The organism is Blastococcus haudaquaticus, assembly GCF_900230285.1.
Taxonomy (GTDB): Bacteria; Actinomycetota; Actinomycetes; order Mycobacteriales; family Geodermatophilaceae; genus Blastococcus_B; species Blastococcus_B haudaquaticus.
In genome coordinates, this window is sequence record NZ_OCNK01000003.1 from 284,123 (window position 1) to 394,744 (window position 110,622).

The window sequence follows — 110,622 nt, forward strand, 5'->3', positions numbered from 1 at the left end:
CGGGATCTCGCTGTAGCCGGGGGCGGCCACACCGGTCAGCGGGTAGTGCGCGCCGAGCTTGATCGTGTCCTCGGTGATGCCGATGTCGGAGGCCTCGTTCTCGCCACCGCCACCGCCACCGCCACCGCCGCCGCCGTCGTCATCGCTGCCGCCGCCACAGGCGGCGACGGTGGAGACGACGGTGGCTGCGGCCAGGAAGGACACGAGACGTCGGGAGGATCTGGACAACAGTTCTCCTCTGATGCAGCCCGGGCGTCTGTGCCCGGGAGTCTGGTGGGGGTGGAGCGGGGTGCGACTGGCCGGATCGATCGGGTCGTCCTCACCCCCCGCTCGAGGAGCGGGCCGCCGCCGCACGCTGCTTCGCCCGGTAGGTGAGCCAGCGGAGGCGGACGGTTCCGACGAAGCCCGCGGGGGCGAAGATCATCGCCACGATCAGGACGACGCCGTAGACGAAGGGCGCGAGCTGCGCGGCCTCGGTGTTGTCGAGCCCGAAGTCGGCACCCAGGTCGGTGACGAACGGCGGCAGGAACACCAGGAGCGCGGAGCCGAGCAGTGCGCCGAGCAGGCTGCCGAGGCCGCCGAGCACGATCGCGGTCAGCAGCGAGAGGGAGAGCACCAGCGTGAAGCCGCTGGGTGCGGCGAGCCGGATGACCAGCGCCAGGACGCCGCCGGCCAGCCCGGCCGCCGCCGCGCTCACCGTGAAGGCGAGGACGCGCCACGTGCCCAGGTTGATGCCGGCCAGCTCGGCGGCCACGTCCTGGTCGCGGACCGCGCGCCAGGTGCGCCCGATCCGGCTGCGCACCAGGTTCGCCAGGAGGAAGTAGGTGATGACCAGGCAGATGGCGCCGACGTAGGCGAGCCACTTGGTGCCGGTCGCCGAGTTCCCGGACACGAAGGAGATGAAGTCCTTGAACGCGTCCGGCGGCTGCGGTGCGCGGACCCGCATGCCCTGCTCGCCACCGAAGATGTCGTGGAAGTAGATCGCCAGCCCGGGAAGGCCCACGGCCAGGGCCAGGGTCGCGCCGGCCAGGTACGGCCCGTGCAGGCGGGCCGCCGCGACGCCGACCAGGGCACCGACGACGGTGGCGACGAGCGTCGACACCAGCAGGATCAGCGGCAGCGGTACCGGCTCGTCGGCCTGGAGGAACAGCGCCGTCGTGTAGGCGCCCACGGCCATGAGTGCGCCGTGACCGAGCGACACCTGCCCGTTGAGGCCGGTGAGCACGGTCAGGCCGCCGGCCGCGATGGCGTAGTAGCTCAGCTGCGCCAGCTGGGAGTTGGTGAACGGGTCGGTGATCTCCAGGATGACCACCGCGGCGACGATGGCCAGCAGCACGACGACCAGGTGCCGGAGCAACGTGGACTTCGGCAGGAAGGAACGGCCGCCCGCGGCCTGTGCCGACGGGGCGTTCGCGGCGGCGGTGGCCTCGACCGGGGCCTCTTCGGTGGCCGCCCCAGCGGCGGAGGTGGGGGTCTGCGAGTCGCTCATCGTCATGCCCTCCGGGCCACGCTGCTGGCGAAGAGGCCACCTGGCCGGACCAGGAGCACCACGATCAGGATCACGAGCGCCGCCACGTTCACCAGGGCGCTGCCGCGCTCGATGTAGCCGCTGACGTAGCTCAGGGCCAGGCCGAGCAGCAGACCGCCGACGATGGCGCCGATCGGGGAGTCGAGGCCCCCGAGCACCGCGGCGACGAAGCCGAACACGATCAGGCTGTCCATGTAGGCCGGGTAGATGAACTCGCCACCGGCGATCAGCAGGCCGGCCAGGGAGCCGACGACGGCGGCCAGCGCCCAGCCGAGGGTCAGCATCCGGCCCACCCGGACCCCGAGCAGCCGGGCGACCTCCTGGCCGAAGGCCGAGGCGCGCATGGCCAGACCGACCCGCGTGAAGCGGAACAGCGCCACCAGCAGGGCCATCACGACCAGGACCGAACCGATGATGTACAGGCTGGTCGGGGTGAGGGCGATGGTGCTGTCACCGATCTCGAAGCCCCGGACGCCGAACGGCGTCGGGAACGACTGGAACGACGAGCCGAAGATGATCGCGATCGAGGCCTGGATGGCGACGAAGAGGCCCAGGGTCACGATCACCGCGTTGAGCTCGGGACCGCCCTCCACCGGCCGGATGACGACCCGCTCGACGACGGCGCCCAGGACGAAACCGCTGAGCAGCGCCACGATCAGCGCGATCCAGTAGGACTGCCCGGCGTCGATGAGCGCCAGGGCGATGAAGGCGGTGGCCGCCGCCATCGCGCCCTGCGCGAAGTTGACGATGCGGGTGGACCGCCAGATCAGCACCAGGGCCAGGGCGAAGGCGGCGTAGATCATGCCCTCGACCAGCCCCGAGAGGGTGATGTTGATGAACTGCTGCACGAAAGGTGCCTTCCTGGACCGGAGAGGGGCGGGTCAGAAGCCGAGGTAGGCGTGCCGGAGGCCTTCGTCGGCCATCAGGGTGCGGGCCTGGTCGGTGACCACGACCTTCCCGAGATTGAGGACGACGCCGACATCGGCGACCGACAGGGCGCTGCGGGCGTTCTGCTCGACCAGCAGCACGGAGAGTCCGTCCCGGTCGACCAGTTGCCGCAGCAGCCCGAAGATCTGCGCCACGATGCGCGGGGCGAGACCGAGGGAGGGTTCGTCGAGCAGCAGGATGCGCGGCTGGGCCAGCAGCGCCCGGCCGATGACGAGCATCTGGCGCTCACCGCCGGACAGGGTGTGCGCCGCGTTGTTGCGGCGCTCGGCGATCCGCGGGAAGAGGTCGTAGACGCGGTCGAACTCGTCCTTGCCCACCTTGCCGCGGAACAGGGAGCCGACCCGCAGGTTCTCGTCGACGGTCAGCTCGGCGATGACACCGCGGCCCTCCGGCACGTGGGACATGCCCTTGCCGACCATGGCCTCGACGGGTGCCTTGGTGATGTCCTCCCCGTCGAGCCGGACGCTGCCGGCCTGCGGGCGGACCAGGCCGCTGATCGTGCGCAGCAGCGTCGTCTTGCCCGCGCCGTTGGCGCCGAGGACGGCGGTGATCCGGCCCGCCTCGGCGCTCAGCGTGACGCCGTCGAGCGCGCGGACCGGGCCGTACGCGGAGGTGAGCCCCTCCACCTCGAGCAGCGACCTGCCCGGGGCGCCGGTGCTGCCCGCACCGGCGGAGACCGCGGTGCTGCCGTGCGGCTCAGGCATTGCTACCTCCGGAGGCGAGCTCGGCGGCGTCGGCCTCGACGTCGACGTCGTCCCCGAGGTAGGCCTCGGTGACCGCGGGGTTGGCCTGGACCTCGGCCGGTGTGCCGGCGGCGATCTGCTGCCCGGAGTCGAGCACGGTGATCCGGTCGCAGACGCGCATGACCAGGTCCATGTGGTGCTCGACGAGCAGGACGCTCATGCGGGTGGTGACGGCGCGGATCAGCTCGCCGAGCTCGTGCATCTCGTCCTCGGAGAGGCCGCTGGCGGGCTCGTCGAGGAGCAGCAGGTCGGGCTCGGCGACCAGGGCGCGGGCCAGGGCCACGCGCTTCTGGACCGGGTAGGGGAGTGAGCCCGGGTAGCGGTCGGCGTAGCTCTCGGCGCCGAGCTCGACCAGCGCCTGCTGCGCGCGCTCGCGCAGCAGCCTGTCGTCCTTGTCCGCCGTGGGCAGCGCGAGCAGCGCGGAGAAGAAGCCCGCCTTGGCGTGCCGGTGGGCGCCGATCATCACGTTCTCGAGGACGGTCAGCCCGGCGAACAGGCCCACGCCCTGCAGGGTGCGGGAGATGCCCAGGCCGCTGAGCTGGCTGGGCTTCAGCCGCCGCAGTTCCTGGTCGCGCCAGACGATCCGGCCGGCCGACGGGCGCACCAGGCCGCAGGCGACGTTGAAGAGCGTCGTCTTGCCCGCGCCGTTGGGGCCGATGAGCCCGTGCACCTGCCCGGGCTCCACGGTGAGCGAGACGTCGCTGAGTGCGGCCACGCCCCCGAAGGAGACGCTGATGCCGGTCATCTCGAGCCGTGCTGTGGGCGTTCTTTCCTGAGAAGGCTGGCTGCCGGAGTGCGGAGGCGGCTGCGCCAAGGGGCCCACTGCTCCTCTTCGTCGGGGAGGGGTCGGCGACCGACCGGGGAGGCGGTCGGCGACGATTGGGTCACGAGTACGTCCCGCTGAGCCTGCCGGGTCGTGTCCGTCGTCACAATGGGCTGATCGCACAGTGATGGCGGAGTCATGTTGTGCTGTGTGCGGCGCGTCACGAGGAGGTGATCGAGTGCAGCCCTTCCGCCCCGAGGTGGGTGCCCGGCTGGCCGAGCTGGCCCCGCTCCTGCTCGACGAACTCGACGCCATGACCGACCGGATGATCGACGTCCTGCTGCGGACCGAGCCCGCCTACCGCGAGCTCCTCGGCCACGGCGAGGACGAGATGCGCAGCTCCACCCGCGCCAACCTCGCGCGCGGCCTGCACACGTTGATCGGTGCGGCGGCCGGCGACACCCGGACCTCCTTCCGGGACGCGCGCGAGGTCGGTCGGCGCCGCGCGGCGCAGGGCGTCCCGCTGGAGGCGGTGCTGCGCGCCTACCGGCTCGGCGGCCAGGTGACGTGGGAGGCGCTGCTCGAGGTCTCCCGCCGCAGCAGCCGGGCGCACGACACGCTGCTGCTGGAGGTGGCGGGCTCGGTCTGGCGCACCAACGACGCCGAGTGCGCCGCGCTGGCGGAGGGATACCGCGAGGAGCAGCGCCGCCTGGCCGGCGTGGACGACGGCGCCCGCCAGGACGCCCTCGACGCGCTCCTCGACGGACGCGGGGGCGACCCGTCCTTCGTGCGGTCGGCGTCGGATCTGCTCGCCGTCCCGCTCGACGGGCCGCTGGTGGCCGTCGTCGCCCTGCCCGAACCGGACGGCGGCCCGGCGCTGGACCGGCCGACGTCCGCGCTGCTCAAGCGAGGGGTGCGGTCGGTGTGGGGTACCCGCCACGGCGCGCAGGTCGGGGTGGTGGCGCTCGGGAGCCTGCGCGGGTGCGAGGTGATGAGATGGCTCCGCGGGATGGCCACCGGACCGGTCGGGGTCTCGGCCGTGGTCGACGGCGCGGCGGCCGTGGGCTCGGCCTACCGCCTCGCGGCGACGGCGGCCCGCACCCTGCCGGCGGGGAGCACCCGGGTCGTCACGATCGACGAGCGCCTGCCCGAGGCGCTGCTGAGCAACTCCCCGGAGATCAGCTCGCGGCTGGTCGGCCAGTCCCTCGGCGGGCTGCTCGAGCTGCCGGAGGACGAGCGGGAAGTCCTGCTGGACACCCTCGCGGCCTTCCTCGCCTCCGACGGGTCACCGACGCGGGCCGCCGACGAGCTCTACTGCCACCGCAACACGGTCATGCACCGGCTGCGGCGGATCGAATCGGTGACGGGGCGGAAGGTGACCGACCCCCGGTCCCGGCTGCTCTGGCAGCTCGCGCTGCTCGGCACCCAGCACCGGAGGCCGGCCCGGCGCTCCGCCTAGAGGAACCCCGTTCGTCCTCTATTGGAGGTAGCTCTCGACGGTGGACTCGGGGCGCTCCTGCGCCTCGTCGGGGTTCTCGTCGTACTGCCGCTTGGCCCGGCGCTGGCGCAGGAGGTCCCACGCCTGGTCCAGGTGCTTCTCGAGCTCCTGGATGCGCGCGCGCTGGTCGTCGGTGTGCTCGGTGCCCTCGCGGAGCTTGTGCTCCTCCTCCACCAGCTCGTGGATGCGGCCCATGATGTCCTTCTCGTCCATGCCGACACCCTGCCCTGCGCGGCCCGGCCGAAACAGGGGCAGGCGTCAGGCCTGGTCGGGGACCCAGCCCTCCACGAACGCGGCGCGGCGTCGGGTGATGGCACCGCCGGCGCGGCCGAGGGCCAGCAGCGCCGCGCGCTCCAGGGGCACCCGCACGTCCCGCCGTCCGTGCTGCCGGGTGGCGACGGCGTGGCCGTCGGCGACGAGGTCGGTCCAGGGCCGCGCCAGCTGCTCCTGCACCCGGGCCAGCGCGGCCGCGGTCGGTCCGGCGTTGCCCGTCACCATGGCGCGGACGAACCCGGGGTCGCTGCCGATCACCCGGGTGCCGTCGCGGAAGCTGCCGGCGGCCAGGGCGAGGGCGAGCGGCCCCGCCTGTCCGGCGGCGGCGGCCAGGGCGGCGGCGAGCAGGTGCGGGACGTGGCTGATCGCGGCGACGGCGTCGTCGTGCTCGGCGGCCGTCGTGGGGACGACGGCCGCGCCCGCGTCCAGCGCGACCTCGGCCACCCGCAGCCAGCGCGGCAGCTCGGTGTCCGGTTCCAGGCACACGGCCCACCGGGCCCCGGAGAAGAGGTCCGGGTCGACGGCGGCGTGGCCTGAGCGCTCGGTGCCGCACATCGGGTGCCCGCCCACGAACCTGCTGCCCGCAGTGGCGCCGACGGTCTCCAGCACCGGGCGCTTGACCGAGCCCAGGTCCGTCACGGTCGCGCCGGGATCCACGGTGAGCCCGTCGAGAGCGGTCGCCATGGCCGGGAGCGGAACGGCGAGGACGACGACGCCGGACAGCGCCCGGGTGATCTCCACGCCCCGGGCGGCGGCCGCGTCGCGAGCGGCAGCATCGACGTCCCAGCCCTGCACCGGCCGGCCGGCCGCGACCAGCGCGGCCGCCAGCGATCCGCCGAGCTGGCCGAGCCCGACGACCCCGACGGGCGGCGCCGGCATCGTCGGCACGGGGAAGGCGGGAGCCGGTGCGGCACCTGGTCCTGCGGCATCGGCCATGATCAGAGGCTATGACGCCGCACATCACGCCCTCGAGCCGCGGACCGCACGCGCCATGACCCCCCGCTCCTTCCTCCTGACGCAGGAACTCGCCGACCACGTCCGCGCCGCCTCCGAGCCGGTCGACGACGTCGTCGCCGATCTGCTGGCCGAGACCGCTGCGATGGCCGAGCGGGGCGAGGCCTCGCCGACGTACCAGATCGCTCCCGAGCAGGGCACGTTCATGCAGCTGCTCACCCGCGCCGTCGGCGCCCGCCGGGCGATCGAGATCGGGACGTTCACCGGCTTCTCCGCGCTGTGCATCGCGCGGGGCCTGCCGGAGGACGGGTCGCTGCTGTGCCTGGAGCGCAGTGCCGGGTGGATCGACGTCGCCCGCCGGTACTGGGAACGGGCGGGGGTGTCCGGGCGCATCGACGTGCGGCTGGGCGAGGCGCTGCCGAGCCTCCGGGACCTCCCGCTCGCCGAGACCTTCGACCTGGCCTTCGTCGACGCGGACAAGACCGGGTACCCCGACTACGTGGAGGAGCTGCACGGGCGGATGACGCCGAACGGCCTGGTCCTGCTCGACAACACGCTCCGCGGCGGCCGGGTGCTCGCCCCGGAGACCGACGACGACCGCGCGGTCGTCCGCCTGAACGCCGCGCTGGCGGCCGATCCGCGGTGGGAGACCGTCCTGCTGCCGGTGTCCGACGGCCTGACCCTGCTCCGCAAGCGATGAGCGACGAGGTGCGCACCAGCTACGCGGTGCGGGTGAGCCGGGCCCAGGACCGGTGGACGGTGGATCTGCTGGCCGAGGACGCCGGTGACGAGCTGCCGGTGCTCGAGCGCGCGCTCGGTGATCCGGGAGCGGGGGACTGGCCGCCGCCGTTCGTGGTGGTGGTCGACTCCCGGCTGTACTTCGTCGTCCTGCGGCACGGGCCGGGCGGGATGGTCCGGGCGCTGATCTCCGACGCCACGATGCTCGAGTGGGTGCTCGCGGCGGAGGTCGTCGAGCGCTACGGCATCGGGGTGGACACCGACGGCGCCTTCGACGACGACGAGTCGGGCTGGCCGGGCGGCGATCTGCACGTCTTCGCCGACGACGGGCTCCCGCACGACGAGCTGCGGGCGATCGTGACCGCCGACGACCTGTGGGCCGACGAGATGGTGGAGCGGATCGCCCAGCGACTCGGCTTCGCCGACGAGCTCGCCGCGACGGTCGCGTCGTGACCGTCTCGGCGGTGGTCTTCGACCTCGGCGGCGTGCTGACCGAGAGCCCCATCACGGCGTTCACGGCCTACGAGGAGGAGGCCGGGCTGCCGGCCGGGCTCATCGTGCGGCTGAACTCCACCGACCCCGACACGAACGCCTGGGCCCGGTTCGAGCGGAACGAGCTGGACGTCGCCGGCTTCTCCGCCGCGTTCGAGGCCGAGGCGCTGGCCGCGGGGCACCGGGTCGACGCCGCCCGGGTCCTCGGCGCGCTGCGGGGGGAGCTGCGGCCGGCGATGGTCGCGGCGGTCCGCCGCCTGCGCGAGGCCGGGCTGCCCTTGGCGCTGCTGTCGAACAACGTGGCGCCGATGGAGCGGACCGGTCCGCTCGGCGACCTGCTGGGGCTCTTCGACGTGATCGTCGAGTCGTCGGTCGAGGGCGTGCGCAAGCCCGAGCCGGAGATCTACCGGCGGGCGCTGGCCCGGCTGTCGGACGCGGTGGGCCGGCCGATCGAGGCGACCGACTGCGCCTACCTGGACGACCTGGGCATCAACCTCAAGCCCGCACGGGCCCTGGGCTTCTCGACCGTCAAGGTGGTCGACCCGGCCGTCGCGCTGGCCGAGCTGTCCGAGCTCGTGGGCTTCCCGCTGGACGGGGCGGTGGTCCCGTGACCGCCGCCGGAGTCGGTGTTCCCGGAACCTCGTGCTCTAAGTCTCCGGGGACTCAGAGCACGAGCTTCCGAGGGGGCACCCCCTGACGGGCGACGTCGACGCGGCGATGGGGCGGGCGCTGGAGCTCGCGACCGCCGCGCAGGAGTGGGGCGACACCCCGATCGGCGCTGTCGTCCTCGGGCCGGACGGGACGCTGCTCGCCGAGGCGGCCAACGAGCGGGAGAAGCGCGGGGACCCCACGGCGCACGCGGAGGTGCTGGCCCTGCGGGCGGCGGCGCGGGCGCACGGCGACGGCTGGCGGCTGACCGGCTGCACGCTCGTCGTCACCCTCGAGCCCTGCACGATGTGCGCCGGCGCGAGCGTCCTGTCGCGCGTGGACCGGGTGGTCTACGGCGCCGACGACCCCAAGGCCGGCGCCGCCGGTTCGCTGTGGGACGTCGTCCGCGACCGCCGGCTCAACCACCGGCCCGAGGTCACCGCGGGCGTGCGGGCCGAGGAGTCCGCCACGCTGCTACGTGCGTTCTTCCGGGCTCAGCGGGGCCTGTAGTCTCTTCGGCGGTGGCGTGTCCGAGCGGCCGAAGGAGCACGCCTCGAAAGCGTGTGAGGGCAACCCCCTCCGTGGGTTCAAATCCCACCGCCACCGCAGGAAGACGACGACGGCGGCGTCCGCCCGGGTCCAGCACCCGGCCGGGCGCCGCCGTCCTCGTCCTAGCGTGTCCGTCGTGACCGACGCCGTGGCGCAGCCCGCCGACCTGGAACTCGTCCGCGCCTCCTACGACCGGGTGGCCGACACCTACGTCGCGATGGACGTCGGGGACCTCGCGCCGACGCCGTGGCTGCGCGCGGCGCTGACCGCGTTCGCCGAGGACGTGCGCGGGCTGGGCCCCGTGCTCGATGTCGGCTGCGGTCCCGGTCTGGTCACCGCTCATCTCGCCGGGCTCGGCGTGGACGCGTCCGGCGTGGATCTGTCACCGCGGATGGTCGAGCACGCCCGACGGCTGCACCCGGAGCTGCGGTTCTCGGTCGCCTCGGCCACCGACCTGCGGCTCGAGGACGCCTCGCTGGGCGGCGTCCTGGGGTGGTGGTCGCTGTTCAACCTGCCCCGTGACGTCCTGCCCGCTGTGCTCGCCGCCTTCGCCCGGGCGCTCGTCCCCGGCGGGCAGGTGCTCATCGGCACGCACGTCGGCGACGGCGAGATCGAGCGCTCCGAGGCGTACGGCGGCGTGCCGGTGTCGTGGACGACCCACCTGTGGCAGCCCGAGCAGGTGGCGGCGTTGCTCGTCGACGCCGGCCTGGAGCCGGTCGCCGAGCTGCGGCTGCCCATGGACGGATGGCTGCACCCTCAGGCGCTGCTCGCCGCCCGCGCCCCCGCGTGACCGGGCTCAGGCGATGCGGTCGTCGAGCAGCAGGAGCCGGCCGTCGTCGCCCTGGACGAACCGGAGGCGGTGTGACTCGGTCTCGGACGAGCCCCCCGACTCCACGTACGTGATGTCGACCAGTGCGCTCGTCGGGCTCTCGGTGCGCACGTTGGCGATCTGCACGCTCGAGTAGTCGTCCCAGAAGCCGGAGAAGTTCTCGAACGGGGTATTGGCCTGGAACTCCGGGCTGGTCAGCTCGTAGGCCGCGGCGAGGTCCCCCGGGATCAGGGCGAAGAGCTGCGTCGTGGCCGCGGCCGGGTCGCCGGCCGGGGGTTCCTCCGGCTCCGACGTGGTCGCGGGCTCCTCGGACTCCGACGTGGGCGCCGGCTCCTCGTCGTCGGTGCCGGGGTCGGTCGTGGCCGCGGCGCTGGTGGTCGGGCCCGCGGCCGTGTCCGACGCGTCGTTCCCGTCACCGTCCCGGACGACGGCCCAGTAGGTGACCAGCCCCGCGATGACCACCGCGGCCAGTCCGGCGAGCAGCCAGAGGGCACGGCCGCGACGCCGGCCCTCCCTCGCGGGCGGGGCCGTGGCGGGCCGTTGCGCCACCGGCGCGGGCGCCGGATCGGCGGTGGCGTGCCGCTCGCGGGTGTCGGTGCGGGTCGGCGGGGAGGCAGCCGGAACAGGGACCGGGGTCGGGGTCGGTGCAGCGGCCGCCGCCGTGGGCTCCGCGGGGAACGCCGACGTGCGATCACGGCCGCCGACGGAGGAGCGGATGTCGGTGCGAGCCAGCAGCACGGTCGTCGTGTCGCCGTCCCGGCCGGCGGCGAGCTTGGCCAGCTCGTCGCGCACCGCCGCCATGTCCGGACGGTCGGCCGGGTCCGCGGCGAGCATCCGCAGCAGCGGCTCGGTCAACGAGCCGGCGCGCCGCGGCGGGACGATCGAGCCGCCGGCGACGCGGTGCAGCATCGCGAGGGCGTTGTCCTCCATGCCGAACGGCGGCTGACCCTCGATGCAGGTGTAGAGCGTCGCCCCGAGGGAGAACACGTCGCTGGCGGCGGTCATCTCGTGTCCCTGCGCGACCTCGGGCGCCAGGAATGCGGGGGTGCCGGTGATCTGGCCGGTCTGGGTCAGCGTGACGTCGCCGCTGGCGTGCGAGATGCCGAAGTCGGTGATCTTCACCAGGCCCTCGATCCGGCCGCCCTCGCCGATGAGGATGTTGGCCGGCTTGACGTCGCGGTGCACGATCCCGGCCGCGTGCGTGGCGGCCAGCGCGTCGGCCACCTGGGCGCCGATCTGGGCCACCTGGTCGACGCGCAGGACGCCGTCCTCGGTGAGGACCGCGGCCAGGCTGCGCGAGGGCAGGTACTCCATGACCAGCCAGGGCTGGCCCGACTCCAGTGCCACGTCGTAGACCGAGATGGCGTGCGGGTGGCTCAGCCGTGCCGCGATCCGGCCCTCGCGCAGTGCCCGCTGGCGCTGCTGGTCGGCCTCGGCCTCGGTGACCCCTGCCGCCGTCAGGACCTGCTTGACCGCCACCTTCCGGCCCAGCAGCTCGTCGCGCGCCAGCCAGACGGTGCCCATGCCGCCGCCGCCCACCTGGGACTGCAACCGGTAACGCCCCGCGACGAGGCGGCCGGGGGTCGTGACGGGCCGGGTCATGGACGCGCGAGCTCGGCAGGGAGGGCGGTCAGACCGCCGACGGGACCCCGAACCGGCGTGCGTACTCCTCCTGGGCGCCGGCCGGCAGGGCGTCGTAGAGGTCGCCGAGCTCGGCGTGCACCTCGGGGGACAGGTCGTCGAAGATCTGCTTCCACGTGGGCGGCTCGTCGTAGCTGCGGGTCAGCAGCAGCTCCCAGGCCTGCGACTGGCGGTCGCGCTTGCCGCGCTCGGCCAGGAACTCCGAGAGGTAGGCGTCCTTGGCCGCCGCCTTCTCCGCGGCGGTGGCACCTGCGGGCAGGTCGGCCGTGTCGTCGCCCTTGAGGACGCCGACGATCGCGTCGACCACTTCCGGTCGCACCTCGGTCGATTCGCTCATCGCTGCCTCCTCTCCTCGTCCCGACCACCGGCCATGCCCTGCGGCCGGGACACTCAACCACTCGGTGGCCCCACCGGCAGCGCCGGTGAACTGCGGACGGAGCATCGCACGCGCGGGAGCCGGAGGACGAACGTGCGCCCCGGTGCTCGTCGTCGAGAGCCGCGCAGAGTCCGCCGGAGCCGCCCGGTAGGATTCCCGGTGCACTGGAGGATTCGCCTAGTGGCCTATGGCGCTCGCTTGGAAAGCGGGTTGGGGGCAACCCCTCGGGAGTTCGAATCTCCCATCCTCCGCAGGTACAGCCCCGCGACGGCGGCGAGCACGAGCACTCCTCCGGCCAGCGCGCCGGGGGAGAGCCGCTCGCCCAGGAACGCCGTCGCCAGCGCGGTCGCCGTCAGCGGCTCGAGCAGTGTCACGATCGAGGCGACCGCGCCGGGGACGCTGCGGATCCCGGTGAAGAAGAGCCCGTAGGCGAGCGCGCTCGGCACGGCGCCCAGGTAGAGCAGCACGCCCACGGCCACCGGGTCGGTGGTGAACCGGAGCCCGGTGACGAGCGCGACCGGTGTCAGCAGCAGGGCGCCCCCGGCGAACCCGACGAGGGTCACCGGGATGCCGTGCGGCACGCCGGCGCCGGAGAGGGTGACGACGGCGTAGCCGAGGGCCGAGCCGACGGCGAGCAGTGCGCCCAGGACGACCGTCGTCCCGGTGTCCTCGCCCGCGGAGATGCCCACCAGCAGGACGAGACCGACCAGCGCCACGACGAGGGCGACGACCGTGGCGCGGTCGGGCCGGCCGTGCCCCAGGACCGTCGCGCCGACGGCGATCAGCAGGGGGGCGAGGCCGAGTGCCACGAGGGTGGCGATGCTGACACCGGCCGCGGCGACCGCCGCGAAGTACGCCAGCTGGTAGGCCGCCAGCCCGGCCGCCACGAGCGCGAGACGGATGCCGGTGCCGCGGGTGACCGGGACGGGCGCGTCCACCCGTCGGCGGCGGGTGACCGCGAAGCCGACCAGCAGCACGACCGCGCCGATGGCCATGCGGTGCCAGGCGATGTCGAGCGGCCCGAGGTCGGTGCGGTCGGCGACGAGCGCACCGCTGATCCCGGAGGTGCCCCAGCAGAGGGCGGCGAGGACGACGAGCAGGAAGCCGCGGCGGGCCGCGGGGAGCACGGGGGAGGACATGACGCTCCTGGGATCGGAACCGGCGAGGGGACTCGGATCCGGAGCACGGCGCGACGGGAGGCCCGTGGGCCTGCGTCGAGGGGGTCAGCCCGCGGTGCTCCGGCTCAGGAGCGGGGCGGGGGCAGATGAAGGACCCCGTCCTCCTCGCCCCTCGCAGGCTCGGGGCGAGCCTCGGGACGGGGCCATGGCGTCATGGGCGGAAGAGTAGTGCGAGCCGTCGTCGGAGCGCCCGCCCGTTTCCTCTACAGTGGACGCCAGACCCCTCGTGTGGCGTCATCCTGTGAACCTCCCCAGGGCCGGAAGGCAGCAAGGATAAGCGGGCTCTGGCGGGTGCGCGGGGGGTCCCTTGCATTGTCCGAGCCCTGGTTTCCCAGCTCCCTCGCAGGTTCGTGCGGTTGACTCCATGAACTTTCAAGCGAAGGAGTCGCGATGAGTCGCCGGACGTGGATCCTGGTCGCCGTCCCTGTCGTGCTGGTCCTGGGCCTCGTCCTCGGGCCGCTCGCCTATGCGGCCCTGCAGGACGACGCGCCGCCCGCCGAGACGGTGCAGGCGCAGGCCGAGGACGCGGAGCTCGTCGCGCAGACCGACGGGACCTGGACCGTCGGGGACGGGTCCAGCGCGGGCTACCGGGTCGACGAGGTGCTCAACGGTGCCGACGTGACGGTCGCCGGGACCACCGACCAGGTCACGGGCACCGTGGTCGTCGAGGACGGCGTCCTGAGCACCGCCGAGGTGACCGTCGACGTCGCCAGCATCACCACCGACAGCGGCCGGCGTGACTCCTACTTCCGGGACAGCGTCATGGACGTCGGACAGCACCCGACCGCGGCGTTCGTGGTCACCGGCCCGGTCGACCTGCCCGAGCTCACCGGCACGCCGACGACCGTGCCGGTGACCGGCGAGCTGACCCTGACCGGGGAGACGCGGGAGGTGCAGGTCGATCTGGGGGTCGTCCGCACGCCGAACGGCGTCGACATCTCCGGCTCGATCCCCGTGACCTTCGCCGATTTCGGCATCGAGGCACCCGACCTCGGCTTCGTGCGCGTCGAGGACCAGGGCTCGATCGAGTTCCTGCTCCTCCTGGAGACGTGAACCGGGGCCGGTCCGCGAGGGGCCGGCCCCGGGCCTGGGTGAACGGGTCCGGACGATCAGGTCACGGCGATGGAGGCGATCACGTCCCTCGCCATCTGCTCACCGGCGGCACCGGCCGGGAACTGTCCGCCGATCACGACGCGCCGGTCCCCGGCGAGGATCTGCACGCCGAAGGAGGTCCGTTCGACCGTGGTGCGCCCGGGAATCGGGTCGTTGTCGGGGCCCAGCGTCAGGACGAAGGCGTGCGTATCGGTGCCCCCTGGGACCACCGGGAGGAAGTAGTCACCGTCCATCGGGGGGAGCCCGCCCTCGAAGGGCTCCAGCAGCCTGACCGTCACGAGGGAGTACTCGCCGTCACCCAGCGAGGGCCCGTTCCAGGTGAGCGAGGGACCCTCCATGAAGCTCGGCTCGGCGCTCTCGTCGATGGTGTCGGCCGTCCGGGAACCCGGCGGCACGGCGAACGTGACGCCCTGGAAGGTGCGCCGTTCCCAGCCGGCGGGCACGGGCAGGCCGGGCACCTCCGCCGCGGCCTCGGCCGCCTGCCGGGCGAGTGCTGCCTCGGCGGCAGCCTGCTGCTCCAGCGCCGCCTGCGCCTGGGCTGCCTGCGCCGCCACGCGGGCTTCCGCCACTGCGCGCTTCATGTCGGCGTCGTTCGTCGTGGGCACGGCCGAGGTCGACAGGTCCGCGGGTCCCGCGACCTCGCTGGGGGCGGACGAGGTCAACGTCCCGATCGCGATGGGGACGCCGACGACCATGGTCGCCGTCACCGTGGCGACCGCGAGCACGGTGAGGCGTGCCCGCCGGCGGCTGCGATGACGCGCCCGGGCCGCACGCACCTGGGCGACCACGTCGACCGCCGGGGTCATGTCGTCGGCCAGGTGGTGCAGGCGGGAGCTGAGGACGGTGGTGTCGTGGTCGTTCACTGGTGCCTCCCCGATGCGGGCGTGAGGTTCTCGTCCTGGACCGGAGCGAGCAGACCGCGCAGGGCGGCCAGTCCCTTCGAGACGTGGTTGTTGACGGTGCTGCGGGAGCAGCCCATGAGCTGCGCGGTCTCGGCCTCGCTGAGGTCCTCGAAGTAGCGGAGGACGACGGCGGTGTGCACCCGCAGGGAGAGCCGGAGCAGTGCCTGGCGCATCTCGTCGCTCTCCGCGTGCGCGCTCTGGAGGTCGCCGCCGCCGACGTCCGGGAAGGTCTCGAGGACCCGCTCGGTGTTGGTCAGCCGACGCACCCAGCTCAGGTGCGCGTTGATCATGAGCCGGCGCACGTAGGCGACGGGGTGGTCGGCCTGGCGCACCTTGGCCCACGACCCGTACGTCTTGGCCAGCGCGGTCTGGAGCAGGTCCTCGCCGAGATGGGCGTCCCCGGTGACGAGGCAGGCTGTGCGCAGCAGCTGCCCGCCGTGATCGGCGACGAAGTCGGTGAACTCCGCGTCCCTGTGTTCGGTCACTCGTTCCTCCGGTGTTCGGTCGTCACGAGGAGGACGCGTCGGAGACCCGCACCCACCCCATACCGCTATGTATCGGTCTCGTAACGGATGGTCAGCACCGTCGGCAGCCGTCGATCCGGAACGTCCATCGGGGCGTCGGTGCGGACACGTAACCTCTCGGCGTGGCCCTGGCTCTCTACCGCAAGTACCGCCCGGCGACCTTCGCCGAGGTGGTCGGTCAGGAGCACGTCACCGCCCCGCTGATGAACGCGGTCGACGGCGGCCGGATCAACCACGCCTACCTCTTCAGCGGCCCGCGCGGCTGCGGCAAGACGTCGTCGGCGCGCATCCTGGCCCGCTCGTTGAACTGCGAGCAGGGCCCGACGTCCACGCCGTGCGGCGTCTGCGAGTCCTGCATCGCCCTGGCGCCCGACGGCCCCGGCTCGCTGGACGTCATGGAGATCGACGCGGCCAGCCACGGCGGTGTCGACGACGCCCGTGACCTCCGGGAACGCGCCTTCTTCGCGCCGGTCAGCAGCCGCTACAAGGTCTACATCGTCGACGAGGCGCACATGGTCACCACGCAGGGCTTCAACGCCCTGCTCAAGGTGGTGGAGGAGCCGCCGGACTTCCTCGTCTTCGTCTTCGCCACGACCGAGCCGGAGAAGGTCCTCCCGACCATCCGCTCGCGCACCCACCACTACCCGTTCCGTCTCGTCCCGCCGACGACCCTGCGCCAACTGCTCGAGAAGACCTGTGAGGCCGAGGGCGTCACCGTCGAGCCGACCGTCTTCCCGCTGGTGGTCCGCGCCGGTGGCGGCTCGGTCCGCGACTCGCTGTCGATCCTCGACCAGCTGCTCGCCGGCGCCGGCCCCGAGGGCGTCACCTACAAGACCGCCGTCGGCCTGCTCGGGGTCACCGACGACGCCCTGCTGGACGAGACGATCGACGCGCTGGCCGCCCACGACGCCCCGGCGGTCTTCCGCGCCGTCGACCGCGTCGTCGAGGCCGGGCACGACCCGCGCCGCTTCGCCACCGACCTGCTCGACCGGCTGCGCGACCTGATCGTGCTCGACGCCGTCCCCGACGCCGGGGGCAACGGGCTGCTCGACTGCCCGCCCGACCGGATCGACCTGATGAACCAGCAGGCGTCCGCACTCGGCTCGGCGACGCTCTCGCGAATGGCGGACACGGTCCACGAGGGCCTGACCGAGATGCGCGGGACGACGGCGCCCCGGCTGCTGCTGGAGCTCGTGTGCGCCCGCATGCTGCTGCCGGCGGCCGACGGGTCGGCCGCCGCCACCCTCCAGCGACTGGAACGGCTCGAGCGCCGGATGTCGATCGCCGGCGAGCACGCCGGGCGTCCGGAGGCCGCCGTGCGTGAGACGGCCCCCGCCCCTGTCCGTGAGGCGCCCGTGCGGGAGGCCCCCGTGCGCGAGGCGCCACCGCGCCCGGCCCCCGCGGTGGCTCCGAGCCCTCCGCCCGCTGCGGCCGCACCCGTGCCCGCGCCGGCGGCCGAAGCTCCGCGCGCGGGGTACGTCCGCCCGTCGCAGCGCAGCGAGGCGCCCAGCAAGCGACCGGCAGCCCCCGCGGCCGCCGCACCCGCGGCCTCGTCGACCGACGACTGGCCCGAGACGGTGCAGCCCGGGTCCGGCCGGGGCAAGGCGTCGCCGGCCGCTCCCGCTGCGGCGCCCCAGCAGCGCCGCGCCACCGGAGAGCCGGACATCCCGCTTCCACCGGAGCCGACCGACGACGAGGAGTGGCCGCACGCGCCGAGCCCGGCTGCCGGCCGGGCCGCGGCCGCACGCTCCGAGGCCGCCGAGCACGGCACCCGCCCGGCGGACGGTCCACCCCGGGCCGCCGCGGAGTCCGCTCCGGCCCCGCGCGGTGGCGAGCCCACTCCGGTCGTCTCGGCCAACCCCGAGAAGTCCGGTGACGACGGCGAGCTGACCACGACCGACGTCCGCCGCATGTGGCCGGAGCTGCTCGCCGTCGTGAAGCGGCACAAGCGCACCACCGAGGCCCTGCTCAAGAACGCCCAGGTGCACCAGCTGACCAACGGCGTGCTGACCCTGGCGACGTCGTCCCCGGCGCTGGCCCGCCGCCTCGGTGACGACCTCAACAAGGACGTCATCCGCGAGGCGCTGAACGAGCTGCTCGGCGTCCGCTGGCGGGTCGACGCCGTGGTCGAGGGCGCCGCGGCGGCCCCCGGGCCGCCGATCCCGCCCGAGCAGGCGCAGGAGGCGGCACGCGCCGCCGAGGCCGCCGAGGCGCGGGAACTCATGGCCGAGCGCGCCGCCGACGTCTCGGCCGCGGGCGACGGCGAGCCCGCGCCGATGGTCGACCCCGAGCAGGCGGCCCTGTCGCTGCTCCGGGCGCAGCTCGGCGCCCGGCCCCTCGACGGCTGAGTCGATGAGCGCGCGCGACCTCCCGGACGACGAGCAGGCGATCGTCGAGGCGGTCGCCCGCTGGGTGGACCGCGTGGTGCGCCCGCAGGCCGGCCGGCTGGAGCGGGCGCAGGAGTACCCCGCGGCCCTGATCGACCAGATGAAGGAGATGGGGGTCTTCGGGCTCGCCGTCCCCGAGCGGTGGAGCGAGTCCGCGGTCTCCACCCGCTGCTTCGCGCTGGTCACCGAGCACCTGGCCCGCGGCTGGATGAGCCTGGCCGGGGCGATGGGCGGGCACAGCGTCGTCGCCCGGCTCCTCGCGCGGTACGGGACCCCGGAGCAGCAGGAGCGGTGGCTGCCCCGCATGGCGACCGGTGAGGTGCGCGCCGCCATGGCGCTCACCGAGCCCAGCGGCGGCTCCGACCTGCAGGACATCCGCACGCGGGCGGTCCGGGACGGGGACGACTACGTCGTCGACGGCAGCAAGACCTGGATCACCAACGCCCGTCACGCCGGGCTGATCGCCACCCTGGTGAAGACCGACCCGGAGGCATCCCCGCGGCACACCGGGATCAGCATCCTGCTCGTCGAGCCGGACCAGGTGTCCGTCTCCCGCGACCTGCCCAAGCTCGGCTACCGGGGGGTGGAGTCCTGCGAGCTCTCCTTCGCCGGGTCGCGGGTGTCCGCCGGGTCCCTGCTCGGCGGCGAGGAGGGGCACGGCTTCGCCCAGTTCATGGCCGGCCTCGAGCTGGGGCGCGTACAGGTCGCCGCCCGGGCAGTGGGGGTCGGGCAGGCGGCCCTGGACGACGCCCTCGCCTACGCCCAGCAGCGCGAGACGTTCGGCCGGCCGATCTGGGAGCACCAGTCGGTCGGCAACCTGCTCGCCGACATGGCGACCAAGGTGCACGCCTCCCGCCTGCTCGTGCTCGACGCGGCCGCCGGTATCGACGCGGGCCGGCGCAGCGACCTGGAGGCGGGGATGGCCAAGCTCTACGCGTCCGAGGCGTGCATGCAGGTCGCGCTCGACGCCATGCGCATCCACGGGGCGGCCGGGTACTCGGCCGAGCTCGACATCGAGCGCTACTTCCGCGACGCGCCGCTGATGATCGTGGGGGAGGGCACCAACGAGATCCAGCGCAACGTGATCGTGCGCCGCCTCGTGGAGCGCTCTCGGGAGAGCTGAGGCCGGAGGGGCGGCGGCGCTCGGCGTGGCGCTGCGCGTCGTATCCGCGGCCTACTCTCGTGGCATGTTCCCCGGTGGTCAGCCCGACATGGCTCAGCTCCTCCAGCAGGCCCAGCAGATGCAGCAGCAGTTGGTCGCCGCCCAGGAGGAGCTGGCGCGCACCGAGGTCACCGGCTCCGCCGGCGGTGGTCTGGTCACCGCCACGATGACCGGCAGCGGCGACGTCACCGCCATCACCATCACGCCCGCCGCCGTCGACCCCGACGACCTGGAGACGCTGCAGGACCTCGTCGTCGCCGCCTTGCACGACGCCAAGCGCGCGGCCGACGAACTGGCCGCGAACACCATGGGCCCGCTCGCCGGCGGGCTGGGTGGCGGCGGCCTGGGCCTCCCCGGCTTCTGACCGCGCCTCCCGGATCCCAGAGGAACACCCCGTGTACGAAGGCGCCGTCCAGGACCTGATCGACGAGCTGGGCCGGCTGCCAGGCGTCGGCCCCAAGAGCGCCCAGCGCATCGCCTTCCACCTGCTGTCGGCCGAGTCCACCGACGTGAGCCGGCTGGTCGCGGCGCTCACCCGCGTGCAGCAGGAGGTCCGCTTCTGCGTGACCTGCTACAACGTCGCCGAGGCCGAGCAGTGCCGGATCTGCCGCGACCCGCGCCGCACCGACGACGTCCTGTGCGTCGTCGAGGAGCCCAAGGACGTCGTGGCGATCGAGCGCACCCGTGAGTTCCGCGGCCGCTACCACGTCCTCGGCGGCGCGATCAGCCCGATCGACGGCGTGGGGCCCGACGACCTGCGGGTCAAGGAGCTCATGACCCGCCTGATGAACGGCGCGGTCACCGAGCTGATCATCGCGACCGACCCGAACCTCGAGGGCGAGGCGACGGCGGCCTACCTGGCGCGGCTGGTGTCGCCGATGGGCCTCGCCGTCTCCCGGCTGGCCAGCGGCCTGCCCGTGGGGGGCGACCTCGAGTACGCCGACGAGGTCACGCTGGGCCGCGCCTTCGAGGGTCGCCGCCGCATCGACGCATGACGACAGCCCCGGGAGCATCGCAGCGAGGGACGAGCGAGGAGCGGACCGGGGCGCGGAGTCGCGCCATGGGTATCGCATGAGCGGGCGTCGCCCGGACGGGTGTGCAGCGCGCCGTCGCCGTGTGTTAGCGCTCACGCCCGCAGTCACGAGCGCATAACAGTGCTTCGGCAGGACTCCTTCCTGCGTTCACATGGTGTTAGACCTAGATCCTCCATTGGCCTTTCGGCGGCCGCGGTGGCGCCTGCGCGCGCCCGAGCGCCGTCCATTCGAAGACAGAGGTACGGATGACTTCCGGATCGAGCAGCCGTCGGCGCATCGTCGCCACGGCGGGCATCGCGGCGACGGCCCTGGTACTGGCCGCGTGCGGCGGCGGCGACGGCGACGGCGGTGGCTCCGACAGCGGCAGCGGCGGCGCCCTGACCATCGGCACGACCGACAAGGTCACGACCCTCGACCCCGCGGGCTCGTACGACAACGGCTCCTTCGCCGTCATGAACCAGGTGTTCCCGTTCCTGATGAACACCCCGCTCGGCAGCCCGGACGTCGAGCCGGACATCGCCGAGTCGGCGGAGTACACCGCGCCCACGCAGTACACGGTGACCCTGAAGCCCGACCTGAAGTGGGCCAACGGCAACGACCTGACCTCCTCGGACGTCAAGTTCTCGTTCGACCGCCAGCTCGCGATCGCCGACGAGAACGGCCCGTCGTCGCTGCTCTACAACCTCGACAGCGTCGAGGCCCCCGACGACACCACCGTCGTGTTCAACCTGAAGTCGGAGAACGACCAGGTCTTCCCGCAGATCCTGTCCAGCCCGGCCGGCCCGATCGTCGACGAGGACGTCTTCTCGCCCGACGAGCTGACCACGGACCAGGAGATCGTCGACGGCAACGCCTTCCACGGTCAGTACGTGATCACCAGCTACGACCTGAACAACCTGGTGTCCTACGAGGCGTACCCGGACTACCAGGGCATCCTCGGCGAGGCCAAGACCGAGCAGGTCAACGTCAAGTACTACGCCGACTCCTCGAACCTGAAGCTCGACATCCAGGAGGGCAACATCGACGTCGCCTTCCGCAGCCTGTCGGCCACCGACATCGAGGACCTGCGCGGCAACGACGAGGTCAAGGTCGTCGACGGCCCCGGCGGCGAGATCCGCTACATCGTCTTCAACTTCAACACCCAGCCGTTCGGCGCCACCACGCCCGAGGCCGACCCGGCCAAGGCGACCGCCGTCCGCCAGGCGGTGGCGAACCTGATCGATCGCGAGGAGCTGGCCGACCAGGTCTACAAGGGCACCTACACCCCGCTGTACTCCTTCGTCCCCGAGGGCCTGACCGGCGCCACCCAGCCGCTCATGGAGAAGTACGGCGACGGCGAGGGCGGCGCGGACGCCGACAAGGCCGCCCAGGTCCTGCAGGCGGCCGGGGTGCAGACCCCGGTCTCGCTGAGCCTGCAGTACTCCAACGACCACTACGGCCCGTCGTCGGGTGACGAGTACGCCCTGATCAAGGACCAGCTGGAGTCCAGCGGCCTGTTCACGGTCGACCTGCAGACGACCGAGTGGGTGCAGTACTCCGAGCAGCGCACCGAGGACGTCTACCCGTCGTACCAGCTGGGCTGGTTCCCGGACTACTCGGACGCCGACAACTACCTCACGCCGTTCTTCCTCACGGAGAACTTCCTGAGCAACCACTACACGAACCAGCAGGTGAACGACCTGATCCTGCAGCAGGCCGCCACCCCCGACGCCGCCGAGCGCCAGGCCCTGATCGAGCAGATCCAGGACCTCGTCGCCGACGACCTCTCGACGGTGCCCTACCTGCAGGGTGCACAGGTCGCCGTGACCGGTGCGGACGTGGAAGGCGCCGAGGACACCCTCGACCCGTCCTTCAAGTTCCGCTACGGCGCGCTCAGCAAGGGCTGATCCGAGCCCAGCTGAACAGCAGGAGCACACTCCGACCCCGGGGGACCCGCGCTGCGGGTTCCCCGGGGTTCGGCACGTCACGGGACGACACGAGCAGGAGAGATGACCACGACGACGACGGAGCTCGTAGCCGGCGGAGCAGACCCTGATACCTGGGCGCCGCGCGCCGAGAAGCGCCGCGTCGGCGGCGGGGGACTGGGCGCCTACCTGTTCATCCGCTTCCTGCTGATCTTCCCGACCATCTTCATCCTGGTGACGACGGTCTTCTTCCTCATGCGTTCGACCGGTGACCCGATCACCGCGGCGCTGGGCGGCCGGCTCACCGGCGAGCAGCTCGCCGAGCGGGTCCGCGAGGCCGGCTACGACCGACCGCTGCTCACGCAGTACTTCGAGTACCTGGGCAACGTCTTCACCGGCGACTTCGGGACGGCGATCAGCGACCGCCGCCCGGTCACCGAGATCCTCACGACCTTCGGAGCGGCCACCCTCGAGCTGGTCTTCTACGCCCTGCTGGTGGCCTTCCTCGTCGGCATCCCGCTCGGCCGCCTCGCCGCCTACCTGCGCGACCGGTGGCCCGACGCCGTGCTGCGGGTCTTCGCGATCGTCTGCTACGCCACCCCCGTCTTCTTCTTCGGCATGCTGCTCAAGCTGGTGTTCGCGGTGAACCTCGGCTGGCTGCCGGTCGCCGGCCGGGCATCGACGGGCGCCGACATCCAGCTGCAGCAGCTGGACGGCTCGACCGGCATCTACCTCATCGACGCGATCCGGCTCGGCGACGGCGAGGTGATCGCCGACGTCCTCGAGCACGCAGTCCTCCCGGCGATCGCGCTCGGCCTGCTCACCGCCGGCATCTTCCTGCGGCTGGTCCGGACCAACGTCATCGGCACCCTGGGCATGGGCTACGTCGAGGCCGCGCGATCCCGGGGGGTCCCCGAGCGGCGGCTGCTCAAGAAGCACGCCTACCGGCCGGCGCTCATCCCGATCATCACCGTCATCGGCCTGCAGATCGCGCTGATGCTCGGCGGCGCCGTGCTCACCGAGACGACGTTCGAGTGGAAGGGGCTCGGCTTCCAGCTGACCGAGTACATCGAGGCACGCGACTTCGTCGCCGTCCAGGGCATCGTGGTGCTGCTGGCGATCATCGTCGCGGTCACCAACTTCGTCGTCGACGTGATCGCGGCCCTGATCGACCCGCGGGTGAGGTACTGATGAGCACTCGTATCTCGGAAGGCGGACCCACCGCCCCGGCCGCCGGCACCCGCCGGGGCTGGAAGAGCCTGCCGCTGCTCCGCCAGGTCCAGCAGAGCGTCGGCCTGCAGCGCGGCATGCTGATCGCGGGGCTGGTGCTGAGCGCCCTGTTCCTGCTCGTCGCGGTCCTCGCCCCCCTGCTCGCGCCCTACGAGTACAACCAGCTGCGCGACCCCTCCGGTGCATTCGGCGCGCAGCAGGCGCCGTCGTCGACGCACCTGCTGGGCACCACCGTCGGCGGGTACGACGTGCTGTCCCGGGTGATCTGGGGATCGCGGACCGCGCTCTACGTCATCGTCGTGGCGTTCGTCCTCTCCTTCTTCGTCGGTGTGCTGCTCGGGCTGGTGTCGGGCTACTTCGGCGGCTGGCTCGACCGGGTGCTGGTCGTCGTCTGCGACGCGATCTACGCGTTCCCCTCGCTGCTGCTGGCGATCGTCGTGGCCATCGCCATCAGCGGCGGTGAGTCGAGCCTGTGGGGCGGGATCATGGCCGCGGCGATCGCCATCACCGTGGTGTTCATCCCGCAGTACTTCCGGGTGGTCCGAGCGGAGACGGTGCGGATCAAGTCGGAGGCGTTCGTCGAGTCGGCGAAGGTCATCGGCGCCTCGCACCGGCGGATCATGTTCCGCCACGTGCTGCGCAATGCCACCCGGACGCTGCCGCTGATCCTGACGCTCAATGCGTCCGAGGCGGTGTCCACGCTCGCCGCCCTGGGCTTCCTCGGCTTCGGCATCGAGCCGACCGCCGCGGCCGAGTGGGGCTACGACCTCAAGCGCGCGCTGGCCGACGTGTCCAGCGGCATCTGGTGGACGTCGGTCTTCCCGGGGCTGGCGATCGTCATCGTCGTGCTCGGGCTGACCCTGGTCGGCGAGGGCCTCAACGACCTGGCCGACCCCCGGTTGCGCACGCGGCGCCGGGCGGTGGCGTCGTCGGCCGACGTCGCCGAGACCTCGGTGGTCCCCGGTGGAACCCTGGACGCCGGCCCCGGCGGGCTGGCCGGCCTCGAGGGTCCCGACGACGGAAGGCGGTACGAGCAGTGACCCGGCCAGTGGGCGACGTCGTCGACATCGAGAACCTGTCGGTCAGCTTCGCGACCGACATCGGCACCGTGGACGCCGTCCGCGACGTGAGCCTGGGTGTCGCGGCGGGCGAGGTGCTGGCCATCGTCGGGGAGAGCGGCAGCGGCAAGACCGTCACCGCCCGCAGCATCCTGGGTCTGCTGCCCGACACCGCGCTCACCCGCGGCGCGATCCTGCTGAGCAGCAAGGACGGCGCCACCACGTCCGACGTCGTGCAGCTCTCGGGCTCCCGGCTCGGCGACGTGCGCGGCCGCGACGCCGCCATGGTCTTCCAGGAGCCGTCGACGGCGCTCAACCCCGTCTACCCGGTCGGCTGGCAGATCGCCGAGGGACTGCGGGCGCACGGGAAGTACAGCAAGAAGGAGGCGCGGGAGAAGGCGATCGACGTCCTCCGTCGCGTCGGCATCCCCGACCCGGAGCACCGCGTCGACCACTACCCGCACCAGTTCTCCGGCGGGCAGAAGCAGCGCATCGTCATCGCGCAGGCGCTGGTCCTCGACCCGGGCGTGATCATCGCCGACGAGCCGACGACCGCCCTCGACGTCACCGTGCAGGCCGAGATCCTCGACCTGCTGCGCCGCTGCCGCGACGAGTTCGGCGCGGCGATCGTGCTGATCACGCACAACATGGGCGTGGTGGCCGACCTCGCCGACCGGGTCGCCGTCATGTACCAGGGGCGGATCGTGGAGCAGGCCGACGTGCGCAGCCTCTTCGCCTCGCCGCAGGACCCCTACACCCAGCAGCTGCTGGCCGCCGTCCCCAAGCTGGGCTCCGGCCGGGCCCGCACCCAGGAGCGGGCCGCCGCGCGGACCGCCGAGTGGCAGGGGGCGGCTCCCGTCGTCTCGGCCGCCGACCTGCGGATCGTCTACCCGGGCCGGCTGCGCCAGCCCGACTTCGTCGCGGTGGACGGCGTCAGCTTCGACATCCGGCCCGGCGAGGTGCTCGGCCTGGTCGGGGAGAGCGGCAGCGGCAAGACCACGATCGGCCGCGCCATCGCGGGGCTGACCAAGGTCACCGGGGGCTCGCTCCAGGTGCTCGGCACCGAGATGAACGGCGTCAAGGAGAAGACGTTCCGGCCGGTCCGCGAGCGGATCGGCTTCGTCTTCCAGGACCCGGCGTCCAGCTTCAACCCGCTGCTCACCATCGCCGCCGCCGTCGCCGAGCCGCTCGTCGTCCACAAGCGGGCCGGCAGCGTCGAGGACGCCCGGCAGCGGGTGGACGAGCTGCTCGAGCAGGTCCAGCTGCCCAAGGCGTTCGGCGACCGCTTCCCGCACGAGCTGTCCGGCGGTCAGCGCCAGCGGGCCAGCCTCGCGCGCTCGCTGGCGCTCGAGCCGGAGCTGCTCGTCGCCGACGAGCCGACCTCCGCGCTCGACGTCTCGGTGCAGGCCCGCGTGCTGGAGCTGTTCGACGAACTGCAGCGCGAGCACGGGTTCGCCTGCTTGTTCATCAGCCACGACCTCGCCGTCGTCGACCTGCTGGCCGACCGGATCGCAGTCCTCTACAAGGGACAGCTCGTCGAGGAGGGCACCGGCGCCGAGGTGCTCGGGGCGCCGCAGCACCCCTACACCCAGCGGCTCCTGGCCTCGCTGCCCGTGCCGGATCCCGACGAGCAGGCCCGCCGGCGCGGCGTCTGGGAGTCGCTGCGCTAGCTCATTCCAGGACGACGTCGTCGCCCTGGCGGGTCGCGCGGCGCACGCGCAGCCGCGCGATCCGGCCCAGGAGCTGCACGACCTGCGAGTAGACCGGCGTCGGGCCGTGGTAGCCGAGGAATCCCCGGGGACCCTCGACCATCTCGCCGGTGCGCACGTCGTAGCGGCTCTGGTGCCACGGGCAGACCAGGCACCCGTCGGCGTCGATGCTGCCCTCGGAGAGGTCGGCGAGCTGGTGCCGGCACCGGCGCGACACCGCGAAGTACCGGTCCTCGCCGGCGCCGTCCGCACCACGGTTGCCGACCGCCCAGTCCCCGGCGCGGCGCACCGTTCCGGGCGGCACGTCGGCGGCGGGCAGGCGATCGGGTTCGCTCACAGGTCCTCCTGGATAGGGTCGGCACCCGATCCTCACCCATCCCGGAGGTCCCCGTGCGCCGGCTGTCCGTCGTCCTCGGGCTGCTGACGCTGCTCACCCTGCTCGGCGGCCCCGCGACCGCCGTCGACCCCCTCCGCCTCGACGAGCGGATCACCGACGACGCCGGCGTCCTCGGCGGCTCCCGTGGCGAGGTCGAGGACGCGATCGAGGAGCTCGAGTCGGCCGAGGGCGTCCAGCTCTACGTCGTCCTCGTCGACAGCTTCGACGGGCTCGGCGGCCAGGAGTGGGCCGACGCCACCGCCCGGGTCTCCCAGCTCGGCCGCGACGAGGTCGTGTTCGCCGTCGCCGTGCAGGACCGCGCCTACGGCTACTCCGTCGACGAGGAGTTCCGGCTCGACGCCGCGGAGGTCGACCGCCTCGTGGCCGACGACGTCGAGCCCCGGCTCGCCGACGACGACTGGTCCGGTGCGGTGGTCGCGCTGGCCGACGGGCTCGGCGGCGGGGGTGGTGGCGGCTCGACGGCCCTGTGGGTGGTCGGTGGCGTCGCCGTCGTCGGCGGGGGTGCGTGGCTGGCGACGCGGTCGCGCCGGCGGAAGCCGGCCACGGCGCCGCCCAGCGGCCCGCCCGACCCGCACGCCGGGGTGCCGACCGAGCAGCTGCAGTTCCAGGCCAGCAGCGCCCTGCTGGAGCTGGACGAGGCGGTGCAGTCCTCGCAGCTGGACCTGGACTTCGCCCGCAACCAGTACGGCCCCGAGGCGGTGACCGGCTTCGACGAGGCACTCGCGCAGTCGCGGGCCGACCTGGCGCGCGCCTTCACCATCCGCCAGCAGCTCGACGACGAGACGGACGAGGACGACCCCACCCGGCGCCGGATGCTCACCGAGCTCCTCGCCCTCGTCGAGGCCGGGGACGCGCGGCTGGACGACCAGGCCGAGGCGTTCGAGGAGCTGCGCGACCTCGAGCGGACGGCGCCGCAGGTCCTCGACGCGCTGGGCCCCCGGATCGCCGACCTGACCGGCCGCCTCCCCGCCGCGGAGGCCCGCCTCGCCGACCTCGCCGGCCGCTACGCCGACACCGCGCTGACGCCGGTCGCCGGCAACGTGCCCGAGGCGCGGGCCCGCCTGGCCGCGGCCGAGCAGGAGATCGCCGAGGCGCGGGCCGAGCTGGCGGCGGGGAAGCCGGGCGACGCCGTCACCGACGTCCGGGCCGCCGAGGACGCCGTCGCGCAGACCACCACCCTCCTGGACGCCGTCGACCGGCTCGCCGCCGACCTGGCCGCCGCCGCGGGCAGGGTGACCGCCGCGCGGACGGAGACGGAGAAGGACCTCGCCGAGGCGCGCGCCCTGGTCGGCGCCGGCGACCGCACCGGCCTCGAGCCGCAGGTCGCGCGGGCGGAGGCGGCCCTGACCGCGGCCGACGCGGCGTCCTCGGGCGAGCGGCCCGACCCGCTCGCCGCCCTGCGCCTGCTGGAGGAGGCCGACACCGCGCTGGAGCAGGCGCTCGGTCCGGCGCGCGACGCCCAGGCGGCGGCGCGCCGGGCGACCGCGGCGCTGGAGGCGGCGCTGCTGACCGCCCGCTCGGCGATCGGCTCGGCGAGCGACTTCATCAGCACGCGGCGGGGCGCGGTCGGTGCGGACGCGCGCACCCGGCTGGCGGAGGCCCAGCGGCACCTCGACGTCGCCGTGGGAACGGCCGGCACCGACCCGGTGTCCGCCCTCCGTGAGGCGCAGCAGGCGACGTCCCTGGCGCAGCAGGCCACCGACCTCGCGACCAACGACCTGTCCGCCTGGTCCTCCGGCCGGGGCGGGTACGCGCCGGGAGGGTTCGGCGGTGGCTACCCCAGCCGCGGCGGCGGCGTGGACCTGGGCAGCCTGGTTCTCGGCAGCATCCTGTCCGGGGGCGGGTCGGGCGGCGGTTACCGCAGCGGTGGGTACGGCGGCAGCCGGCGGCGCTCCAGCGGCGGGTTCGGCGGCGGCCGGTCGAGCGCGGGGCGCCGCTCCAGCGGAGGCCGCTCGGGTGGCGGCCGGCGCGGTGGAGGCGGACGCTTCTGATCCGGAGCGCGGTCGGAGCCCGGCAGGGTCGCCGGGAACTCCGACGCGCTCCCAGGCGTGCCTACAGTCCGGGCGGCCTGACACGGTCGCCCCCGTTCGAAAGAGGTTCCCCGTGCGCCGGCTGACCATCGTGGCGCCCCTCGCGGCCGCCCTGCTCGTGGGCGGCGCCGCACCCGCCCTCGCCGAGCCGCCCAGCGGCGTCACCGGTCAGGTCAGCGACCAGGCCGACGTCCTGGACGCCGGCGAGGAGGCCGACGTCCTCCGGGAGCTGGAGTCGCTCGGCTCCGACACCGGTACCGAGACCTATGTCGTCTACGTGGACACCTTCGACGGCGTCGACCGGGTCGAGTGGGCCGAGACCACCGCGCGGCAGAGCGGGCTGGAGTCCGACGACGTGCTGATGGCCGTCGCCGTCGACGACCGCCTGTACGCGGTGGCCCCAGGAGCCGACGTCGACCGCGGTGAGCTGCAGGACGTGCTCGGCGGCGACGTCGAACCGCTGCTCTCCCAGGGCGACTGGGCCGGTGCCTCGGTGGCGCTCGCCGAGGGGCTCTCCGGCGGTGGCGGCGAATCGGCCGCGGCGACCGGCGCGTCCGGCGGTGGCGGCGGTGGCGCCCTGTTCGTCGTCCTGCTGCTGTTCGCGCTCGCCGGTGGCGCCTACTGGGCCGTCCGGCGGCGCAACCGCCGCCCCGCGCTCGCCGGCCAGGCTCCCCAGCAGCTCTCGGCCCCGGACCCGCACGCCGGCACCCCGACCGACAAGCTCAACTTCCGGGCCAGCAGCGAGCTGCTGGACCTGGACGAGAAGGTGCGCAGCGCGCAGGTCAACCTCGACTACGCGCGGTCCCACTTCGGCGAGCAGGCGGTGCCCGGGCTGGCCGAGGCGCTCGCGGAGTCGCGGTCGGAGCTGGCGCGGGCCTTCACCATCCGCCAGGAGCTCGACGACGAGATCCCCGAGGACGAGCCGACCCAGCGGGTCATGCTCACCGAGCTGCTCGCCCTCACCGGCGCCGCGGGCGGCCGGCTGGAGGCCCAGGAGAAGGCCATCGACGCCCTGCGCGAGCAGGAGCGGACGGTTCCGCAGGCGGTCGAGGCGCTGCAGCAGCGGATCGACGACCTGCGGGGCCGGCTGCCCGAGGAACAGCGCCGGCTCGCCGGCCTGCAGGACCGGTATGCCGCCGCCACGGTGGCGCCGGTCGTGCAGAACGTCGCCGAGGCCGACGTGCGGCTGGCCGCGGCCGCCCAGGAGCTGGAGCTGGCCCGCGCCGACCAGGCCGAGGGGCTCACCGGTCGCTCGGTCGGCCGGCTGCGGGGTGCGGAGAACGCCGTCGGCCAGAGCGCGACCCTGCTCGACGCGATCTCCCGGCTGAGCACCGACCTCGGGGCGGCCGAGCAGCGCATCCCCGCGGCGCGCGCCGACATCGAGGAGGACCTCGCCGAGGCCCGGTCGCTGCTGCAGTCCGGCAGTCGCGCCGACCTGCGCTCGCGGATCGCCCGTGCCGAGGCGGCCCTGTCCGGCGCCGAGGAGGCGTTCCGCCCGCGGGACGGCGGACGGCCCGACCCGCTCGGGGCGCTGCGCCGGCTGGAGGAGGCCGACGCCGCGCTGGAGGAGGCCCTCCGGACCGCGCGCGACGAGCAGACCCGCGCGCGCCGGGCCGAGGAGTCACTCGGCCAGGCCATGCTCACCGCCCGGTCGACCGTGGCCGCGGCCGGCGACTTCATCAGCACGCGGCGCGGCGCGGTCGGGAGCACCGCCCGCACGCGGCTGGCGGAGGCCGAGCGGCACCTGGACGCGGCCGAGTCCCTGGCGCGCAGTGACCCGGCGGAGGCGCTCGCGGAGGCGCAGGCCGCGGACCGGCTCGCGCAGTACGCGCTGCAGGTCGCGGAGGCCGACGTCCAGCAGTGGTCGCAGCAGAACCAGTACGGCGGGTACGGCGGCTACGGGGGCGGCGGCTACGGCGGCGGCGGCTACGGGGGATACGGGCGCCAGCGCGGCGGCATCGGCCCGGTCGGCGCCGGTCTGGGCGGACTGCTGCTCGGCGGGCTCATCTTCGGCGGCGGAGGGGGCGACGGCGGCGGCGACTGGAACGCCGGGGACTTCGGCGGCGGGGGCGGCGACTTCGGGGGCGGCTTCGGCGGCGACTTCGGCGGCGGCGACTTCTGAGCCCTGCGCCCCGCGCTGCGGGGCCTGGGAACTGTCGGAGCCCGGTGGCAGCGTGACCCCCCTCACACCCGTGGAGGAGGAGCGATGCCCACCCGAGACACCCCCTGGCCCGACGGCACCCCCTGCTGGGTCGACGTCGGCACGCCCGACATGGACGGCGCGAAGGCGTTCTACTCCGCGCTGTTCGGCTGGGAGTACGTCGGCGGCGATGCGGAGTTCGGGGGTTACAGCAGCGCGCAGCTCGACGGCCGGATGGTCGCCGGCCTCGGACCGCAGCAGGACCCCGACGATCCCACCCGCTGGACGACGTACTTCGCCGCGTCCGACGCGGCCGCCGGCGCCGAGCGCATCCGGGCGGCCGGCGGCCGGGTGCTCGTCGAGCCGATGGAGGTCGGCCCGATGGGCACGATGGTCATCGCCCTCGACCCGCAGGGGAATCCGTTCGGTCTCTGGCAGGCCGGGATGCACACCGGCTACCAGATCCACAACGAGCCGGGAGCCCTGGCCTGGAACGAGGCGATGGTCGACGACACGTCGGGGGCGAAGCAGTTCTACACCGCCGTCTTCGGGTTCGGCTTCGACCAGCTGGGCGCCGAGGACGGCGCCGGCACGGACTACGCCACCTTCAGCACGGGCGGGAACCCGCTGGGCGGGCTGGCCGCGTCGGATCCGAGCATGCCCACGGGCTGGCTGACCTGCTTCGCGGTGGGTGCCACCGACGACACCGTGGCGCTCGTCGAGGCGAAGGGCGGGAAGGTGGTCACGCCGCCCGAGGACACGCCGTTCGGCCGGTTCGCCGTCGTCGAGGACCCGTGGGGGGCATCGTTCGAGGTCCTCCAGGACACGACGTCGGGGTAGCCCCGTTCAGCGCACGCGGCCCCGGGCCTTGAGCGGCAGCGCGGGCAGGGAGGGGGCGGACAGCCGGTCGCCGTCGAAGCCCTCGACGACACCGAAGCGCTCGTCCTCGGCGTTCCAGAGGTCGGCGTACTCGACGATCTCCTCACCCGACCGGCCGACGAAGTTCCACCACATGACCAGTTGCTCCTCGAACGGCTCTCCGCCGAGGAGCAGCAGGCTCGCGGCCTCCTCGGCCCGGAGCCGCACGGTCCGCCGGCCGGTGCCCAGGTAGAGCATCGAGCCGTGCGCGACCGGGGCGCCCTCGACCGTCGCCGAGCCGCCGGCGGCCAGCACCGCGTACTCGAAGTCCGGCTCCAGGGGCAGCTCGACGTCGGCGCCGGCGGTCAGCGTCAGGTCGGCGCCGACCAGCGGGCTGTAGGCGGTGCCGGGCGAGGTGGCGTCGCCGACCGAGCCCATGAGCACCGTCGTCGTCAGGCCGTCGGAGGTGAAGCCGGGGAGGGTGGCGTGGTGCTCGAAGTGCGGCGCCACCTCGCGGTGCGCGTCGGGGAGCGCGACCCAGAGCTGCGCGCCGTGCAGGTAGCGCGGGTGCACGGCCGGCGACTGCTCGGCGTGCGCGATGCCGTGCCCCGCGGTCATGAGCGCCAGCTGCCCGGGGCCGAACACCACGTCGCTGCCGACCGAGTCGCGGTGGTGGACCTCGCCCTGCAGCAGCCAGGAGACCGTCTGCAGCCCGGTGTGCGGGTGCGGGGCGACCTGCATGCCCGGCGAGCTGGTGACGTCGTCCGGGCCGTAGTGGTCCACGAACGCCCAGGCACCGACCATCCGGCGCCCGAGCGTGGGCAGCAGCCGCCGGACGCGGGTGCTCTCGCCCAGCAGCACCTCCTTGCCGGGCAGCAGGTCCAGGACCGGGCCGGCGGGCGTCGCCTCGAGGCCGCCCATCTCGCGGGCGGCCGGGCGGCGGTCGAGGTTGCTCATGCTCGTTCCTTCCCCGGCCCGGAGGGGGCCCATAGTGGCCACAAAGGTCCTACGAGACCTGACCAGTCTCGCCCCGGACGTCGGCGTGCGGAATGCGCCGGCCGTAACTGGCCGGGATGGAACCGAGCCGGCCCGCCTGGTGGTCGGTGAACGCGTCCATGACCTCCTGGCGGGTGTTCATGACGAACGGCCCGTACATGGCGATGGGCTCGCGGATCGGGGCGCCGCCGAGGACGACGACGTCGAGCGCGGGGGTGCGCGACTCCTGGTGCACCGCGCCGTTGATGGTCACCGTGTCGCCGGGGCCGAGGACGGCGAGCTGCCCGGTGCGGACCGGGGCGCCGTCGATGCCGACCGAGCCGGTGCCGGACAGCACGTAGACGAGGGCGTTGAAGTCGCGGTTCCACGGCAGGTCCAGGGTGGCGCCGGGGGAGACGGTGGCGTGCACCATCGCCATCGGCGTGTAGGTGGACCCGGGCCCCGTGTGCCCCGCGACGTCGCCGGCGATCACCCGGAGGAAGGCGCCGGCGTCCGGGCTGGCCAGCAGCACGGACTCGTCGGCGCGCAGGTCCTGGTAGCGCGGCTCGACCCACTTCTGGGCGCGCGGCAGGTTCACCCACAGCTGCAGGCCGTGGAAGAGCCCACCGCTGACGACGAGGTGCTCCGGCGGGCGCTCGATGTGCAGCACGCCGCCCCCTGCGGTCATCCACTGCGTGTCGCCGTTGCTGATCGTGCCGCCGCCCCCGTGGGAGTCGGCGTGCTCGAAGGTGCCGTCGATGATGTAGGTGACGGTCTCGAAACCGCGGTGCGGGTGCCACGACGTGCCCTTGGGCTCGCCCGGCGCGTACTCGACCTCGCCCATCTGGTCCATGTGGATGAACGGGTCGAGGTCGCGGAGGTCGACGCCCGCGAAGGCGCGGCGCACCGGGAAGCCCTCGCCCTCCAAGCCCGACGGCGCGGTGGTGACCGAGCGGGTGCGGCGGCGCACCGTTCCGGGTGCGGGCACGGGGACGCGGGCCAGGGTGGTGGTGTCCTCGACGGTCACGGCAGGCATGCCGGCCTCCTCGGTTGAGTGTTCAACTAGTGGCACCGTAACCGCCCCGGGCGTCGATGTCTTCCCCCTCTGCGCCGGTGCGCGTTTCGGCGGACCGGGCAGGGGCAGGACTCCCGACGATGGAGCCCGAGTCGTCCGCCGCCGGCCGGCTCGGCTGCCCGAAGCGCATGGTGTTCGGTCCGTGCGGCGGGGTCCGCGACGACGGCCGGTGCGAGCTCGCCGAGCACCGCTGCGTGTTCCTGGACGAGCCCCTGGTCCGCTGGCCCGGGCCGGCCGTCGAACCACCACCGCCCACCGGCCTCCTGGAACGGGCGCAGCACGGCCCCGTGGTGCTGGCCGACCTCTCCGTGCCCCCGTTCGACGCCGCCGCCGTCCGCCGGGTGGTGTCGGTCCTCGGTCCGCAGTCGGACGGGCTGCTGCTGGGGGAACACGCCAACCGCCCCGACTTCCCCCCGACCATGCTCGCCGCGGAGGCCCTCGCCGCGGGCGGCCGGCTCTGGACGACGCTGGCCTGCCGCGATCGCAACCGCGTCGTCCTCGAGCAGGAGCTGGCCGGCCTCGCCGCACTCGGCGTCGACGGGGTCCTCTGCGTCACCGGCGACGGTCGCGGACCCGGCGTCCGGCCCGGCGTCAGCCAGGTGTTCGACCTCGACGGCGTGCGGCTGGCCGCGCTGGCCGCCGGGCACGGGCTGCAGGTCGCCGTCCCCGAGTCGCCGGAGGCACCACCGGTGGACCTGCGGCCCGCTCGGGTGGCGGAGAAGCAGCGGGCCGGTGCCCAGTTGTGCGTGCTCAACCACGTGCGCAGCCCGGCACGGGTGGCCGCGTTCGTCGTCGCCGCCCGGGCCGCCGGGGCGACCCTGCCCTTCGTCGCCGGCGTCGCCGTCTACACCGACGAGCGCTCCGCGCGGGTGCTGCAGCACTTCCCCGGCCTGCACCTCGACGACGCCGTGGTCGAGGCGGTGCTGGCCGCGCCCGATCCGCGGGAGGCCGGCATCGCCGCCGCGGTGGAGGAGGGCCGCGCGCTGCTGGCGGTCCCCGGGGTCGTCGGCGTGAACCTGTCCGGGATGGGCTCGGGCAGGGGTGAGGACGACGGCGCACGGATCAAGGCCGAGGTCGCCGAACGGATGAGAGAGGCAGCATGAGTTCCCTGGAGAGCGAGGCCATGGAGGCGGAGTTCGACACCGTCGCCGGCTGGACCGAGGAGGCCGTCCGCACGCTGGGCCCGGAGTACGCCGTTCCCGCGGGCTGCCGGGGGAGCGGGAGCGAGGGTGCGCTGCGCTGGCTGGCCGACCGGCTCGACCTGCGTCCGGGCGCCCGGCTGCTGGACGACGGGGCCGGCGTGGGCGGACCGGCTGGCTGGCTGGCGGCCGAGCGCGGGGTGCGACCGGTGTGCGCGGAGCCGATGGCAGCCGCGGTCCGCGCCTCCCGACGGCTGTTCGGGCTCCCCTCCGTGGTGGCGATGGCCCAGCAGCTGCCGTTCGCCGACGGCTCGTTCGACGCCGCCTGGTGCCTCGGCGTGCTGTGCACGACGTCGGACAAGGCCGGCTCGCTGGCCGAGCTGCGCCGGGTGCTCGTCCCGGGGGCGCGCCTCGGTCTGCTGGTGTTCGTGGCCGCCGGTCCGCTGCCGCCACCCCTGCCGGAGGGCAACGAGTTCCCGGGCGAGACCGAGCTGCTCGACCTGCTGGGCGGCGCGGGCTTCGACCTGCAGGACTCGGGGACCGCTGATCTCGCCGACAGCCCCGACGAGTGGCTGGAGCGGGCCGACGCCGTCGATGCGGAGGTGGCCCGCAGGCACGGGGAGGCGCCGGAGCACGAGCAGGCCCGCGAGAACGCCAAGCGGGTCGGCAGGCTCATCTCCGGGAAGCACCTGCGACCGTGGCTCGGGATCGCCATCGCCCGCTGAGCAGGCTGAGCCCGCTGAGGACCCGAAACGCGCGGGACACACGCCGTCATTAGGTTCGTCGCCATGGCGGACCTCTTCGACGGCTACTCCCTCGGGGAGCAGTGGGACGAGATGTTCGCCCGCGTCTCCGAGCCGCGGGCCGCGTACGCCGGTCTGTTCGCGTCGCTGCAGCCCATGGCCGGCGAGGAACTGGCCGCCCGCGCCGACGTGCTCTCGCAGACCTACCGCGACGCGGGCGTCACCTTCGCCCACGCGGGGGAGGAGCAGCCGTTCCCCCTCGACATCGTGCCGCGGGTCATCGGCGCCGAGGAGTGGGCGGTCATCGAGCGCGGGGTGGCCCAGCGGGTGCACGCGCTGGAGGCCTTCCTCGCCGACGTCTACGGGGCCGGGCAGGTGTTCACCGACCGGGTCGTGCCACGCAGCGTGGTCACCACCAGCGCGCACTTCCACCGCCAGGCGCACGGGCTGGTGCCACCCAACGGCGTCCGCGTGCACGTCAGCGGCATCGACCTGGTGCGCGACGAGGCCGGCGACTTCCGCGTGCTCGAGGACAACCTGCGCTCGCCGTCGGGCGTCAGCTACGTCATCACCAACCGCGCGGCGATGAGCCAGGTCCTTCCGGAGCTCTTCGCCGACCACCGCATCCAGCCGGTCGCCGACTACCCGAGCCGGCTGCTCGCCGCGCTCAAGGCGTCCGCCCCGTCGAACGTCGCCGACCCCACGGTCGTCGTCCTCACCCCGGGCGTCTACAACTCCGCCTACTTCGAGCACGCGCTGCTGGCCCGCCAGATGGGCGTCGAGCTGGTGGAGGGCCGCGACCTCGTCTGCGCGGGCAACCAGGTCAGCATGCGGACGACGGACGGCCAGCAGCGGGTCGACGTCATCTACCGCCGGATCGACGACGAGTTCCTCGACCCGGTGCACTTCCGCCCCGACTCCGTGATCGGCTGCGCGGGCGTCCTGAACGCCGCCCGCGCCGGCCGGGTGACCATCGCCAACGCCGTCGGCAACGGCGTCGCCGACGACAAGCTGCTCTACACCTGGGTCCCCGACCTCATCCGCTACTACCTGGACGAGGAGCCGGTGCTGCAGAACGCCGACACCTACCGCCTGGACGAGCGGGACACCGTGGAGTGGGTGCTGGAGTCCCTCGACCAGCTGGTGCTCAAGCCGGTGGACGGGTCCGGCGGCAAGGGCATCGTCATCGGGCCGAAGGCGGACGAGAAGACGCTCGACGAGCTCGCGGTCAAGGTGCGGGCCCGTCCGCGGGACTGGATCGCGCAGAAGCCGATCGGCCTCTCCACCTGCCCGACGCTGATCGGCGGCCGGATCGCCCCCCGGCACGTGGACCTCCGGCCGTTCGCCATCAACGACGGCGACAAGGTGTGGGTGCTGCCCGGGGGGCTGACCCGGGTGGCGCTGCCCGAGGGGGAGCTGGTGGTCAACTCCAGCCAGGGTGGCGGCTCGAAGGACACCTGGGTGATCAGCCCGCCGCGGCAGGGCAACGGCGCAGGTGCGGACGACGACGCGGCTCCGGACCTGACGACGATCGAGTTCACCGCCGTCGACCTCCCCGACGACCCGCCGGCGCCGGACCCGGGCCCGCTGGGCGACACCGTGGTGGGCCAGGGTCAGCAGCAGCAGCAGGGGGCCTTCATGGCCAGTTCGGCCCCTCGGGGGACCAGGTGCTGAGCCGGATCGCGGAGTCGCTGTTCTGGATCGGCCGCTACGTGGAGCGCGCCGACGACACCGCCCGCATCCTCGACGTGCACACCCAGCGCCTGGTCGAGGACCCCTGGATCGACGAGCGCCGGGCCTGCTCGAACCTGCTGGGACTGATGGGCTCGCCCACGCCGGAGGCCGAGGCCGACACCGAGCGGGTGCTCGCCACCCTGGCGTTCGACCGGACCAGCCCCGGCTCGATCGTCGGCGCCCTGTCGGCGGCGCGGGAGAACGCCCGCGGCGCCCGCGAGGTGCTGAGCGCGGAGATCTGGGAGTCGCTCAACGTCACCCACAACGCCCTGCCGCAGCAGCGCACGATGGCCCGCCGCTACGGCCCGCACTCGCTGTTCCGCTTCGTCCGGGAACGCTCGGCGATGGTCTTCGGCCTGGCCGACTCCACGATGAGCCGCGACGAGAGCTGGCTGTTCCTCATCCTCGGCCGCTCGCTGGAGCGGGTGGACATGACCTCCCGGATCATCTCCACGCGCATCCTGGCCGGGGACGCCGCGCCGTCGTGGACGCTGGTGCTGCGCTCGACCGGTGCCTACGAGCCCTACCTGCGCACCTACCGCGGCATGGTGAACAGCAGCCGGGCGGCGGAGTTCCTGCTGCTGGACCGGCTGTTCCCGCGCTCGGTGTTCGCGGCCCTGGAGCAGGCGGAGGCGTGCCTGGCGGAGCTGGAGCGCTCCACCGTCCGCGACGCCGCCCGCGTCGGCGTGGCCGGCGAGGCGCACCGCATCGTGGGCCGCGCCCGCACGATGCTGGAGTTCATGAGCCCGCCCGAGCTGCTGACCGGTCTGCCCGCGCGGCTGGAGGAGCTGCAGCGCACCTCCTCGGCGGCCAGCGCCGCGGTGACCCACCGCTTCTTCACCGAGCAGGCGCCGCAGGTGTGGGTGCCGGAGGAGGCGGGATGACGCAGAGCCAGGCCCAGAGCCAGGTGGCCCATTCCCGGCCCGCTGCCCACCGCTGGCGGCTGCAGGTCGTGCACCGCACCCGGTTCCACTACACCGGGCAGGTCCGCTCCAGCTACAACGAGGCGCGGCTGACGCCGGAGAGCAGCAACCGGCAGACGACGCTGCGCTCCAAGGTCGAGATCGAACCGGCCGCGACCGCCTACGCCTACCGCGACTACTGGGGGTCGACGGTCACCGCGTTCGACCTGCACAGCCCGCACTCCGAGCTCGTCGTCACCGGGACGTCGATCGTGGAGGCCGGGCCCGACCTCGGCGGGCACGACCGCGTGGGCTGGAGCAGCCTCGCGGCCGGCGAGGTGCGCGCGCAGTTCGGCGAGCTGCTGAGCCCCACCCCGCTGACGGCCATGGACGACGAGGTGGTGGCCGAGGCGCGGGCAGCGGTCGGCGACGCCCGGCCGCAGCAGGCCGGCCGGGTGATCTGCGAGTTCGTCCGCGACCGCATCGGCTACCTCTCCGGGTCGACGAACGTGAAGACCAACGCCATGCAGGCCTGGAGCGCGGGCCAGGGGGTCTGCCAGGACATCTCCCACGTCACCGTGGGCCTGCTGCGGGCGCTCGGCCTGCCGGCGCGCTACGTCTCCGGCTACCTGCACCCCAGGCCCGGCGCGGAGATCGGTGTCCCGGTCACCGGCGAGAGCCACGCCTGGGTCGAGTGGTGGGACGGCGGCTGGAACGCCTACGACCCCACCAACGCCGTCGAGATCGGCACCCGGCACGTCACGCTCGGCCGGGGCCGCGACTACGGCGACGTCCCACCGTTCAAGGGCCTGTTCTCCGGGCCGAAGAGCGAGGGGCACACGGTGACGGTGGAGGTCACCCGCCTGGCCTGAGGTCCCGGCCGCGGACCTGGGACACTGGAGGCGATGAGCGCACCCCTGAACCTGGTCAACCTCGAGCGGGTGCACAAGGCACACGGCACGACCGTGATCCTCGACGACGTCTCCCTGGGCGTCGCCGCGGGCGAGCGGATCGGCGTCGTCGGCCGCAACGGCGGGGGCAAGAGCACCCTGCTGTCGCTGCTGACCGGCACCGACGAACCCGACTCCGGCCGGGTCACCCGCCGTGGCGACCTCGCCATGGGAGTCCTCGACCAGCTGGGCACCCTGCCGGTCGGGACGACGATCCGCGACGTCGTGCTGCCCACGACCATGTTCGCGAACGAGCACGAGTGGGCCGCCGACCCCGCGGTCCGCAGCGTGCTCGCCGGGCTGGAGCTCGACCGGATGGGCCTGGACGCGCCGGTGGCCCCGATGTCCGGTGGCGAGCGGCGCCGGGTCGCCCTGGCCGCGCAGCTGATCCGCCCGCTGGACCTGCTGGTGCTCGACGAGCCGACCAACCACCTGGACGTCGAGGGGGTCGCCTGGCTGGCCGAGTACGTCAACCAGCGGGCCGGCGGGCTGGTCGTCGTCACCCACGACCGGTGGTTCCTCGACGAGGTCTGCACCACGACGTGGGAGGTCGCCGGCGGCAGCGTGCACGCCTACGACGGCGGCTACTCGGCCTACACGCTCGCCCGTGCGGAGCGGGCGCGGATCTCCTCGGTCACCGAGGAGCGGCGCCAGAACCTGGTGCGCAAGGAGCTGGCCTGGCTGCGCCGCGGCCCGCCCGCCCGGACCAGCAAGCCGAAGTTCCGCATCGAGGCCGCGCAGGCGCTGATCGCCGACGAGCCCCCGGCGCGGGACACGATGGCGCTCAAGGGCTTCGCCGCCCGGCGGCTCGGCAAGACCGTCTACGACGTCGAGGACGTCGACTACGCGGTTCCCACCGACGACGGACCCCGCAGCCTGTTCCAGGACCTCACCTGGCACGTCGGCCCGGGCGACCGGATCGGGATCGTGGGCGTCAACGGCGCGGGCAAGACGTCGCTGCTGAAGCTGCTGGTCGGGGAGACGAAGCCGGACGCCGGGAGGGTCGTGGTCGGCCAGACCGTGGCACCGGCCTACCTCTCCCAGCACGTCACCGAGCTGCCCCCGCGCGCCCGGGTGCTGGAGGCCGTGCAGGACGTCGCCCGCATCGCCCGGATCGGCAACCAGGAGATCTCGGCATCCACGCTGGCCGAGCGGTTCGGCTTCGCGGCGAACCGGCAGTGGACGCCCGTCGGCGACCTCTCCGGCGGTGAGCGGCGGCGGCTCCAGCTGCTGCGGCTCCTCATGGCCGAGCCCAACGTGCTGGTGCTCGACGAGCCGACCAACGACCTCGACATCGACACGCTGACCGCGCTGGAGGACCTGCTCGACAGCTTCCCCGGCACGGTGCTCGTGGTCAGCCACGACCGGTACTTCGTCGACCGGGTCTGCGACAAGGTCGTCGCGCTCCTCGGCGACGGCACGCTGGCCGAGCTGCCCGGCGGGGTGGACGAGTACCTGCGGCGCCGGGCCGCGGGCGGGGCCCCGCTGACCACGGCCTCGGGCGACGGCGGGCCGCGGCCGGTCGGTTCGCCGTCGACGGCGGCACCCGCGGTCTCCGCGGCGGAGGCGAGGGCAGCGAAGAAGGAGGCCAGCCGGCTGGAGCGGCGCATGCTCAAGCTGGACGCCGACGAGAAGAAGCTGCACGCGCAGCTGGCGGAGGCCGCCGCCGACTACGCGAAGGCGGCCGCGCTGGACGCCGAGCTCAAGGCCGTGCACGCGGAGAAGGAACAGGTCGAGAACGACTGGCTGGCCGCGACGGAGCTCGCCGACGGCTGACCGGACGGGCCGGCGCACGGTGTCCTGACGACGCTCGTGCTCTGAGTCCGTGGGGACTCAGAGCTCGAGCGTGCCGGGGGAGCAGGGGGCAGGCGGCGGCCTCGGCGCGGCTGCCCTGGCCAGGCCGACGCGACCGCCGGGACGAGTGCCGAGAGCGGGCTTGTGACGCCCGGCGGGCGATGACGCGGGGCCGGTAACCTGGCGGCACCGCCGCTGGTGTCCGTCCGACGTCTGTGGTCGTCCCCGAGCCCCTCGAGACTCCCGGAGACCCGTGCTCGCTGTCCTGCTCCTCCACGTGGTGGCCGCCGTCCTGGCGCCCGTCCTCGTGCGGTGGTGGGGCCGGAACGCCTTCGTGCTGCTGGCGGCGGTGCCCGCGGCGGGCTTCGGCTGGGCGCTGACCCGCCTGGCCGCGGTCACCGACGGCGGCGAGGTCACCGAGACGATCCCGTGGGTCCCCGCCCTCGATCTCGACGTCGCCCTGCGGCTGGACGCCCTCTCGCTGACCTTCGCGCTGCTGGTCACCGGCGTCGGCGCGCTCGTGCTCCTCTACTGCGCCCGCTACTTCGAGCCCGGCGACGAGGGGACCGGCCGCTTCGCCGGCACCCTCACCGCGTTCGCCGGCTCCATGCTCGGCCTGGTCCTCGCCGACGACCTGCTGCTGCTCTACGTCTTCTGGGAGCTCACCACCGTCTTCTCCTACCTGCTCATCGGTGGGTCGGGGACCAAGCTCGCCGCCCGTCGCGCCGCCAGCCAGGCGCTGATCCTCACCACCGCGGGCGGGCTGGCCATGCTGATCGGGCTGATCATGCTGGGCGAGACCAGCGGGAGCTACCTGCTGTCGGAGGTCGTCGCCGAGCCGGGCAGCGGCCCGCTCCTGGTCGCGGGCACGATGCTCGTCCTCGCCGGAGCCGTGACCAAGTCGGCGATGATCCCGTTCCACTTCTGGCTGCCCGCCGCCATGGAAGCGCCCACCCCGGTCAGCGCGTACCTGCACGCCGCGGCGATGGTGAAGGCCGGCATCTACCTGGTGGCGCGGCTGGCTCCCGGCTTCGCCGACGTGCCGGGCTGGCGCCCGGTCCTGCTGGTCCTCGGGCTGGCCACCATGCTGGTGGGCGGGTACCGCGCGCTGCGGCAGAACGACCTCAAACTGCTGCTGGCCTTCGGCACGGTGAGTCAGCTCGGTTTCCTCATGGTGCTGGTCGGCGGCGGGAGCCGGGAGCTGGCCGCCGCCGGGCTGGCGATGACGCTGGCGCACGCGTTGTTCAAGTCCACGCTGTTCCTCACCGTCGGGGTGATCGACCACGCGACGGGGGTCCGCGACCTGCGCACGCTGTCCGGCCTGGGCCGCCGGCTCCCGGTGCTGGCCGTCATCGGCACGCTGGCTGCCGCCTCGATGGCCGGTCTGCCGCCGCTGCTGGGCTTCGTCGGCAAGGAGGCGGCGTTCACCGCGCTCCTGGACGGCGGCCTGCCCGACCGGACCGTCGCCGCGGCGGAGCTGGCCGGCCTGGTTCTGGGGTCGGTGATCACCGCCGCCTACACCGCGCGGTTCCTGTGGGGAGCCTTCGCGCGCAAACCCGGCCTCGCGCCGACCGAACCGGCCGAGCTGATCCACCCGCCCGGCGCGCTCTTCCTGGCCGCGCCCGCGGTCCTCGCCGTCGCCGGCCTCCTCGCCGGGCCCTTCAGCCCCGTCCTGGAGCCGCTGGTCGCGTCCTACGCCGACGGGCTGCCGCTCCTCGCGCCGGAGGCCGAGCAGCTCGCGTTGTGGCACGGGCTCCAGCCGGCGCTGCTGCTGTCGCTGCTCACCGTCCTCGGCGGCGCGCTCCTGTTCGCCGTCCGCCGCACGGTCTTCCGCACCCAGCGGCGGCTGGCGGTGGGCGCGTCGGCGGACGAGGGCTACTGGAACACGCTGCAGGCGCTCGATCGGCTGGCGGTCCTCGTCACCGGGACGACGCAGCGCGGCTCGCTGCCGGCCTACCTCGGTACGATCCTCGTCGTCGTGCTCGCCCTGCCGGGGGCGGTGCTGCTGTTCCGGGCCCCGTGGCCGGGGGAGTGGCGGGCGTGGGACACCCCCATCCAGGCCCTGGTCGGCGCGGTCGCGCTCATCGCCGCCGCTCTCGCGCTGCGCATCCGCCAGCGGCTCTCGGCAGTCCTCGTCGTGGGGGTCACCGGCTACGCGCTCGCGGTGCTCTTCGCGCTGCAGGGCGCCCCGGACCTCGCCCTCACCCAGTTCCTCGTCGAGACGCTCACCCTGGTCGTCTTCGTGCTGGTGCTGCGCAAGCTGCCGAAGGACATCGCCGAGCGGCACCGGCCCCGCGAGCGCGCCGTGCGCGGGGTCATCGCCGTCGCCGTCGGGACGCTGATGGCCGCCGCCGGCGCGGTGGCCATGAGCGTGCGCACCGCCACCCCGGTCTCGGTGGACTACCCGGAGGCCGCCTACGACTTCGGTGGTGGCCAGAACGTCGTCAACGTGACGCTCGTCGACATCCGGGCCTGGGACACGCTCGGCGAGATCTCCCTGGTCGTCGTGGCTGCGACCGGTGTGGCCAGCCTGGTGTTCCTGCGCAGGCGGACCGGCGCCGTCGAGCGGCTGGACCCGGTGGAGCTGGCCCGGCAGGAGCGCACGTCCCGCCGCGCACCCCGCGGGCAGTGGCTGGCCGCCTCCGCGGCGCTGGCCCCCGAGCGGCGGTCGGTGATCCTCGAGGTGATCACCAGGATCCTGTTCCACACCATCCTGGTCTTCTCGCTGTTCCTGCTCTTCAGCGGGCACAACGAGCCGGGCGGCGGGTTCGCCGGTGGCCTGGTCGCGGGCCTGGCGCTGGTGCTGCGCTACCTGGCCGGTGGCCGCTACGAGCTGGGCGAGGCCGCCCCCGTCGACCCCGGGCTCCTGCTCGGGGCCGGCCTGCTCTTCGCCGGGGGGACCGGCGTCGCCGGGCTGCTGCTGGGTGCGGACGTCCTCCAGACGGCGATCCTGCAGACCACCCTGCCGGTGCTCGGCGACGTCAAGCTGGTCACCTCGCTGTTCTTCGACATCGGCGTCTACCTGATCGTGGTGGGGCTCGTGCTCGACATCCTGCGGAGCCTCGGCGCCGAGCTGGACCGCCAGGTGGACGAGGACGACCCGATCGACGCCGCGCGCGGAGAGGTGATCGTCCGATGACCCCCACGATCGTCCTGCCGGTGATCATCGGTGGCCTCTACGCCGCCGGGGTGTACCTGCTGCTGGACCGCAGCCTCACCCGTGTGCTGCTCGGCTTCCTGCTGCTCGGCAACGCGACGAACCTGCTGCTGCTGTCCGCGGGCGGGCCGCCGGGGCTGGCGCCGATCCTGGGCTACGCCGAGCCGGACGAGATGAGCGATCCGCTGCCCCAGGCCCTCATCCTCACCGCGATCGTCATCACCTTCGGGATCGCGGCGTTCCTCCTCGCGATCATCTACCGCTCCTGGCGGTTGGTGCGTCAGGAGGTGATCGAGGTGGACGAGGAGGACCGCCGGGTGGCCCGCCGGTCGGACACCGACGCCGACGACATCGATCCGGACGACCTCGCCCCCGAGGACCGCCCGGCCATGCACGCCGACACCTTCGCGGCCGACGGCGACAGCGACGGGGACATCGAGCGCAAGCTGGCCGCCCGGTACGCGGGCATCCCGTCCGACGACGTCGACCTCCCCCCGACGCAGGGGAGCCGCCGGTGATCCGCGTCCTGACGCCGCTCCCGGTGCTGCTGCCGCTGCTCGGGGCGGCAGCGGCCCTGCTGGTCGGCGGCCGCCACCCGCGGGTGCAGCGCACGCTGAGCGTCCTGGTGCTCGCCGCGGTGCTCGCGGTGTCCGTCGCGCTGCTGCTGCTCGCCGACGCCGACGGCGCGGCCGCGGTCTCCGTCGGTGGCTGGCCGGTGCCGCTCGGCATCGTGCTGGTCGTCGACCGGCTGTCGGCGCTGATGCTCGTGGTCGCCGCGACCGTCGCGCTCGGGGTCCTGGTGTTCGCCGTGGGCCAGGGCGCCGCCGACGGCGACGAGGAGACGCCGATCTCGATCTTCCACCCCACGTTCCTGGTCCTCATCGCGGGCGTCGCGAACGCCTTCCTGGCCGGCGACCTCTTCAACCTCTACGTCGGCTTCGAGATCCTGCTGACGGCCAGCTACGTGCTGCTGACGCTCGGCGGGTCGGCGCCCCGCATCCGCGCCGGCATCACCTACATCGTCGTCAGCCTGCTGAGCTCGCTGCTCTTCCTCGCCGCCATCGGCCTCGTCTACGCGGCCACGGGCACGGTGAACATGGCGCAGCTGGCCGGCCGGCTCGCGGAGCTCCCCGACGGCACCCAGCTGCTGCTGCAGTCGATGCTGCTGATCGCCTTCTGCATCAAGGCGGCGGTGTTCCCGCTGTCGGCGTGGCTGCCCGACAGCTACCCCACCGCCCCCGCGCCGGTCACCGCGGTGTTCGCCGGGCTGCTGACCAAGGTCGGCGTGTACGCCGTCATCCGCACCCAGACCCTGCTGTTCCCCGGCGGCGCGCTCGACCAGGTGCTGATGTGGGCGGCGCTGGCGACCATGGTCGTCGGGATCCTCGGCGCGGTCGCCCAGACCGACATCCGCCGCATCCTGAGCTTCACGCTGGTGAGCCACATCGGCTACATGGTGTTCGGCATCGCCCTGGCCTCCTCCGCCGGGCTGGCGGGCGCCATCTTCTACGTGGTCCACCACATCGCCATCCAGACGACGCTGTTCCTGGTGGCCGGCCTGGTGGAACGGCAGGGCGGCTCGACCGGCGTCGACCGGCTCGGCGGCCTGGCGACGGCGTCCCCGCTGCTGGCGATCCTGTACTTCGTCCCCGCGATGAACCTCGCCGGCATCCCGCCCTTCTCCGGGTTCATCGGAAAGCTGGGACTCCTGGAGGCCGGCGTGGCCGACGGCGGCTGGCTGCCCCTCGTGCTGGTGGCCGGCGGCGCGCTCACGAGTCTGCTCACGCTGCTGGCGATCTCCCGGGTCTGGAGCCGCGCGTTCTGGCGGCCACCGGCGCAGTCGCCCGCCGACGACACGTCCGAGGCCGCCGCGGCCGACGCGGGCCCCGACCTGTCGCCCGGCCCGGAGCCGACCCCGGGTCAGCAGCAGGAAGCGGCCGGAGAGCCGGAGCCGGCGGTCACCGCCGGGGACGGCCGCGCGGACGCCCGACGGGCGGCGTGGGAGCGGCACACGGCCGTCGCCACGGCCACGTCGCCGGTCACGGACGGCCTCGGAGAGGAGGCCGAGCGGGAGCGTCCGCTGCGGCCCCTGCCCCGCGTGATGGTCGGGTCCACCGCGGTCATGGTCGCGGTGACCGTGGGGCTCACCGCGCTGGCGGGGCCGCTGTACGGGGTGGCCCAGCGGGCGGCGGACGACCTGCTGGACCGCACCCCGTACGTCTCGACGGTCTTCGGCGGGGAGGAGGTCCCGTGACGGGCGGCGCGGCGACCCCCGGGTTCGGGCACCAGCTGCGGCACCAGCTGCCGCTGCTGGTCTGGCTCGTGCTGGTCTGGAACCTGCTCTGGGGCACCTGGTCGTGGGCCAACCTGCTGAGCGGCATGCTGGTCGCCCTCGCCGTCACGCTGCTGCTGCCACTGCCCCCGGTGGTCGGCGGTGCCCGGGTGCGTCCGCTGCCCCTGCTGCGGTTCCTGGGCCATTTCCTCGTCGACCTGGTGAGCTCCGGAGCGCTGGTGGCGTGGCAGACCGTCCGCCCGCGGGGGATCGACCGGAGCGCGATCATCACCGTGCAGCTGCGTACGGACTCGGACCTGCTGCTGACCATCCTCACCGAGTCGCTGACGCTCGTGCCCGGGTCGATGGTCATCGAGCTCGACCGGGAGCGGCAGGTCATCGCGCTGCACGTCCTGCACGTGCAGGACGAGTCCGACGTCGAGCGCCAGCGCGCCGCGGTGCTCGCCGAGGAGGAACGCGTGGTCCGGGCCTTCGGCTCGCCGGACGAGATCGCGGCGCTGGACGCGGCGCCGGGGGAGAGCCCCGCCGGGACGGGGCGGAGGACGCCGTGACCGTCGTCTTCTGGTTCGCCTACGGGATGCTCGGGATCGGCGCCCTCCTCGCCCTGGTCCGCCTCGGCACGGGTCCGTCGCTGCTCGACCGGGTGGTGGCCACGGACACGCTGCTGGTGATCATCGCGGCCGGACTGGCCGTCCACGCGGGGCTGCAGCGCGACCCGACCGTCGTCCCGGTGCTGGTGGTGGTCTCCCTGCTGGCATTCGTCGGCTCGGTGTCGGTGGCCCGGTACATCGGCGGCATGCTGGTGGCCTCCACCGGTGACGGTCAGGACGTCGGGCTGCCGGAGGCGGCCGAGGAGAAGGCCGCCCGGGCAGCGGAGGGCGACCGATGAGCGCCGTGGAGGGCATCGGCGACGTGGTGGCCGTCGTCCTGCTGCTGCTGGGAGCGTTCCTGTGCCTCACCGCGGGGCTCGGCCTGGTGCGGTTCCCGGACGTCCTCACCCGGATGCACGCCGGCACCAAGCCGCAGGTGCTGGGTGTGCTGGCGATCATGGTCGGCGCGGCGATCCGGCTGCAGGGCTGGTCGGCCACCTGGATGCTGCTCCTGGTCGCCGCGTTCCAGATGCTGACCGCGCCGGTGAGCGCGCACATGATCAGCCGGGTGGCCTACCGCCGACGGCACGTGCGGCGGGACCGGCTGCTCGTGGACGAGCTGCACACCGGCGGCGAGGTGCGCGACAGCGTCTACCGCGGCGACGAGCCGGCGGACGCGCCGCCCGAGCAGCCGGCCGAGGCGCTCCTGCAGAGCCGCCGCGAGGACCGGGCCGACGGCAGGACCGCTCAGCCGCCGAGCTGACCGAGCCAGAACGGCAGTCCCTGGTCGTCCCGGCAGAGCGCGCCCAGCCCGTAGGATTGCCGCTCGATCTCACCGGCGTTCCCGCCGGCGGTCAGGACGGCGGCGACCGCGACCTCGATGTCGTCGACGGCGTACATGGGGACGGTGCCAGGCTCGCTGCTGCCGCCGCCGATGCCGACCATCGGTGAGGGTCCCTCGACCTGCCAGCCGTCGGGCACCCGTCCGGGCACGGCGGTCCAGCCGAGGACCGCGCCGTAGAAGTCCAGCGCCCGCCGGCCGTCGGGGACGTTGAGGGTGAGGTAGACGGGATCGCCGGGCCTCGGCGCCGGTGCGGCCGTCCCGGTGACCGACTGGACCATCCAGCGGTGGCCGTAGGGGTCGATGAGCCGGCCACCGCGGCCGTAGGGCTCGTCGGTGGCGGGCCGTTCGATCGTCGCTCCCGCGCTCTCGGCCCGGCTCATGACGGCGTCGACGTCGGGCACCGAGAGGTGGAGGGAGACCGGCGGCTTCGCGTCCCCGGGCCCCCGGAGGCCGTACTCCGGGTACTCGTCGGCGAGGTAGAGGGTGGCGCCGGCGATCTCCAGCTCCGCGTGGCCGACGCGGTCGCCGTCCAGGTAGGGGTCGCCGACGGTGTGGGCCCCGAAGGCCTCGGCGTACCAGCTGATCGCGGCGCGGGCGTCGCGGACGACGAGATAGGGGGTGATCGCGGACATGGTCGTCCTCCTCGGGGCTGCGGTGATGGTGGGACGCTGCTGGAGCAGTTCGCGGCTGAGCCGGTCACGCAGGGCGGCGGCGAACGCGGGGTCGGGGTCCACCGGGGTCGAGGGGCGGGCCAGCGACCGGAACGGCCGCTCGGGATCGGTCACGGGGCACCTCCCGGCTGCTCGGTGGACTCGTAGTGACGGCGGAACGCGGTGCGGGCGCGGACGAGCAGGGCCTCGGTGGCGTGGAGGGTGCGGCCGAGGTGTGCCGCGACCTGTGGCACGGGGAGGTCGTCGAGGTACCGCAGGGTGAGGGCGGCCCGGTGCGCGGGGGAGAGCTCCGCGAGGACCTGCTGCGCCCGCAGCGTGTCGAGTTCGTCGTCCCAGGGGTCCTCGCTGCGGTCGGCACCGCCGTCGAGCAGCCGCAGGCCCCGCTCCTCGCGCTCGAGCCGGCGCCAGTGGTCGACGAGCTTGTGCCGCGCGGTGCCGATCAGCCAGGGGACGGTCGTGCTGCCGCCGTCGTTCTCCGCGCGGACGGCGGCGAGGAACGTCTCCGCGGTGAGGTCCTCGGCCAGGGCGCGCTGGCCGCAGCGGGCCAGCAGGTAGCCGTAGACCTCGGGGAGCGCCCGGTCGTAGAGCGACAGCAGCCCGGGATCGGGCGGTGGCCCCACCGCGCGCGATCCCGGGCTGCTCATGTCCCTCCGTCGTCCGGGAGCCGGTTCCTCCGACGCCCTGACGGCAGAATTCCTACCGCTGCGCCCGGTTCACCGCCGAGACGACCGCGCGCAGGGAGGCGCTGACGATGTTCGGGTCGATGCCCACACCCCACAGGACGCGCTCGCCGACGGCGCACTCGACGTAGGCGGCGGCCTTGGCGTCCCCGCCGGCGGAGAGGGCGTGCTCGGCGTAGTCCAGGACGCGGACGTCGACGTCGAGGCTCCTCAGGGCGTCGACGAACGCGGCGATGGGTCCGTTGCCGCGCCCCTCGACCGTAACCGGGACGCCGTCGTCGACGAGCTCGACGGTCATCTCGTCGACGGTGTCGCCGTGCGCGGTGTGCCGGTGGCCGGCGAGCGAGAAGCGGCCCCACGGCGCCTCGGGGTCGGGCAGGTACTCGTTGCTGAACGCCGCCCACATCTGCTGGGCGGTGACCTCGCCGCCCTCGTCGTCGGTGTGCCGCTGGATGACGGCGCTGAACTCGATCTGCAGCCGGCGGGGGAGGTCCAGCTGGTTCTCGGTCTTCATGATGTAGGCGACGCCGCCCTTGCCGGACTGGCTGTTCACCCGGATGACGGCCTCGTAGCTGCGGCCGACGTCCTTGGGGTCGATCGGCAGGTACGGGACGGCCCACTGCACCTGGTCGACGGTGGTGCCGGCTGCCGCCGCGTCGGCGGCGAGTGCGGTGAAGCCCTTGTTGATGGCGTCCTGGTGGGAGCCGGAGAAGGCGGTGTAGACGAGGTCGCCCCCGTACGGGTGGCGCTCGTGGACGCCGAGCTGGTTGCAGTACTCGACGGTGCGGCGGATCTCGTCGATGTCGGAGAAGTCGATCTGCGGGTCGATGCCCTGGCTGAACAGGTTCAGGCCGAGGGTCACCAGGTCGACGTTGCCGGTGCGCTCGCCGTTGCCGAACAGACAGCCCTCGATGCGGTCGGCACCGGCGCGGTAGCCGAGCTCCGCGGCGGCGACGGCGGTGCCCCGGTCGTTGTGCGGGTGCAGGCTCAGGACGACGGAGTCGCGGCGGCCCAGGTTGCGGTGCATCCACTCGATCTGGTCGGCGTAGACGGTCGGCTCGGCCATCTCGACGGTCGCCGGCAGGTTGAGGATGGTCGGCCGTTCGGGGGTGGGCTCCCAGACGTCGGTGACGGCGTTGCAGATCTCGACGGCGAAGTCGAGCTCGGTCCCGGTGAAGGACTCGGGGGAGTACTCGAAGTAGATCTCCGTGTCGCCCATCTGCTCGGCCAGCTTGCGCACCAGCTCCGCGCCGTGGACGGCGATGTCGATGATCCCGGCGCGGTCGGAGCCGAAGACGACCCGGCGCTGCAGGGTGCTGGTGGAGTTGTAGAGGTGGACGATCGCCTGCTTCGCGCCGCGCAGGGACTCGAAGGTGCGCTCGATCAGCTCGTCGCGGGCCTGGGTCAGCACCTGGATGGTGACGTCGTCGGGGACCAGGTCGTCCTCGATGAGCTGGCGGACGAAGTCGAAGTCGGTCTGGCTCGCGGCGGGGAAGCCGACCTCGATCTCCTTGTAGCCCATCCGGACCAGGAGCTCGAACATCCGACGCTTGCGGTCGGGCGTCATGGGGTCGATCAGGGCCTGGTTGCCGTCGCGCAGGTCGACGGCGCACCACCGCGGGGCGACCGTGGTGGTCTTCTCCGGCCACGTGCGGTCGGGCAGGGCGACGGGCGTGAACGGGGTGTAGCGGTGGATCGGCATCCGCGAGGGCTGCTGCGGATTGCGTGCATGGGGATGGGCGGAGTGGCGGTGTGCGGCGGTCACGGTGTGGCTCCTCTGGCGCGGGCTGGACTCAGCTCCGGTGGGGCGGTCAGCAGGCGCCGGGAACGCACTCGATCACGGCAGGTCACCGCGGCGAGGGGGCCGACCTAGGAGAGGGCCTCGCCGCGGCTCATAAGCAGGAGGCTGCCGCGCACGTGCCCACGGTAGCAGCGGGTCAGCCGACGTCGCACGAACACGGGCAGCCCTCGGCGTGGACCGGCCGCCCGCTCCAGTCCTCGAGGTCGTCGCACCCGCTCAGGCAGTGGCACTCGAAGAACTCGGGCAGCCGTCGGGACTCCCCGGCGAGGCAACGGCGCTCGCGGTCCTCGTCCCGCCGGCGCCGTCGCACCGCCGCCCGTTCGGCCGCCCGTTCCTCCGGTGAGTCGCCGGGCTGCGGGAGCTGGTGGTCCTCGGGAGTGCCGACCCGACGCCGGACCGCGTCCCGCAGCCGTCGGTCGCGGTCGAACGTGTACCAGGGGCGGGCGCGGCCGTAGTGGTGGTCGTCGTGCCACCAGCCCTGGTCGCTGTACCGGGTGTCGAGATGGGCGGGAAACCGGCGGTCCGCCCTGTCCCGGACGGCCTGCGACGACATCGGCGCCACCTCCTGACCTTCTCCGTCGACGAGGGCGACGGTCAGGCCCGCCTGAGCCGCCGCCCGGACGAGGGCGCCGGTGGGAAGGTCGGACGCGTTCCGCTCGGCGCGGGCGATCGCCGACTGCGAGATCCCGCACGCCCGGGCCAGCTCCCGCTGCGACAGGTCGGCCAGACGTCGGATGCGACGGAGCGCGCCGGCGAGGTCGAACGTCACGCAGCAGATGCTGCGGTGCGCGGGACGCCCAGGACGTCGGGACGGCGATCGGTGGACGGACCCAGCTCCTGTGGGCACACCGCACCGCACCGCACCGTCGGACCGAGGCTCGGGGGCGTCTCCCGGAACCTCGTGCTCTGAGTCGCCGGGGACTCAGAGCCCGAGGTTCCCGGCACCCCCTCAGGTGCGCGCCTGCACCGGCGGGGGGTCACGGGTGCGGGTGCGGTGCGGGGTGCGGGGTGCGGGGTGCGGTGCGGGGGGCGGTGCGGGTCACGGGTGCGGGGTGCAGGTGCCGTGCCCGTGCCGCCGACGTCCGCCTGCACAATCCTCCCGGGCACTGGGCGACGAGGGGTACGGCGGTATGACAGGCAGACCGGCCGGGGGGCGCCGCCAGGAACCCGACGGGCCGACGCGGTCGGAGCGACTGCTCCGTGGCACCTGGATCGTCGCGGCCTTCCTCGCCGTGCTGATGGGGGTGTTCGTCGTCCCGATCCAGTTCATCGACGCTCGCGACACGGCCAGGGCGCAGCGGATCGAGAGCAGCGACGCCGAGGCCTACCCGGTCCTCGAGATCCGGCAGCGGGTCGGGAGCACCCGCACCGGCTACGTGGTGGAGGAGCAGGTCGCGACCTACCGGTCGCCGGCGGGCACGGCCACGGTCGAGCTGCGCAGTTACGACTCGAGTGCGGTCGTCCGGGATGAGGAGGGCTGGTTCGCGGTGCCGGTCCGCGGCGGCCCCGCGGAGGTGTTCGTGTCCGACGACGGCCGCACGGGCTACCTGGCCGAGGACTACCGGCTCCTCCTGGACGGCGGGTACGACGGCCTCTACCGGGCGGCCGACTCCTGGATCGGTGGCTGGGCCCTCGTCGGCCTGGGCACTCTGACGTGGTTGTCGGTGCGGCGCACCCGTCGCGGGGTGACGTCCGGACGGCGGGCCGTGCTCGCGCCTGCGCTGTACTGCGCCGTGGCCGCGGGTCTGGTCCCGCTGGCGTACGGGGTCTCCCTCCTGCTGGACGCGTGATCGGGGCCCGAGCTGGGGGCCGGGACCTCGCACGGGCCCGGCGCGAGGATCAGAAGTCCTTCTTCAGCCGGAGCCGCAGCGGCCGGCCGTCGGGGTCGTCGAGCAGGCGGTAGACCGGGGTCGCCCAGAGGCGGGTGTACCAGGGCAGTCGCTCGGCGTGGTGCTCGCGCAGCCGACCCGGTGGGCGGGGCCCCTGCCGACCGCCGGCGTGCCATGCGTCGAGGGCGGCCGCCCGCTCGACCAGGGTCTCGACGAAGCGTCCGGGGTCGAGGACGAGGTCGTCCTCGCTCCCGTCGGCGGCGAGGTCCAGGTGCTCGCGCGCCAGGGCCAGGCGCAGGTCGCGCGCGAAGGTCCGGGCACCCTCGCCGGTGCCCGCAGGGTCCCGCGGCTCGCGCTCGTCCCGGGTGCTGTCCAGGACGGTGCTGGACAGCTCGCTGTCGTGGGTCCAGGAGCGCCGGTTGAAGTTGTCGCTGCCGACGCTGGCCCACATGTCGTCGGCGACGCAGACCTTGGCGTGCACGTAGACCGGCGTCCCGGCGTGGTTCTCGACGTCGAAGACGTGCACCCGCCCTTCCCCCGCCTTCCGGCACATCTCGATCGCCTGCCAGCGGCCCACGTACTGCGGCCGCTCCGCGAACGCACCGTCCTGGTCGGGCACCCGGGGCACGACGACGACCAGGTGCAGCTCCGGGTGGTCGGCCAGCGCCTCGGCGAACAGGCGGGCCACCTCGGCCGACCACATGTACTGGTCCTCGAGGTAGATCAGCCGCCGGGCACGCTTGATCGCCTTGGTGTAGCCCCGCGCGACCGACCGCTCGCCGTCCGGAGCGAAGTCGTAGGGCGGCCGGATCGCGGGATAGGTCCGCAGGTTCTGCACGAAGTGCGGTCCGCACTCCGGCGGTGGCGGCAGCTGGGGCGGCAGGGGGTCGGCGTGCAACCGGGCGTCGTGCAGCTTGTCGTGGATCCAGGCCAGCGGATGGTCCGCGTCCGGGCTGTTGGGGTCGTCCCAGCGCTCCCGGAACACCGTGTCGAGCACGTGCACGGCCGGCCCCCGGATCTGCAGCTGCACGTCGTGCCACGGCGGGTTCCGCCCGTACGCGGCGGCCATCGGCAGCGCCTGCGGGTCACCTAGGTGCTCGGCGTCATCCCGGCGGGAGTAGCAGAGGTCGATCCCGCCGACGAAGGCGATGTCCTTCGACGGGTCCTCGTCGTGCCGCAGCACCACCATCTTCTGGTGGTGGCTGCCCATCCGGCGGATCCGCTGGTCGAGGATCACCTCTCCGCCGCCGTGCTCGATCTCCCGGTCCAGCGAGCGGTTCGACTCCTTGTTCATCTGCACGGCCTGCATGTGGGAGCGCCAGACCAGCCCGCGGACGCAGACCCCGCGCTGCACGGCCTCGGTGAACAGCTCGGCCACCGTGGGCCCGTCCTCGCGCAGCTTCTCGTCGGGGTCGCCGCGCCAGTCGGTGAAGAACAGGTGGTCTCCCGCGTTCAGCGAGCGCACCTCGTCGACCAGCCGGTCGAAGTAGGCGACCCCGTGCAGCAGGGGCTCGGCGAGGTTCCCCGCCGTCCACCCGGGCACCGCGGTATGGGGGTTGCCGCGCTCCTCGGCGGTCAGCAGCCACTGCTCCGGTTCGTCCACCGGATGATCACAACGCGCTGGTGGCGGGGGCGCAACAAACGGTGCGCCGGTGCACATCGGTAGCCTTGGGAGCCGTGGCCCTCGTCGTCCAGAAGTACGGCGGTTCCTCCGTCGCCTCCGCAGAGCACATGAAGCGTGTCGCCGAGCGGATCGTCAGCGCGAAGAAGAACGGTGACGACGTCGTCGTGGTCGTCTCCGCGATGGGCGACAGCACCGACGAACTGCTCGACCTGGCCGGTCAGATCACCGACGACCCGCCCGGTCGCGAGCTCGACATGCTGCTCACCGCGGGGGAGCGGATCTCGATGGCGCTGCTCGCCATCGCCATCTCCACCCACGGCTACGAGGCGCGGTCGTTCACCGGGTCGCAGGCCGGCGTCATCACCACCGGCAGCCACGGCAAGGCCCGCATCATCGACGTCACCCCGGGTCGGCTGCGCTCCGCGCTGGACGAGGGCTCGATCGTCATCGTCGCCGGGTTCCAGGGCGTCAGCCAGGACACCAAGGACATCACCACCCTCGGCCGCGGTGGCTCCGACACCACCGCCGTCGCCGTCGCCGCGGCCCTGCGCGCGGACGTCTGCGAGATCTACACCGACGTGGACGGCGTCTTCACCGCCGACCCGCGGATCGTCCCGAACGCCAAGCGGCTGGACACCATCACCTACGAGGAGATGCTCGAGCTGGCCGCCTCGGGGGCCAAGGTGCTCATGCTGCGGTGCGTCGAGTACGCCCGCCGCTACGGCATCCCCGTGCACGTCCGCAGCTCCTACTCACACCTTCCCGGCACGATCGTGTCCGGCTCGATGGAGGACCTCCCGGTGGAACAGGCGATCATCACGGGCGTCGCGCACGACCGCTCCGAAGGCAAGATCACCGTCTACGGGGTGCCCGACCGGCCGGGCGAGGCCGCGCAGCTGTTCCGGGTCCTGGCCGACGCCGAGATCAACATCGACATGATCGTGCAGAACGTGTCGGCCGGAGCCAGCAAGCTCGCCGACATCTCCTTCACGCTGCCCAAGAGCGACGGCCCCACGGCCATCGCGGCGCTGGAGAAGGTCAAGCACACGGTCGGCTACACCGAGGTGGAGTTCGACCAGCACATCGGCAAGGTGTCGCTCGTCGGCGCGGGCATGCGCTCGCACCCGGGCGTCTCCGCCAAGTTCTTCGGCGCGCTGGCCGACGCCGGCGTGAACCTCGAGCTGATCAGCACCTCGGAGATCCGCATCTCCGTGGTCTGCCGCGACACCGACGTCGACATCGCCGTCCGCGCGGTGCACGACGCCTTCGACCTCGGCTCCGACGTCGAGGCAGTGGTCTACGGAGGGACCGGACGATGAGCATGCGCCCCCTGCACATCGGGATCGTCGGCGCGACCGGCCAGGTCGGCGCGGCGATGCGCTCGATCCTCGCCGAGCGGGACCTCCCGATCGCGTCGATCCGCTTCTTCGCCTCCGCCCGCTCCGCCGGGACCACCCTGCCCTGGGGGGACGGCGAGATCACGGTCGAGGACGCCGCCACCGCCGACCCGACCGGGCTGGACGTGGCGCTGTTCTCCGCCGGCGCCACCACGTCGCGCGCGCAGGCCCCCCGCTACGCCGCGGCCGGGGTCACGGTGATCGACAACAGCTCGGCGTTCCGGCGTGACCCGGAGATCCCGCTGGTCTGCAGCGAGGTGAACCCCGGCGACATCGCGAAGGCCTCCGGCCGGATCATCGCCAACCCGAACTGCACCACCATGGCCGCGATGCCGGTGCTCAAGCCGCTGCACGACGAGGCCGGCCTGGTCCGCATCGTCGCCAGCACCTACCAGGCGGTCTCGGGCTCCGGGATCGCCGGCGTGCAGGAGCTGCACTCCCAGGCGAAGGCCGTCGTCGACAAGGCCGACGAGCTGGCCTACGACGGCACCGCGGTGACCTTCCCCGACCCGGTGAAGTACGTCGCGCCGATCGCGTTCAACGTGCTGCCGATGGCCGGCTCGGTCGTCGACGACGGCTCGTTCGAGACCGACGAGGAGCAGAAGCTCCGCAACGAGAGCCGCAAGATCCTCGGCATCCCCGATCTGCGGGTCTCGGGCACCTGCGTGCGCGTGCCGGTCTTCACCGGTCACTCGCTCTCGTTGAACGTCGAGTTCGAGCGCCCGATCAGCGTCGAGCGGGCCACCGAGCTGCTGTCGGCCGCTCCCGGTGTCGAGCTCTCCGACGTCCCGACCCCGCTGCACGCGGCCGGCCGCGACCCGAGCTACGTCGGCCGGATCCGCCAGGACCAGAGCGTCGACGGCGGCCGCGGCCTGGTGCTGTTCGTCAGCAACGACAACCTCCGCAAGGGCGCCGCGCTCAACACCGTCCAGATCGCCGAGCTGATCGCTACGACACTGTGACCCTCCGGGTCACACCGCGGCCAGGAGCCGTCCCCCTGCTGCGTTGAGCCGCTCAGTGATACCCGGCGGGAGCCCTCCGGGCCCCGCGCCGGGTCTCACCGGCCTACGGCTTCACGTGCTTCAGGGCGAACGCGAGCGCGACCTCGACCTGGCGGATGGTCTCCTCGATGACCAGCGATCCGTGCCCGGCGTCGAACCGGTAGACCTCGTGCTCCTTGCCGAGCTCCTCCAGGCGACCCAGGTAGTTGTCGATCTGCCGGATCGGGCAGCGCGGGTCGTTCGCGCCCGCGACCACGAGCACCGGCGCGGCGACGGCGTCCACGTAGGTGATCGGGGAAGAGCGCACGTACACGTCGCGCACCTCCTCCGGTGACCCGCCGAACAGCGCGCGGTCGTAGGCCCGGAGGCCCTCCATCTCGTCCTCGTAGGCGGCCAGGTAGTCGGCGACCGGCACCTCGGCGATACCCGCCGCCCACCGCTCCGGCTGCGTCCCGAGACCGAGCAGCGTCAGGAAACCGCCCCACGAGCCGCCGGTCAGCAGCGCCCGCTCGCGGTCGAGGAACCCCTCGGCCAGCAGGGCGTCGTAGACGGCGGCGACGTCCTCGAGCTCGGTGAGCCCGGGCCGGCCGGTGAGCGCGTCCCGCCACACCGACCCGTAGCCGGTGGACCCGCGGTAGTTCACGTGCACGACGGCGTACCCGGCGTCCACGTAGGCCGCGCGGCGGGCGCGGTAGGAGTCGTCGTCGGCGGCCTCGGGACCGCCGTGGACGAGGAACGCCGTCGCGTACGGCGGCGGGCCCTCGGGACGGACGACGAGGGCGTGGATGTCGCCACCCGGGCCGGGCACCCACCGGTCCTCGACCGGGTAGGCGGCGGGCGGCTCCTCGTCGGCGACCGCCAGGACGACGGGACCGTCGGCGCGGCGGATCACCGGGGGCAGCTCGGCCGACGACCAGGCCAGCTCCACGGTGCCGTCCGGGCGGGCGGTGGCTCCGCGCACGACACCCGGCGGGGTCTCCAGCTTCTCCAGTGCCCCGGTGGCCAGGTCGTAGCGGTAGATCTCGCTCCGGGCGGCGTGGTCGTGCCCGACCAGCAGCGCCGAGCCGTCCGGGTAGAAGCCCGCCGTCACGTCACCGGGCAGGTCGAGGACGATCTCGGTCTCGGTGTCGGCCTCGACATCCCAGATGAGCAGCTCCTCGCGGCCGCGACGTTCGTGCCCCACCAGCAGGCGCCGGTCGTCGGGCAGCGGACCGAACTCCAGCGCGTGCAGGCCGCGGCCCTCGCCGTCCCACTTCTCCGCGACGACCGCGGGGGAGTCCTCGGTGGTGTCGGCCGTCCGCAGGACCCTCAGCGCGGGGTAGCGCGGGTCGCCGTGCTCGGAGTGCGAGACCACCAGCAGCGCGTCGTCCCGCGTGAGCGCGTCCACCGACGCCGGGTCGGCGTGCCGGTAGATCACCCGCGGCGAGCCGTCGGCGGGCGCCAGCCACAGCTCGCTGCCGTCGTCCGTGGACCGCCCGATCGCCACCAGCGTGCGGCCGACCTCCAGCCCGGCGGGGTAGGCCGGCTCCACCTCGTCGACGGCGACCGCGTCGGGACCGCCGCCGAACGGCTGGGTCATCCACACGCCGAACTCGTCGCCGTCGGTGTCGGCGAACCACCAGATCGTCTCGCCGTCCGGGCTCAGCGTCGCGATCAGCGTGCCGTTCGGCCGGTCGGTGATCTTCCGGTGCTCGCCGGTGTCCCGGTCCCAGGCGTACTGCTCCACGACGCCGCTGAGGTCGGAGGAGTAGACGTTCCGCTGCGGCGCATCGAGCGCCCAGTCGGGCAGGGACACCCGCGGCGCGCGGAAGCGGGCCTGCCAGCGGGCGGTGACCTCGGGCGGGAGAGCGGGCTGCTGGGCGGCGCCAGGAGAAGAAAGGGCGGTCACCGCCCTATCTTCCCCCGGCGCCCGCTCCGGCCACCGTGGTGCCCCGGTCCGCGTCGTCGTCCTCGTCCACCCGCCGTCGCTCGGCGGCCGCGTCGCGCACGTCGCCGATGAGCCGCTCCAGCACGTCCTCCAGGGCGACGATCCCCCGGGTGCGGCCACCTTGGTCGACCCTCCCCATGTGGGTTCCCGCCCTGCGCATGGCGGCGAGCACGTCGGGGAGGTCCTCGTCGGCCCGCAGCTCGACGAACGGCGTGATGTGCTCGGCGGCGATCGGCTCGTCCCGGGCGTCGCGACCGGCGTCGAGCACGTCCTTGACGTGCACGAACCCCAGCAGCTCTCCCTGGCTCCCGCCGACCGGGTAGCGGCTGAACCCGTACTCCGCCACGGCCGCCTCCAACTGCCGCGGGGTGGTGCTGCGCGGCACGCAGATCACCTCGTCCATCGGCAGCAGCACGGCGTCGATGTCGTGCTGCTCGAAGGTGAGCGCGCCGGCGACCAGCTCGCCCACCTCGTCGCCCAGCCGGCCTTCGCGGCGTGACTGGGTGACCATCGACCGGATCTCCGTCTCGTCGAAGCTCGCCGCCACCTCGTCGGTGGGCTGCACCCCGAACAGCCGGACGAATGCGTTGGCCAGGGTGTTGAAGAACCAGATGAAGGGCCGCAGCACGCGCACGAGCGCCGCGAGCGGGGGGCCGAGGGCCAGGGCGGCGCGGTCCGGGCCGGCCAGGGTGATGTTCTTGGGCACCATCTCGCCCAGGACCATGTGCAGCACGGTCACCAGCGCGAGGGCGATCGTGAGGGAGATCGGGTGCAGCAGGCCCTCGGGCAGGTGCGCCGCCTCGAGCGGCACCTCGATGAGGTGGGCGATCGCCGGTTCGCCGACGGCGCCCAGGCCCAGCGAGCAGAGGGTGATGCCCAGCTGCGCGCCGGCCATCATCTCGCTGACGTTGCGGATGGCGGCCAGGGTCTTCACGGCCCGCGCCGAGCCGGCCTCGGCGCGCGGCTCGATCTGGTCGGCGCGGGTGGAGACCAGGGCGAACTCGGCGGCGACGAAGAACGCGTTGCCCAGGAGCAGGGCCACCAGGACGAGGAGGCTGACGACGGTCACGCTGCCAGCTCCACGCGCTCGGCGGAGGTGACGTCGGCGCGGACGCGGGCGACACGGCGGCCCTCGACCGTCTCGACGGTGAGCGTCACGCCGTCGAGCTCGACCGTGTCGCCGGACTCGGGCAGCTTCTGCAGCTGCTCGGCGAGGAACCCGGCGACCGTCTCGTACCTGCCCTCGGGGATGGGTACGCCGGTGCGCTCGAGCACCTCGTCCGGCCGCAGCAGGCCCGACAGCAGCCAGGTGTCGTCGTCGAGCCGGCGCAGGGTGCGCAGCGGGCGGTCGGTCTCGTCGGCGATCTCCCCGACCAGCTCCTCGACGATGTCCTCGAGCGTGACGATCCCGTGGGTGGCGCCCCACTCGTCGACGACCAGCGCCATCTGCAGTCCCTGGTCGCGCAGCAGGTCCAGCAGCCGCTCCAGCTGCAGCGACGACGGCACGGCGAGCACCGGCGAGGAGAGCTCTCCGGCGGTGCGTCGCCCGCGATCGGCCTCGGGGACCGCGACGGCGTGCTTGACGTGGACGATGCCCGTGACCTCGTCGAGGTCGGAGCCGTACACGGGGAAGCGGGAGTTGCCGGACATGACGGCGGCCTCGATCACCTCGGCGGCGGTGGCGCTGGCCCGCAGGGTCCACAACCGGGTGCGCGGGGTCATGACGTCGGTGGCGTACTTGCTGCCCAGCCGGAGCGAGCGCTGCAGCAGGCGCGCCGCCACGGGGGAGAGGTCCCCCTCCTCGGCCGACCGGCGGGCCACCGCGGCCAGCTCGTCGGCGCCGCGGGCGGTGTCCAGTTCCTCGCGGGGCTCGAAGCCGAGCCGGCGCACGATCCAGTTCGCCAGGCCCTGGAGCGCGCCCACCAACCAGCCGAAGACCCGCGTGAAGGCACGCATCCCGGGCGCGACGAAGGCGGCGACGGCCATCGGGTTGGCGATGGCCAGGTTCTTGGGACCCAGCTCCCCGAGCAGCATCTGCAACGTGGTGGCGAGGGCGATCGCCAGGCCGATGGAGATGCCCATCGCGGTCGCCTGTGGCAGCCCCAGCGCCTCCAGCGGCCCGCGCAGCAGCCCGCCGATCGCCGGCTCGGCGAGGTAGCCCACCACCAGCGTGGTCAGCGTGATCCCGAGCTGGGCGGCCGACAGCTGGGTGGACAGGGTCTGCAGGGCGCGGACGACGGCCCGGCCGCGGGCGTCGCCGTCGGCAGCGGCCTCCTCGGCCCGGCCGCGGTCGACGGTGGTCAAGGAGAACTCGGCGGCGACGAAGAAGCCGGTGAAGGCTGTCAGCACCACGGCGGCGAGCAGGAGCAGCCATTCGGTCATCGCCCACTCGGTGCCCGCTGCGGACCACGCCCAACCGGAACGAGACGGGAACGACTCAGGGGCCGCCATGTGGCGGCCCCTGAGCCGGTGGTCGGGGTGACAGGATTTGAACCTGCGGCCTCGTCGTCCCGAACGACGCGCGCTACCAAGCTGCGCCACACCCCGAGGCCGTGGACGAGTCTAGCGGGGTCTCATCTCAGGCGTCCCGGGGGGTGAGGGTGAGCAGCGTCGCCTCCGGCGGGCAGGCGAAGCGCAGGGGTGCGTAGGGGCTGGTGCCCAGGCCCGCCGAGATGTGCAGCCAGGTACCGGACGGGTGCTCCGCCGTCGGCTCCGCCCAGCGGTGCAGCCACCGGACGCGATCGCGGTCGATGCCGCAGTTGGTGACGAGGGCGCCGTAGAACGGCACCCGCAACTGGCCGCCGTGGGTGTGCCCGCAGAGCAGCAGGTCGTACCCGTCGGCGGCGAAGCGGTCCAGGACCCGTGGCTCGGGTGAGTGCGCCAGCCCGATCCGGACGTCAGCGGTGGCATCGGCCGGCCCCGCGACCAGGTCGTACCGGTCGCGCTTCAGGTGGGAGTCGTCGACGCCCGCGAAGGCGATCCGCCGTCCGCCGACGGTGAGCTCGCCGGCCGCGTTGGTGAGGTCCAGCCACCCACGGGCCAGCATCCCGTCGCGGAGGTCGCGCCACGGCAGCTCGGTCCCGTGCACCCGCTTGTGGTCGGGCCAGAAGTACTTCAGCGGGTTCTTCGGACGGGGGGCGTAGTAGTCGTTGCTGGCCAGGACGAACGCGCCCGGCCGGTCCATCAGCGGGTCCAGCGCCTCCAACGTGCCCGGCACGGCGTCGAAACCGGCCAGGTTGTCCCCGGTGTTGATCACGACGTCGGGCTCGAGGTCCGCGAGCCCGGCGACCCACTCCTGCTTGGACCGCTGGTGGGCCGTCATGTGCAGGTCGGAGATCTGCAGGATCCTCAGCGGCGCGGACCCCGGGGCCAGCACCGGGACGTCGAAGCGGCGGAGCGTCCACCGCGTGCGCTCGTACAGCCCGGCGTAGGCGGTGGCCGCCGCGCCGGACGCGACGGCGGCGGCGGGGAGGGCGGTGTACCAGCGCACGGTCGGAGAGCCTACGTGCGCGGTCCGTGCGCGCACCGTGCCAGGCTGGTGCGGTGGCTGACCTGAAGAACCGCCTGCGCGAGGACCTGACCACCGCGATGAAGGCGCGCGACGAGCTGCGGACGGCGACGCTCCGCATGGTGCTGACCGCCGTCACCTCCGAGGAGGTGTCGGGCAAGGAGGCCCGCGAGCTCTCCGACGACGAGGTGATGGGCGTGCTGCGGCGCGAGGCGAAGAAGCGCCGTGAGGCCGCCGAGGCGTTCGCCGGCGCCGGCCGCGCCGAGCAGGCCGAGCGCGAGGAGGCCGAGGGGGGCGTGCTGGCGGACTATCTGCCGGCGCAGCTGGAGGACGCCGACCTGGCCGCGATCGTCGCCGACGTCGTCACCCGGACCGGCGCGTCGGGCATGAAGGACATGGGCAGGGTCATGGGCGCGGTGCAGGGCGCCGTCGCCGGCCGCGCCGAGGGCGGCCGGGTCGCCGCGGAGGTGCGCCGCCAGCTCGGCTGAGGCCTCCTCCAGGGGCTCGCCGCGAGCCTGCGAGCGGTGAGGAGGAGGCTTCCCTTCCTCAGTCGTCGAAGGGGAAGCCCTCGCCGAACGGGTCCTCCTCGGTGGTCCCCTCCTGCACGGGCGGGTCCACCGGCGTCGCCGGCTGCTCCGTCGTGCCGGTGTCGTCGGGGGTCTGGCCGTCACTCGGCGCCGAGGGCTCGTCCCGCTCGTCGTCCCGGTCGTCGCCCCGCCCGTTGTCCGGCGCCGGCGCCGGACGTCCGGAACCCCGGGTGCCCGCGGCGACGGCGGGGTCCTCGGGCGGGAAGCTCGCCGTCGGCCGGCCGCTCAGGACGGGCTCCATCGCGTCGTGCCAGATCGTCGCGCCCTTCCCACCACCGAAGCCGCCGACGCTGCGATCCTCGACCGAGTTCCACACCAGGACGCTGGCCGAGTACTCGGGCGTGTAGCCGACGAACGCCACGGACGCGTTGTTGTTGATCGTTCCGGTCTTGCCGGCGATCTCGTGGCCGGGGATGTACGCCCGGCTCGCCGTCTGGCCGGAGTAGCCCGGCTCGACGTCCTTGCGCAGCATCTGGTTCAGCGTGTTGGCCACGCCTGCGGGAATGGCCTCCGCCGTGCAGCTGTCGCCCTTGACCACCGGCTGGCCGTCGTCGCCGACCACCGGCTGGCCCCCGCGGTCGAGGACCTGCACCACGGGGGTGGGGTCGCACCGCGTGCCGCTGGCGGCCAGCGTCGAGTAGGCGCTCGCCAGGTCCAGGGGGCTGACCGCGTCGGTGCCGAAGGTGAACGACCCGCGGTTCTCCTCGATGATCTGGTCGGCGGGAGTCTGCGTGACCGGGTTGTCGAACTTCATGCCCATCCGCTCGGCCATGCGCACCGGTCCTTCGACCGAGCCGAGCGCGTCCTCCATCGCCAGGAAGTACGTGTTCGACGACATGTACAGGGCCCGCTCCATGTCGAGCGTGCCCGGGTAGCCGCTGCCGGCGTTCGGGACGCAGTACATGCCGCCGTTGTTCCGCCCCTGGCAGGGGCCCCGGTAGACCCGCGAGGTGTACGGGTCGGACGTGCTGATGGTGTAGCCCTTGCCGTACCCCTGCTCGAGCGCTGCGGCGGCGGTGAACACCTTGAAGGTCGACCCGGATCCGCGGCTCGGCACGACGTTCAGGTTGACCGACTCGCACTCCTGCGACTCGGCGTCGCAGCCGTACCGGCGGTTGTTGGCCATGGCCAGCACGTGGCCGGTGCCCGGTTCGACCGCGGTGTAGGTGCCGACCAGCTCGTCGCCCATGGCGAGCGTGTTGAGGACCGCCTGTTCCCCGGCGGCCTGCATGTCCGGTCGCAGCGTGGTCTGGATCGTCCAGCCGCCGTTCTTGATCTCGTTCTCGCTCAGGCCCAGGGTGCCGGTCAGGTAGCTGAGGACGTAGGCGCAGAAGAAGCCGCCCGTCGTGGCGTCGATGCAGCCGTTCTGCGGGTTCGCGCCCGGGGTGACGGCCACCGGCTGGGCGGAGATGTCGGTGAGCTCCTGCGGGGTGATGTGCCCGAGGTCGGCCATCCGCTGCAGCACCTGGTTGCGCCGGATCTGCGCGTTCTCGGGGTTGGTGATCGGGTCGTCGTTGGCGGGGCTCTGCACGAGGCCGGCCAGCATGGCGGCCTGGGGGAGCGTCAGGTCGATCGCGTTGACGCTGAAGTACTTCTGCGCGGCGGCCTGGATGCCGTACGCGCCCTGCCCGAAGTACACGATGTTCAGGTAGCGGGTGAGGATCTCGTCCTTCGAGAAGGTCTCCTCCAGGGCCATCGCCAGCCGCGCCTCGCGCAGCTTGCGGCCGACGTTCTGCTCGGTGGCCGCCTGCCGGTCCTCGGGCGTCGTCGCCGTCTGCAGCAGGGTCTGCTTCACCAGCTGCTGCGTGAGGGTCGAGCCACCCTCCTGCACCGAGCCGGCCGCCACGTTCTTGACGAGGGCGCGCATGGTGCCCTGCACGTCGAGGCCGTTGTGCTCGTAGAACCGCGAGTCCTCGATGTCGACCAGCGCCCGCTTCATGATCTCCGAGATCTGATCGGGCGCCACCGGCGTGCGGTTGTTCTCGTACAGGTACGTGATCAACGATCCGTCGGCGGCCAGGACCTGGCTGTTGCCGGCCGGCGTCTTGTCGGTCAGCTCGACCGGCAGGGCGTCCAGCAGCGACGCCGAGTTGCGCGCGACCAGACCCGTCCCCCCGACCCAGGGGAACAGGAGGCCGGCGAGCAGCGCACCGGCGACGACGATCGTCGCGACGAGCTTCGCGAGGGCACGGGACCGGGACTGCACGTTCTCCGACATCGGCGTCGAATGTACGTGGCTCCCGGGCGCTGATGCCGTGGTCAGGCGCGGCGCGCGGGGAGGACGCGCGTGCGCGGTGTGCCCGTCGGCGTGTCATCGTCCGCGCCGGTCAGGGCGTCGGCCATGCCCCGCAGTCCGTCGAGGTCGTGGACGTCCCCCGCGGCGGCCGGCACGGTGCGCACGGCGACCTCCGGATGGGCGCTGGTGAACCGGTCGGCGAGGTGCTGCTCCCGGGTGGCCAGGAGCATCCGCTCGGCGTGCACGCGCAGCGCCGCCGCGGCCAGGCCGGCCCCCGGTCCACCGGCCTCGGCGACCTCCTCGGCCGCGCCCTCGGCCCGCGTGGCCGACAGCGCCGTCGTCGCCGGCGGGTGGGTGCGGTTGACGACGAGGCCGGCCAGCGGCATGCCCTCCGCCGAGAGCCGGTCGACGAAGTAGGACGCCTCGCGCAGCGCGTCGGGCTCCGGCGTCGCGACGACGACGAACCAGGTGCCCGGCCGGCGGAGGAGCTCGTAGGTCGCGGTCGCGCGCTCGCGGAAGCCGCCGAACATGGTGTCCAGCGCCGCCACGAAGGCGGAGATGTCGCGCAGCAGCTGCCCGCCCAGGATCTTGCTGATGATCCGGCTGAAGAACATGAAGCCGGCGCTGGCGATCTTGAAGCCGGACCGGCTGGGCGCGGTGAGCAGCCGGATCATCGTGCCGTCGAGGAACCGGCTCATGCGGTTCGGGGCGTCGAGGAAGTCCAGCGCCGACCGCGACGGCGGGGTGTCGACGATGATCAGGTCCCACTGGTCGCTGGCCCGCAGCTGGCCCAGCTTCTCCATCGCCATGTACTCCTGCGTCCCGGAGAAGGAGGACGACAGGGTCTGGTAGAAGGGGTTCTCCAGGATCGCCTGGCCGCGTTCGGGCGTGGAATGAGCGGTGACGATGTCGTCGAACGTCCGCTTCATGTCCAGCATCATCGCGTGCAGTTCGCCGTCGGCACCCGGTACTTCCACCCGCCGCGGCTCGTTGTCCAGCTCCACCAGCCCGAGCGACTGGGCCAGTCGCCGGGCGGGGTCGATGGTGAGGACGACGACCGTCCGGCCGGCTTCCGCGGCGGCCAGCGCCAGGGCGGCCGACGTCGTCGTCTTGCCGACGCCACCGGCGCCGCAGCAGACGACGATCCGCGTCTCCGGGTCGGTGATCAGCGCCTGCAGGTCCATCGCGGGCGCGACGGGTGCGGGGCGGGCCGGGCGGGTGGCCCGTGCCGGGCGCTCCGGCTGCGCGGCGGCGCTCACGCGGCCGCCACCTCGGTGCGCAGGTGGTCCTCGAGACGGGCGGCCAGCTCGAACAGCGAGCCCAGGTCCATCGGCCCGGTCAGGAGGGGCAGCTCGATCGTCGGCCGGCCGAGCGCCTCCACCTCGTCGCGCAGCGCGTCCTGCCCGGCCCATCGCCGGGCGTGCTCGGTCACCTCGGCCACGAGCGCCTGCGCCAGTTCCGGGCCGCCGGTCAGGTGGGCGGCGGCCAGCGCCGGCGCGAGGTCCGCACCGGTGAGCCGGCCCTCCGCCGCACGGGTGAGCTCCTCGACCGGGAGCACCGGCTCGGTGGCCATGTTGACGATCACCGAGCCCACCGGCAGCTCGGCCTTCGTGAGCTCGTCGATCGCGTCGGCGGTCTCCTGCACCGGCATGTCCTCGAGCAGGGTGACCAGGTGCACCGCCGTCTGTGGCGAGCGCAGCACCGCCATCACGCCGTCGCTCTGGGTCTTGATGGGACCGGATCGGGCCAGCTGCCCCATCTCGTTGGTGACGTTGAGGAACCGCGTGATGCGGCCGGTCGGTGGTGCGTCGACGACGACGGCGTCGTAGACGGGCCGGCCGTCGTGGCGGCGGGTCACCGCCTCCTTGACCTTGCCGGTGATGAGGACGTCCCGGAGGCCCGGCGCGATCGACGTCGCGAAGTCGATCGCGCCCATCTTGCGGAGCGCCCGTCCGGCACGGCGCAGGTTGTAGAACATGTCGAGGTAGTCCAGCAGCGCCTCCTCGACGTCGATCGCCAGCGCCTTGACCTCGCCGCCGCCCCGGGTGACCGCCACGCGACGCTCCTCGTAGGGGAGCGGTGGCGTGTCGAAGAGCTGGGCGACGCCTTGCCGGCCCTCCGTCTCGACCAGCAGCACCGTGCGGCCGTCGGAGGCCAGGGCGAGGGCCAGCGCGGCGGCGACGGTGGTCTTGCCGGTCCCGCCCTTGCCGGTGACGACGTGCAGGCGCACGGGGGAGGAGTCGGGGCTCACCTGCACCAGCCTAGGAGCAGCGTAAGGACCCCGTCCTCCTCACACCTCGCAAGCTCAGCCTGAGCCTCGGGACGGAGCCGTGCTGCGCTAGCGTCGCCCCATGACCGAACCCGCCCGCCGCCGGTGGGAGTACGCCACCATCCCGCTGCTGATCCACAACACCAAGGCGATCCTCGACTCCTGGGGCGTCGACGGGTGGGAGCTGGTGACCGTGCTCCCGGGGCCCGGCGGCTCCGACCAGCTGGTCGCCTACCTCAAGCGACCGGCATGAGCTGGCACGCCCGCCTCGCCGAGCTGGGCATCCGTCTCCCGGCCGTCGCGGCACCGGTCGCCGCGTACGTGCCTGCCGTCCGCACGGGCAACCTGGTCTTCACGTCGGGCCAGCTGCCGTTCGTCGACGGCGGCCTGCGCCGCACCGGCAAGGTCGGCGGATCCGTCGATGCCGAGGCGGCCGCGGCGGACGCGAAGGTGTGCGCCCTCAACGCCCTGGCGGCGATCGACGAGCTCGTCGGCCTGGATTCCGTGGCCCGCGTCGTGCGGGTCGTCGGCTACGTGGCCAGCGCCGAGGGGTTCAGCGGCCAGCCGCGCGTGGTGAACGGCGCCAGCGAGCTGCTCGGCAAGATCTTCGGCGAGGCCGGCCAGCACGCCCGCAGCGCCGTCGGCGTCGCCGAGCTGCCCCTGGGCGCCCCGGTCGAGGTCGAGCTGACCGTCGAGCTCAGGTGACCGCGGAGCCGAGGCAGGCGGCGACCGTGCTCCTGCTGCGGGACGGCGCTCCCGGACTCGAGGTCTATCTGCTCCGACGCACCAAGGGCATGCCGTTCGCCGGCGGGATGACCGCCTACCCCGGGGGTGGCGTCGACCCCCGCGACGGCGATGTCGAGGTCGGCTGGGCCGGCCCGTCCCCGGCGCAGTGGGCCGCGGCCTTCGGCTGCGACGAGCGGACGGCGCGCGAGCTGGTCTGCGCCGCGGTGCGGGAGACCTTCGAGGAGGCGGGCGTGCTGCTCGCCGGTGATCCCGACGGCGGCGCCGTCGTCCCGGACGTCTCCGGGGACGACTGGGAGGCGCAGCGGCAGGCCCTGCTGACCCGGGACCTGTCGCTGACCGAGCTGCTGGCCGGCCGTGGCCTGGCGCTGCGGTCGGACCTGCTGCGGCCGTTCGCGCACTGGATCACCCCGCCGGTCGAGCCCCGGCGCTACGACACCAAGTTCTTCGTCGCCGCGCTGCCGGTGGGGCAGGAGGCGCGGGACGTCTCGGGGGAGGCCGACGAGGCGTCCTGGCTGACGCCGTCCGCTGCCCTGGCCGAGGCCACCGCCGGAGCCCGGCCGATGCTGCCGCCGACCACGCACACGCTCGGCCAGCTGCAGCCGTTCCCCGACGTCGCGGCCGCCCTCGCCGGGTCGCCGCCGGAACCGCTGCACCCGATCAGCCCCACGTTCGAGGAGACCCCCGACGGCCACTGGGCCGTCCTCCCCGACGGCACCCGCATCCGCATGGTCGTGCCACTTCCATCGTGATCCTCCGGATCACACCGCGGCCAGGTGCCGTTCCCCCGCTGCGCCGAGCCGTTGCGTCGCGCCGTCGCAGGACCCCTTCGGGGCCCACTCGGCGCGACAGGCGCGTCCCCCGGAACGCAGGAGGCCCCGCACCACTCCGGGTGCGGGGCCGTCCGTCGTTCAGTGCTGTCTCACCTCGCGCGGCGGCGCAGGCGCTCCTCGTCGAGGACGACGACCGACTTGCCCTGCAGCTGGATCCAGCCGCGGTGCACGAAGTCGGCCAGTGCCTTGTTCACGGTCTCGCGCGAGGCGCCGACCAACTGGGCCAGCTCTTCCTGCGTGAGGTCGTGCTTGACGCGCAGGCCGTCGCTCTCGCGGCTGCCGAACCGGTCGGCCATCTGCAGCAGCGCCTTGGCCACGCGGCCGGGGACGTCGGTGAAGATCAGGTCGGCGACCGAGTCGTTGGTGCGGCGCAGGCGACGGGCCAGGACGCGGAGCAGCTGCTCGCCGATCTCCGGGTGCGCCTCGATCCACGGGCGCAGCACGCTCTGCGGCATGCGGGCCAGCTTCACGTCGGTCACCGCGGTGGCGGTCGCCGTGCGCGGGCCGGGGTCGAACACCGACAACTCGCCGAACTGGTCGGACGGGCCCATGACGGCCAGCACGTTCTCGCGGCCGTCGGGCGACCGGCGGGACAGCTTGATCTTGCCCGAGACGACGATGTAGAGGCTGTCGCCGGGCTCGCCCTCGTTGAAGACGACGCGGCCGCGGGGCAGCGTGATCATCTCCAGCCGACTGGCGACGGGGCTCACCGCGTCCTCCGAGAGCCCCTGGAAGATCCCGGACTGGGCCAGCACCTCGTCCACTGCACGTCCTCTCACTGCCGTTCATGCGGACGCAGAGGCGTCCGGCTCCGGAGCGAGTCTAGGCGGCTGTGCAGTCGGTCACCCGTTCGGTGGGTCGCCGCGTCCCTCGTTGGAGCGAGTGGGCTGGACCACAGGCAGGGCCGCGGGCGACCTAGACCATCGGAGGGTTGGCCGTGGCGCCGCGGTTCCTGCGGCGCCGACGCCACCGGTTGAGCGCCCGGCGGATGCCCGACGTCGCGAGGGTGTCGACCTCGCCCGGCGTGGCGGTGTCGAGGAACTCCGACACCTCGCGGGGCCCGGCCGGCCGGCGCAGCGGCTCCTCGACGCGCTCCATCACGAGCAGGAAGGCGATCAGCAGCGGGGGGAAGAGGATGACGCTCAGTGCCACCATGCCTGTCCTCCACCTCCGCGCGCGGGCGGCTCCGCGCCGACCTGTCGGTTCCCAGGATGACACGCCCCGAACCCGTCAGCGGGGCCGCCTACGCTCGACCGCGTGTCCCTGCCCGTGTCCCTGCCCGTGACGCAGCCGCCCGCGCAGCCTGCCTACGCCCGTCCGGCGCCGCCCCGTCGCCCCGCTCCGGCCGCCCGCACCGGCGCCTCACCCTTCGACGCGTCCGAGACGTCGCTGTCGCGGACCCGCCGCGCGCGGCGGATGTCCCGCGAGCTGGCGCTGATCCACCCCGACGCGCACTGCGAACTGGACTTCACGAACGCCTTCGAGCTGCTCGTGGCCACGGTGTTGTCGGCCCAGACCACCGACAAGATGGTCAACAAGGTGACGCCGACGCTCTTCGCCCGCTACCCCGACGCGGTCGCCCTCGCCGGCGCCGACCGTGACGAGCTGGAGACCATCCTCAAGCCGACCGGGTTCTTCCGGGCCAAGGCCAACTCCGTGCTGGGGCTCAGCCAGGCGCTGGTCGAGCGCTTCGACGGCGAGGTGCCCGGCCGTATGGCGGACCTGGTGACCCTGCCCGGCGTCGGCCGGAAGACCGCCAACGTCGTCCTCGGCAACGCCTTCGGGGTGCCCGGCCTCACCGTCGACACCCACTTCGGCCGGTTGGTCCGCCGGTTCGGCTGGACCGCGGAGGAGGACCCGGTCAAGGTCGAGGCGGAGATCGCCGAGCTGATCCAGAAGAAGGAGTGGACCGACTTCAGCCACCGCGTGATCTTCCACGGCCGTCGGGTCTGCCACGCCAAGAAGGCCGCCTGCGGTGCCTGCGGCCTGGCGAAGTGGTGCCCCTCCTTCGGCATCGGCCCGGTGGACCCCGAGGTCGCGCTGAGGCTGGTCAAGACCCCGGCCGCGTCGGACACCGAGTGATGCGGCCCCGCGCACTCGCCGTCGCCTGCCTGCTGGCCCTGACCGCCTGCTCCTCGGAGGAGGCCCCCGCGCCGGACGGCGCCGACGCCCAGCCGACGTCGCTCACGGCCTGCCCCGAGCAGCCCGACGTCGCGGCTCAGGGGGACGAGCTCATGCCGGCGCTGTCGCTGGACTGCCCCGGCGGCGGCACGCTGGACCTCGGCCGGGCCCCGGGGATGCCGACCGTGGTGAACCTCTGGGGGAGCTGGTGCGGCCCCTGCAGGGAGGAGCTGCCGCTGCTGCAGGACTTCGCCGCAGGCGCCGGCGAGCAGGTGCGCGTCGTCGGCGTGATCAGCCGGGACGGCGTGCCCCAGGCGGAGTCGTTCGCGGCCGATGCCGGCATCGGCTTCCCCAACGCCTTCGACGGCGAGGGCGAGCTGATGGCCGGCCTGGGCCTCAACGCGCTGCCCTTCACCTACTTCCTGGACGCCGAGGGGGGCGTGGTGCACGTGCAGACGCGCCCGGTCAGCTCCGTCGACGAACTGCGTGCGCTCGCCACCGAGCACCTCGGGGTCCAGCTGTGAGCGCCGCGGAGGCCGACGGCCGGACCGACGACCTGCCCGACTACCTGGTGCGCCTGCTCGACGCGGCCGGCGACCTGCCGCTGCGCCACCGCATGCCGCAGGCCGGCGCCACGGCCCGCCGCTCCGCCGTCCTGATCCTGTTCGGCGAGAGCGCCGCGGGACCCGACGTGCTGCTCATCGAGAAGTCCGCGCACCTGCGCAGCCACGCCGGGCAGCCCGCCTTCCCGGGCGGCGGGGTCGACCCCGGGGACGACTTCCCGGTGGGGACGGCGTTGCGGGAGGCGCAGGAGGAGGCGGGGATCGACCCGGCCGGCGTCCGGGTGCTGGCGACGCTCCAGGAGCTGTACCTCCCGCCGTCGGACCGTCTCGTCGTCCCCGTGGTGGCCTGGTGGGACGACCCGCGCGACGTCAGCGTCGGTGATCCGCAGGAGGTCGCCCGGGTGGCCCGGGTGCCCCTGGCGGAGCTGGTGAACCCGGCCAACCGCTTCCGGCTCCGCCATCCCCTCGGTTACGTCGGGCCGGCCTTCGCGGTGGCCGACATGCTCGTGTGGGGCTTCACCGCCGGTCTGCTCGAGGCCATCCTCGACGCGGCAGGTCTCGCACAGCCGTGGGACGAGCGCGACGTGCGACCCATCCCCGAGTCGATGCTGCGGCCTTACACCCTCCCCGGCTCCGGGGACGACGACCCCGAGGGCGACGCCGCCGCGCCGACGGTCGCCGATCCCGCACCGGACGGCCCGCCGACGCGTACGGTTCGGCCCCGATGAAGGAGAGGACCCTCTTGCCCCCCACCGCTCGCAGGCTCGCGGCGGGCCCCCGCAAGAGGGCCGCCGCGGCCTCCCTGGCGATCGTCGTGCTCGCCGGATGCGGCGGCGGCGAGGAGGCTCCCGGTGCGGCAGCGCCCAGCACCGCGGACGGCGTCGGCGAGGTCACCACGGCGCCCGACGGCGCCCAGGAGATCACCCTCCAGACGCAGGACGACTACGTGTTCGTCCCCGACCGCTTCACCGTCGCGCCGGGCACGGTCCGCCTGACAGTGGTCAACGTGGCCGAGGAGATGACGCACAACCTCGAGTTCTCCGGGGGCGGGCCCGAGGAGATCTCCGAGGGCATCTCGCTGCTGGCGCCCGGCGAGGAGAAGACCATCGAGTTCGAGGTGAGCGCGCCCGGCGACCAGCCGTTCGAGTGCACCTTCCACGTCCAGCTCGGGCAGGTCGGCACGATGACGGTGAGCGGCTAGCCGGTGAGCCTCGTCGACGTCGTCCTCATCGTCCTGGCCCTGGTGTTCGCGCTGTCCGGCTTCCGACAGGGCCTCGTCGTCTCGTCCACGTCGATCCTCGGCTTCCTCGGCGGCGCCGTCGTCGGGGCGCAGCTCTCCGGTCCCGTCGCGGAGCGGATCGACGGGTCCAGCGTCACGCGGGTCTTCGCGGCCCTGGTGGTGGTGCTCGCCGCGGCGCTGCTCGGTCAGATCCTCGCGGGAGCGATCGGGCGGGCCATCCGCGGCCAGCTCACGTGGGAACCGGCGAAGATGCTCGACTCCGTCGCGGGTGCGGTCGTCTCGGCGACGGCGGTCCTCCTGGTCGCCTGGATGGTCGCCTCCCCGCTGGCGAGCTCGCCGTTCCCGCAGGTGGCCAGCCAGGTCCGGCAGTCGGCGCTCGTCCAGGCCGTCGACCGCGCCGTCCCCGACGGGGTGCGCACGGTCTACGACAACCTCCGCGACGCCATCGACCGGCGGGGCCTGCCCGATGTGCTCGACCCCCTCACCCCCACGCAGGTGCGCGACGTCGAGGCGCCCGACCAGGCGCTGCTGGCCAGCCCCGTGGTGGCGTCGGTCCAGGGGTCGGTCGTCAAGATCAGCGGGGTCGCGGCGTCGTGCTCGCGGCAGATCGACGGCTCCGGATTCGTCTACGCCCAGGAGCGGGTGATGACCAACGCGCACGTGCTGGCAGGCGTCACCGACCCCGTCGTGCTGGCCGAGGGCGAGGAGTACGACGCCACCCCCGTGTACGTGGACGAGGAGATCGACGTCGCCGTCCTCGCCGTCCCGGGGCTGGACACGGTGCCCCTGTCGTTCACCGCCCAGTCCGCCGACGCGGGCGACGACGCGATCATCATGGGCTATCCCGGCGGCGGTCCGTTCTACGTCGGTGCGGCCCGGGTGCGTGACCGCGGCGAGATCAGCGGCCCCGACTTCCGCAACTCCCAGACCGTCGTGCGCGACGTCTACGCGCTGTTCGGCACGGTCCGCGCCGGGAACTCCGGCGGTCCGCTGTTCGCCCCCGACGGCAGCGTCCTCGGCGTCGTCTTCGCCTCCGCCATCGACGACCCCGACACCGGCTACGCGCTCACCGGGCCCCAGGTCTCGGAGGCCGCGACGGTGGGCAGCCAGGCCGTCGCCGAGGTCGGCACCGGCCCGTGCGAGTGAAAGGACCCCCGTTCCCCCCACCACTCGCTCCGCTCGCGGCGGGTCCCTGAACGGGGGCCGTTCCAGCGCGTCACCACGGGCCGCCGCGCTACGCGGCCCAACGGGCGATGGCCTCGGTGACCTCGGTGGGGGATTCCTCGTGGGGGAAGTGGCCGATGCCGGGGAGCTCCCGGAACTCGTAGGCGCCCGCGACGTACCGGCCCGAGCCGCGAGCGGTGCCGACCAGCACGCAGGAGTCCAGCGTCCCGTGCAGTTGCAGCGTGGGTGCGGTGACCGGAGCCGACATCCGCCGGGCGTAACGCAGCCCGTCGGGCCGCAGCTGCGAGCGGGCCGCCCAGCGGTAGTACTCCATCGCGCCGTAGGCGGCCTGCGGGATCCGGGCGGCCGCCCGATAGCGGTCCACCGCTTCCGCGAAGTCCGGCGTACGCGTCCACGCCGGCCCGGACCAGCGCTGCATGAGGTCGGCCACCGGGTCGTCGTCGGCGCGGGTCAGCCGGCGCTCCGGCAGACGCGGCACCTGGAACCCGAGGGCGTACCGCGACGCCTTGCGCTGCGCGGGGTCGGTCATGCCGGCCCGCAGCCGCCGGGGATGCGCCATGGAGAGGACCACCAGCCGGCGCACGGTGCGCGGGTGCAGCGCCGCCATGGTCCAGCCGAGCAGCCCGCCCCAGTCGTGGCCGACCACGACCGCCTCCTGCTCACCGAGTGCGCGCACCAGCGCCGCGACGTCGGCCGACAGCGTGGGCAGGTCGTACCCCCGCGGTGGCTTGTCGCTGGCGCCGTAGCCGCGCAGGTCGGGGGCCACGACGTGGAAGCCCGCGGCGGCCAGGTCGGTCAGCTGCGACCGCCAGGTCCACCAGAACTGCGGGAAGCCGTGGAGCAGCAGCACCAGCGGTCCCTCGCCGGCCTCCGCCGCGTGCAGCCGGACGCCGTTGGCGGAGATGTCGCGATGGGTCCACGGCCCCGGGAGCAGGACGCTGGTCGCGTCCGGCGGGCCGTTCACCGGGTCCGGCACGCCCCGGTCAGACCGTGTAGGAGTCGGTGCCCGCCCGCTTGACCCGGCCGTTGCTGACCTCCGGGACGGCGCGGTGACGCTCGCCCGGAGCCTCGCGGTGCAGGACGTCGGGCAGGTCGGAGAGGGTCTCCATCGTCCGCTCGGGCTTCTCGATCTTTTTGAGCATCCGCTTCCCGATGAGCGCGCAGACACCCGCCAGGAGCAGCAGGAACACCGTCACGATCCCGTAGGAGATCCAGCGGGGGAGCCCCAGGGCGGTCAGCGCCTCGGCGACGGTCACGAAGAAGTAGATGCCGGCGAAGGCGACCAGCACGCCCGCCGCGGCGAACAGCCCGATGCTGATCCCGGCCTTCTTCGCCGACTTCCCGATCTCGGCCTTGGCCAGCTCGATCTCGCTGCGGACCAGCGTCGACATGTCCGCCATGGCGCTCTGGACCAGGGTGCCGACGGACGGCTCCTCGGCACCTGCGGACCGGACTGCCGGCGGCGTGCTGGACGCGCTGGACACACTGTGGGCCACGAGTGGCTCCTCCTGTCGGGCTGCGCTGCGCGCGGTGGATCGATCGTCCTGCTCAGGGGAATGGTGCCGCACCTCCAGGCAGTGCGCGCTATGGCCCCGTCCAGACGCTCGCCCCGGCCCCTTGCAGGGGCCCGACGCGAGCGTGCGACCGGTGGGGGGCAAGGGGTGTTTTTCAGTCCTCCGCGGGTGCCGCCGGCAGCTTGTCCTTGATCAGGTTCATCACCGACGAGTCGGTTAGCGTGGTGACGTCGCCCAGCTCCCGGTTCTCCGCGATGTCCCGCAGCAGGCGGCGCATGATCTTGCCCGAGCGGGTCTTGGGCAGCTCCTGCACGACCATGATCTGGCGCGGCTTCGCGATGGGGCCGATGTCCCGGGCGACGTGGTTGCGCAACGTCTGGACCAGCTCGTCGCCGGAGTCCTCGGCGTTGCCGCGGAGGATGACGAAGGCGACGATGCCCTGCCCCGTGGTCGGGTCGCTGGCGCCGACGACGGCCGCCTCGGCCACCGTCGGGTGGCCCACCAGCGAGGACTCGACCTCGGTGGTGGAGATGCGGTGCCCGGACACGTTCATGACGTCGTCCACGCGGCCGAGCAACCAGATGTTGCCGTCGGCGTCCTTCTTGGCGCCGTCGCCGGCGAAGTAGACGTTCTTCCCGAAGCGCGACCAGTAGGTGTCGACGTAGCGGTCGTCGTCGCCCCAGATCGTGCGCAGCATCGACGGCCACGGCTCGGTCAGCACCAGCAGCCCGGTCGAGTCGTCGCTCAGCTCGTTGCCCTCGTCGTCGACGACCTTCGCGGAGATGCCGGGGAACGGGACCTGGGCCGACCCGGGCACGAGGTCGGTGACTCCCGGCAACGGCGTCAGCATGTGCGCGCCGGTCTCCGTCTGCCACCAGGTGTCCATGATCGGGCAGCGGCCTCCGCCGATGTTCTTGTGGTACCAGAGCCACGCCTCCGGGTTGATCGGCTCACCGACCGAGCCGAGCAGGCGGAGGCTGGACAGGTCGAAGCCGGCGGGGATGTCCTCGCCCCACTTCATGAACGTGCGGATCACCGTCGGCGCCGTGTACAGGATGGTCACGCCGTACTTCTGGATCAGCTCGAACCAGCGGCCGCGGTGCGGCGTCTCCGGCGTCCCCTCGTACATGACGCTCGTGGCCCGGTTGGCCAGCGGCCCGTACACGATGTAGCTGTGGCCGGTGACCCAGCCGACGTCGGCGGCGGTCCAGTAGACGTCGTCGTCGGGCTTGAGGTCGAACGTCGCCCAGTGCGTGTAGGCGACCTGGGTCAGGTAGCCGCCGCTCGTGTGCAGGATGCCCTTGGGCTTCGCCGTCGTCCCCGACGTGTACATGATGTAGAGCGGGTGCTCGGCGTCGAAGGACTCCGGCTCGTGCTCGGCGGACTGCCGGTCCACGACGTCGTGCCACCAGAGATCGCGGCCCTCGGTCCACTCGACGTCCTGCTCGGTGCGCTTGACCACCAGGACGTTGCGGACGCCGGGGCTGCGGCCCACGGCGTCGTCGACGGCGGGCTTCAGCGCGCTGGGGGCGCCACGGCGGTAGCCGCCGTCGGAGGTGATGACCAGGACGGCGCCGGCGTCGTCGAGCCGGCTGGCCAGGGCGTCGGCGGAGAAGCCGCCGAAGACGACCATGTGGACGGCGCCGATGCGGGCGCAGGCCAGCATCGCGATGATCGTCTCGGGGATCATCGGCATGTAGATCGCGACGCGGTCGCCGGCGTTCACGCCGAGCTCGGTCAGGGCGTTGGCCGCCTTGCTGACCTCGTCCTTGAGCTGGGCGTAGGTGATCGTGCGGGTGTCGCCCGGCTCGCCCTCCCAGTGGTAGGCGACCTGGTCGCCGTGCCCGTCCTCGACGTGCCGGTCGACGCAGTTGTAGGCGACGTTGAGCTTGCCGCCGACGAACCACTTGGCGAAGGGCGGGTTGCTCCAGTCGAGCACCTCGTCCCACTCCTGGGTCCACGTGAGCCTGCGGGCCTGCTTCGCCCAGAACGCCAGGCGGTCGGCGGACGCCTCGTCGTAGACGTCGGGGCCGACGTTGGCGTGGGCGGCGAGCTGCTCGGGCGGCTGGAACGGCCGGCCTTCCGTCGAGGTCGTCGTCTCGCTCATGCGGTACCTCCCTAGTCCGGCGGCGCGCGCTCGGGGCGGCGCTGCCACGCTCACATAGTGGCTCCCGCCACACCGTATGGCTCGTGGGCCTGCGCGTCTGCTCCGGGACGGTGGACGGCCGGTTCCACGCGGCGGCCGGTCAGACTGGCCCGGTGGCGGGCGGCATGGAGGGCGCGGTGGCGGCGACCTCCTTCGCCGATCCCGGCTGGACGGCTCAGGTCCTGGCGCGACGGGCCCGGGCGCAGGGCACGACCGACCGCCGGGTGCTGGCGACGGTCTGGTGGTACTCGGTGTCGTCGGTGCTGCTCACCCCGCCGCTGGCCGGACTGGTCGCCGGGATCCCGCGTTCCGGGCGGCTGGCGGACCTGTCGGTGACGCTCGCACCGGGCCTGCTGCCGGTCACGGCGGTGGCCGTGGGGCCGGGGTCCGGCGACCTCGCGGCCGATCTGCGCGGGTCGCTGGCGTCGGTCGTGGCGGCCGTGGCCGAGGCGGGGGACCTCCGGGAGCGCCCCCTGTGGGCGATCGCGACCGACTCGCTGGCCAACCGGCTGCTGGCGGTCGGTCAGGCCGTGGGGGACGTGGACCGGGCGACGGCGCTGGCCGTGCCGCTGGCCGAGGCCGTGGGAGCGCCGTTGCCCGTCCCGCGCTACGAGGACGTCGGTGGGCGTCGCTTCGTCCGGCGGGGCTCCTGCTGCCTCGTCGACCGGACCCGCTGGGGGGCGACCTGCACCTCCTGCCCGCACCGGCGACCCGAGGAGCGGCGGCAGCTCCTGCAGCGCCTCGCCCGGCCCGACGGAGAGGCGGCGGAGCCGGGCTGAGCGGTGTCGCACCCAGGCGACGTCGGGACGATGATCGGCGCTGTCGACGTCGACAGGGGGAAGCCATGGCCGTCATGCCCGCCGCGTTCTTCGGTCACGGCAGTCCCATGAACGCCTTGGAGAAGAACCGGTACACCGAGGCGTGGCGGGCCTTCGGCCAGGCGGTGCCCCGGCCGCGGGCGATCCTCGTCGTCTCGGCGCACTGGTACGTGCAGGCGACCGCGGTCACGGCCATGGCGAGGCCGCGCACGATCCACGACTTCTTCGGCTTCCCGCCGGAGCTCTTCCAGGTCGACTACCGCCCGCCGGGACTGCCGGAGCTGTACGAGCAGATCGCCGACATCGTCCACCCGGCCTGGGTGGGCGCCGACCGCGAGAGCTGGGGCATCGACCACGGGGCATGGTCTGTGCTGGTGCACGCCTTCCCGGACGCGGACGTCCCCGTCGTCCAGCTGTCGATCAACGCGCTCAAGCCGTTCGACTACCACCTGCAGCTCGGTGCGGCGCTGGCCCCGCTGCTGGAGGACGGCGTGCTGGTGATGGGCAGCGGCAACGTCGTGCACAACCTCGGCGGGGTGAGCCGCGCGTTGCCGGACGCCGGGTTCGACTGGGCGCAGCGGTTCGACGAGCGCGCCAAGGAGCTGATGCTCACCGATCCCACCGGAGTCGGCCGGCTCGACGGGCACCGCGACTACGACCTCGCCGTCCCCACCCCCGACCACTTCCTGCCGCTGCTCTACGTGGCGGGCGTCGCCGGGGCGACGGGCACGCCCGCGCAGGTCCTCGTGGACGGCTACTCCTACGGCTCCCTGTCCATGACGGCCTACACCGTGGGCATGGAGCCGCCCCCCGTCTCCGGCACCGGTGTCGCGGCCCCGCTGCCGGACGGCCCACCCGCGGACGGCGTGAACGTCTAGGCGTTCCCGCGCGAACGCCTGCTCAGCGGTCGACGCCGGTCGTCGCGGTCCGCAGCCGCGACACCGCGGCAGCCGGATCGGCCGCGGAGAACGACACCCGCTCGACCGTCGAGATCCGCCCGTCGACGTCGACCGGCGTCGGGGTGGCGAAGCGGAGCTCGACGTCGGTCCCGCCCATGAAGGACACGGCGACCCCGTCGTCCGTCATCTCGACCGTCCTCCCGTGCTCGTTCCGCACGTGCTTCCGCACCTGGACGACGTCCTCCAGCGGCACCCGCACCGACCGGAAGTGCCCGGAGCGCAGCACCAGCTCGCCGTCGCGCAGCAGGTGCGGGTGCTGCCGGGTCGTGGCGTCGAACGCGAGGAGCCCCAGCACCCCGTAGACGCTCAGCGCCAGGAGGCTCCAGCGCAGCGGAGGCCAGGAGACGAGCACGTGCACGATCACGGTCTCGATGACCCCGACCGCGGTGATCGTCCAGACCACGGCGCGGTCCAGACCGTTGTAGGCCAAGGGGACGTCGTCCGGCCCGACGTCCGTCCGCCCGCGGAGCGCCCACCACAGCGCACGCGCCAGATCCAGCTGGTTCCGCAGCACTCAGGCCGTCCGGCCGGGCGGCTCCGCGCCGTCGGCCGGGGCCGCCGTGCGGGGCAGGTCGCTGATGCGGGGGAAGGGCTCCGTGGAGAAGATGGTCTCCACGGGCAGGGCGAAGAACTCCGCGATCCGCAGCGCGAGGTTCAGGCTGGGGTTGTACTCGCCGCGTTCCAGGTAGCCCACGGTCTGGTAGTGGACGCCGAGTGCGTCGGCGAGCTGCCGCCGGGTCACCTGCTGTTCCGCCCGCAGCAGCGCGATGCGGTTGTAGACGGCATCCCCGGCGCGCTCCCCGCTCACTCCACCTCCTCGCCGGCGCTCGCCGGCTCGCTCACTTGACCCACTGCAGCGCGGCCTCCTTGGCCTCCTGCACCTGGGAGCCCGATGTCCGGCGTGCCATGCGGCGCAGCACCCGGGGCGTCACCAGCAGCCCGAAGACCGCCCACGCGCCGAGCACCAGCACCGTCAGCGAGCTGCGCCAGGAGTCGCCGACCTCGAGGGCCGCCGCCGCGTCGGGGAGGAAGGCCGACCGCATGCCCAGGCCGATCCAGTAGGTCGGGAACACCTGCGCGACGACCTGGACCCACCCCCACATGGCCTGGATCGGGAAGAAGATGCCCGAGATCGAGGTCAGGACGATGACCGGCAGCATGCCCCAGGTGCCCACCTTCTGGACGCTGGGCACCACCGAGCCGATGATCATCCCCAGCGGCAGCGTGGCGAGCAGGCCCAGGACGCACACCCAGACGACGGTCGCCCAGCCGGCGAGGCCGTTGCTCATCACGTCGTCGAAGAGCAGGAAGCTCGGCACGAGGATCACCAGGAGCAGCGGGAACAGGCTCAGCGAGTGGTAGACCACCTGCCCGGTCACGTAGCCCTGCATCCCGTGCGGCAGCGCCTTGTGCCGCAGGAGCGTCCCGTCCTCGCGCTCCATGGCGAGCGAGTAGGCCGGCCCGATCACCACCCCGAACGCCAGCAGCGCGCCCAGGATGCTCGGGAGGGCGAAGGACGGGAGCAGCAGGTCGGTGCCCTCCACCTCGCTGTCGCGGTTGAACCACAGGTAGGCGAGCGTGGCCACGCCCATGAACATGTAGAAGCCCTGGTCCTGAGGGCTGCGCAGGCTCAGGACGAACTCCGTCCAGCCCCGGCGCAGGCCGAGGCCGATCGCGTGCCGGGTGGGGTTCATCGGGAGACCTCCGCGAGGGTCGGGGTGCGCCGGGCGCCGGACTCGAAGGTCGCGACCATGGCGATGTAGGTGTCCTCGAGGCTGGCCCGCCGGACCTCGAGGTCCTCGATCTCCTCGCCGTGCTGCTCGAACAGCCGGCGGACGAACGGGGTGGCGTCCTCCGTCGCGTGGACGAAGCGCTCCCCCTTGCGGGTCCAGCGCACCTCCGCGTTCCCGGCCACCTGACGGGTCAGGGCCTCCGCGCTGCCGTTGGCGACGATGTGCCCGTCGGCCAGGATGAGCATCCGGTCGGCCAGCCGCTCGGCCTCGGCGAGGTCGTGCGTGGTGAGCAGGATGCTCGTGCCCTCCAGGTCGGAGAGCCGGTGCACCAGGTCGTGGAAGTCGCGCCGGGCCTGCGGGTCGAAGCCGGCGGTCGGCTCGTCGAGGAACAGCAGTTCGGGACGGCCGATGATGCCCACGGCCACGTCGAGCCGGCGCCGCTGCCCGCCCGAGAGCTGGCCGATCTTGCGGTCCGCGTGCTCCACGAGGCCGACGGTGTCCAGCAGCCAGTCCACCTCGTAGGGACGCGTGCGCTCGGGCGTCGAGTAGGCGACGAAGTAGCCGCCCAGCTGCTCCAGCAGGCGCCGGGGCGTCCACCGGGCGTGGTCCCGCCAGGACTGGAGGACGACGCCGACCCGGGCGCGCCAGGCGTCGCCGGCCTGGGCCGGGTCCTCGCCGAGCACCCGCACCTCACCGCCGGAGCGGAGTCGGAAGCCCTCGAGGATCTCGATCGTGGTGGTCTTGCCCGCCCCGTTGGGGCCGAGCAGGCAGACCACCTCGCCGGCGTGGACGTCGAAGTCGACGCCGGTCAGGACGTCGCGCGGGCCGTAGGTCATCTGCAGTCCGCGGACGCTGACGACGGGTTCACCCGTCGGTCCGCCGAGTGCCTGGGACCCGATCTCGGTGCTCACTGGCGACCCCGCCTCCGTCGAACCGGCTTGATGGCGGAGATAGTAGGTGTACTACATCGGGAGTACAACTACTCTCGCTCCGAGCAACCCGGCAGACTGCCCCCATGAGTGAACCGGCCACGGGCCCCGCCGCCTACTTCCCGTCCATCGAGAAGAAGTACGGCCGGCCGATCGCCGAGTGGAAGGACCTGATCCGCTCGTCGCCGCTGACGAGGCACATGGAGCTGGTGGCCTGGCTCAAGGCCGAGCACGGTCTCGGCCACGGGCACGCGAACGCTCTGGTGGCCCACACCCTCGCCGAGGGCTCGGTGAGCTAGTCGAGGTCTGCGTCGTCCGGCGTCGGCTCGTCGTGCGGGCCGTTCAGCCCGACGACGGCTCCCACCACCCACACCGCGGGAGGCCGGACGGCCTCCTCGGCGATCACCTGCGGCAGCGCCGCCAGCGTCGTCCGGATCGTGCGCTGGGTCGGCGTCGAGCCGTCCGTGACCACCGCGACCGGGGTGTCCGGCGCGCGGCCGTGCGCCACGAGAGCCGCGGCGATGGCCGGCGCCGTCTCCACGCCCATGAGGACGACGACGGTGCCGCGCAGCCGCGCGATCGCCGGCCAGTCGACCAGTGACTGGGGGTGGCCCGGCGGCAGGTGCCCCGAGACGACGACGAACTCGTGGGTGAGCCCCCGGTGGGTGACCGGGATGCCGGCCAGGCCGGGGACGGCGATGGCGCTGGTGACCCCGGGGACGACCTCCACCGGCACGCCGGCGGCGACGCACGCCTCCAGTTCCTCCATCCCGCGCCCGAAGACGAACGGGTCGCCGCCCTTGAGGCGCACCACGCGCCGGCCGGCCAGGGCGTGCTCGACCAGCAGGGCGTTGATCTGCTCCTGCGCCATGGAGCGCCCGCGGGGGAGCTTCGAGGCGTCGATGACCTCGACGTGCGTGGGCAGGGTCTCCAGCAGGGACAGCGGCGCGAGGTGGTCGGCCAGGACGACGTCGGCCTGGGCGACCGCCTGCCGGCCGCGCACGGTGATCAGGCCGGGGTCGCCGGGTCCGCCGCCGACCAGGACGACGCTGCCGGTGGGGGCGACCGCCGGGGTGCGAGCCGCCCGGTCGGCGATGCTCCCGTCGGTCAGTCCCGCGACGACGGCGTCGCGCACGCCGATCGCCCGCTGCGGGTCGCCGCCGCCGTGGACACCGACGACGAGCTCGCCGTGCCGGGCGACGGCGGGGGTCCACACGTTGGAGGCGGAGCGGTCGTCCGCGCGGGCGCAGAAGAGCCGGGCCCGCTCGGCCTCCTCGGCCACCGCCGCGTTCACGGTGGGGTCGTCGGTGGCGGCGACGGCGTACCAGGCGCCGTCCAGGTCGCCCGGCTCGTACCGGCGGCGGACCCAGCTGAGGGATCCCGGCTCCACGAGGGCCTCGATCGCCGGGGTCACCTCCGGGGAGACGACGGTGACCCGGGCCCGCGCCGCCAGCAGCCCCGCGACCCGGCGGTGCGCCACCTGACCCCCGCCCACCACCACGACGCGGCGGTCGTGCAGCCGGAGCCCGACGGGGTAGACCACCCCGCTCTCCGGGGGGACGGGGGTGGCGTTCATCAGCCCTTCTCGGTCACGCCGGCGGAGTCGAACGTGGCGACGTCGCGCAGCGCCCGCGCGGCGCTCGCCACCAGGGGCAGGGCGAGGAGGGCGCCGGTGCCCTCGCCCAGCCGGAGGTCGAGGCCCAGGAGCGGGCGCAGGCCGAGGGACTGCAGGGCGATCGTGTGGCCCGGCTCGACCGAGGTGTGGCCGGCCAGCGCGTACTCCAGGGCGGTGGGGCACAGCCCGGCGGCGACCAGCGCGGCCGATCCGGCGATGGCGCCGTCGAGCAGCACCGGCACGCGCGCGGCGGCGGCGGCGATGATGAACCCCGCCAGCGCGGCGTGCTCCAGCCCGCCCACCTCGGCGAGCACGGCCAGCGCCGCTGCCGGGGTGCTCGGACGGGTCGGCACCCGGCCGACCGCCCGCGTCACCACCTCCACCTTCCGGGCCAGCGTCGGGTCGTCGACGCCGGTGCCCCGGCCGGTCGCGGCTGCCGGCGCGGCGCCGGTGAAGGCGCAGACCAGGGCGGCCGAGGCCGTGGTGTTGGCGATGCCCATGTCGCCGGTGATCAGGCAGGGGGAGGCGGTGGCCAGGCGGGTGGCCACCTCGATGCCGGCCTCGACCGCCTGGCGGGCCTCGTCCAGGGTCATGGCCGGACCCTCGGCCAGGTCGGCCGTACCGGGCCGCACCTTGCGGTCCATCAGGCCGTCCGCGGGGTCGAGCGTCGCGGCGACGCCGACGTCCACGACGACCACCTCGGCGCCCAGCTCGGCGGCGAAGGCGTTCACCACGGCACCGCCGGCGAGGAAGTTGGCCACCATCTGGGCGGTCACCTCCTGCGGCCAGGGCGTGACGCCCTGGGCGTGCACGCCGTGGTCGGCGGCGAACACCGCGACGACCGCAGGGACGGGCAGCGGGGCGGGGCAGCTGCCCGCGATGCCGGCCAGCTGGGCGGCAACGTCCTCGAGCACGCCGAGCGAGCCCGGTGGCTTCGTCATCCGGTCCAGGCGCTCGCGGGCTACGCGCTCGGCGGCCGCGTCGCGCGGGACGACGGCGTCGATGGTGTCGCCGAGCAACGTGCCGGCGAACGGGTTCGGGTCGGTGCTCAGGGCGTCTCCTCGGTACCGGGGTTCTGGGCACAGGATTCCAGCGGGTCGGGGCGCGGGCGCACGGGAGGTCCGACGGCACTGTGCCAAGGGCACATGACGCGCCGGTTTCGCCGTCACTTGACGATCCGGAAAGTGAAACTCCATACTTTCCGACATGGAAAGCGACGGCACGGCGATGGACACGACGGCTGCCGCGGCGGAGCTCGCCGCGCTCGACGCGGACCGGGCGCGCCTGGCAGAACGGGTGGTGCAGCCCTGGTGGTACGACGCGCTGCTCGGGCTGCTGGTGGCCGGGTTCATCTCGTCGTACTCCAGTCACAACGGCTGGATCATCACGGGCGCACTGGTGGTGTTCCTCGTCGGTCTGCGCGGCCTGATGGCCGTCTACCGGCGCATCACCGGCATGTGGGTGAGCGGGCTGCGTCCCGGTGCCACGCAGCGGGCCGTGCGGGTCTGGTTCGTCGGCTACGCCGTCGTCGTGGCGGCGGGGGCGGTCGTCGAGTTCGGCCTGGAGATCCGCGGCGCGATGGTCGTCGCCGGGGTCGTCCTGGGCCTCGGGATCGCGGCGATCAGCCAGTGGTGGGCGCGGATCTACGTCGCCGAGCTGCGGGGCGAGCTGTGACGGCGGTCCAGCCGCGCTTCGACTCCGTGGTGCACATGCCGCCCCGCCTGCAGGTGTGCGGGCTGCTGGCCGCGGTGACCGACATGGACTTCGCCACCGTCCGCGAGCAGGTCGGCGTCAGCGACTCGGTGCTCTCCAAGCACGTGCGCCAGCTGGAGGAGGCGGGGTACGTGACGGTCCGCAAGTCCACCCGCGCCTCCCGCGTGCGCACCAACCTGGCGCTCACACCGGCCGGCCGGACGGCGTTCGACGCGCACGTCGCGGAGCTGCGGAGGATCACCGGCGCCTGACCGGGCAGAGTGGGCCCCGGCGGGGACCGGGGAGCGGGGTGCGGTGGGCGAGGGACGGCGGCGGCTGCTCGACCTGGCCCTCGTCACGGTCGCGGCGGTCCTCGTCAGCGCCGGCCTCGCCGCGACCGGGGTCCCGTCGCCGGCGTTGTTCGGCGGACTGCTGGCCGGTCTGGTCCGCGCGCTCGCCGTCCCGGGAGCGGTGGTCGTCCCGGGCGCCGTCGCCGCCGGCGGTCAGGCGGTCATCGGCGTGGCCATGGGCGCGCTGGTCGACGTGGAGACCCTCCGCGCGGTCGCCGAGAACTGGCTGCCCGTGCTGGGTGTGACCGTCGGGACCCTCCTGCTCAGCCTCGGCGCCGGCTCGCTGCTGCGGCTGAACGGCGGGATCAGCCCGGTGACCGGCGCCTTCTCCATGATCGCCGGGGGCGCGTCGGGGATCATCGCGATGGCCCGGGACCTCGGCGCCGACGACCGCATGGTCGCCGTCCTCCAGTACCTGCGCGTCCTGGTCATCGTGCTGCTCATGCCGGCGGTGGCCGTGGCCGCCTACGGCTCCTCCTCCGGGAGCGTGGGCCCGTCGCCGGCGACGGATGCCGCCGGCTGGCCGGCCGGGCTGCTGTTCACGGCGGGATGCGCGGTCGGCGGTCTGCTCGTGGGCCGGCTGCTGCGCCTCCCGGTCGCCGCCCTGCTCGCCCCGATGATCGCGGCTGCCGTCGTCGACCTGACCGGGGTCGCCGGTGACCTCGCGGTGCCGGATCTCGCGCAGAGTGCCGCGTTCCTCGTCATCGGCCTGCAGGTCGGCGTCAGCTTCACCCGGGACAGCGTGCGCACGATCGGCCGGGCGCTGCCGCTGGCGCTGGTCCTCATCCTCGCGCTCATCGTGACGTCGGCCGGGCTCGGGGCAGTGCTGTCGGCGGCGACGGGGGCCAGCCTGCTCGACGGCTACCTGGCCACCACTCCGGGCGGCCTCTACGCCGTGCTGGCCACCGCGACCGATCTCGGTGCCGACGTCACCTTCGTGCTGGCGGTCCAGGTGCTCCGGCTGTTCGCCGTGCTGCTGAGCGCCCCGCTCGTCGCCCGGTGGCTCCGGCGACGCGCGGCCGGCTGACCCAGCCGCGGATCGCGCCTATCCTGGCTGACCGGGCATCCGGGCCCGGAGCTGCTGGAGGAGGCGGAACTGACCGAGGACGCATCGGCCGGGACGGACACCAGCGCGGACGACGACGCCGTGCTGCTGTTCCTCGGCGGCCCCCTCGACGGGCGGGTGGAGATCCGCCCGGCCCGGCACGGCGACCCGCTGCCGACGGTCACCCACGTGCACCTGCACGGCGGGCCGAAGGTGGTGCACCGCTACGACCTCGAGCCGCTCACCGAGGGCGCGGCCGTCTACAACCTCCGTCAGCCGGGCAACAAGCCGGCGCGCGACGAGTCCGTCGCCGACTGACGCGGGACCGGCGAAGCCGTTGACTCCGTGACGGCACCAGGAGAACGCTCCCTGGCATGACCGCCCGAACCGCCGTCCTGGAGCGGGCTCCGGCGATGGGACTGGCGGCCGTCGAGTACGGCCGCTTCGCCCAGCTGGTCCAGGATCTCGATGCGGCCGACCTGTCGCGTCCGACCGACTGCCCGGACTGGGACGTGCGCGCGATGGCCGGGCACGTGCTCGGCATGGCCGAGATGGTGACGTCGCTCCCCGCCTTCATCGGCCAGAACGCGGCGGCCGCGCGTGCGGGCGGTGGCATCGACGCCCTCACCGGCCTGCAGGTGCGGCGCACGGCCGGGTTGTCGACGGAAGAGCTCGTGGCGCGGCTGGTGGCCGTGGGGCCTCGCGCTGTGCGGGGCAGGCGCCGGCTCTCGGCGGTCCTGGGGCGGCTCCCGCTCCCGGAGAAGCAGGTCGTCGGAAGCGAGACGGAGCTCTGGCGGTTCGGTTACCTCTTCGACGTGATCCTGACCCGCGACACCTGGATGCACCGGATGGACGTCTCGCGGGCGACCGGCCGGGAACCCGAGCTCACCGCCGACCACGACGCGGTGCTCGTCGCCGATGTCGTCGCGGAGTGGGCGGCCCGGCACGGCCGTCCCTACCGGCTCCGGCTCACCGGGCCGGCCGGCGGCACGTGGTCCGCCGGCGAGGGTGGCGACGAGCTCGAGCTCGACGCCGTGGAGTTCTGCCGCCTGCTCTCCGGCCGCGGCAGCGGGGCCGGGCTGCTGGCGCAGCAGGTCCCCTTCTAGCCGGTCACCAGCCCTGCACGCGACGGGCCTCGGCCACGACGCGGTCGAAGCGCGCCCGGTCCAGGGCGGCGCCCTCCCGGCGCACCGCGGCCGGGTCGAGCTCCAGCAGGCGGTCCAGGCGGATCTCGCTGGGGCGGCCACGGGAGTCCCAGGCGCCGGTGCCGATGTCGGTCCACACGCGACCGTGCCGGGACTCGTCGGCCAGGTCCCGGTCGTGGTCCTTGCTGGTGAGCATCAGGCCCAGGAGATCGCCCCCTCGACGGCCGATCACCAGGACCGGCCGGTCCTTGCCCCGGCCGTCGCCCTCGTCGTAGGGCACCCACGTCCAGACGATCTCGCCCGGGTCGGGTCGTCCGTCGGCGCGCGGCCGGTACTCGAGGTCCGGTACACCGGACTGGTCCCGCTGCCGGGCCGTGCGGGCCGACCTCCGGGACGGCGCCGCGACGGCTCCGGCACCGGAGCGGAGCGCGCGGCGGACGAGCGTCGCGGCCCGGCCGGCAAGCCGGAGGATGCCGTCGTCACGTGCCATGCCGGCACCGTACGGGCAGCCGCTCCCGGGTGGCGGCTGGAGCCCCGTGTGTCACTTGTGACACATCGGTACCAATTGGTCACGCAGGGGGTTGGAGTGGCCGATGAGGGGGCACCATCGGCGCCACGGGGCGAACGCGGTGGGGCGTCCCGTCAGAAGGGGACAGCCATGACGACGTCCGAACCGGTACGACCGGCGGTCCCGCGGGCCCGGGAGGTACAGGCGAGCGTCCTGGCCGCCTTCCAGCTCGTCGAGGACGCGCGCTACTTCGGCAGCGATCGTCGCCCCCGCAAGAGCCGGTCCCGGCTGCTGGCCGAGCGCGCCGTGGCCGACCGCAGGCGGCTCCGGGACCTGCGCACCGGCTGAGCGGTCTCCGCTCGCGTGGCCAGGTGTACGGCTAGGCCACGCAGAACTCGTTGCCCTCGGGGTCGGCCATGGTGACCCACGAGAAGGGGCCCTGGGACGCACGCCAGAGCTCGGTCGCGCCCATCGCCAGGAGGCGGGACACCTCGGCCTCCTGCTGCTCCGCGCCCACGCGCACGTCGAGGTGCACCCGGTTCTTGCCGCTCTTGGGGTCCGAGCCCTGCTGGAAGAGGACGCGCGGACGGTGGGGCCCCGGGGAGTTGATGGCGGCGCCCTGCTTCCAGACGAGCGCGCCGCGGTGCCGGGTCGCGTCGTCCTCCGAGGCGGCCCCGGAGTCGATCATCCGCCGGATGAACGCCTCGTCCTGCGGCTCCACCTGCCAGCCGAGGGCCTCCGCCCACCAGTCGGCCATGGCGTGCGGGTCGGCGCTGTCGATCGTGACCTGGAAGTCGAGTGCCATGCCCGGACGGTAGGGGAGGGTGGCGACGGAAAGTGCTACAGCTCGTGCGCGAGGTCCGCCCGGATCGTCGCGTCGTCGGGAAGATCGGAGTCCAGCGCGCAGTGGTCCTTGAGCACCCGGCCGAAGGGCGTCAGGGTCTTCGGGTCGATCTGCCGAGCGGGGTCCCACAGTCCCGACCGCATGACGGACTTCGGGCACTGGAAGTAGGCCCGCTGCACGTCGAGGACCAGCACGGACAGCGGCGCCCGCCCGAACTCGGTGAGGTCGACGTCGAGGTCCTCGGGGCGGACCAGCGTCGTCGTCCCGTAGACACGCAGGGTCTGCTCGACGCCCGGGACCAGGAACATCAGCGCTGCCCGGGGGTTTGCCGCGACGTTCTTCAGGCTGTCCACGCGGTTGTTGCCGGGCCGGTCGGGCAGGGCCAGCCGGTGCTCGTCGAGGACGTGCACGAAGCCCGGGTCACCGCCCCGCGGTGAGATGTCCGGCCAGCCCTCGGCGTCGGCGGTGGCCAGCGTCGCGAAGGGGGAGTGGGCGATGAACTCGCGGCAGTGCCGGTCGAGACGGTCGATCACCTTGTCCAGCACCAGCCCGCCCGGTGTCCGGTAACCGGACAGGACGTCGGAGGGCGAGACCGCGGAGGGCACAGCGTCGAGGTGCACGCCCCGACGGTAACCAACGCGCCCGCTAGCGTGGCGCCCCGTGCCACAGGTCTGGAGCTCGCCCGTCCGTTTCGTCGAGTGCGATCAGCAGGGTGTCGTGTTCAACGCGCACTACCTGACCTGGGCCGACGAGGCGTCCAATCACTGGTGGGCGTCCCACGGCCTGCCCTGGGACGTCGTGGCCGCCCGGGTGAACCCCGTGGTGAAGGCGAGCACGCTGGAGTGGACCTCGTCGGCGCGCTGGGGCGACACCGTGACCGTCGACGCGGAGACCGAGAAGGTGGGCCGGACCAGCCTCACCGTGCGCTTCACGATCCTCGTGGACGACCAGCTGTGCTGCGTCGTCCGGAACACCTACGTGGCCACGGACGGTGGCCGGGCGACGCCGTGGCCCGACGACATCCGGGCGCTGCTCACCGCGGACTGACGCTCACCAACCGGCCTTCTCCTGGCCCGAGAGCTGGGCGATCGCCTCCATGATCGTGTCCGTCACCTCGCGCCGGGACCGGTTCCTCTCGGCCTGGCCGGCGTGCTCGGGGAAGGTCAGGGGCTTTCCGAAGACGACGGTGAACCGGTGCGGGCGCGGCCAGCCGGCGCCGATGGGCTGGATGCGGTCGGTGCCGGTGATCCCCACCGGCACGACCGGGCAGTCGGCGGTCAGTGCCAGCCAGGCGACCCCCGTCTTGCCGCGGGCCAGCCGGCCGTCCCGTGAGCGGGTGCCCTCCGGGTAGATGCCGAAGCCGCCGCCGGCGCGCAGCACCGTCATCGCGGTGTCGAGGGCCGCCTGCGCCGCGCGGTGGGTGTCGCGTTCGACCGGCAGGGCGCCCAGTGCGGTGAACCAGGTCCTGGTGAACCAGCCCCGGATGCCCGTGCCGGTGAAGTACTCCGCCTTGGCCAGGTAGCCCACCCGCCGGGGCGACATGAGCGGGATGGCCATGCTGTCGATGAAGGACAGGTGGTTGCTCGCGATGATGAAGGCGCCCGTCTCCGGGACGTTCTCCCGGCCGACCACGTGCGGCCGGAAGACGAGCAGGAACAGCGGTCGCAGGATGAGCCGCGAGATGACGTAGATCACGCCGCGCGTCCTCCTCGGGGCTCGTCGGGGCACGCCGGTCGAGGGGAACGGCGGGTGGCTCCGGCATTCTCCCGAACGGCCCGAGGGGCGCGGGACCCAGGCCGTCTCAGCGCACCGGCTGGGGCGGCGGGCAGGCGTCGCGGATGATCGCGCGGATGTCGTCGGGGAGGCTGCCGTGCCCGGCCGCGGACCGCGTGATCACCTCGGCGACGTCCCGCACCTTCCGGTGCGTGTGGCTAGAGATGTGCGCCAGCAGGTCGAAGGCGACCTGGTCGCCGCAGCTGGTCAGGAGCATGAGGATGCCCTTGGCCTGCTCGATCGCCGCCCGGCTGGCCATGGCGGCGCGCATCTGCCCGACCTCGGCCTCCAGGGACTGCGCGCGTCCGACGTCGGAATCCGACCGGCGGCTGTCGGTGATGTCGACGCAGATGCCCTCGACCGCGACCACGTCCCCGCCGGCGTCCCGCTGGGGCTCGCCGACCAGCACCACGGCCCGCTCGCGTCCGTCGCTGCGCACGATGCAGGTCTCCAGGGCGAAGGCCCGGCCGTCGGCGCAGGCCTGCGCGATCGCCTCGAGGACCCGGGCGCGGTCGGCCGCGTGCTGGTAGCGGAGGTACTCCTCGGTGGCCGGCGGGGGCGAGGTCGACGGGAGCCCGTGCATGGTGAACATCTCCGGCGACCACCACCAGGCGCCGCTGAGCCGGTCGTAGCGGTAGCGCCCGGCGACCCGCTCCGGGATCGCGCGCGCGGGCATCCGTTGCGGCGACATCGCGGGTGACGCCATGACTTCCCCCTCGTCGGAGGCGGACCGGACGCCGGCGACACCCGCGGGCCGGAGGTTCGACCGGGCGGGCGCACCGGCCGCGTGGGGGCCGGTCGCTCCGATGCCAGGACCGTACGACGGGTGCCGCGACACCGCAGGAGCCTGCGATCCTCGCGGAACGGAACCGGGCAGGTGGTCCGACCCCAGGACCGTCGAGCCGTGACGCCGCGCAGCTGAGCGGCTACGGGCGCGCGCCGCTCAGACGACCGTGGAGGCGCGGGCCGGCTGGCCGTCCGCGACGCCGGACCGCAGCCGATCCTGTGCCTGGGCGAGCACGTCGACCGCGCGGCGCAGCTCACCCACCGGACGCGTGAAGGGCAGCCGCAACCGGTCGTCGAAGGCGTGGCCGGTCCCGAAGGCACGCCCCTCGGCGAGGGTCAGCCCGAGCGGTGCCGCGGCGGCGGTGAGCGCCGCGGAGCTGATGCCGGGAGGGAGCCGGCACCAGACCGACAGGCCGCCCGCGGGCGAGGGCGCGTCCCAGTCGGGCAGCCGGTCGGCGATCGCGGCGCGCAGGCCGTCCCGGCGCTCGCGGAGCTGGGCGCGGCGCTCCTCGAGCACCTCGTCGAGCTCCCCGAGCAGGATCGTCGCCGTCAGCTGGTCGAGGAGCCCCACCGACAGCTGGCGCCGTCCGAGGGTCTCCTCGAGCTGAGCGGCGAGGGTCTCCTCGGTCCGGAGCCAGCCCACCCGCAGGCCTCCCCACACCGCCTTCGACAGTCCGCCGACCGTCACGGTCGCCGCGTCGGGGAGGCTCGCGCCGAAGGGAGGGAGCGGGCCGTCGTCCAGGTGGAGCTCGGCGGCAACCTCGTCGACGACGGCGAGCATCCCGTGCTGCCACAGGGTCGCGGCCAGCCGGCGGCGCCCTGCGGCGGACAGCCGGCTGCCGGTCGGGTTGGAGAAGTCGGGCATCACGAAGGCCAGCCGGGGGCTGCTCTGCCGGGCGACCAGGTCCGCGGCTCCGACGATCGCGTCGGCGTCGGCGGCATCGACCGGGACCGGGGTGCACCGGCCGCCGGCGGCGGCGACCATCCCGAGGACGCCGGGGTAGGTCGGGTGCTCGACGAGGACCCGGTCGCCCGGCTGGAGCAGCGTCTCCAGGACGACGGCCGTGGCGTCGCCGACGCCGGCGGTCACCACGACCTGGTCCGGTTCGGTGGGCAGCCCGCGGGTGGTGAACCGTTCGGCGATGGCGGCCCGCAGCCCGGGCAGGCCTCCGGGGGCATACCCGTGGCCGGACAGCTGCGCCGGGAGCCCGGCCAGGGCCCGCTGGTAGGCGTCCAACAGTCGCGGGGCCGCCTCGGGTGCCGCATGGGCCAGGTCCAGCACCCCGGGGCGGCTGCTCGGGGGCAGCCACCGGGAGCCGGCCGACGGGAGCTCGGTGACCGTGCCGGAGCCGTGGCGCGTGCTCGCGAACCCCTCCTCGCGGAGCACCCGGTAGGCCGAGGCGACGGTCACCCGGCTGACGTCGAGCTCGGCGGAGAGCTCGCGCTCGGCCGGCAGCCGCCGGCCCGCCGGCAGGGTGCCGGCGGTGAGGAGGTCGCGGATCCGCCGGGCCAGCCCGGCGTACCGGGGACCGGGGAGGTCCTCGACCGGCCCGATGAGGGTGGCCAGCTCGCGCACAGTGGACTGGTCGATCACCGGTGGCATGGGTCCACCATGCCGAAATGGATCCATTCCGGCAAGGGAGAACGCTGCCACTCTGCTCTCATGACCTCAGGTGGTGTTCTCGTCGTCCTGTTCCTGCTCGGGATCGGCGCCCTCGCGGGAACGACTCTCGGGACCGCGGTCCGCGGTGGCCGGGGCCCGGGCGCCCCGCCGGCCAGCCACCCGCACGTGGACCCCAACGGGTTCCCCGTCCTCGCGCCGCAGCAGCGGTATCAGCGGCGCAGCAGCCGGCCCGTCGCCGCCAGGATCGCGGCGGCGGTCCACACGGCACGGGAGAGCCGGACGGCGCGCGGGATGTCGGTCGCGGTCGGGCTCCGGCCGTCGCCCAGCACCGGCCGCACCTCGACCCGCGTGCCGTAGACGTTCCGTCCGCCCAACCGCAGCCCCAGCGCCCCGGCGGCCGCGGCCTCGCACCGCCCGGAGTTGGGGCTGGGGTGCGCGGCGCCGTCCCGGAGCCACACCCGGAGCGCCCCACGGGCGGAGCCGCCGACCAGCGGTGCGCACGCGACGGTGAGGGCCGCGGACATCCGTGCGGGCAGCCAGTTGGCGCCGTCGTCCAGCCGGGCGGCGGCCCAGCCGAACCGCTCGTAGCGGGGGGAGCGGTGGCCGATCATCGCGTCCAGGGTGTTGACCGCGCGGTAGGCCAGCAGCCCGGGGATCCCGGCGACGGCGCCCCAGAACAGCGGTGCGACGGCGGCGTCGGAGGTGTTCTCGGCGACCGACTCGACGGTGGCCCGGGCCAGCTCCGCCTCGCCCAGCTCCCGCGGATCGCGGCCGGCCAGTGCCGGCAGGGCCGCGCGGGCCGCCGGCAGGTCGCCGGCCTCCAGCGCACGCTGCATCGTCGTCGCGGCCCGGCCGAGCGAGGTGCCACCCAGTACGGCCCAGGTCGCCGCGGCGGTGGTCAGTACGCGGGCCGGGGCGTGCCGCCGGGTGCGTCGGTCCAGCATCGCCCCCAGGGCGGCCGCCGCGCCGGTGAGGAGCACGACGTGCGCGGCCCCCGCCGCCCGCGAGTTCCGCCACGTCCGGCGCTCCAGGGCGAGAGCGGTGGTCCCGAAGCCGGCGACCGGGTGGCCGCGGCGGGGATCGCCCAGGAGCAGGTCGGCCCCGGCGCCCAGGGCGAGCCCCAGGGCGGTCGCGGCGGTCACGCCGTCCATCTTGCCGATCGCCGTCGTTCGGCCCGTCCCTAGGATCGGTGCCCATGCGTCTGCCCGGCCGTTACGACGGCGTCGCCCGGCCGATCGTCACCTACGGCAGCAACCCGGTCCTGCACCGGTCCTGCGCCCCGGTGACCGAGTTCGATCGGCCGCTGCGCCACCTGCTGCTCGACATGTTCGCCAGCATGGAGGCGGCCGACGGCGTGGGCCTGGCGGCCAACCAGATCGGCGTCGATGCCCGGATCTTCGTGATCGACTGCCCGGACGCCGACGGCGAGGACGTCGTGGGCTACGTGGTCAACCCCACGCTGACGATCCTCGAGCCCGTCGGCGACGAGCCGGCCGAGGAGACCACCGAGGAGGGCTGCCTCTCGGTGCCCGGTCCCTATGCCGAGCTGCCGCGGGCCTTCCGCGCCCGGGTCGACGGCGTCGACGTGCACGGGGACCCCATGTCCATCGAGGCCACCGGGATGGCCGCCCGGTGCCTGCAGCACGAGGTCGACCACCTCGACGGGACCGTCTACGTCGACCTGCTGACGGAGGAGCACCGCGAGCGCCTGCTGGCGGAGGCGGCCGGGCCCGGCGGCGACCTGCCGGCGTGAGCCTCGCCGGACGGTTGGTCCTGTTCGACCTCGACGGCACGCTGGTCGACTCCGCGCCGGGCATCTTCTCCTCGGTCCGGCACGCCGCGGCGGCCCTCGGCCTGCCCGGGCCCACGCCGGAGCAGTTGCGGGCGATGGTCGGCCCGCCACTGCAGGACGGCTTCGCGCTGGTGCTCGGCGTCCCGGCAGCCGACGTCCCCCGGGCCGTCGCCGCCTACCGGGAGCACTACGCGGCGGGCGCGCTGCTGGACGTCACCGTGCACGGCGGCGTCCCGGACCTGCTCGCCGCGCTGCGGGAGGCCGGCGCCACCCTCGCCGTCGCGACCAGCAAGCCGGAGCCGTTCGCCGTCCGCGTGCTGGCGCACACCGGTCTGCTGCCGTCGTTCGCCGGCGTGCACGGCGCGACGATGGACGGTGTCGTCCGGCACAAGGACCAGGTGGTCGCCGCGGCTCTCGCCGCGCACCCCGGCGGCCGCGACCCGGTGCTGATCGGGGACCGGGCGCACGACGTGCTGGGCGCCGCGGCGCACGGCCTGCCGTGCATCGGCGCCGGCTGGGGCCCGGCGGAGGACGGCGAGCTGGAGCGGGCCGGCGCGTCCGCGATCGCCGCCACGCCCGCCGACGTGCCGCGCCTGCTCGGAGAGATCGGGTGAGCAACGGGTGCTCGTCGCGCAGGATGGGCCGGTGCACGCCTTCACCGAGCAGCAGGTCCGCCGTTCCTTCGTCAACTGCTCCCAGGGCGAGGCGAAGGGCCTGACCCTGCCCGAGGACTTCGCCTCGCTCGACTGGGCGGAGCTGGAACTCCTCGGCTGGCGGGACCCGAAGGCACCGCTGCGCGGCTACCTGGTCCTCGACGCCGGCGACCGGCCGGTGGGCATCGCCGTCCGTGCTGCCGACACGCGGATGTCCGGCCGGACCACCGCGATGTGCCTGCTCTGCCAGACGACGCAGGCGGGGGACGCGGTGTCGCTGTTCACGGCCCGGCGCAGCGGCGAGGCCGGCCGCAACGGCAACACCGTCGGCACGTACATGTGCGCCGATCTGGGCTGTGCGGAGCGGGTGAGGTCGGAGATCCCGCCGTGGCTGCTGGAGCGGGATCCCGCCGAGGTGGTGGCCGAGCGCGCGGCTGAGCTGCGGGAACGGGTCGCGGGCTTCGTGGACGCCGTCCGCCGCTGAGGTGTGGGCGAGGTCGATCGTGGGGCAGCTGACCTCGCATGACCGAAGCCACGCCTCTCCGTGCTCTTGCCCTCGTCTGCAGCCTCAAGGCCTCGCCCGCGCCGTCCAGCAGTGACCTGATCGCCCGTCAGCTGCTCGAGGAGCTCGCGAAGCACGGCGTCACCGGGGACGTCGTCCGCGTCGTGGACCACGACGTGAAGCCCGGCGTGGAGGTGGACATGGGGGAGGGTGACGCCTGGCCGGCGATCCGCGCGCGGATGATGGCGGCCGACATCCTCGTCGTCTCGACGCCGACCTGGGTCCGTCACATGAGCAGCGTCGCCCAGCGGGTCCTGGAGCGGCTGGACGGCGAGCTGTCGGAGACCGACGGGACCGGCCGTCCGCTGGTCACCGGCAAGGTCGCGGTCACGGCCGTGGTGGGCAACGAGGACGGCGCGCACAAGATCACCGCCGACCTCATGCAGGGCCTCAACGACATGGGCTTCACCATCCCGGCCCAGGGCGGCACCTACTGGAACGACGAGGCCATGGGCAGCCGCGACTACCTGGACCTGGCCGAGACCCCGGAGGCGGTCGCGTCGACCAACACGACGCTGGCGGAGAACGCCGCGTCCCTGGCCCGGGCGCTGAAGGCGAGCCCTTACCCGGGCAGCTGAGCCATGGCCTCGGGTCGCTCGGCCGGCACGAGCGACCCGACCGTCCGGTGGGCACGCAGCAGACCGACGACGGCGAGCAGGCCGAGGACGATCACCACGGCGCCGTAGATCTCGGTCGTCCGCGCCAGGCCGATCTCCTCGACGGCGATGCCGGCGGCGATCGAGGGCAGGCTGAAGGCCAGGTAGCCGACGACGAAGATGCTGGCGAGCAGGCCGGCCCGGAAACCCGGGGCGACGCCGGCGGTGATGGTCGCGACCGCGCCGAGGAAGGCCGCGCCGAAGCCGAAGCCGGTGACGACCGCCGCCGCGAACAGCAGCAGCGCCGAGGTGGCCAACAGCGAGACGAGCGTGCCCACGACCCCGACGGTGAAGACCAGCGCGCCGACCAGCAGCGCCCGCTCGGGCGGTGAGGTGCGCAGGGCCAGCGACCCGACGATGCCGGTGCCGTTGAGTGCGAGGATCAGCAGCCCGCCGACCAGGTGGTTGTCGATGGCGAAGACGTCGGCGACCAGCGACGGACCCAGCGAGGCGTAGAGCCCGCCCACCGACCAGCAGGCGACGAGCAGCGGCAGCGCGACGACGAAGGCCCGGCGGTGCTCGGACGGCACGTGCACCGCCGGCCGCAGCGAGGCCGCCGCGCCCGGCAGCCGCGGGGAGCTCTCCGGCAGCAGCACCGTGCCGACGGCAGCGAGCAGGAAGACCGCGGTGAGCACGCCGAACACCCAGTCGGTGGGCGAGGGGACGAGCTGCACCAGGAGTCCCGCGCCGACCGCGCCGATCGAGAGCCCGAGTCCGGGCGAGGCGCTGTTGATGAAGGCGCCCAGCGGGCGCTCCCGGTGCTGCAGGTCGAGCAGTGACGCGCCCAGCGTGCTGGTCAGCGCGCCGGTGGCCAGCCCCTGGACGACGCGGGCGGCGAGCAACCAGCCGACGCCGTCGGCGAAGAGGAACAGCGCCATCGCGGCGGCCTCGAGCACGAACGCGCCGACGAGCACCGGCCGCCGGCCGACGTGGTCGGACAGCCCGCCGACCACCAGCAGCGAGGCGAGCAGGGCGAAGGAGTAGATGCCGAAGATCGTCGTCAGGACGCCGGAGCTGAACCCGAACTGCTCCTGGTACACGCGGTACAGCGGCGAGGGCACGCCCGACGCCGCCAGCATGAGGACCAGCAGCACCGCCACGGACCAGAAGGCAGGCGCTCTGGGCAGGCGGCGGGAGACGGGCATGACAACCAGGAAGGCGCCCGCCGGGCGGCTGATTCCCGGGAGCGCGTGTCGGGCAGGCGCGTGGTGCCGCCACCCTCGGGTAGAGGCGGCTCATGGCGCTTCCCCGGATCCTCGTCCTCGTGCTGGCCGGCGGTGCCGGTGGCCGTCTCGAACTGCTCACCGACCAGCGGGCGAAGCCGGCCGTCCCGTTCGCCGGGGTCTACCGCCTCGTCGACTTCCCGCTCAGCAACTGCCAGCACTCCGGCATCTCCGACGTCTGGGTGTCGGTGCAGTACCACCCGACGTCGCTGTCGGACCACCTCGCCAACGGCCGCCCGTGGGACCTGGACCGGACCTCGGGCGGGCTGATGATGCTGCCGCCCTACCAGGGCACCGACCGGGGCGGCTGGGTCAGCGGCACCGCGAACCTGCTGTGGCGGCAGGCCGACCTGATCCGCGAGTACGACGCCGACGCCCTCGTCGTCGTCAGCTCCGACGCGGTCTACAAGCTGGACTACCGGGACGTGGTCGACACCCACCTCGGGTCCGGCGCGGAGGTCACGATGGTGACCACCGAGGTGGCTGCCGACGACGCGTCCCGCTACGGGATCGTGCAGGTCGACGGTGAGCGGGTCACCGACTACGCCTACAAGCCCGACGAACCGGCGACCACGACGGCCACGAACGAGGTCTTCGTCTTCACGCCCGGCGCCACGCTGGACCGGCTGGACGGACTGGACGACGAACTGGGGGAGGACGGCCTCGAGGACCTCGGCAGCCATCTGCTGCCGGCGCAGACGCGGGAGGGGCTGGCCCGGGCCTACTCGTTCGGCGGCTACTGGCGCGACGTCGGCACGGTGCCGGCCTACTGGCAGGCGCACCGCGACTTCCTGGCGGCCGAGCCGCCCATCGACCTCGACGACCCGGCGTGGCCGCTGCACACCCGGGGCGGCCGGCACAGCGCCGCCCGCATCCTCCCCGGGGCGGTGGTCGACGAGAGCCTGGTGTCCGGGGGCACCCGGGTCGCCGGCGAGGTGCGCGGCTCGGTCCTGTCCCCCGGCGTCGTGGTGGAGAAAGGGGCGACCGTCGTCGACTCCGTGCTGCTGCCCGGCGCACACGTCCGCGCGGGCGCCCGGGTGGTGCGGTCGGTCCTCGACGACGGCGTCGAGGTGGGGGAGCGGGCCGTGGTGGGCGGGGACGGCGACGTGACGCTGATCGGCCGCCGCGCCCGCGTCGACGCCGGCAGCGAGATCCTCGCCGGGGGGCGGCTGCCGGAGCTCGAGCAGGACTGATCAGGAGGCCGGCGCGTCGAACTCCATCCACACCCGGCGACGGTCGCCCCGGCTGCGCACCTCCGCCATCGCCGCCACCCGGCGGCGCTGCCCGGCCGTCGCCACGTGGTTGACGACGGCGATCTCGGCGTCCCGCATGGCCCGCTCGGCGGCGAACTCCGCAGGTGTCGACGGGAAGGACTCCGGCTCGTCGTCCACGTCGTCGGCGCGGGGGCGCGCGTACGGGCTGTCGGGCGGGAGGTTGCCGCTCACCCGGCCGTAGGCGCCGAGCAGCAGCAGGAACAGGCCGGCGACGACGGAGAAGACGACGTTCTCGATCTCGAAGGCCAGCACGTTGAACGACGTCCGCAGCACCGCGAGGTTCGCCAGGGCCGAGACCAGGAACAGCACCCCGACGACGATCATGACCGTCGAGGCGACCCGCGGGCTCCGGAGCGCCGCGATGACGAGCACTGCCGCGGTGAGCACGGAGACCGTCGACAGCAGGCCGTTGGACGACAGACCGAGGATCGGCTCGCCGTCCGTGGAGAAGAAGTCCAGGCCGCCGGCGAAGCCCAGGACGCCGAACAGGAGGATCACGGCCGCGACGGCCAGGGCGCCGATCCGCTGCACGGTGAAGACGCGGGGTTCGGGACCGTCGGCGGTCCGGGCACGGGTGGGGAGGTGCAGCTGCATCGCGAGCTCCTCGGGAGAGGTGGGGGACGCCCGTACTTCGCCGGCTGCCCGCTCCGCAGATGCGGCCGACGTCACATCGCGCGGTGGAGCAGGTCGCCTGCCAGCCGACCCGCCAGCGGGTGGCCGAAGAGCCCGGGCAGCCCGCCGGTGTGCACGAACACGGTCCGTTCCCCGGGCCGGATGCCGCCGTCCGCCACCGAGGCCGCCAGGCCGGCGAGGGCCTTGCCGGAGTAGACCGGGTCGAGCAGCAGCCCCGCCGTGCGCCCCGCGGTCCGCATGACCGCCTCCGCGGCCGCGGTCAGCGCGCCGTAGCCCTCGCCCACCTGGTCGGTGCGCAGCCGCAGGCCGGTCGCGGTCGCGGTCGCGGTCGCTCCGAGGCCGCTGAGCAGCGCCGCCACCCGCTCGGCCGGGTCGGTGACGGCGCCGGTGTCCACGCCCAGGACGCGGTCGGCGCCGAGCCCCGCGACCAGCCCGGCCCAAGGACAGGGCGGGAAGGTCGGGGGGAAGGTCCGGGCGCATCCCGTGGTTGGACGGCGCATGACCCAGCAGTTCGAGACCGACATGCACGCCGTCGACATGCACTCGGAGTTCCTGCGGGCCGATCTCTTCCTCGCCATGGGCCAGCCCACCGAGGCGGCCCGGCTCCTGCAGCGCGTCGTCGAGGCCGAGCCCGCCAACGAGGCCGCCCTGGAGCTGCTCGCCCGCGCGTACTTCGCCTCGGCCCAGCTGACCCGGTCCGAGGAGGCGCTGACCCGCCTGGTCGCGCTGGCGCCGGCCAACGGGTGGGCGCGTCGTGCGCTGGCCCGGACTCTCGAGCGGCAGAGCAGGAGCGCGGAGGCCGCGCCGCACCACCGCATGGCCGACGCCCTCGGCGCTGCCTGACCCCGGCGCGATCTGGACTCGTCCGGCTGCGGGGCGTCACGCCACGCCAGTGCGCCGGGCGTTCGGCGGCCCCGAACAGAATCACACGGACGTGTTCCGGGCACCCCGACCTCATGAGCATCCTCGGGAAGTTGATGGGAACTGCAGAGACGGCGGCCCGGAGCAGCGCTCGCGGTGGCCGCGCCACGGCCCGCCCCGCCCGCGGCATGGGGCGCACGACCGGTCGCAGCGGCATGGGGCGGGGCATGGGCCGGGGCAGGGCGACCCCCGCCAGCAGCGGAGGCATCGGCCGGCTGGTCGAGGGCTTCCTGCGCCGGCGCTGACCCTTCAGACGACGGCGGCGGCCACCAGCAGGGTGGCCGCCGTCGCCGTCTCGCCCATGGCGCCCATGACGTCACCGGTCACGCCGCCCAGCCGCGCGCGGGCCCGCCGGTAGAGCACCTCCGCCGCCAGCAGTCCCGCGAGCGCCGCGGCCGCGAGCGGGCCGGCGGCCGTCAGGTCCGCGGACGTGGCGGCGCCGAGCAGGGCGAGCAGGACCACCGCCCAGCCGGCGAGCCAGCGCACGGAGACGGTGCCCGCGACGAGGGCGCCGAGCGACGAGCCCTCGGCCGCCGGCACTCCCGGAAGGCCGGTGCGGGCCATGGCCAGCCGGGCCACGGCCACGGAGGCGCAGAGGGCCAGCCAGCCCCATCGTGTCTCCAGCAGGGCCGCCAGGCAGGCGACCTGCAGCAGCAGGGTGAGCACCAGCGTCACCACGCCGAACGGCCCGACGTCGCCCTGGTGCATCACCTGCAGGGCGCGCTCCCGGTCGCGGAGCGGGCCGAGCCCGTCCGCCGTGTCGGCCAGCCCGTCGAGGTGCAGTCCGCGGGTGAGCACCGCGAGGACGGCGACGGCGAGCACGGCGCCGGCCAGCGGGCTGATCCACCGGTCGCCGAGAACCGCGACGCCGGCCGCGACGCCCCCCAGGGCCAGGCCGACCAGCGGGGCCCACGGCAGGACGCCCCGGGTGGATCCCGCGGCCCGTGCCGGGACCGGCAGGATGGTGAGCAGGGCCGCGGACTCCAGCGGCCCGACGAACCGCACCGGACTCACGCGACGACCTCCAGCCGGGTCACCGTGCCGTTGTGCGGCGTCACCGCGGGCATGGCCTCCGGCCCGAGCCCGGCCACGACGGCCTGGGCCGCGCGGATGGTGTCGCCGTGCGTCACCAGCGCGATCACGTCGGCCGGCGGCTCGGCACACAGGCCCTCGAGGAAGGTCCGCACGCGGTCGTGCAGCTCCGCCAGGCTCTCGCCCCCGGGTGCCGACCAGTGCGGATCGGTCCAGTCGACGACGTCCCAGAGCTCGCGCGACGGGCGGCCCTCCAGCTCGCCGTACCCCTGCTCGCGCAGCGCCGGCGTGGTCGTGATCGGCAGCCCGGTGGCGCGGGCGCAGTGCTCCGCGGTCTGCACCGCCCGCAGCAGGTCGCTGGAGAGCAGCGCTCCCGGGGCCAGACCGGCCAGCTGGGTGGCGGCCGCGGCGGCCTGCGCGTGACCCTTGGCGGTCAGCGGGACGTGCGCCGTCTGGCCCTGCATCAGGCCCGCGGCGTTCCACTCGCTCTGCCCATGGCGGACGAGGAGCAACGTGAGGGGGTGGGCCATGGCAGAGGGAGCGTAGGCGAGGGCCGTGCGGGCTCCTGCCGGCCGCCTCGTACCGTCGTCGTCGTGAGCATCCCCGTGCGCCCCGGTGCCGTCCGTCCGACGGCGCGCCCGTCGGCGCCCGACCCGCTGGGCCCGCTGCTGGACCTGCCCGGGGTCCGCGAGGCGGCGGACGCCGCCCGGGCCGGCATCGACCGGCTGCTGGGGCACAAGGTGCTGCGCCGGGAGTCCGCCGGGGTCAGCAGCGAGTCCGCCCTGCGGGGCGCCCGGGCGTCGGCAGCCCTCGAGGGGGTCGACGTCCCCCTCGGGGAGCTGCGGGCCGGGGAGGTCACCGACCCGGTGGTCCAGGGCGCGCTGCGCGTCTCCGCCGGGCTCGGCTCGATGGTCGAGACGTGGCCCCGGGCGCCGGGCCAGGTGCTGGCCCGCCTGCACGTGCTGGCCGCCGCCGACCTGGCCGACCCCAGCGCGCTGGGACGGCCGGCACCGCACGCCGGGCCGCGCCTGTCGGGGCTCTTCGCCCTGATCACCGCGACGACGACGGTCCCCGCCATCGTCGTCGCCGCCCTGGTGCACGGTGAACTGGCTGCCCTGGCGCCGTTCGGGATGGCGGACGGCGTGGTGGCGCGCGCCGCGGGCAGGCTCACCGTGATCAGCCGCGGCCTCGACCCGAAGGCGGTGTCCGTGCCGGAGGTCGGCTTCGCGGAGCTGGGGCGGGGTGCCTACGACGACGCACTGCGCGGGTACGCCTCCGGCACCGAGGCGGGGGTCGCCGGCTGGCTCGTGCACTGCTGCCTGGCCACCGAGCACGGCGCGCGCGAGGGGCTGGCGATCTGCGAGAGCCTGCTCCGCGGCTGATCTGCGGGGGAGGGCGGCGGGCTCAAGACTGACCGCATGGAGTACCTGGAGGTCGACGGCCTCGGACCGGTGAGCCGCATCGGGCTGGGCACGTGGCAGTTCGGCTCCCGCGAATGGGGCTACGGCAGCAGCTATGCCGACCGTGCGGCCGTCGACATCGTCCGCCGGGCGCGCGAGCTGGGCGTCACCCTCTTCGACACCGCCGAGATCTACGGCTTCGGTCGCAGCGAACGGATCCTGGGCGACGCGCTGGGGCACGAGCGGGACGAGGTCGTCGTCGCCAGCAAGGTCTTCCCCGTCGCGCCGTTCCCTCCGGTGGTGCGGCAGCGCTGGTCGGCCAGCGCACGGCGGCTCGGGCTGGCTCGCATCCCGCTGTACCAGGTCCACCAGCCGAACCCGCTCGTGCCGGACTCGGTGATCATGCCCGCGTTCCGGCGGCTGCTGGGCGAGGGCGGGATCGGCGCCGCAGGCGTCTCGAACTACTCGCTGGCGCGCTGGCAGGCCGCCGACGCCGCCCTCGGGGTGCCGGTGGTGAGCAACCAGGTGCAGTTCTCCCTCGCCCACGCCGGGCCCCTCGACGACCAGGTCCCCTTCGCCGAGCGCGAGAACCGGCTGGTGATCGCCTACAGCCCGCTCGCCCAGGGGCTGCTCGGCGGCCGCTACACCGCCGACCGCCGCCCCGGCGGAGTGCGGGCGGTCAACCCGCTGTTCGGCACCGAGAACCTGCGCAGGGTGGCGCCCCTGCTGGACCTCCTGCGCGACGTGGCCGACGCGCACGACGCGACGCCGTCGCAGGTGGCGCTGGCCTGGCTGACCGGGCTGCCGCGGGTGGTCGTGATCCCCGGCGCGTCCAGCGTGGCGCAGCTGGAGTCCAACGCCGCCGCGGCGGCGATCTCGCTCCGGCCCGACGAGCACGCGGCCCTGACCGCGGCCGCGTGCCTTCTCGCCGGTGTCGGCCGGCCGCACGCTGGTCGACCGGGTAAGGGAGCGGTTCGGCGGCTGAGCAGATGGGCGTCAGCGGGCGGCGAGCGCGAACCCCAGCACTGCGGTCACCACCACCCCGCACGCCGCGGTCGCGGCCGCGGCCATCCAGACGCCGGTCGCTGCGCCGGCCGCCGCGGCGCCCATGACCGCCAGCCACGGGCCCGAGAGCGAGAGGAACAACCCCAGTCGGGCGGTGCGCGACCGGCGCCGCCGCCGGGGTGCCGTGCGGGTGGACTGGCCGAAGAGGACGGCGGCCACGCAGACCGCCAGCACGGCCAGCCAGGCGAGGACCACGAGGAGCACGTCGGCAGGATGTCGCACGCCGGAGGGGGGACCGCGGAGCCCCGCCGGGAGGGAGCGCCGTCAGGCGCCGCGGCGGCGCCGGCGACCGGACAGCGGTGCGGTGTCGTCCACGGCGGACAGCCCCGCGCGCAGCGCACGGTGCCGGGCGTACCAGGCGAGCCCGACGACGGCTGCGCCGACACCCACCGCGGCACCGGTGACGACCGGGGCCGGCGGAGCGGAGAACCGTGCCTTCATGCTGACCGGGCGGGTGAACTGCAGGACCGGCCAGCCGCGCTCCAGGGCGGCCTTGCGGAGCCCGCGGTCGGGGTTGACGGCGGTGGGGTGCCCGACGGCCGACAGCATCGGCAGGTCGGTGATGGAGTCGCTGTAGGCGTAGCAGTCTGCGAGGTCGTAGCCGCCCTCGGCGGCCACCTCGCGCATCGCCGCCGCCTTGTTCTCGCCGTAGGCGTAGAAGGAGATCTCGCCGGTGTAGCGACCGCCCTCGGTCACCATCCGGGTGGCCACGACCCGGTCGACGCCGAGCATCTGGCCGATCGGCTCCACCATCTCGGCGCCGCTGCTGGAGACGATGACGATCTCGCGGCCGGCGGCGCGGTGCTCCTCGATCAGGTCGGCCGCCTCGGCGTAGACCAGCGGGTCCACGATCTCGTGCAGGGTCTCCCGGACGATGTCGTGCACGGTCGCGGCGTCCCAGCCGGTCACCATCGCGGTCAGCTGTGCCCGCAGGCGCTCCATCTGCTGCGCGTCGGCGCCGGCGAGGGAGAAGACCAGCTGCGCGTAGGCGGTCTTGAGCACGGCGCGGCGGTTGATCAGCCCGCCGTTGAAGAACGGCCGGCCGAAGGCCAGCGTGCTGGACTTGGCGATGACCGTCTTGTCCAGGTCGAAGAACGCCGCTGAGCGGGTCACAAGGCACGACTCTAAGTGGACCGGGTGACACCGGAGGACGTCGCGCGCCGTCCACACCCGTTCGGGTCATCCACAGTTCGCCGCGCGTTCTGGCACTGGTTGCCCACGGCGGCGTGGGGTCGGGGCGTGTCCACCTCCCGCACCCCCTCCCGCCCGCTCGTCGTCAGCACCGATGAACGGCTCCTCGACGACCTCCTGAGGCTGCTGGCCACCGCGGGTGCCGAGCCCGAACTGGCGACCGGCGGTCCGGCGCTGCGACGTGCGCACCGGCAGGCGCCGCTGGTCCTCGTCGGGGCCGATGCGCTCGGTGGCGGCGTCGTGCGGGCACTGCCGCGGCGCCCGGGCGTCGTCGTGGTGGCCCTGCGGGAGCTGCCGCCCGCCGAGTGGGCCGGCGCCGTGGAGATCGGTGCGGAGCGGGTCGCGGTGCTCCCGGACGACGAGTCGTGGCTGCTCGCCCGCTCGGCGGCCGCGGTCCGCGAACCGGTGGAGCGGGGTCGGCTGCTGGTCGTCGGCGGGGCATGCGGCGGCGCGGGTGCCAGCACGGTCGCGACGGCCGTCGCGCTGGCCGCGGCACCCGGGGTGACCTTGGTCGACGCCGACCCGTGGGGCGCGGGGCTGGACCTGCTGCTGGGTGCCGAGCGGGTCGAGGGCCTGCGCTGGCCGGACCTGGCCGGGTTGCGCGGGCGCGTCGACGGCGACGCACTCCTCGCCGCCCTGCCGGTCGTGGAAGGGGTGACCGTGGTGGCCGCCTCCCGGTCGGCACCGCAACGGGTCCACGACGACGCCCTGGCCGCCGTCGTGGACGCCGCCCGGTCGATCGGCTCCACGGTCGTGGTGGACCTTCCGCGGGGTGGCGTCGAGGAGACGCCGCTGGGCGACGCGGACCTCGCGGTGCTGGTCGTGCCCGCCCGGCTGCGGGCCGCGACGGCGGCGCGGCTCGTCGTCGAGGGGCCGGGTGGGCCGTGGGCGGGCGCGCAGCTCGTCGTCCGGCAGGTCCCGGGCGGGCTGTCCCGCGACGAGGTCGCCGACGTGGTGGGCCGGCCGGTGCTGGCGGAGCTCGCCCACGACCGCAGCGCGGTCCCGAGAGGCGAGCGGGGTGAGCCGCCGCTGGTGTCGGCGCGGTCCCCGCTGGGCGTCGTCGCGCGGCGCGTGCTCGCGGCCCTGCCGGCCGCCGGGGCACCGCGGTGAGCGCGCCGCCCCTGCTGGACCGGGTCCGCGCCCGCCTGGCGCTGCAACCGGGACCGCCCACCCGCGCCGGCGTGGCCGCGCTCGTGCGGGAGGAGTCCGGTGGCCTGCTGGGCGACGACGACGTGCTGCGCGCGGTCCGCGACGCCGTCGACGAACTCGCCGGTGCGGGTCCGCTGGAGCCGCTGCTGCGCGCGCCGGGAGTCACCGACGTGCTGGTCAACGGGCCCGAGCAGGTGTGGGTCGACCGGGGATCGGGGCCGGAGCGGACCGGGGTGCGGTTCGCCGACGACGACGCGGTCCGCCGGCTGGCCGTCCGGCTCGCGGCCACGGTGGGCCGCCGGCTGGACGACGCGTCGCCCTGGGTCGACGTCGGGCTCGGCGACGGCACCCGGCTGCACGCGGTGCTCCCGCCGGTGTCGGGCAGCGGCACCTGCCTGTCTCTGCGGGTGCTGCGCCGGACCACGCACACCCTCGCGGACCTGGCGGCCCTCGGCACCCTCCCCGGCGACAGCGAGGAGCTGCTGCGGCAGGTGGTGGCGCACCGGCTGGCGTTCCTGGTCACGGGCGGGACGGGATCGGGGAAGACGACCCTGCTCTCGGCGCTGCTCGGGGCCGCCGATCCCGCCGACCGGATCGTGCTGTGCGAGGACGCGCCCGAGCTGACCCCGCAGCACCCGCACGTGGTGCGGCTGCTGACACGGCCCCCGAACGTCGAGGGCGTCGGCCTGGTGACGTTGCGGGACCTGGTCCGGCAGGCCCTGCGCATGCGGCCGGACCGGCTGGTGGTGGGAGAGGTGCGCGGCGCGGAGGTGACCGATCTGCTGGCCGCGCTGAACACCGGCCACGACGGTGGCGGCGGCACGCTGCACGCCAACCGGCCCGCCGAGGTGCCCGCCCGGCTGGAGGCGCTGGGCGTCGCCGCAGGCCTCGACCGGGCAGCCGTGCACAGCCAGGCAGCGGCGGCGCTCGCCGTCGTGGTGCACCTCCGGCGCACCCCCGCCGGCCGACGGGTGACCGAGCTCGGTGTCGTCCGGCGGGCCGGCGAGCGGGTGGTCGTCGAACCCGGATGGCGGGCCGACGGGCTGCCCGCGGCTGCTGCCGGCCGCTTGCGGGAGCTGGTCGAGGGCCGGCCGTGACGGCGGCCCTGCTCGCCGCGGCGCTGGCGGCGCTGTGCTGGCCGGACCCGCGGTCCGGGCGCGGGACGAGGCTGCGCGGCCTCGACGTCTCCGGCAGTCCGGCCCGACGTCCCGTGCTCGTCGCCCTGCCGGTGGCGGGCACGGCTGCCGTCGCCGCCGCCGCGGCCACAGCCCTCGTGAGCCCGCCGCTGGTGGCGGCACTGGCCGCCCTGACCGCCTACGCCGGTGGGCGGACCTGGAACGGCCAACGGCTGGCCCGCCGCTCGGAGCAGCGGCTGCGGTCGGTCGCCGAGTCGCTGGGCGCGCTCGGGGCCGAGCTGCGGAGCGGGCGGTCGTTCGAGGACGCGACCGCGGCAGCGGTGGCCTCCTGCCCGGACGAGACCTGCCGTTCGGCACTGACCCGGGCCCTGCGGGCCCCCGGAGCGGGGGTTCCGCCGGGGCTGGGCGCGGACCTGACCGCCGCCCTCGGACGGGTGTCGGCCGGCGTCCTGGTGAGCGCCCGGACGGGCTGCTCCCTCGCTGCGGTCACCGCAGCCGTCGAGGACGACCTGCGCAGCCGGCACCGCCTGGGCCTGGAGCTGCGCACCGCCACCGCCGGCCCCCGGGCGAGCGCGATGCTGCTCGCCGCGCTGCCGCTGCTGGGCCTGGCGATGGGTGGCGGGGTGGGTGCTGATCCGTGGCGGGTCCTGACCACGACCGGGACCGGCCAGGTACTGCTGGTCGTGGGGGTCGCGCTGGAGCTCATCGGTCTGTCCTGGTCGGAACGCCTCGTGCGGCGGGCCGTCCGGTGACCGCCGCGGCGCTGGGAGCGCTGGCCGCCGCTCTGCTCCTCTGGTCGCCGGGGTCGCGGCTCACCCGGCTGCGGCTGGCGCGGTTGCGCCCCCGTGCCCGTCCTGCCGAGCTCGCTGACGACCCGGCACCGTCGCGCCGACGGCGCTGGTGCCTGGCCACCGCCGCCGGTCTGGCGGTCGCGGCGTTCCTGGGCGGCCTCTCCGGCGTGCTGGCCGGCACGGCCGTGGCAGTCCTCGCCGAGCGAGCCCTCCGCGGGCGGGACGACCGGGACGTCGAACGCGCTGCGATCGAGCGCGAGATCCCGGCCGCCTGCGACCTTCTCGGGGTGTGCCTCGCGGCCGGCGTCCCGGTCGGGTCGGCCCTGGCGGCGGTCGGCGCCGCGGTGCCCGATCCGCTGGGGAGCTCCCTGAGGGGGGTCGCCGCGCTGTCCCGCCTGGGCGCCGATCCGCGCCGGGCGTGGGCCGACGTCCCGGCGGAGCTCGCCGCGCTGGGACGGGTGCTGATCCGGGCCGGGGAGTCGGGAGCGGCCGCGGTGCCGGCGCTGCGGGCGCTCGCGGGGGAGAGCCGGGCCGCCGCGCGTGCAGCAGCGCAGTCGGGCGTGCAGCGGGCCGGGGTCTGGGTGCTGGCGCCGCTGGGCCTCTGCTTCCTGCCGGCGTTCGTGTGCCTGGGGGTCGTGCCCATGGTGCTCGGCATCGCAGGCGACGTCTTCCGGTGAGCCGTCGTGCACAGCCCGAGCGCCCGTCCACAGATCTCCGCGGGCCGTCGGATCCGCGCCCGGCCGGCGGAAGTCTCGACGCGAGGGCCCGAGCGTCGGGCCACGACCGAGGAGGCACCTGTGGCGACAGCGAACACCGTCGAGGACCCGGGCGACGGCACGGCCGACGGCCCCCCGATCAGCGGGCGGCTCGGCCGACGATGGGCGGCCGTCCGCGCGACCGGTGAGGCAGGGATGAGCACGGCCGAGTACGCCGTCGGCACCGTGGCGGCGTGCGCCTTCGCCGCGGTGCTCTACCGGGTCGTCACCGGGAGCTCGATCGTCGACGGGCTGACCGCCCTGGTCGACTCCGCGCTCGCGACGCTGTCCTGACCGGTGCGCGACCGTCGTGGTCGGCTCCGGGCAGGAGCTCGCGGAGAGGCCGGCATGGTCACCGCCGAGACCGCGGTCGTCCTCCCCGTGCTCCTCCTCGTGCTGGCGGGCGTCGTCGCCGCAGTGGTCGTGGTCGGTGCCCAGCTGCGCTGCGTGGACGCCGCCCGCGAGGGCGCCCGCGCCGCGGCCCGCGGGGAGGAGGCGGCCGTGGTCACCGACCTGGTGCGCCGGATCGCGCCCGAGGGAGCCGGCGCCACCCTCGCCACCGACGGGGAGGAGGTCCGGGTGACGGTGTCGGCCCGGATCGCACCCCTCGGGCCGGTGCCGCTCGACGTCACCGTGTCCGCCGAGGCAGTGGCCCTCCGGGAATCGGACGGCTGGGCGGGATGAGCGGCAGGGCAGACGCCCGGGAGCGGGGTTCGGCGACCGTGTGGGTGATCGTGCTGTGCGGCGTCCTGGCGACCGTCGGGGTGGCCGTCGTCCTCACCGGCGCCGCCGTCGTCGCCCGGCACCGCGCGGGCGCCGCGGCGGACCTGGCGGCGCTGGCCGGCGCGGCCCGCGCTGTCCAGGGTGGCGACGCGTGCGCGGAGGCGGCC

118 protein-coding genes, 3 tRNA genes, 1 other RNA gene and 2 pseudogenes (2 of these 124 only partly in view) are annotated in these 110,622 nt (G+C 74.0%); 71 read left to right on the forward strand and 53 right to left on the reverse strand.

Going from position 1 to position 110,622, the window contains the following annotated elements:
• The 5 genes from CRP30_RS12700 to CRP30_RS12720 all read right to left on the reverse strand — a co-directional run.
• Positions 1-228, reverse strand: partial view of an ABC transporter substrate-binding protein gene (locus tag CRP30_RS12700; protein WP_235003365.1) — the 5' portion only. The gene continues 1,134 nt to the left of window position 1, outside the view; the window shows 228 of its 1,362 coding nt (coding positions 1-228); the start codon lies at positions 226-228; its stop codon lies off the left edge, out of view.
• Between the two features lie 91 nt (positions 229-319).
• Positions 320-1,489 (reverse strand): branched-chain amino acid ABC transporter permease, encoded by a 1,170-nt coding sequence (locus CRP30_RS12705; RefSeq protein WP_097184348.1) that lies wholly within the window; start codon positions 1,487-1,489, stop codon positions 320-322.
• Between the two features lie 2 nt (positions 1,490-1,491).
• A complete protein-coding gene (locus tag CRP30_RS12710; protein WP_097184349.1) occupies positions 1,492-2,376 on the reverse strand; it encodes a branched-chain amino acid ABC transporter permease in 885 nt (294 codons plus the stop codon).
• A 33-nt stretch (positions 2,377-2,409) separates the two neighbouring features.
• Positions 2,410-3,180 (reverse strand): ABC transporter ATP-binding protein, encoded by a 771-nt coding sequence (locus CRP30_RS12715; RefSeq protein ID WP_097184350.1) that lies wholly within the window; start codon positions 3,178-3,180, stop codon positions 2,410-2,412.
• Positions 3,173-3,964 (reverse strand): ABC transporter ATP-binding protein, encoded by a 792-nt coding sequence (locus tag CRP30_RS12720; RefSeq protein ID WP_097184351.1) that lies wholly within the window; start codon positions 3,962-3,964, stop codon positions 3,173-3,175. The genes CRP30_RS12715 and CRP30_RS12720 overlap by 8 nt, the downstream gene beginning before the upstream one ends.
• 256 nt (positions 3,965-4,220) lie before the next feature.
• Between CRP30_RS12720 and CRP30_RS12725 the strand changes: the two genes are divergently transcribed.
• A complete protein-coding gene (locus tag CRP30_RS12725; RefSeq protein WP_097184352.1) occupies positions 4,221-5,441 on the forward strand; it encodes a PucR family transcriptional regulator in 1,221 nt (406 codons plus the stop codon).
• Positions 5,442-5,459: 18 nt separating this feature from the next.
• On the opposite strand, the gene CRP30_RS12730 is transcribed toward CRP30_RS12725, so the two are convergent.
• The gene (locus CRP30_RS12730; RefSeq protein WP_097184353.1) at positions 5,460-5,693 is read right to left on the reverse strand and encodes a DUF2630 family protein; all 234 of its coding nucleotides are present in this window, start codon (positions 5,691-5,693) and stop codon (positions 5,460-5,462) included.
• 45 nt (positions 5,694-5,738) lie between these two features.
• Positions 5,739-6,689, reverse strand: a complete 951-nt coding sequence (locus CRP30_RS12735; RefSeq protein WP_097184354.1) for a prephenate dehydrogenase/arogenate dehydrogenase family protein — start codon at positions 6,687-6,689, stop codon at positions 5,739-5,741.
• A 55-nt stretch (positions 6,690-6,744) separates the two neighbouring features.
• Between CRP30_RS12735 and CRP30_RS12740 the strand changes: the two genes are divergently transcribed.
• The 6 genes from CRP30_RS12740 (at position 6,745) to CRP30_RS12765 (ending at position 9,924) form a co-directional block, all read left to right on the forward strand.
• Positions 6,745-7,407, forward strand: coding sequence for an O-methyltransferase (locus CRP30_RS12740; RefSeq protein ID WP_097184355.1), 663 nt, complete (start codon positions 6,745-6,747; stop codon positions 7,405-7,407).
• A complete protein-coding gene (locus CRP30_RS12745; protein WP_097184356.1) occupies positions 7,404-7,898 on the forward strand; it encodes a tRNA adenosine deaminase-associated protein in 495 nt (164 codons plus the stop codon). Before CRP30_RS12740 ends, CRP30_RS12745 begins: the two co-directional genes overlap by 4 nt.
• Positions 7,895-8,548 (forward strand): HAD-IA family hydrolase, encoded by a 654-nt coding sequence (locus tag CRP30_RS12750; protein ID WP_097184357.1) that lies wholly within the window; start codon positions 7,895-7,897, stop codon positions 8,546-8,548. The genes CRP30_RS12745 and CRP30_RS12750 overlap by 4 nt, the downstream gene beginning before the upstream one ends.
• Before the next feature lie 106 nt (positions 8,549-8,654).
• Entirely contained in the window at positions 8,655-9,095 is a 441-nt protein-coding gene (locus CRP30_RS12755; RefSeq protein ID WP_200814732.1) for a nucleoside deaminase, read from the forward strand.
• A gap of 10 nt (positions 9,096-9,105) precedes the next feature.
• A tRNA-Ser gene (locus tag CRP30_RS12760) sits at positions 9,106-9,191 on the forward strand.
• Positions 9,192-9,270: 79 nt separating this feature from the next.
• Complete coding sequence (locus tag CRP30_RS12765) at positions 9,271-9,924, forward strand: class I SAM-dependent DNA methyltransferase (protein WP_097184945.1); 654 nt, start codon at positions 9,271-9,273, stop codon at positions 9,922-9,924.
• Positions 9,925-9,930: 6 nt separating this feature from the next.
• On the opposite strand, the gene CRP30_RS12770 is transcribed toward CRP30_RS12765, so the two are convergent.
• The gene (locus CRP30_RS12770) at positions 9,931-11,565 is read right to left on the reverse strand and encodes a serine/threonine-protein kinase (RefSeq protein WP_097184359.1); all 1,635 of its coding nucleotides are present in this window, start codon (positions 11,563-11,565) and stop codon (positions 9,931-9,933) included.
• 28 nt (positions 11,566-11,593) lie between these two features.
• Positions 11,594-11,941 carry a hypothetical protein gene (locus CRP30_RS12775; RefSeq protein ID WP_097184360.1) on the reverse strand — a complete coding sequence of 116 codons (348 nt, stop codon included), beginning with the start codon at positions 11,939-11,941 and terminating at the stop codon, positions 11,594-11,596.
• 205 nt (positions 11,942-12,146) lie between these two features.
• Between CRP30_RS12775 and CRP30_RS12780 the strand changes: the two genes are divergently transcribed.
• Positions 12,147-12,231 (forward strand) — tRNA-Ser (locus CRP30_RS12780).
• A gap of 15 nt (positions 12,232-12,246) precedes the next feature.
• Here CRP30_RS12780 and CRP30_RS12785 read toward each other — a convergent pair.
• Positions 12,247-13,119 (reverse strand): annotated as a pseudogene (locus tag CRP30_RS12785) (DMT family transporter); the annotation flags it as partial.
• A 254-nt stretch (positions 13,120-13,373) separates the two neighbouring features.
• Here CRP30_RS12785 and ffs point away from each other — a divergent pair.
• Positions 13,374-13,469, forward strand: an RNA gene (gene ffs / locus CRP30_RS12790) — signal recognition particle sRNA small type.
• A 79-nt stretch (positions 13,470-13,548) separates the two neighbouring features.
• On the forward strand, positions 13,549-14,211 hold the full coding sequence (locus tag CRP30_RS12795; protein ID WP_097184361.1) for a YceI family protein: 663 nt from the start codon (positions 13,549-13,551) through the stop codon (positions 14,209-14,211).
• Positions 14,212-14,267: 56 nt separating this feature from the next.
• Here CRP30_RS12795 and CRP30_RS12800 read toward each other — a convergent pair whose 3' ends face one another.
• Both CRP30_RS12800 and CRP30_RS12805 read right to left on the reverse strand, forming a co-directional pair.
• Positions 14,268-15,134, reverse strand: coding sequence for a hypothetical protein (locus CRP30_RS12800; protein WP_097184362.1), 867 nt, complete (start codon positions 15,132-15,134; stop codon positions 14,268-14,270).
• Complete coding sequence (locus CRP30_RS12805) at positions 15,131-15,658, reverse strand: SigE family RNA polymerase sigma factor (RefSeq protein ID WP_097184363.1); 528 nt, start codon at positions 15,656-15,658, stop codon at positions 15,131-15,133. The genes CRP30_RS12800 and CRP30_RS12805 overlap by 4 nt, the downstream gene beginning before the upstream one ends.
• A 161-nt stretch (positions 15,659-15,819) precedes the next feature.
• On the opposite strand from CRP30_RS12805, the gene CRP30_RS12810 reads away from it, so the two are divergent.
• From CRP30_RS12810 to CRP30_RS12845, 8 genes are all read left to right on the forward strand, one after another.
• Complete coding sequence (locus CRP30_RS12810) at positions 15,820-18,045, forward strand: DNA polymerase III subunit gamma and tau (protein WP_097184364.1); 2,226 nt, start codon at positions 15,820-15,822, stop codon at positions 18,043-18,045.
• Positions 18,046-18,049: 4 nt separating this feature from the next.
• On the forward strand, positions 18,050-19,207 hold the full coding sequence (locus CRP30_RS12815) for an acyl-CoA dehydrogenase family protein (RefSeq protein WP_097184365.1): 1,158 nt from the start codon (positions 18,050-18,052) through the stop codon (positions 19,205-19,207).
• A gap of 64 nt (positions 19,208-19,271) precedes the next feature.
• The gene (locus tag CRP30_RS12820) at positions 19,272-19,610 is read left to right on the forward strand and encodes a YbaB/EbfC family nucleoid-associated protein (protein ID WP_097184366.1); all 339 of its coding nucleotides are present in this window, start codon (positions 19,272-19,274) and stop codon (positions 19,608-19,610) included.
• Positions 19,611-19,641: 31 nt separating this feature from the next.
• On the forward strand, positions 19,642-20,241 hold the full coding sequence (gene recR, locus CRP30_RS12825; protein ID WP_097184367.1) for a recombination mediator RecR: 600 nt from the start codon (positions 19,642-19,644) through the stop codon (positions 20,239-20,241).
• 284 nt (positions 20,242-20,525) lie between these two features.
• Positions 20,526-22,166 carry an ABC transporter substrate-binding protein gene (locus CRP30_RS12830; RefSeq protein ID WP_097184368.1) on the forward strand — a complete coding sequence of 547 codons (1,641 nt, stop codon included), beginning with the start codon at positions 20,526-20,528 and terminating at the stop codon, positions 22,164-22,166.
• 102 nt (positions 22,167-22,268) lie between these two features.
• Complete coding sequence (locus CRP30_RS12835) at positions 22,269-23,375, forward strand: ABC transporter permease (RefSeq protein WP_097184369.1); 1,107 nt, start codon at positions 22,269-22,271, stop codon at positions 23,373-23,375.
• Positions 23,375-24,454, forward strand: coding sequence for an ABC transporter permease (locus CRP30_RS12840; RefSeq protein ID WP_097184370.1), 1,080 nt, complete (start codon positions 23,375-23,377; stop codon positions 24,452-24,454). Before CRP30_RS12835 ends, CRP30_RS12840 begins: the two co-directional genes overlap by 1 nt.
• The gene (locus CRP30_RS12845) at positions 24,451-26,142 is read left to right on the forward strand and encodes an ABC transporter ATP-binding protein (RefSeq protein WP_235003366.1); all 1,692 of its coding nucleotides are present in this window, start codon (positions 24,451-24,453) and stop codon (positions 26,140-26,142) included. Before CRP30_RS12840 ends, CRP30_RS12845 begins: the two co-directional genes overlap by 4 nt.
• A gap of 1 nt (position 26,143) precedes the next feature.
• On the opposite strand, the gene CRP30_RS12850 is transcribed toward CRP30_RS12845, so the two are convergent.
• Entirely contained in the window at positions 26,144-26,518 is a 375-nt protein-coding gene (locus tag CRP30_RS12850) for a Rieske (2Fe-2S) protein (protein WP_097184372.1), read from the reverse strand.
• 53 nt (positions 26,519-26,571) lie between these two features.
• Here CRP30_RS12850 and CRP30_RS12855 point away from each other — a divergent pair, with 53 nt between their 5' ends.
• The 3 genes from CRP30_RS12855 (at position 26,572) to CRP30_RS12865 (ending at position 31,588) form a co-directional block, all read left to right on the forward strand.
• A complete protein-coding gene (locus CRP30_RS12855) occupies positions 26,572-28,569 on the forward strand; it encodes a TPM domain-containing protein (RefSeq protein ID WP_097184373.1) in 1,998 nt (665 codons plus the stop codon).
• A 112-nt stretch (positions 28,570-28,681) separates the two neighbouring features.
• Positions 28,682-30,730, forward strand: a complete 2,049-nt coding sequence (locus CRP30_RS12860; RefSeq protein ID WP_159961728.1) for a TPM domain-containing protein — start codon at positions 28,682-28,684, stop codon at positions 30,728-30,730.
• An 84-nt stretch (positions 30,731-30,814) separates the two neighbouring features.
• Positions 30,815-31,588: a VOC family protein gene (locus CRP30_RS12865; RefSeq protein ID WP_097184375.1), complete on the forward strand. Its 774-nt coding sequence runs from the start codon at positions 30,815-30,817 to the stop codon at positions 31,586-31,588.
• A gap of 6 nt (positions 31,589-31,594) precedes the next feature.
• Here the strand turns inward: CRP30_RS12865 and CRP30_RS12870 are convergent, their stop codons facing one another.
• The gene (locus CRP30_RS12870) at positions 31,595-32,563 is read right to left on the reverse strand and encodes a pirin family protein (protein ID WP_097184376.1); all 969 of its coding nucleotides are present in this window, start codon (positions 32,561-32,563) and stop codon (positions 31,595-31,597) included.
• Between the two features lie 49 nt (positions 32,564-32,612).
• Complete coding sequence (locus CRP30_RS12875) at positions 32,613-33,617, reverse strand: pirin family protein (RefSeq protein ID WP_097184377.1); 1,005 nt, start codon at positions 33,615-33,617, stop codon at positions 32,613-32,615.
• Positions 33,618-33,736: 119 nt separating this feature from the next.
• Between CRP30_RS12875 and CRP30_RS12880 the strand changes: the two genes are divergently transcribed.
• From CRP30_RS12880 to mnhG, 12 genes are all read left to right on the forward strand, one after another.
• The gene (locus CRP30_RS12880) at positions 33,737-34,759 is read left to right on the forward strand and encodes a methylenetetrahydrofolate reductase C-terminal domain-containing protein (RefSeq protein ID WP_200814733.1); all 1,023 of its coding nucleotides are present in this window, start codon (positions 33,737-33,739) and stop codon (positions 34,757-34,759) included.
• On the forward strand, positions 34,756-35,520 hold the full coding sequence (locus tag CRP30_RS12885) for a class I SAM-dependent methyltransferase (protein WP_235003367.1): 765 nt from the start codon (positions 34,756-34,758) through the stop codon (positions 35,518-35,520). Before CRP30_RS12880 ends, CRP30_RS12885 begins: the two co-directional genes overlap by 4 nt.
• Before the next feature lie 63 nt (positions 35,521-35,583).
• Positions 35,584-37,212, forward strand: coding sequence for a circularly permuted type 2 ATP-grasp protein (locus CRP30_RS12890; protein ID WP_097184378.1), 1,629 nt, complete (start codon positions 35,584-35,586; stop codon positions 37,210-37,212).
• Complete coding sequence (locus CRP30_RS12895; protein WP_097184379.1) at positions 37,206-38,156, forward strand: alpha-E domain-containing protein; 951 nt, start codon at positions 37,206-37,208, stop codon at positions 38,154-38,156. Before CRP30_RS12890 ends, CRP30_RS12895 begins: the two co-directional genes overlap by 7 nt.
• Positions 38,153-39,046, forward strand: coding sequence for a transglutaminase family protein (locus tag CRP30_RS12900; protein ID WP_097184380.1), 894 nt, complete (start codon positions 38,153-38,155; stop codon positions 39,044-39,046). The genes CRP30_RS12895 and CRP30_RS12900 overlap by 4 nt, the downstream gene beginning before the upstream one ends.
• A gap of 33 nt (positions 39,047-39,079) precedes the next feature.
• The gene (locus CRP30_RS12905) at positions 39,080-40,900 is read left to right on the forward strand and encodes an ABC-F family ATP-binding cassette domain-containing protein (protein WP_097184381.1); all 1,821 of its coding nucleotides are present in this window, start codon (positions 39,080-39,082) and stop codon (positions 40,898-40,900) included.
• Between the two features lie 271 nt (positions 40,901-41,171).
• Positions 41,172-44,057, forward strand: coding sequence for a Na+/H+ antiporter subunit A (locus CRP30_RS12910; protein ID WP_097184382.1), 2,886 nt, complete (start codon positions 41,172-41,174; stop codon positions 44,055-44,057).
• Complete coding sequence (locus CRP30_RS12915) at positions 44,054-44,593, forward strand: Na(+)/H(+) antiporter subunit C (protein WP_097184383.1); 540 nt, start codon at positions 44,054-44,056, stop codon at positions 44,591-44,593. The genes CRP30_RS12910 and CRP30_RS12915 overlap by 4 nt, the downstream gene beginning before the upstream one ends.
• On the forward strand, positions 44,590-46,329 hold the full coding sequence (locus tag CRP30_RS12920) for a Na+/H+ antiporter subunit D (protein ID WP_200814734.1): 1,740 nt from the start codon (positions 44,590-44,592) through the stop codon (positions 46,327-46,329). Before CRP30_RS12915 ends, CRP30_RS12920 begins: the two co-directional genes overlap by 4 nt.
• Positions 46,326-46,919 carry a Na+/H+ antiporter subunit E gene (locus tag CRP30_RS12925; RefSeq protein WP_097184384.1) on the forward strand — a complete coding sequence of 198 codons (594 nt, stop codon included), beginning with the start codon at positions 46,326-46,328 and terminating at the stop codon, positions 46,917-46,919. The genes CRP30_RS12920 and CRP30_RS12925 overlap by 4 nt, the downstream gene beginning before the upstream one ends.
• A complete protein-coding gene (locus CRP30_RS12930; protein WP_097184385.1) occupies positions 46,916-47,257 on the forward strand; it encodes an MrpF/PhaF family protein in 342 nt (113 codons plus the stop codon). The genes CRP30_RS12925 and CRP30_RS12930 overlap by 4 nt, the downstream gene beginning before the upstream one ends.
• Positions 47,254-47,721, forward strand: a complete 468-nt coding sequence (gene mnhG, locus CRP30_RS12935) for a monovalent cation/H(+) antiporter subunit G (protein WP_097184386.1) — start codon at positions 47,254-47,256, stop codon at positions 47,719-47,721. The genes CRP30_RS12930 and mnhG overlap by 4 nt, the downstream gene beginning before the upstream one ends.
• On the opposite strand, the gene CRP30_RS12940 is transcribed toward mnhG, so the two are convergent.
• From CRP30_RS12940 to CRP30_RS12955, 4 genes are all read right to left on the reverse strand, one after another.
• The gene (locus CRP30_RS12940) at positions 47,706-48,587 is read right to left on the reverse strand and encodes a VOC family protein (protein ID WP_097184387.1); all 882 of its coding nucleotides are present in this window, start codon (positions 48,585-48,587) and stop codon (positions 47,706-47,708) included. The two genes, mnhG and CRP30_RS12940, sit on opposite strands and share 16 nt — an antisense overlap.
• Positions 48,584-49,117, reverse strand: coding sequence for an RNA polymerase sigma factor (locus CRP30_RS12945; RefSeq protein WP_097184388.1), 534 nt, complete (start codon positions 49,115-49,117; stop codon positions 48,584-48,586). The genes CRP30_RS12940 and CRP30_RS12945 overlap by 4 nt, the downstream gene beginning before the upstream one ends.
• A gap of 52 nt (positions 49,118-49,169) precedes the next feature.
• Positions 49,170-50,918 carry a 2-isopropylmalate synthase gene (gene leuA / locus CRP30_RS12950; RefSeq protein WP_235003368.1) on the reverse strand — a complete coding sequence of 583 codons (1,749 nt, stop codon included), beginning with the start codon at positions 50,916-50,918 and terminating at the stop codon, positions 49,170-49,172.
• 172 nt (positions 50,919-51,090) lie between these two features.
• Positions 51,091-51,723 (reverse strand): helix-turn-helix domain-containing protein, encoded by a 633-nt coding sequence (locus CRP30_RS12955; RefSeq protein ID WP_159961730.1) that lies wholly within the window; start codon positions 51,721-51,723, stop codon positions 51,091-51,093.
• 361 nt (positions 51,724-52,084) lie between these two features.
• On the opposite strand from CRP30_RS12955, the gene CRP30_RS12960 reads away from it, so the two are divergent.
• Positions 52,085-52,744 carry a hypothetical protein gene (locus tag CRP30_RS12960; RefSeq protein WP_097184391.1) on the forward strand — a complete coding sequence of 220 codons (660 nt, stop codon included), beginning with the start codon at positions 52,085-52,087 and terminating at the stop codon, positions 52,742-52,744.
• Between the two features lie 49 nt (positions 52,745-52,793).
• On the opposite strand, the gene CRP30_RS12965 is transcribed toward CRP30_RS12960, so the two are convergent.
• Entirely contained in the window at positions 52,794-54,386 is a 1,593-nt protein-coding gene (locus tag CRP30_RS12965) for a phospholipase D family protein (RefSeq protein ID WP_200814735.1), read from the reverse strand.
• Between the two features lie 74 nt (positions 54,387-54,460).
• Between CRP30_RS12965 and CRP30_RS12970 the strand changes: the two genes are divergently transcribed.
• Both CRP30_RS12970 and CRP30_RS12975 read left to right on the forward strand, forming a co-directional pair.
• The gene (locus CRP30_RS12970) at positions 54,461-55,726 is read left to right on the forward strand and encodes an aspartate kinase (protein WP_097184393.1); all 1,266 of its coding nucleotides are present in this window, start codon (positions 54,461-54,463) and stop codon (positions 55,724-55,726) included.
• Positions 55,723-56,766, forward strand: a complete 1,044-nt coding sequence (locus CRP30_RS12975) for an aspartate-semialdehyde dehydrogenase (protein WP_235003369.1) — start codon at positions 55,723-55,725, stop codon at positions 56,764-56,766. Before CRP30_RS12970 ends, CRP30_RS12975 begins: the two co-directional genes overlap by 4 nt.
• Positions 56,767-56,869: 103 nt before the next feature.
• Here the strand turns inward: CRP30_RS12975 and CRP30_RS12980 are convergent, their stop codons facing one another.
• The 5 genes from CRP30_RS12980 to CRP30_RS13000 form a co-directional block, all read right to left on the reverse strand.
• A complete protein-coding gene (locus CRP30_RS12980) occupies positions 56,870-58,693 on the reverse strand; it encodes a S9 family peptidase (RefSeq protein ID WP_097184395.1) in 1,824 nt (607 codons plus the stop codon).
• Positions 58,694-58,697: 4 nt separating this feature from the next.
• Positions 58,698-59,801, reverse strand: coding sequence for a hemolysin family protein (locus CRP30_RS12985; RefSeq protein WP_097184396.1), 1,104 nt, complete (start codon positions 59,799-59,801; stop codon positions 58,698-58,700).
• Positions 59,798-61,114, reverse strand: a complete 1,317-nt coding sequence (locus tag CRP30_RS12990; RefSeq protein ID WP_159961733.1) for a hemolysin family protein — start codon at positions 61,112-61,114, stop codon at positions 59,798-59,800. Before CRP30_RS12990 ends, CRP30_RS12985 begins: the two co-directional genes overlap by 4 nt.
• A gap of 88 nt (positions 61,115-61,202) precedes the next feature.
• A tRNA-Pro gene (locus CRP30_RS12995) sits at positions 61,203-61,279 on the reverse strand.
• 31 nt (positions 61,280-61,310) lie between these two features.
• A complete protein-coding gene (locus CRP30_RS13000; RefSeq protein ID WP_097184398.1) occupies positions 61,311-62,222 on the reverse strand; it encodes a metallophosphoesterase in 912 nt (303 codons plus the stop codon).
• Positions 62,223-62,275: 53 nt separating this feature from the next.
• Here CRP30_RS13000 and CRP30_RS13005 point away from each other — a divergent pair, with 53 nt between their 5' ends.
• Positions 62,276-62,728 (forward strand): GatB/YqeY domain-containing protein, encoded by a 453-nt coding sequence (locus tag CRP30_RS13005; protein WP_097184399.1) that lies wholly within the window; start codon positions 62,276-62,278, stop codon positions 62,726-62,728.
• A gap of 58 nt (positions 62,729-62,786) precedes the next feature.
• On the opposite strand, the gene CRP30_RS13010 is transcribed toward CRP30_RS13005, so the two are convergent.
• The 3 genes from CRP30_RS13010 to bagA are packed head-to-tail and all read right to left on the reverse strand — an operon-like array spanning position 62,787 to position 67,314.
• Positions 62,787-65,045 (reverse strand): transglycosylase domain-containing protein, encoded by a 2,259-nt coding sequence (locus CRP30_RS13010; protein WP_097184400.1) that lies wholly within the window; start codon positions 65,043-65,045, stop codon positions 62,787-62,789.
• A gap of 41 nt (positions 65,046-65,086) precedes the next feature.
• Positions 65,087-66,322 carry an ATPase BagB gene (gene bagB / locus CRP30_RS13015; protein ID WP_235003370.1) on the reverse strand — a complete coding sequence of 412 codons (1,236 nt, stop codon included), beginning with the start codon at positions 66,320-66,322 and terminating at the stop codon, positions 65,087-65,089.
• Entirely contained in the window at positions 66,319-67,314 is a 996-nt protein-coding gene (bagA, locus tag CRP30_RS13020) for an ATPase BagA (RefSeq protein ID WP_097184950.1), read from the reverse strand. Before bagA ends, bagB begins: the two co-directional genes overlap by 4 nt.
• A gap of 100 nt (positions 67,315-67,414) precedes the next feature.
• Here bagA and sp36 point away from each other — a divergent pair, with 100 nt between their 5' ends.
• From sp36 to CRP30_RS13035, 3 genes are read left to right on the forward strand one after another with little or no spacing between them, the layout of a single operon-like run.
• A complete protein-coding gene (sp36, locus tag CRP30_RS22785; RefSeq protein ID WP_097184401.1) occupies positions 67,415-67,585 on the forward strand; it encodes a Sp36 family protein in 171 nt (56 codons plus the stop codon).
• Positions 67,582-68,037, forward strand: a complete 456-nt coding sequence (locus CRP30_RS13030; protein ID WP_097184402.1) for a RidA family protein — start codon at positions 67,582-67,584, stop codon at positions 68,035-68,037. Before sp36 ends, CRP30_RS13030 begins: the two co-directional genes overlap by 4 nt.
• Entirely contained in the window at positions 68,034-68,828 is a 795-nt protein-coding gene (locus CRP30_RS13035; RefSeq protein WP_097184403.1) for an NUDIX hydrolase, read from the forward strand. Before CRP30_RS13030 ends, CRP30_RS13035 begins: the two co-directional genes overlap by 4 nt.
• A gap of 170 nt (positions 68,829-68,998) precedes the next feature.
• On the opposite strand, the gene CRP30_RS13040 is transcribed toward CRP30_RS13035, so the two are convergent.
• Both CRP30_RS13040 and CRP30_RS13045 read right to left on the reverse strand, forming a co-directional pair.
• On the reverse strand, positions 68,999-69,673 hold the full coding sequence (locus CRP30_RS13040) for a Crp/Fnr family transcriptional regulator (RefSeq protein ID WP_097184404.1): 675 nt from the start codon (positions 69,671-69,673) through the stop codon (positions 68,999-69,001).
• Between the two features lie 151 nt (positions 69,674-69,824).
• The gene (locus tag CRP30_RS13045; protein WP_097184405.1) at positions 69,825-70,064 is read right to left on the reverse strand and encodes a hypothetical protein; all 240 of its coding nucleotides are present in this window, start codon (positions 70,062-70,064) and stop codon (positions 69,825-69,827) included.
• A gap of 102 nt (positions 70,065-70,166) precedes the next feature.
• Between CRP30_RS13045 and nth the strand changes: the two genes are divergently transcribed.
• The 5 genes from nth to CRP30_RS13070 are packed head-to-tail and all read left to right on the forward strand — an operon-like array spanning position 70,167 to position 73,979.
• Positions 70,167-70,991 carry an endonuclease III gene (nth, locus tag CRP30_RS13050; RefSeq protein ID WP_235003371.1) on the forward strand — a complete coding sequence of 275 codons (825 nt, stop codon included), beginning with the start codon at positions 70,167-70,169 and terminating at the stop codon, positions 70,989-70,991.
• Positions 70,991-71,554 carry a TlpA family protein disulfide reductase gene (locus CRP30_RS13055; protein ID WP_097184952.1) on the forward strand — a complete coding sequence of 188 codons (564 nt, stop codon included), beginning with the start codon at positions 70,991-70,993 and terminating at the stop codon, positions 71,552-71,554. The genes nth and CRP30_RS13055 overlap by 1 nt, the downstream gene beginning before the upstream one ends.
• Positions 71,551-72,321, forward strand: a complete 771-nt coding sequence (locus tag CRP30_RS13060) for an NUDIX hydrolase (RefSeq protein ID WP_235003372.1) — start codon at positions 71,551-71,553, stop codon at positions 72,319-72,321. The genes CRP30_RS13055 and CRP30_RS13060 overlap by 4 nt, the downstream gene beginning before the upstream one ends.
• A 14-nt stretch (positions 72,322-72,335) precedes the next feature.
• Positions 72,336-72,794, forward strand: coding sequence for a cupredoxin domain-containing protein (locus tag CRP30_RS13065; RefSeq protein WP_235003373.1), 459 nt, complete (start codon positions 72,336-72,338; stop codon positions 72,792-72,794).
• 3 nt (positions 72,795-72,797) lie between these two features.
• Complete coding sequence (locus CRP30_RS13070) at positions 72,798-73,979, forward strand: MarP family serine protease (RefSeq protein ID WP_097184406.1); 1,182 nt, start codon at positions 72,798-72,800, stop codon at positions 73,977-73,979.
• 88 nt (positions 73,980-74,067) lie between these two features.
• Here CRP30_RS13070 and CRP30_RS13075 read toward each other — a convergent pair whose 3' ends face one another.
• The 3 genes from CRP30_RS13075 to acs all read right to left on the reverse strand — a co-directional run bounded on the left by CRP30_RS13075 (position 74,068) and on the right by acs (position 77,639).
• Positions 74,068-74,994 carry an alpha/beta fold hydrolase gene (locus CRP30_RS13075; protein WP_097184407.1) on the reverse strand — a complete coding sequence of 309 codons (927 nt, stop codon included), beginning with the start codon at positions 74,992-74,994 and terminating at the stop codon, positions 74,068-74,070.
• Positions 74,995-75,001: 7 nt separating this feature from the next.
• A complete protein-coding gene (locus CRP30_RS13080) occupies positions 75,002-75,514 on the reverse strand; it encodes a phage holin family protein (RefSeq protein ID WP_097184408.1) in 513 nt (170 codons plus the stop codon).
• Between the two features lie 172 nt (positions 75,515-75,686).
• Positions 75,687-77,639: an acetate--CoA ligase gene (gene acs, locus CRP30_RS13085; RefSeq protein WP_097184409.1), complete on the reverse strand. Its 1,953-nt coding sequence runs from the start codon at positions 77,637-77,639 to the stop codon at positions 75,687-75,689.
• An 83-nt stretch (positions 77,640-77,722) separates the two neighbouring features.
• Here acs and CRP30_RS13090 point away from each other — a divergent pair, with 83 nt between their 5' ends.
• A complete protein-coding gene (locus CRP30_RS13090; protein WP_235003374.1) occupies positions 77,723-78,457 on the forward strand; it encodes a (2Fe-2S)-binding protein in 735 nt (244 codons plus the stop codon).
• Between the two features lie 65 nt (positions 78,458-78,522).
• Entirely contained in the window at positions 78,523-79,374 is an 852-nt protein-coding gene (gene ygiD, locus CRP30_RS13095) for a 4,5-DOPA-extradiol-dioxygenase (RefSeq protein ID WP_200814736.1), read from the forward strand.
• A 22-nt stretch (positions 79,375-79,396) separates the two neighbouring features.
• Here the strand turns inward: ygiD and CRP30_RS13100 are convergent, their stop codons facing one another.
• Genes CRP30_RS13100 through CRP30_RS13115 form a run of 4 tightly spaced genes read right to left on the reverse strand, consistent with a single transcriptional unit; the run spans position 79,397 to position 82,099 of the window.
• The gene (locus CRP30_RS13100; protein WP_097184410.1) at positions 79,397-79,969 is read right to left on the reverse strand and encodes a hypothetical protein; all 573 of its coding nucleotides are present in this window, start codon (positions 79,967-79,969) and stop codon (positions 79,397-79,399) included.
• Entirely contained in the window at positions 79,970-80,263 is a 294-nt protein-coding gene (locus CRP30_RS13105) for a helix-turn-helix transcriptional regulator (protein ID WP_097184411.1), read from the reverse strand.
• 31 nt (positions 80,264-80,294) lie between these two features.
• On the reverse strand, positions 80,295-81,149 hold the full coding sequence (locus tag CRP30_RS13110; protein ID WP_097184412.1) for an ABC transporter permease: 855 nt from the start codon (positions 81,147-81,149) through the stop codon (positions 80,295-80,297).
• Positions 81,146-82,099 carry an ABC transporter ATP-binding protein gene (locus tag CRP30_RS13115; RefSeq protein ID WP_235003375.1) on the reverse strand — a complete coding sequence of 318 codons (954 nt, stop codon included), beginning with the start codon at positions 82,097-82,099 and terminating at the stop codon, positions 81,146-81,148. The genes CRP30_RS13110 and CRP30_RS13115 overlap by 4 nt, the downstream gene beginning before the upstream one ends.
• 104 nt (positions 82,100-82,203) lie before the next feature.
• Between CRP30_RS13115 and CRP30_RS13120 the strand changes: the two genes are divergently transcribed.
• Positions 82,204-82,416 carry a DUF4287 domain-containing protein gene (locus tag CRP30_RS13120; protein WP_097184413.1) on the forward strand — a complete coding sequence of 71 codons (213 nt, stop codon included), beginning with the start codon at positions 82,204-82,206 and terminating at the stop codon, positions 82,414-82,416.
• Here CRP30_RS13120 and cobA read toward each other — a convergent pair.
• Together cobA and cobT are read right to left on the reverse strand one after the other, a co-directional pair.
• On the reverse strand, positions 82,413-83,693 hold the full coding sequence (gene cobA / locus CRP30_RS13125; protein ID WP_097184414.1) for a uroporphyrinogen-III C-methyltransferase: 1,281 nt from the start codon (positions 83,691-83,693) through the stop codon (positions 82,413-82,415). The genes CRP30_RS13120 and cobA overlap by 4 nt on opposite strands.
• On the reverse strand, positions 83,693-84,751 hold the full coding sequence (gene cobT, locus CRP30_RS13130; protein ID WP_097184415.1) for a nicotinate-nucleotide--dimethylbenzimidazole phosphoribosyltransferase: 1,059 nt from the start codon (positions 84,749-84,751) through the stop codon (positions 83,693-83,695). The genes cobA and cobT overlap by 1 nt, the downstream gene beginning before the upstream one ends.
• 187 nt (positions 84,752-84,938) lie before the next feature.
• Here cobT and CRP30_RS13135 point away from each other — a divergent pair, with 187 nt between their 5' ends.
• The 5 genes from CRP30_RS13135 (at position 84,939) to CRP30_RS13155 (ending at position 87,925) form a co-directional block, all read left to right on the forward strand.
• Positions 84,939-85,406, forward strand: a complete 468-nt coding sequence (locus CRP30_RS13135) for a hypothetical protein (RefSeq protein ID WP_097184416.1) — start codon at positions 84,939-84,941, stop codon at positions 85,404-85,406.
• Positions 85,403-85,696, forward strand: coding sequence for a transcriptional regulator (locus tag CRP30_RS13140; RefSeq protein ID WP_200814737.1), 294 nt, complete (start codon positions 85,403-85,405; stop codon positions 85,694-85,696). The genes CRP30_RS13135 and CRP30_RS13140 overlap by 4 nt, the downstream gene beginning before the upstream one ends.
• Positions 85,697-85,739: 43 nt before the next feature.
• A complete protein-coding gene (locus tag CRP30_RS13145) occupies positions 85,740-86,801 on the forward strand; it encodes an AbrB family transcriptional regulator (protein WP_097184417.1) in 1,062 nt (353 codons plus the stop codon).
• A gap of 120 nt (positions 86,802-86,921) precedes the next feature.
• Positions 86,922-87,137, forward strand: coding sequence for a DUF8847 domain-containing protein (locus CRP30_RS13150; RefSeq protein WP_097184418.1), 216 nt, complete (start codon positions 86,922-86,924; stop codon positions 87,135-87,137).
• A gap of 56 nt (positions 87,138-87,193) precedes the next feature.
• Entirely contained in the window at positions 87,194-87,925 is a 732-nt protein-coding gene (locus CRP30_RS13155) for a maleylpyruvate isomerase family mycothiol-dependent enzyme (protein ID WP_200814738.1), read from the forward strand.
• A gap of 4 nt (positions 87,926-87,929) precedes the next feature.
• On the opposite strand, the gene CRP30_RS13160 is transcribed toward CRP30_RS13155, so the two are convergent.
• Entirely contained in the window at positions 87,930-88,454 is a 525-nt protein-coding gene (locus tag CRP30_RS13160; RefSeq protein WP_097184419.1) for a type II toxin-antitoxin system PemK/MazF family toxin, read from the reverse strand.
• Positions 88,455-88,622: 168 nt separating this feature from the next.
• Between CRP30_RS13160 and CRP30_RS13165 the strand changes: the two genes are divergently transcribed.
• The gene (locus CRP30_RS13165; RefSeq protein WP_097184420.1) at positions 88,623-88,820 is read left to right on the forward strand and encodes a hypothetical protein; all 198 of its coding nucleotides are present in this window, start codon (positions 88,623-88,625) and stop codon (positions 88,818-88,820) included.
• 31 nt (positions 88,821-88,851) lie between these two features.
• Here CRP30_RS13165 and CRP30_RS13170 read toward each other — a convergent pair whose 3' ends face one another.
• Entirely contained in the window at positions 88,852-89,277 is a 426-nt protein-coding gene (locus CRP30_RS13170; RefSeq protein WP_097184421.1) for a VOC family protein, read from the reverse strand.
• 35 nt (positions 89,278-89,312) lie between these two features.
• Positions 89,313-89,936, reverse strand: a complete 624-nt coding sequence (locus tag CRP30_RS13175; RefSeq protein ID WP_235003376.1) for an MSMEG_1061 family FMN-dependent PPOX-type flavoprotein — start codon at positions 89,934-89,936, stop codon at positions 89,313-89,315.
• A gap of 40 nt (positions 89,937-89,976) precedes the next feature.
• Between CRP30_RS13175 and CRP30_RS13180 the strand changes: the two genes are divergently transcribed.
• Positions 89,977-90,363, forward strand: a complete 387-nt coding sequence (locus tag CRP30_RS13180; RefSeq protein WP_097184422.1) for an acyl-CoA thioesterase — start codon at positions 89,977-89,979, stop codon at positions 90,361-90,363.
• 3 nt (positions 90,364-90,366) lie between these two features.
• On the opposite strand, the gene CRP30_RS13185 is transcribed toward CRP30_RS13180, so the two are convergent.
• From CRP30_RS13185 to CRP30_RS13200, 4 genes are all read right to left on the reverse strand, one after another.
• Positions 90,367-91,011: a lysophospholipid acyltransferase family protein gene (locus CRP30_RS13185; RefSeq protein ID WP_097184423.1), complete on the reverse strand. Its 645-nt coding sequence runs from the start codon at positions 91,009-91,011 to the stop codon at positions 90,367-90,369.
• A 106-nt stretch (positions 91,012-91,117) separates the two neighbouring features.
• Complete coding sequence (locus CRP30_RS13190) at positions 91,118-91,795, reverse strand: ANTAR domain-containing protein (protein ID WP_143278464.1); 678 nt, start codon at positions 91,793-91,795, stop codon at positions 91,118-91,120.
• A 237-nt stretch (positions 91,796-92,032) separates the two neighbouring features.
• On the reverse strand, positions 92,033-93,478 hold the full coding sequence (gene yczR / locus CRP30_RS13195) for a MocR-like transcription factor YczR (protein WP_097184425.1): 1,446 nt from the start codon (positions 93,476-93,478) through the stop codon (positions 92,033-92,035).
• Positions 93,479-93,708: 230 nt separating this feature from the next.
• Positions 93,709-94,641, reverse strand: a complete 933-nt coding sequence (locus CRP30_RS13200; RefSeq protein WP_439647023.1) for a cobalamin biosynthesis protein — start codon at positions 94,639-94,641, stop codon at positions 93,709-93,711.
• A 53-nt stretch (positions 94,642-94,694) separates the two neighbouring features.
• Here CRP30_RS13200 and def point away from each other — a divergent pair, with 53 nt between their 5' ends.
• The 4 genes from def to CRP30_RS13220 are packed head-to-tail and all read left to right on the forward strand — an operon-like array spanning position 94,695 to position 97,084.
• Positions 94,695-95,252 (forward strand): peptide deformylase, encoded by a 558-nt coding sequence (gene def, locus CRP30_RS13205; RefSeq protein WP_097184427.1) that lies wholly within the window; start codon positions 94,695-94,697, stop codon positions 95,250-95,252.
• The gene (locus CRP30_RS13210) at positions 95,249-95,905 is read left to right on the forward strand and encodes an HAD hydrolase-like protein (RefSeq protein WP_097184428.1); all 657 of its coding nucleotides are present in this window, start codon (positions 95,249-95,251) and stop codon (positions 95,903-95,905) included. The genes def and CRP30_RS13210 overlap by 4 nt, the downstream gene beginning before the upstream one ends.
• A 31-nt stretch (positions 95,906-95,936) precedes the next feature.
• Positions 95,937-96,428 (forward strand): FBP domain-containing protein, encoded by a 492-nt coding sequence (locus CRP30_RS13215; RefSeq protein ID WP_097184429.1) that lies wholly within the window; start codon positions 95,937-95,939, stop codon positions 96,426-96,428.
• A gap of 38 nt (positions 96,429-96,466) precedes the next feature.
• Positions 96,467-97,084 carry a flavodoxin family protein gene (locus tag CRP30_RS13220; RefSeq protein ID WP_097184430.1) on the forward strand — a complete coding sequence of 206 codons (618 nt, stop codon included), beginning with the start codon at positions 96,467-96,469 and terminating at the stop codon, positions 97,082-97,084.
• Here CRP30_RS13220 and CRP30_RS13225 read toward each other — a convergent pair.
• Positions 97,069-98,307, reverse strand: a complete 1,239-nt coding sequence (locus tag CRP30_RS13225) for an MFS transporter (RefSeq protein WP_097184431.1) — start codon at positions 98,305-98,307, stop codon at positions 97,069-97,071. The two genes, CRP30_RS13220 and CRP30_RS13225, sit on opposite strands and share 16 nt — an antisense overlap.
• A gap of 92 nt (positions 98,308-98,399) precedes the next feature.
• On the opposite strand from CRP30_RS13225, the gene CRP30_RS13230 reads away from it, so the two are divergent.
• Entirely contained in the window at positions 98,400-99,578 is a 1,179-nt protein-coding gene (locus CRP30_RS13230) for a glucose-1-phosphate adenylyltransferase family protein (protein WP_097184432.1), read from the forward strand.
• Here the strand turns inward: CRP30_RS13230 and CRP30_RS13235 are convergent, their stop codons facing one another.
• Complete coding sequence (locus CRP30_RS13235) at positions 99,579-100,253, reverse strand: DUF4383 domain-containing protein (RefSeq protein ID WP_097184433.1); 675 nt, start codon at positions 100,251-100,253, stop codon at positions 99,579-99,581.
• 71 nt (positions 100,254-100,324) lie between these two features.
• A complete protein-coding gene (locus CRP30_RS13240; protein ID WP_200814739.1) occupies positions 100,325-100,792 on the reverse strand; it encodes a pyridoxal-phosphate dependent enzyme in 468 nt (155 codons plus the stop codon).
• Between CRP30_RS13240 and CRP30_RS13245 the strand changes: the two genes are divergently transcribed.
• Complete coding sequence (locus CRP30_RS13245) at positions 100,791-101,135, forward strand: tetratricopeptide repeat protein (protein WP_235003377.1); 345 nt, start codon at positions 100,791-100,793, stop codon at positions 101,133-101,135. The genes CRP30_RS13240 and CRP30_RS13245 overlap by 2 nt on opposite strands.
• Positions 101,136-101,269: 134 nt before the next feature.
• Positions 101,270-101,458, forward strand: coding sequence for a hypothetical protein (locus tag CRP30_RS13250; RefSeq protein WP_235003378.1), 189 nt, complete (start codon positions 101,270-101,272; stop codon positions 101,456-101,458).
• A gap of 4 nt (positions 101,459-101,462) precedes the next feature.
• Here the strand turns inward: CRP30_RS13250 and CRP30_RS13255 are convergent, their stop codons facing one another.
• Both CRP30_RS13255 and CRP30_RS13260 read right to left on the reverse strand, forming a co-directional pair.
• Entirely contained in the window at positions 101,463-102,227 is a 765-nt protein-coding gene (locus CRP30_RS13255; RefSeq protein WP_235003379.1) for an adenosylcobinamide-GDP ribazoletransferase, read from the reverse strand.
• Positions 102,224-102,775: a histidine phosphatase family protein gene (locus CRP30_RS13260; protein WP_097184435.1), complete on the reverse strand. Its 552-nt coding sequence runs from the start codon at positions 102,773-102,775 to the stop codon at positions 102,224-102,226. The genes CRP30_RS13255 and CRP30_RS13260 overlap by 4 nt, the downstream gene beginning before the upstream one ends.
• Before the next feature lie 63 nt (positions 102,776-102,838).
• Here CRP30_RS13260 and CRP30_RS13265 point away from each other — a divergent pair, with 63 nt between their 5' ends.
• Positions 102,839-103,627, forward strand: a complete 789-nt coding sequence (locus CRP30_RS13265; RefSeq protein ID WP_097184436.1) for a Fic family protein — start codon at positions 102,839-102,841, stop codon at positions 103,625-103,627.
• Between the two features lie 36 nt (positions 103,628-103,663).
• A pseudogene (locus CRP30_RS13270) lies at positions 103,664-104,500 on the forward strand (aldo/keto reductase); the annotation flags it as partial.
• Between the two features lie 141 nt (positions 104,501-104,641).
• Here the strand turns inward: CRP30_RS13270 and CRP30_RS13275 are convergent.
• A complete protein-coding gene (locus CRP30_RS13275; RefSeq protein WP_097184437.1) occupies positions 104,642-104,914 on the reverse strand; it encodes a hypothetical protein in 273 nt (90 codons plus the stop codon).
• 60 nt (positions 104,915-104,974) lie between these two features.
• Complete coding sequence (locus tag CRP30_RS13280) at positions 104,975-105,823, reverse strand: HAD family hydrolase (protein WP_097184438.1); 849 nt, start codon at positions 105,821-105,823, stop codon at positions 104,975-104,977.
• Positions 105,824-105,949: 126 nt separating this feature from the next.
• Between CRP30_RS13280 and ssd the strand changes: the two genes are divergently transcribed.
• The 7 genes from ssd to CRP30_RS13315 form a co-directional block, all read left to right on the forward strand.
• On the forward strand, positions 105,950-107,011 hold the full coding sequence (ssd, locus tag CRP30_RS13285) for a septum site-determining protein Ssd (protein ID WP_097184439.1): 1,062 nt from the start codon (positions 105,950-105,952) through the stop codon (positions 107,009-107,011).
• Entirely contained in the window at positions 107,008-108,147 is a 1,140-nt protein-coding gene (locus tag CRP30_RS13290) for a TadA family conjugal transfer-associated ATPase (protein WP_097184440.1), read from the forward strand. The genes ssd and CRP30_RS13290 overlap by 4 nt, the downstream gene beginning before the upstream one ends.
• The gene (locus CRP30_RS13295) at positions 108,144-108,938 is read left to right on the forward strand and encodes a type II secretion system F family protein (protein WP_097184441.1); all 795 of its coding nucleotides are present in this window, start codon (positions 108,144-108,146) and stop codon (positions 108,936-108,938) included. The genes CRP30_RS13290 and CRP30_RS13295 overlap by 4 nt, the downstream gene beginning before the upstream one ends.
• Complete coding sequence (locus CRP30_RS13300) at positions 108,935-109,654, forward strand: type II secretion system F family protein (protein WP_097184442.1); 720 nt, start codon at positions 108,935-108,937, stop codon at positions 109,652-109,654. The genes CRP30_RS13295 and CRP30_RS13300 overlap by 4 nt, the downstream gene beginning before the upstream one ends.
• A 120-nt stretch (positions 109,655-109,774) precedes the next feature.
• Complete coding sequence (locus tag CRP30_RS23030; protein ID WP_235003380.1) at positions 109,775-110,026, forward strand: DUF4244 domain-containing protein; 252 nt, start codon at positions 109,775-109,777, stop codon at positions 110,024-110,026.
• Between the two features lie 54 nt (positions 110,027-110,080).
• On the forward strand, positions 110,081-110,416 hold the full coding sequence (locus CRP30_RS13310) for a TadE family type IV pilus minor pilin (RefSeq protein WP_097184443.1): 336 nt from the start codon (positions 110,081-110,083) through the stop codon (positions 110,414-110,416).
• A protein-coding gene (locus CRP30_RS13315; RefSeq protein WP_097184444.1) for an Rv3654c family TadE-like protein crosses the window boundary here: on the forward strand, positions 110,413-110,622 show its 5' portion. 165 nt of this gene lie beyond the right edge of the window; 210 of the gene's 375 nt are visible here — the first part of the coding sequence; the start codon lies at positions 110,413-110,415; its stop codon lies beyond the right edge, outside the window. Before CRP30_RS13310 ends, CRP30_RS13315 begins: the two co-directional genes overlap by 4 nt.

Bases quoted from the DNA above. Each gene is read 5' to 3' on its own strand.
- CRP30_RS12990 (WP_159961733.1), bottom strand. From the start codon at position 61,114: ATGACCGAATGGCTGCTCCTGCTCGCCGCCGTGGTGCTGACAGCCTTC.
- CRP30_RS13260 (WP_097184435.1), bottom strand. From the start codon at position 102,775: ATGGCCCACCCCCTCACGTTGCTCCTCGTCCGCCATGGGCAGAGCGAG.
- CRP30_RS12830 (WP_097184368.1), top strand. From the start codon at position 20,526: ATGACTTCCGGATCGAGCAGCCGTCGGCGCATCGTCGCCACGGCGGGC.
- CRP30_RS13165 (WP_097184420.1), top strand. From the start codon at position 88,623: ATGACGACGTCCGAACCGGTACGACCGGCGGTCCCGCGGGCCCGGGAG.
- CRP30_RS12705 (WP_097184348.1), bottom strand. From the start codon at position 1,489: ATGAGCGACTCGCAGACCCCCACCTCCGCCGCTGGGGCGGCCACCGAA.
- CRP30_RS13010 (WP_097184400.1), bottom strand. From the start codon at position 65,045: ATGTCGGAGAACGTGCAGTCCCGGTCCCGTGCCCTCGCGAAGCTCGTC.
- CRP30_RS13245 (WP_235003377.1), top strand. From the start codon at position 100,791: ATGACCCAGCAGTTCGAGACCGACATGCACGCCGTCGACATGCACTCG.
- CRP30_RS13045 (WP_097184405.1), bottom strand. From the start codon at position 70,064: ATGGTGGCACTGAGCGTCATCCTCTTCCCCCCGCTGCTGATCGCCTTC.
- CRP30_RS12775 (WP_097184360.1), bottom strand. From the start codon at position 11,941: ATGAGCGAATCGACCGAGGTGCGACCGGAAGTGGTCGACGCGATCGTC.
- CRP30_RS13055 (WP_097184952.1), top strand. From the start codon at position 70,991: ATGCGGCCCCGCGCACTCGCCGTCGCCTGCCTGCTGGCCCTGACCGCC.
- sp36 (WP_097184401.1), top strand. From the start codon at position 67,415: ATGACCGAACCCGCCCGCCGCCGGTGGGAGTACGCCACCATCCCGCTG.
- CRP30_RS12960 (WP_097184391.1), top strand. From the start codon at position 52,085: ATGACAGGCAGACCGGCCGGGGGGCGCCGCCAGGAACCCGACGGGCCG.
- CRP30_RS12890 (WP_097184378.1), top strand. From the start codon at position 35,584: ATGGCGGACCTCTTCGACGGCTACTCCCTCGGGGAGCAGTGGGACGAG.
- CRP30_RS12730 (WP_097184353.1), bottom strand. From the start codon at position 5,693: ATGGACGAGAAGGACATCATGGGCCGCATCCACGAGCTGGTGGAGGAG.
- CRP30_RS13235 (WP_097184433.1), bottom strand. From the start codon at position 100,253: ATGCAGCTGCACCTCCCCACCCGTGCCCGGACCGCCGACGGTCCCGAA.
- def (WP_097184427.1), top strand. From the start codon at position 94,695: ATGCGTCTGCCCGGCCGTTACGACGGCGTCGCCCGGCCGATCGTCACC.
- CRP30_RS13110 (WP_097184412.1), bottom strand. From the start codon at position 81,149: ATGAACCCCACCCGGCACGCGATCGGCCTCGGCCTGCGCCGGGGCTGG.
- CRP30_RS12975 (WP_235003369.1), top strand. From the start codon at position 55,723: ATGAGCATGCGCCCCCTGCACATCGGGATCGTCGGCGCGACCGGCCAG.
- cobA (WP_097184414.1), bottom strand. From the start codon at position 83,693: ATGAACGCCACCCCCGTCCCCCCGGAGAGCGGGGTGGTCTACCCCGTC.
- CRP30_RS13030 (WP_097184402.1), top strand. From the start codon at position 67,582: ATGAGCTGGCACGCCCGCCTCGCCGAGCTGGGCATCCGTCTCCCGGCC.
- CRP30_RS12915 (WP_097184383.1), top strand. From the start codon at position 44,054: ATGACCCCCACGATCGTCCTGCCGGTGATCATCGGTGGCCTCTACGCC.
- CRP30_RS13190 (WP_143278464.1), bottom strand. From the start codon at position 91,795: ATGGCGTCACCCGCGATGTCGCCGCAACGGATGCCCGCGCGCGCGATC.
- CRP30_RS12905 (WP_097184381.1), top strand. From the start codon at position 39,080: ATGAGCGCACCCCTGAACCTGGTCAACCTCGAGCGGGTGCACAAGGCA.
- CRP30_RS12745 (WP_097184356.1), top strand. From the start codon at position 7,404: ATGAGCGACGAGGTGCGCACCAGCTACGCGGTGCGGGTGAGCCGGGCC.
- CRP30_RS12720 (WP_097184351.1), bottom strand. From the start codon at position 3,964: ATGACCGGCATCAGCGTCTCCTTCGGGGGCGTGGCCGCACTCAGCGAC.
- CRP30_RS13220 (WP_097184430.1), top strand. From the start codon at position 96,467: ATGACCGAAGCCACGCCTCTCCGTGCTCTTGCCCTCGTCTGCAGCCTC.
- ygiD (WP_200814736.1), top strand. From the start codon at position 78,523: ATGGCCGTCATGCCCGCCGCGTTCTTCGGTCACGGCAGTCCCATGAAC.
- CRP30_RS12835 (WP_097184369.1), top strand. From the start codon at position 22,269: ATGACCACGACGACGACGGAGCTCGTAGCCGGCGGAGCAGACCCTGAT.
- CRP30_RS13250 (WP_235003378.1), top strand. From the start codon at position 101,270: ATGGGAACTGCAGAGACGGCGGCCCGGAGCAGCGCTCGCGGTGGCCGC.
- CRP30_RS12755 (WP_200814732.1), top strand. From the start codon at position 8,655: ATGGGGCGGGCGCTGGAGCTCGCGACCGCCGCGCAGGAGTGGGGCGAC.
- CRP30_RS13170 (WP_097184421.1), bottom strand. From the start codon at position 89,277: ATGGCACTCGACTTCCAGGTCACGATCGACAGCGCCGACCCGCACGCC.
- CRP30_RS12770 (WP_097184359.1), bottom strand. From the start codon at position 11,565: ATGACCCGGCCCGTCACGACCCCCGGCCGCCTCGTCGCGGGGCGTTAC.
- mnhG (WP_097184386.1), top strand. From the start codon at position 47,254: ATGAGCGCCGTGGAGGGCATCGGCGACGTGGTGGCCGTCGTCCTGCTG.
- CRP30_RS12820 (WP_097184366.1), top strand. From the start codon at position 19,272: ATGTTCCCCGGTGGTCAGCCCGACATGGCTCAGCTCCTCCAGCAGGCC.
- CRP30_RS12885 (WP_235003367.1), top strand. From the start codon at position 34,756: ATGAGTTCCCTGGAGAGCGAGGCCATGGAGGCGGAGTTCGACACCGTC.
- CRP30_RS13225 (WP_097184431.1), bottom strand. From the start codon at position 98,307: ATGCCCGTCTCCCGCCGCCTGCCCAGAGCGCCTGCCTTCTGGTCCGTG.
- yczR (WP_097184425.1), bottom strand. From the start codon at position 93,478: ATGCCACCGGTGATCGACCAGTCCACTGTGCGCGAGCTGGCCACCCTC.
- CRP30_RS12900 (WP_097184380.1), top strand. From the start codon at position 38,153: ATGACGCAGAGCCAGGCCCAGAGCCAGGTGGCCCATTCCCGGCCCGCT.
- CRP30_RS12865 (WP_097184375.1), top strand. From the start codon at position 30,815: ATGCCCACCCGAGACACCCCCTGGCCCGACGGCACCCCCTGCTGGGTC.
- CRP30_RS12815 (WP_097184365.1), top strand. From the start codon at position 18,050: ATGAGCGCGCGCGACCTCCCGGACGACGAGCAGGCGATCGTCGAGGCG.
- CRP30_RS13230 (WP_097184432.1), top strand. From the start codon at position 98,400: ATGGCGCTTCCCCGGATCCTCGTCCTCGTGCTGGCCGGCGGTGCCGGT.
- CRP30_RS12740 (WP_097184355.1), top strand. From the start codon at position 6,745: ATGACCCCCCGCTCCTTCCTCCTGACGCAGGAACTCGCCGACCACGTC.
- CRP30_RS12795 (WP_097184361.1), top strand. From the start codon at position 13,549: ATGAGTCGCCGGACGTGGATCCTGGTCGCCGTCCCTGTCGTGCTGGTC.
- CRP30_RS13310 (WP_097184443.1), top strand. From the start codon at position 110,081: ATGGTCACCGCCGAGACCGCGGTCGTCCTCCCCGTGCTCCTCCTCGTG.
- CRP30_RS12735 (WP_097184354.1), bottom strand. From the start codon at position 6,689: ATGGCCGATGCCGCAGGACCAGGTGCCGCACCGGCTCCCGCCTTCCCC.
- CRP30_RS12880 (WP_200814733.1), top strand. From the start codon at position 33,737: ATGGAGCCCGAGTCGTCCGCCGCCGGCCGGCTCGGCTGCCCGAAGCGC.
- CRP30_RS12840 (WP_097184370.1), top strand. From the start codon at position 23,375: ATGAGCACTCGTATCTCGGAAGGCGGACCCACCGCCCCGGCCGCCGGC.
- CRP30_RS12875 (WP_097184377.1), bottom strand. From the start codon at position 33,617: ATGCCTGCCGTGACCGTCGAGGACACCACCACCCTGGCCCGCGTCCCC.
- CRP30_RS13155 (WP_200814738.1), top strand. From the start codon at position 87,194: ATGACCGCCCGAACCGCCGTCCTGGAGCGGGCTCCGGCGATGGGACTG.
- CRP30_RS13135 (WP_097184416.1), top strand. From the start codon at position 84,939: ATGGAAAGCGACGGCACGGCGATGGACACGACGGCTGCCGCGGCGGAG.
- CRP30_RS12870 (WP_097184376.1), bottom strand. From the start codon at position 32,563: ATGAGCAACCTCGACCGCCGCCCGGCCGCCCGCGAGATGGGCGGCCTC.
- CRP30_RS12945 (WP_097184388.1), bottom strand. From the start codon at position 49,117: ATGAGCAGCCCGGGATCGCGCGCGGTGGGGCCACCGCCCGATCCCGGG.
- CRP30_RS12715 (WP_097184350.1), bottom strand. From the start codon at position 3,180: ATGCCTGAGCCGCACGGCAGCACCGCGGTCTCCGCCGGTGCGGGCAGC.
- CRP30_RS13240 (WP_200814739.1), bottom strand. From the start codon at position 100,792: ATGCGCCGTCCAACCACGGGATGCGCCCGGACCTTCCCCCCGACCTTC.
- CRP30_RS13160 (WP_097184419.1), bottom strand. From the start codon at position 88,454: ATGGCACGTGACGACGGCATCCTCCGGCTTGCCGGCCGGGCCGCGACG.
- CRP30_RS13120 (WP_097184413.1), top strand. From the start codon at position 82,204: ATGAGTGAACCGGCCACGGGCCCCGCCGCCTACTTCCCGTCCATCGAG.
- acs (WP_097184409.1), bottom strand. From the start codon at position 77,639: ATGAGCGAGACGACGACCTCGACGGAAGGCCGGCCGTTCCAGCCGCCC.